The following is a 115,343-nucleotide window of genomic DNA, read 5'->3' as shown; positions in this document are numbered from 1 at the left end:
TATTCGTAATCAATGAACTCCTGCTCTGCAGCAGTGTTATAAACATCCCGGCCTTTCGCAAAGAGAGCGTATATTTCCGGAGCATGCTGCTGGAAGGCCGCCAGTGCGGTCTGAACATTCCAAATAAATATCCCGCCATTCCATACATATTCCCTGCTGGCAAGAAATTCCTGTGCTTTTTCAAGAACCGGCTTTTCGGTGAATTGCAATACTTTGTGCACGCCCTCCGTTCCTGTCTTTTCAAAGCGGATGTAGCCATAGCCTGTATCTGGTCTTGTAGGCGTAATGCCCAGTGTAACAAGATAAGGAGCAGCATTTGCAGCGTCCAGGCCCTTCTGAATATTTTTCAGGAAAATATCTTCGTATAAAATAAAGTGGTCGGATGGCGCCACTACCATATTTGCATCCGGTGATTGCGCGGCCAGTTTGAAGGTTGCGTAGGCAATACAAGGCGCAGTATTGTTCCTTGAAGGTTCTGTGATGACCTGTTCTTCCGAGATACCAGGTAACTGATCCAGTACAAGATTTTTATATTGTTTGTTTGTAACAATATAAATATGATCAGGGTCGGTCAGTTTTAAAAAGCGCTCATAAGTTAATTGCAGCAATGATTTTCCAACGCCCAGTATATCTATAAACTGTTTTGGGAAATTATTCCTGCTCTTAGGCCAGAAGCGGCTTCCAACACCCCCTGCCATAATAAAAACATGGTTCTTGGTATTTTTCATAGCCGTTGGTGCTTACTTGGTCCATGTGCCATTCTTCACTTCATCGTATACTTTACGTATACCTTCTTCAAGTCCGATCTTCGCCTTCCAGCCATATCCGTGAAGTTTAGATACATCCATTAGTTTGCGTGGTGTTCCATCAGGTTTGGAGGTATCGAATACAAGTTTACCAGTATAACCGACAATTCGCTGAATAAGTTCTGCAAGTTCCTTGATGCTAATGTCATGCCCTACACCAATGTTCACGAGTCCCGGTTCACTATAGTTCTGCATCAGGTAAAAGCACGCATCAGCCATATCATCTGCATGCAAAAATTCGCGTTTCGGAGATCCGGTGCCCCAGAGTATTACTTCTGGTATATTGTTCACCTTTGCTTCATGCATTTTCCTGAGCATTGCCGGCAGCACATGTGAATTATTCAGATCATAGTTGTCGTTCGGCCCGTATAGATTTGTCGGCATTACTGAAATAAAATTACAACCATATTGCGCACGATATGCATCACACATCTCTATTCCTGCAATCTTTGCAATTGCGTATGGTTGATTGGTTGGCTCCAGTAAGCCTGTTAGCAAATATTCTTCCTTTAACGGCTGCGGTGCCAACTTCGGATAAATACATGAAGATCCAAGAAACATCAGTTTTTTGGCGTTATTCAAGTATGCATTGTGAATAACGTTATTTTGGATCATCAGGTTTTCATATATAAACTGAGCCCTGTAGGTATTGTTAGCTACAATACCTCCTACTTTGGCAGCTGCGAGGAATACATAGTCAGGTTTTTCCTGCAAAAAGAACTCCTGCACTGCATGCGAGTCGCGTAAGTCCAGTTCAGCAGACGTTTTGGTAACTATATTCTCAAAGCCCGCTTCTTTTAGTCTTCTAACGATAGCTGATCCGACCATTCCACGGTGACCAGCCACATAAATTTTATCTGAAAGATTCATACTATTCGAATTGGTTCAACACTTTATATCCTGCATCTTTCAGGAGTTTTTCGCGTTTAAAGAGTTCAAGGTCGGCATGTACCATTTCCTTTACCAGTGCAGGAAGGTCATATTTAGGTTTCCAACCTAATTGTTGTTGAGCTTTGGTAGGATTGCCAATTAACAATTCAACCTCTGTAGGGCGGAAATAACGTGAATCTACAGCTACAATTTCCTGTCCTACCTGCAAGAGGCATTCTGGATTGGAAATACTCTTTACAAACCCTTTTTCGTTCACACCTTCGCCTTTGAATTCAACCTCCACGCCTACTTCAGAAAAAGCCATTGTAATGAACTCTCTTACCGTGGTAGTGATTCCGGTTGCAATCACATAATCTTCGGGTTTTTCTTGTTGTAATATAAGCCACATTGCTTCCACATAGTCCTTGGCATGTCCCCAGTCCCTCTTAGCATCAAGGTTACCCATGTAAAGCTTATCTTGCATACCCAGCGCGAGTTTCGACACTGCCCTGGTAATCTTTCTTGTTACAAAAGTTTCACCTCTCAATGGGCTTTCATGGTTAAATAAGATTCCGTTGCAGGCAAACATATTGTAGGCTTCGCGGTAGTTTACAGTAATCCAGAATGCGTACATCTTTGCAACAGCATATGGAGAACGGGGATAGAATGGAGTCTTTTCTGATTGAGGCACTTCCTGAACTAAACCGTAAAGTTCGGATGTAGAAGCCTGGTAGATTTTCGTTTTTTGGGTTAAGCCAAGCAGTCTGACTGCCTCAAGAATGCGAAGGGTACCAATACCATCAGCATCAGCAGTGTATTCAGGTGCTTCGAAACTCACTTGAACGTGGCTCATCGCGCCAAGATTATAAATTTCATCTGGTTGAACTTCCTGGATTATTCTAATTAAATTCGTGCTGTCGGTAAGGTCACCATAGTGAAGTTTAAATCTTACATTTTTCTCGTGAGGATCTTGATAAAGATGGTCTATCCTATCTGTATTAAATAAGGAGCTACGTCTCTTGATCCCGTGTACTTCATATCCTTTTTTTAGGAGCAATTCAGATAAATATGCGCCGTCCTGGCCTGTAATACCAGTAATAAGTGCTTTTTTCATTATTGTCAATATATATTATAAATATATTAATGTTTATAATTTCTCTAGAGCCGCTTTTACCTACGTAAAAGGAATTTATAAAGAGGAGCCAAAACTGAACTTGGCATAATCCTGAAAATGGCTCTTATGAACATGATTCGGTAATAGCCAAAGGAAGAAATAAAGTTGTCTTGTTTCATAATTTGAAAGAAAGAATTCTCAGTTTTCAGATAATGCCATCCTCGTCTTCGTCCCACCATATTGTTCCCGATTCTTGCAGAGACTAGTGATATTGGAAGATTATGCATGATGCATCCGCTACGTATCATCTGGTACCATAGATGGTAGTCTTCGAACATTCTCTTTTCCCAATATGCCCCTGCGTTCAGTACTTTGTCTTTCTTATACATCACGGTCATATGATTAAAAGGACAGCGCTTTTTCGCAAAATTGACAATATCTTCGTGTTTTTCTGGCAGTTTCCGTTGGCGAATTACGTCACCTGGTTGATTATGAAATTCATCTATCCAGCTACCTACAATATCGACTTCCGGATGCTCAACCAAAAATCTGAGCTGAATATCGAATCGCTGAGGCTTAGCAATATCGTCTGAGTCCATGCGGGCTATGATCTGATATTTAGCTTGCTTTACCCCGGTTGTCATCGCATATCCCATCCCCATGTTTTGTGCCAATCTGACCACCGTGAAGATCTGGGAGTACTTTTCAATATATTCATTAAGAATCTGATCCAAATTTTCCGTAAGGGGGCCATCTGCTACAATTAGAATTTCATCCGGAGGCAACGTTTGGTTTAATATGCTATTAATTGCATCTTTAAAAAACTCTGGATTCTCCTTAAAATATATCGGTATTAAAACTGTAAACTTTGGTAATGAATTATTCATAATATGTTGAAGGAGATTTCTCAAAAGTCAAAAATATCCTTTTTTTATTTAGAACCTGACATTCTTCCTTTCATCTTAATTAGAAAAGTTGGGTTTAACCAACTCAAACCTGCTGCTACAAGATACTTTAAATCAAATGAGTGCAAAAAAGCCCGCAAATAGTAATTACCAGCCTTTCTTTGCAAATTCAACAAATAAGCAAATCCAACCTGAACTGCTCCGTTCGCTTTTCTTTTGCGGTCGAGATGTGGTGCCAATTGCTTATATTCATTTTGATATGCATTGTCCAAATATCGTAATGCTTCCTGAATTTTGTTTACACTCTTCGATAGTCCAATCGAACGAGTGATTGCCTGACATCTACTTAGAGCTACAGATAAGAACATTGTTTTAATATTCCCCCTAACTATACGAATGACGAATTCATAATCTTCCAATGCTACCATATCAACGTCAAACCCGTTCAAACTAAGGAAAACGTCTTTGCGTATAAAAAATCCAGGAGGGCCTCCAATGATATTTGCTGTTAACACATCCTCCGGCTTTGCGATTACATTGGGAGTAGTTTCGTACTTAACGCCTTCATTTACAAATTCATACAGAATGGGGTGATAAAAGAACTGTACATCGGGGTGTTCCTTAATTTTGGAAGTTAAATATTCCAATTTGTCAGGGAGAAAGAAATCATCATCATCAAGAAATGCGATCCACTCTCCCTTGCTTTCTCTTACTCCCCTGTTTCGAGCACCCGCAGCACCCAGATTTTGCGAATTATTTAATATTTTTAGAGCATATTTATATTCCGTTCCATCTATTTGAACCTTACTCTCAGGGTCATCATTTACAACTACTACCTCAAAATCAGAGAGAGTCTGCGCGTTAAGGCTTTTTAATGTGGCGGTAAGGCTTTCAAACCGCTTGTATGTGGGAATAACTATGCTGATCATTGTTGTCCGGATGGTGTTGACGAAAGCGTATCTTGTACAGTTTGACTGAAAAATATAAAAGCTCCGTATATGAAAAAAACAAGTATGGCAATTTGACTGGCTGCCTTAATGGGCTTTATTGATAAGATAATTCTGGTATAAATTATTGGTTCTAATATAAAACGCAACAAGCCAATCCTATTGTAAGCATAAATATTAAAGACAAATAATGTCTGCACTAAGAAGACCACCGCTACAAATTTAAAAATCCTATAAAACATCCAATCTTCTCTCAACTTCAGCCTAATAACGAGATACGAGTAAATTGGAAATTCCAGATAAGTTGGATGAATCAGATATGCCCAACTTGATCCCTTTAGGTATTGCGCAATGCCCGGCACAAAATTAAACAAACCCAATTTTATAATGAAAGTGAGTACAAACGTGCTAAGCCAGATTATTCCATAGAAACGGAAAGGTAATAAACGGGGTAGGAAAATCAATACTGCAAGTAATCCTGTAAACTGGTGAAATAGGAAGGTTATTACTGCGTATATAATTACCTTTATATTACTCCCATTCATGCCATGATAAAGTGCCAGGAGGAAAAATGGCATTGCAAGGCCCTGCCTAATAGCATTTCCATATAAATTTATATATGATCCTGAGAAGAGTACACCCAAAAAAGAAATGAAAAAGAATTTGGGGTCAATTTTTCTGTATACTAATCCTGTGAGTGATATACTTATTAATGCAGTGCAAAACAAAAATTCTTTTGAAGTCAAGCCAAAGCTATTAAGCAGCCAGGCATAACCCCAGAAAAAAGGTTCAATACTTACACCAAAGTATTGCTTAATAACTAAAAAAGACTCAACAAAACTTTTGTCCAATAATTCATAAGCCTCCACATACCCTTTTGTATCATAGCCAGCATTCAAAGGCCTGAACCCAACGATTGCTGATGCAAGCACTATGGTGACAGCCATCAAAATAGCATTCAAGTGTCTTGAATGCATGTAAGATTTAAAAACGTTAAGTATATAGTTAACGATATATATTAAAAACATATACTATTTTTTTTTAAATCTTATATTTCCGTTTAAGCGAAATGAGACTCGGAGGGGCCATTCTCATCACCCAATCTTTAAAAACAGCCAAGAGTTGCCTTCTCCATGCCTTGTATTTACCAATAGCATTTATACGCAACAACATTCTATTCTCTTCCGATTGATATCTCCCACGGCTCAGATTGCTAAAACCTATGCCTTCAATTACTGACCACGGAGTACTATGATAGGCAAAGGTATATCTATCCAAATACATTCGAGTAATCATCTCTCTATCAGCAATAACTCTATAACTGATGTCAAATTGATATTTTTTTAGCAACGCCGTTTTTACAAAAACGGACTGGTGACAGAAAGGCATCGCATTCTTTATGGATGGGCTTGAGGTGACCTTCTTTAATGTGGCATAACTACCGTTTCTCACAGATGTATCACCATATACTACATCAGGCAGGTCTTGCTTCAAGGTAAGGAATTGAGCAATTTCCTGCAGCACGTTTTCATTATAAAACTCATCTCCTGAATTCATGAATAGCACGTAGTATCCACTTGCTATTTGGCTGCCTTTATTCATTGCGTCATATATCCCTTTATCCGGTTCAGAAATCCAAGATGTAATTCGATCCTCATACCTTTTTATTATATCCAAGGTACCATCACTAGAACCTCCATCCATTACTATGTATTCCAAGTTCCTATACGTCTGCCCCAAAACCGAAAGGAGTGTTCTTTCAATACCTGATGCGTTATTATAAACTACTGTAATTACGGTCAATTTCAACTCCATTTTCCGCGTGCCTCCTATTTATTTGCTTTCAAATATGAATCAATCAAAGTATTATTTTCATCCACCGGCACATTCTTAAACATATCATATCGATTAAAATCTATTGCTGGTTTATTTGTTGCAGCTCTCATTAATCCATTTGACTTTCCATTCATCCTGCGCTGCATATCGTAAGAGGTAAAATCTAATGAATATCGTATCGCCATAAGGTTGTTGTAATAAAGGGTCCCTTTGGAAACTTTGGACAATCCCTTATCTATAATAGCATAATAGGCCGACATTTGATCTGTAGAGAACAGACTTTTGCTGAGATCCGCTGAGCTTGCTGAAACTATCAGATATGTCTTCGCACTATTTGCCAACATTGCAGAAATGAGTTGGCTAACATCTCCTGATGCCGGGCCATAAGCGTAATTACAATACTCCTGCATCAGCTTATTTAGGTTCTGAGATGGATCCCATAATAGCTGGGAACTTATATATGCTCTCAAACCGCTAAACTCTGCCCCTGGCTTGTTATTCCCTTGAAGAAAAACTGCCTTTACCCCCAGTTTTTGATAATATTGTAATGCACTTTGGATACCAGAAAAATTTGGAAATGGCATCAACAACGCCTGGAAATTCACTATGTAATCCCAGATATAAATATTATTAGTTTGTGCAAACCATCCATCCAGCATTGTTCTCATATCTTTAAAACTGATGTCAGTAGCAAAATTTGCCGCCTTATTGCCCTGGGTTACACAATACACAATGAGTATATTCGATCTTAACTTTAACTGTTTTGGATCAGGCGCTTTCATAGTGAAACCATAAGCCAAGGTAGATATTGTTTTATTGGGAATATCAGTTGCAAGCTGGTTCACAAATAGCATTAATGGCCCACCATGTGTTCCCAGACGCCGGTCGGCAGAGGTACATAAATCACATTGACAATAGTTGTTGTTATCGTTCTGGCTGAAACTCCATATTTCCCTTTCCGGGTGTTGTTGAATTTTTGCCTTTAGATTACGCAATACGATGGCATATACATCTTTGTTAGAATAACAGAGTTGTGTAGTAACTCTTTTACCATTAACCAGCGCAAAATATTCGGGATTAGACTTATAATAATGGGGTACGTCAATAAACTCATAGGCGGTATGTACCCAGTTTCCCCATTTACTATCTTTTGAAGACCAAATATGATTGATTTGATTCCACTGCATAAATGTGGAATCAAAAGCAACTTTATAGTAAAGGTCTCGATATTCGAACGGAGCGACGTATGTTACTTTTTCAACAGGAATATTAATTGTGGAAATATTCTGAGTTATTACTCCTCCCCCATCATATACCCTCGCATTAAAATACTTCTTGAGAAATTCAATCACCGGTATAACAACATTGCCTCCATTACCGCTAATTAGTAATATACTATTACGCGTGGTAACAATGCTGTAGCTGTTAGTTGGATTTGAATTCAGTGTCGAAGAATTTTCGGATGGCAAGTCTTGCGCTGTTCCAATTACAATACAATTTGAACACTTAGGATTTTCCACAGACATTGGTAATTTCACATTTGTGCTGCGGTTGATAATGTCCCGCAACACAGTACCAGCTTCAATATATTTCTTATCTGCTAAAACAATCCGAAAGGTGCTTCGCCCATTCTTGACCAATACGCATTGACTTTTTGCCTCAATGGCAGTAGTCATTATAAAAAACAGAAGAGTGAAATACTTCATCATTTTGTATACGATTGACTGTGTACTGATTGTCTCATAGGCTGGGAAAGACATATTTCAAAGTTAAGCCAATTTTTACAAGCGGTCTATGAATTCTTTAAAGGTTAAAGCACTGGCGTCCGTTAGAATAGAGCAACGATATCCGGGTTTAATATCATCATATTTTTTAATAAATAAATAATTGATATACTGCAGATACTTATTCAAAGTATCTACTATCGACCGATCACGAAATACCTGCAAAAGATGATATAGAAAAAAAGGTTGCACCCCTCTCAGAAATAAACTTTTTAATGCGGATGAGTAAAAAGAGGCTACGTATTGCGGTCTTATCTCATCAATTACTAACTCTATTGGCTGTTTGGTAGCCAATAGAGTTACCTGATACTTGCTCATTACATCTTCAATACGTTTGATGTCTGCTGGTTTTTCACGTGGATGGAACTTAAAATAAACCTCTCGAAAATTTCTTGTTGCCGCCTCAAATATGCGGTCTAATTCGGCGATGTATTCATCCATCGTAACTATTCCAAAGTTGTAAATATCTTGGTTTATAAAGAGGAGTACATCGTCCTTGAGATTGTTGACAACACTGGCTGAGGTGGACAATTGAAATGCTGGAATGTTCCTGTTGACCGGTGCTTTTATACTTAGTCCGATTCCATCAATGAAAGTATCTTTGATGATCGGGAAAATATTATGCCCCTTTCCAAACATGTCTAAATAAGAGAAACCATAGATTCTTCGAAAAATAAACTTCACGAGCCTGTTTGATAAAGTTAACCGCTGTTTCTCCATATTTCCAACGCAAACGGTAGCCATCCCATCCTCAAGCATAGCAATACGGCAGCGATATTTTCGGAAATGCGCAATTATATATTGATTAAGTACCTCGAAATCCGTAAATACCACCAAAACATCGTCAGGGCGCGGGGTCAAACTTTCTCGTACAGACCGCAGTTGTCTTCTAACTCCGGGAACATTCAACAAACTTTTAATTCCTGTATAAAAATATGGAAAGGTATAAATTTTCTTAAATGTCAACCCCAATAGATCATCTGATAGGGTGTGAGGTATTCTGATCAGGCACAAGTCGTCTATATCTACATCTTGCAAATATGATTTCAAATCGATTAAGTGATAGTTATTATTTACCAGGATATATATCATCTTTTACATATAGTATTTTTAGAAAAATTCAGTCTTCTAATAAAAACGTCCTTCCTCCTTCAATTTCATAAACCTCTCCTTATCTCTGTATTTGAGTATAACCGCAGGATTTCCTCCAACTACAGCATAGTCTGGAACATCTTTAGTTATAACCGCATTTGTTGCCAATACAGCCCCCTCCCCTATTGTTATCCCTGGAATTATTGTAACATTTGCACCAGACCAAACGAAATCCTTAATAACTACCGGCCGCTCAATGGTAACGTTATCATACGGAATGAAATCACCACACTCGTAGTTATGCGATGACGAAAAAATGGTAAGACCTTTACCACAATGGAAATAACGCCCGATTGTAACCCCACCACTACAATCGATATAACTGTCAGATTTGAGATGACTGGTCTTATCAATTTTGAATTTTGTAAGATCTCCATCATAACTACCAATACTTATACCATTAAACCCCTGTCTTACAAATTTAATCCTATTCCCTGATTTCTGCTCAAGCCTGGCAATTTCAGCGTCTTGTAACAAGCCCTTTAACTTGTTACATATTTTGTCGAATTTCGTAATAAGAATAAGCTTTAGAATTAGGTTTCGCATTAGGTTACATTATATTTTTTCAATAGTTGATACGAATATATATATGTGATAATAGCAAGTATGAGAAATGAAAAGAAAGACCCCACAGCTGGCGCATATGCTCCTAATACCGGAATAAGAAGGATGGAAGTACAAATAGATATGATTGCACTAACCCAGACGATCATTGTCTTAAGCTTGTTCTGCTTAAAATAATCAATAACAATGCCTAGGGTCATATATATGCCAAAAAATGCCTGGGCAAAACATAGAACATAGATCACTGGCAGGGAAGCTCCATACTTAGCTCCAAGGAATAAATGCCAGAATAAATGAAGACAAAGGCAACCGGCAGCCGCTATTCCCAGAATAACTATAGAATACAAAACATTTAGCTTGGTTATAAACGATCGTCCAACTCGTTTGGCCAGATTTTGGTAAATGGGCGGCGCAACTACTCTAATCATTGTTTGATTAAACGTTGTAATAATAGACGCAATACCGTATGCAGCAGCATAAATGCCAACCTCTTTCAAAGAGTAATAATGTAGTAAAATAAAACGGTCAGACTGATTGATAATCCATCCGGCGGCAACAGAAAACATTAGTGGCCATCCATAACGCAACAATAACTTAATTACTTTCTTGTCAATTGTAAACTTAAAACTGCGAGCTATATCACTAAATAAAAAAAATCTTAGAATTACCATTATAGCCTCTGTAATGATAATGGAATAGATTCTATATTTCCAGTCCAAATGAAATCCGCTAATGCTTACGACAGTAAGCAAGAACGTCAGGGCGATGGTTGAAAAATTAAAAAGCCCGAATTGAGTAGGCTTTCCGTGTTGAATTAATTCTGTGGAATGAATTGAAGAACAGAGTTGCAAACATCCGTAAATTACAGCTGTCACAATCACAAAGCCAAAGTCCGACCAGAAATAACTAAGTGCAACAGCAATTGCCAGACAACAGATCGATAATATTATCACAAAGCTGATATATGCGTTCCGAAATCTTTTATATTCAGATTCGGCTTGATCAACTATATTGATTGCCTGTAAGCCGTTAGACGAAAAGGACAGCAACGATGGCATAAAAAAGACTATTCCCAAAAAAATGCCTATCATTCCATAATTTTCTGGGGGAATATGCCGAGTTAAATAGGGAATGGAATAGAAGCCAACTAAAGCTCCCATAATCGTAAATATATAATAATTTACGAAATGCTGAGCTTCTTTACGTTGAAGAATACGTTTGACAATGTTCAAATTCATGATTTTATTACTCCCCATTCACATTTTGGTGAAATCATCCCTCACAGTATCCCATTCGGCTATTGCAATTTAATAAGTTTAGTGTTGATCTTCATTTCAGCGCCATGTGGTCTGACGTTGTAGGCAAGATAGACACCAGAACTATTCTGAATGCATTCTACATAGCTGTAATCAGCATCTTTAAGCCATTCAACATTATATGCATTAGACCAGGTTTTACCATTATTTGAACTGAAAGAGATCGTTAGGGGCTGGCGATTAGAATATTTCATATCCGGATTTGGGCTCACTCCGTTATTATTCCATATCAGCATCAATTGATTTGTTCTACTTATTTTATAGATTGAGCTTGGCGACTCTGGACTGTTGATGGCTGACAACACCGGATTTGACCAGGTTATGCCCTTATCCATACTGCGTGAGAATAATATTTTTCCATTATTCGAACGCAATGTCATAATTAATTCAGTCGCTGAAATAGCCACAATACCCGGTTCCATGAGAGGAACGGTACTAGCCAATGTTTTTGACATTTGCCAGGTACTACCGTAGTCATCAGTATAATAACAAAACACTCCCTGCTTGTCATAATACTTATTGATATCAACGGTATAAGCCACTGGCAAAATTAGCCGGTCCCCTAATTTTACAACTCTTGAATTGTTAATGACATGGTATCCTTGAAGGGTGTTTATTTTTTTGGGCTCCCCCCAGGTTTGTGCATTGTCTTTAGAGACCTTATAATATACATCACAGTTCTTTGTATCATGCTTTACCAAAAAGATAAGCCATACTTCTGTTGCATTGATCCTAACAAAGCTCGGCGAGGCGGTTTGCACTGCCCCGATATTTTGCTGCAAAACATATTCGTCGCCCCATGTTTTTCCACCATCGTTTGAAAGCTTTGCGACAATGTTGGCAGATTTGAAATCACTTACTGTACTATATCTGTTTACTGCCATTAACCATTTATTTTGCCCCAGGCTTATGCTAGACGGGAATCCGTATCCCATAAACTCAGGCGTGCTGATAAAAGGTTTGCTGCCAATAATGAGCGAGTCCTTTGCATTTCCTATGACCTTGATAGATGTATCTACATCATAAGGAACATAATCAAATAATACATCGAGCTTTTTAAATCCGGAATCTTTGCGGCAAGACACCCCAAATTGGATGATCCCAAAAAGAAGCGTCAAAGTGACTAGTCTATAAACGAGACTGAATTTCATAAGGTATTACTTAAAAATATTGAGATATATGTTAATTGAGTCACTAATTCTTTACAAATCCTTTTTCAATTAAATATTCAGCAAACATCCAATCCAGTGGAGAATCGATATCGACTAGTGACAATTCGTCCATTATAAATTTCTTCTTCATTAGAAGCCCCATAGCACCTTCCTGTTTCAGTTTCTGTACATCAATCAGATAGAGTGAACCATTTATTTGCCAAACGACAGGGCAATCCTGGCGGCGGACAAAGTTGGCTTGTTTTGATTTCTGTAAAAAGCCAGCCTTATCTTCTTCAAATAAAACATAGTATGGATTTGCATTGGTTTCTGTTACCCCTACTATCATCCCCGGATTACTCTCCCTACATGAGAGTATATCCTGCAATTGCGTTAGCGTACGAAACGGAGATGTTGGCTGTAGCAGAAGAACGTGCTTATAATACCGGCCAAGATTTTCAAAATGCCGAATTGCATGGGTCACGACTTCACTCATTCCTGACGTATCTGCGGCGAGTGAGTTTGGGCGCATAAACGGAACCTTCAAACCATTTGATTCCACAACATCCTTGATTTCCTCTGAATCAGTAGAAACACAAATATCATCATCACTAAACAACATTTTCGCAATATCAATAGAATATTGAATCAACGGCTTCCCACCCAACATTTTTACATTTTTCCTGGGAATACCTTTAGATCCTCCTCTTGCTGGAATTAATACTAGTGTATCCATTTCTAATACTACATTTGGAGATGAAGAATATCTAGCTGTGCTCGTTCAAAATCCTGCGGGTTGCCAATATCCAGCCAATATCCTACAATAGGATAATGTGACACTTTTTTCTTTTCCTTTATAAGTAAATCCATAAAATCAGTAGCGTCAAAATATTCTCCCTTCTTCAAATAGGATAACAGTGATCTTTTAAAAATATAAATCCCTCCATTAGAATAAAAGTCGTACGTTGGTTTTTCATCAAATGATATTACTTCACCATTGTTGATCTGTAACACTGCATACGGTACTTTCACCTGATAGGGAATACTGGCAATCATGAGGTCGGCCTCGGACCTTAGGAATGATTTATAAAAGTCAGCGAAATCAATATTAGTTAGTAGATCAGAATTCATAAGGAGAATATGGTCTTTTTCAATTGAATCTATCAGACTCATTGCGCCGAAAGTTCCCAACGGTTGATCCTCTTCAATGTATTTGATATCAACATTTTTATTCTCTCCCGATCCAAAATACTCCTTTATCTGGTTTCCCAGATACCTAATTGAAATAAACATTTTATTGATCCCGTATGTTGTAAGTCGATCTATATTATGCTCAATGATAGGCTTAGCACCGACTTTTAGCATAGGCTTGGGGCAGTTACTAGTAAGCGGCATTAGACGCTCTCCTTTTCCACCGGCCATTAGTACTGTATCTAGCGGTAATAGGGCTTTCTTTAGACGAAAGTTAAAAATATCGACAACCCTGTGCTCATCATCCAGAATGGGAATTATTTTCAAATTCCTTTTACCGAAAGACTCTAATTCCTCCAGAGCAGTTTTATTCCGGTAAATATATGCTGGGTTAGGTTGAATGTATTCCAGGATCGATGTCTCAAATGAATACCCTTTGATTAACCCTCTTCGTATATCTCCATCGGTTAGCGAACCAATTAATTTATCGTTTTTATCCACAACGAAAAGTATGGCATCTATTGCAAGTTGATTTAACCTTTGCAATGCCTCCTTAATGTTCTCATTTTCGGGAATAAGATGTTTGCGAAAATCCATTAGTCTTTATCAGTTAGTTTCAGTTCTACTTTAACGGTAGTAACAATTAGCCAATATACTTCATTGCCTGCAGCAACATGTTTGAACATGTTACCACCAACTCCCAGTACTTCATCATCAGGGATGCGCTGCTATAACTATTACCTTACTCATAAATATTCACCTTTAATTGGTAATTTATCAAATTCATGTGATGTAAGCCATATAACTCCATGTCCTGTTTTAGTTTTTGTAGCACTTCCATCAGTTTCTAAAACTCTCCCCGGCTCTAAATTTTCGTCTTCTCCGTCGGCTTCAAGTCTTGATTCCCAGGTCTTTACAAAACTTCCGTTATATTCCAGATGTGCACCAACATATGGTTTGCTAAGCGCCCTGAAGGTTATGAATTGATTTCGAACTCATTCTAAAGTCAATACTACCGTCTTTCATCCCTCTTTGTCTCCATACATTCTCTTCTTTTTATTCTGGGGAATTCTATTTCACGTACCAGATGCAAGCTGTTCAGTAAACTCTGCAATTTTTTTCAGTGCGATATCTGTTATCTTCCCATATAAAGACGCAGCATTATCAGAACCCTCTATTTCAATAAACTCCTGAGACAAAATATCTCAAGTGTCCGCGCCTTCCATAAAAGAAGGGGCTGCCCGTTCTTTTTAAGCCCCAACGCGAGCCCAAATAATCGGATGTCGGCCTCTGTAATTCTGCATCAAAGCCTGAATCAACTTTGGTTGCCACGCCAACAATCTCAGCGGCCAGGAGCGTTTGCAACAATCGTAAACGCCTGTGATGAGAACTCCACTGTACTTATAAAGGAAATTCTCATATATTATAAGTCATAGAATTGTTTCTTCAATATACCATCTAAATGCGCATTTTTTAACGATGCGACAATTTCGACAGATGAGTTGCCTTTACCATAAGGATTCTCAACTGTTTTAAGTTTATTCTGAAATTCCTCTGAAATAGCTAGGGTAATAGCGGCTTTAATTGCGCTAATAGACGAATCGCAAGCGATTACACTTTCAGCCATGATTCGCCCTTTCTGGCGGTCCCCAATATTGATGGTTGCTTTTTTAAACGACGGAGCTTCGACCAATCCGCTGGATGAATTGCCTATGACTAGGTCGACATGCTGTAACGCAGACAAATATCGCAACTGCCCAAGTGAGGTGAAAGCAACCGCTTTATCCGAATTTTTTGCGGCATATGCGTCAATCATCTGGTTGATAATGCGTCCTTCTGTATCCGCGTTGGCCTTTGTAAAAATCAACGCCGTATCTTCTTGCTGATCAAGTACTTCCAATAAGTTCTGGAATTGCTGCTGTGCAGTGGAAAATTCAAGAGTAACTGGATGGAAAGTGATCAGGATGTTTCTTCTCTTTAATTTAAAATTAATACTTTGCTCAAATTCGGGCCTGGATAACAAATGTAGCTTGTTAATATTTTCAATGCCCAATCCGCCAACATTAAGTACACGGTCAGGTTGCTCTCCCAACTGAATAACTCGTTTCCGGAAAGACTCTGTTGCAGTAAAATGCAAATGTGACATCTTCGTTATCGAATGTCGAATCGGTTCATCGATCACCCCTTCGGTTGCTTCCCCCCCATGACAATGCGCCACAGGAATACGCGAGACCATTGCGGCTGTCACGGCAGCAAATATTTCAAATCTATCACCAAGAACCAGAATAATATCTGGTTTAAGCTCACTAAATGCCTCACCGAATCCAATCACCCCCAAGCCTATGCTCTTATTAATACCAACTGAAGTATCGGAGGACAAAAGCATTTCAACTTTCTTGTTAATCAGAAAGCCATCTAACTCAATTTGTTTATATGTTAAGCCAAATTCCGGGGACAAATGCATCCCTGTCACAATCAGCTGTAATTCTAAGTCCTTGTCCGCTAAGATTCCTTTCATAGTCCAGTACAACAACCCGTATTCTGCCCTTGTACCAGTTACTACACATATTTTCCTCTTTTCGCTCATAATTCAATAATTTCGTCCGCCGAAAAATCCCTAATAGCTGCTTTACCCACTACACTATCCCATTCGAGAGGGCTAATACCGATACCAGGACGTTTTATCTCCAGATTATCGGGCGAAAATATCTCCCCTTTTTTTATATCCCTCCCGGCTACAATACTCTTACGGACAATTTCGATATTTTTCATCTCGGATGGGGAGGGTTTCTTTATACCATCCCCCATAGCTTTCTCAATATTTCTTATAGCATCTACCATTGCTTTCAATTCTACCGGATCCAGTGAAGCTCTATGGTCGGGTCCCTTCATATTTTTGTCCAGTGTAAAATGCTTTTCGATTACTTCGGCACCAAGTGCAACAGCTGCTATAGGTACCTCAATTCCTAGAGTATGATCAGAATAGCCAACCTTAACACCAAACTCGTTCTTTATAGAAATCATTGCACTAAGATTAACATCCTGCATTGGAGTCGGATACTCTGTATTACAATGCAATACAGTAATACTTTTTTTATCCGTACCGCTTTGAAGCAGTATCCCAAGCGCTTGCTCAATTTCCTTCATAGATGCCATCCCTGTAGAAAAAATGATTTCGGGGAATGCCGCAGACATAGCTCTCAGGTAAGGAAGATTCACTATCTCACCAGAAGGTATTTTACCGACTGTTATGCCCATCTCTTTAATTAACCGAATACTATTAAAATCAAATGGTGTTGAGAGAAATCCTATGTTCTTTGTTTTGCAATATGCCAGAAGTTCCCAATGATCCTTCTCTGAGAGTTCCAGTTTTTTTATCATTTCGAGCTGACTCTCCGCTGATCTTGTATTTTCCTGTTGATATGCAGCCTTCGGAGCATATCTGGAAATATTCTTTTCAGCAATAAAAGTCTGAAATTTTACATAGTCAGCTCCCGCATTAGCAGCTTCGTCAATTAATTTCTTTGCGAGAGTAAGCTCTCCATTATGGTTAACACCCGCTTCGGCTATAATTAAAATACGATTGCTCATAATTATCACTTCTTTACTTTTTACTTTGTAATTTTTATTGCAGGCACCCCAACTACTGTAACATCATTATCAACGTTCTTAGTAACAAGGCTTGCAGCGCCGACTATGGAATTATTACCCACATTTTTGTATTGCAGAATTGTTGCATTCACACCTATCAGATTCGAATTTCCAATCTTAACACCTCCCGATATATTAACCATTGGATTAAGCACGTTACAGTCTCCTATAATAGCATCGTGCCCCACGGTTACTCCGAGATTAAATACATTGAAGGAACCAATTGTAATACTTGTTGTAAAAATACAGCTAGCAGTAATAATATTTCCCTCCCCGAGTATTATATCTTTGAAGTTACCTATAACTGAAGGATGCACTAAATTAGGAAACGTGAAATCTCCCTTAAATTTATCTGCCAACTTTCTTATCAGCTTGGGATCTCCGATCCCAATTGTCAGGTTTACCTGATTCCCAAGTTCTGATAATTGCTTTTCCGAAATTACCTGATAGGATTTACCAGCAATGACTAGGCTTTCCTTCTCCTCGACGTCTACAAAAGCGACTATATCATAACCACCAATTTCCTCAATTAAAAAAAGTACTTCTTTTGCAAATCCTCCAGATCCCAAAATGGCAATCTTCTTCATATCGGTATTAATTAATAATGAATAATAGAAGCACCCCAAGAGTAGCCTACACCGAAGCCGGTTAACATTACAGTCATTCCAGGTTTCAAGTACCCTTCCTGTTCAGCAGCTTTTAGAGCAATTGGAATTGTTGAAGATACTGTATTACCACAATGTGATATATGGACATAAAATTTATCTTCTGGTATATTCATCTTCATCCTCAAATGCTCAAGCATATACTTGTTTGCCTGGTGAAAAATGAACAGATCAATATTATCAAGTTTTAATTCATTCTTTTTTAGTGTATCTTCAACTATTGCAGGAACCACTTTCAAAGTAAAAGTAAATATCTCTGCGCCGTTCATAAATAGTTTTCCTTCATTGCTACCTGTCAGGTCACAATTGATGTTCCGTGCTCCCCCTCTTTTAAGAATCAGATTAGCAGCACCCTTCCCATCAGTGCCAAAGGATGTTTTACCTATTGAAGCTCCTTTTCGTTTTCTTGAAATCAAGGTTGCACTGGCTGCATCGCCAAAAATAGTTCTGACGCTTTTATCATTTTCAGCAAGATGCTTAGAATATGTCTCAGAGGTCAACAGCAACACATTGCTTACATCGCCTGATTGAATCAGTCCTTTTGCAGTACTTAATCCATAAATATAGCCTGAACATCCAAGGTTATAATCCATTGCTCCCACAGTGGTTGGTATTCCCAGTAAGTCCTGAACTATGCAAGCAGTGGTTGGCAATAAATAATCTGGGCTTTGGGTGCATAACAAAACGAATTCTATTTCATCAGGAGAAATCTGATATTCTTTAAACAACTTTTGGGCAGCTTTAACCGCCATGCCAGAGCTAAACTCATCTTCTGCCGCAATATGTCTTTCCACTATCCCAGTTTTAGCGGCAATTTTTTCAACTGACCAATCGGGGAACAACTCATTCAATTCTCTATTTGAAAGTTTTTTCTCCGGTAAGTAATAAGATATTCCATTAATAAAGATCATAGCTTACAGTTTATGTAATGGTCAATCCTCCGTCAACGACTAAAGAAGTACCAGTTACCCATTTACTTGCGTCGGCCAGAAGATAGACAGTAGCATTAGCAACATCCTCGGGATTTCCGTAGTCACCTAGCGGATACTTCAGTTTGTCTTGTTTTACACTTTCCTCGCCCACTTTTTTTACCATCTCTTCATACATCTCTGTTTTAATCATTCCTGGGGCAACAGTATTAAATCTAATCTGGCGAGATGCATATTCTAAAGCAAACACTTTACTTATACTATTCAATGCCGCCTTTGTTCCACTATAAGCGGCAAAACCTTTTACCGTTGTAAAAACACCATTTACAGATGTGATAAAAACCACCGACGTATTAGCACCTAATTTTTTGTTGTTAATTAGTATTCTGGTCAACTGTACCGGAGCAATGTAATTGATCTTACTAATTAACTCCATGTTTGTTGCATCTAATATTTTTATAGGTAGAAGAGAAAGTAAACCAGCAGAATGAACGACTCCATTTAACCGGCCGACATTATCTACAAATGTATTCATCTCTTCTTCTCTTGTTAAATCGACTGCATAAAAGTTATGGCCTTTACCTGGCAACTTGTCAACTACTTCTTGCAAACGCTCTTTATTTCTTCCTAGAAGTATCACAGTAGCCCCCTGAGTAGCCACAGTTTGGGCAATACATTTTCCTATTCCGGAAGATCCCCCAGTAACTAAAATGTTTTTGCCAGAAAGACTAAATGGAGAGGACATAATACTCTTTTATTAACTAACTATTAATCAGATTATACAAGTCTTGTATTGTTGTCGCAGTACTTAAATCATTACCTGTTATCTGTTTATTGTATTCTCTGTCTACCATCGCAATAATTACCAGGTTAGTCATAGAATCCCACTCTTCCAACTCTTTGAATGCTGTTGATGGAGTAATGGTCCCTGGGGTAATATCTTCCAACTGTTCTTCAAATTTTTTTACAAAGTTCTCAATAGTCATAGCTAAATATTAAAATTAATTATTTACTCTTTGGTCTAACACTGCTTGGAATATTAACCACTCTCTCTTCTAACCATTTCGAGTTGGTAAGACTGTCTTTCTCACAATACTGATACATTGGTAAACTGCTCATCAGTTTCCAGATGGGTCTCGTCATAACCTGATGACCATTAGATTCCCTTAAGAAATCCTGTTGGGATTCGTGGTCAGGGAAGACGATCGTATTTAACCAAAAATTTGCAGATGTTGCCTGTGGCTCGTCGACAAATTTAATAGCTGAATCTCGAAAAAAGCCTTTATATAACGCCGCCAATTCCTTTTTATTCGTCAGAATGTGATTTAGTTCCTCTAATTGGGCACATGCCAACGCAGCATTAAGATTCGGTAATCGGTAATTATAGCCTATATCATCATGATAAAATTCCCAGCTATGTTGTACCTTAGCAGTTGTAGAAATATGCTTTGCTTTGTGTCCGATACTATCATCATTTGTAACAATTACTCCTCCTCCTCCACAGGTAACAGTTTTGTTACCGTTGAAACTAAACGTTCCAAGTAGTCCAAATGTTCCGGTATGTCTGCCATTGGTATAACTTCCCAATGATTCGGCCGCATCTTCTACAAGAGGAATACCATATTCGTTACATATTTCTGCTATTTCGGCAATCTTAGCTGGAAATCCGAATGTATGCATAGGTACACATGCGGCAATGCGACGTTTACTGGTCTTGTTAATACATTTACCATTTTCATCCCTTTCGGTATGTTCTAGAAGGAATTGTCTCAAGGCAGTTGGCGACAACCCTAATGTATCAATATCAACGTCTACAAAAACAGGCATCCCCCCAGCATGTACAATAGCATTTGCTGTTGCCACAAAAGTCAATGGCTGGGTAATTACCTCGGTTCCGTTTTTAACTCCCGCTAATATCAATGCAAGATGTAATGCAGTTGTTCCGTTAACTGTCGCAATAGCATATTTGGCTCCAGTAATATTTTTCATCATCTCTTCAAAACGTGTAACATATGCTCCTACAGATGATACAAAAGTTGAGTCAATGGTATCTAAGACATATTTCTTTTCATTCCCTCTAAAATAAGGGACATGCAAAGGAATAAATCCTTCTTTTTGTTTAAACGTTTCCCTTATAAATGAAATAATTTTCTGCGATTCCATTAAATATTATATATATTAGCCTTATAGCTATTAAGATTTTGTGGCTGTTTAAACCAATTTACTGTTTCTATCAGGCCTTGCTCAAGTGTAAATTTCTGCTTCCAATTGGTTTCTACTGATATTTTCTCTTTGGATCCAAATAGTCTGAAAACCTCACTTTTCGCCGGTCGTAGTCTATCCTGATCTTCAATTATCTTAGCGGAAGGATTTAAAAGCTTAATGAGAGTATTTGCCAAATCACGGATGCTGATTTCTGACTGTGTGGCAATATTACAATCCTGTCCAATTAATGAATCTGATTTTGCAATCTCTATAAAGCCATTAGCCGTATCTTTTACATAGAGCAAGTCTCTGGTAGGTGTCAAATCACCAAGTTTAATTTCCTCTATTCCATTCAGCAATTGGGTAATTATAGTAGGAATAACAGCTCTCGCCGACTGACGAGGGCCATAAGTGTTGAATGGTCGTACAATCGTCACTGGCAGATTAAAGCTTCGATAAAACGATTCCGCAATACAATCGGCACCAATTTTTGAAGCAGAGTATGGAGACTGTGGCTGACGTGGATGAAGCTCCGTGATAGGAACAAACTGAGCTGTACCATAAACTTCAGAAGTGGAAGTAACTAACACTTTTTGTGTTCCTAAATCCTTTGCAGCCTGGACTATATTTAGTGTCCCTTTCACATTGGTATCGATATAAGAATCAGGAGAATGATAGCTGAACGGGATTGCGATTAATGCTGCCAGATGAAAAACGACATCAATTCCCGCCATAGCTGTTCTTACACCATTAGGGTCACGAATATCTCCGGCAAAAATCTCGATATTAGATAATTGGCTTGCCTGCAAGGTATCCAGCCATCCCCAACTATTAAAAGAGTTATAGTAAACGAAAGCCTTTACCTTGCAGCCTTCGTTGAGAAGCTGTTCAACAAGATGACTACCTATAAAACCGTCAGCACCTGTAACCAAAACCTTTTTGCCTTTCAAATCCATATGTTTCGTTAATTGCGATTTCTCAATTCATTTGCAAATTGACATATTCCTATGCCATTAGCTTTTTCAGTTCAAATTTTAATACAAGGAATACGCTGGATAATACTCCTGCCAGTACTCCTCCAATAACTATACAAATAGCTTTGGAGAATCTCTGCCGGTTTAATGGATAAATTGGCTTGTCAACAATTTGAATCATTGGAGTTTCCTGAGCCATTGCCAGCTTGCCAAGTTCCAAATTTTTTATTACCTCTGCATACATCGTTTGAAGCACTAATTTATCCCTCATTGCAACCTCCCCGGTGACCATTGCAATTTGTTTAGCCGGATTAGTATTCAAGTCCTGCGTCTGTGCCGCAGCATATGTTTTCCTGTTCAATTGCCGCTCTAGCGAATCTGCCTGGTCCTGTAACCGATTTACATTACCCTTATTTCTTGCCGTTTTTGTATCGATATAAAGCGATATTGCTTCGCTTACAAGGTTTTCTACAAATACTTTAGAGAAAGTTTCATCACTGCTAAGACAGGTAACCGATACGAACGACATTTTCTTATCTGGCTTTTCAACCTTAAGCATTTTAGTATTAACCGTATTCTGTATAATGTTGAGTACGCTATCTTGTAATAAAGTAAATTTGGATCGGTCGCTGTTAATTGGAAAAGTCAGGTTTATTAATGCTGTTGAATTTGCCTTTGCCCATTTTTTTTTCATCCCTGAAAACCGGAGAAACAAGTCCGCTAGTGAAATCTTTTTCCCGTTTTCTTCTACACTACCAACTAACAGTGCTTTTTCGATTAGCATTCGGGATTGAAGTAACCCTATAATATTGTCACCACTGAATGCACCATTTCCTCCACCCATTCCGCCAAGATCAATCCCAAACTGACTGGCCAATCCAGCATATGCTCCCATTGCACCTCCACCGTTTTCTTCAACGACAAATGTCAATTCTCCTTTATATTTGACAGGCGATAAATACGCAAAAAGCAGCCCTGCCCCCCCACCTAATAGGCTAAACACCATTATGATAAACTTCTTTTTCCAAAGAAATCCAATCAGCTCATTTAGCCTCAATACGAGTTGTTTTAATGACAATTCATCTACCGTACTATTTTCACTGGCCTTTTTAACAATTTGTGTCATTTAGATAGATTCTTTGGGTGGTTGAAACTTTAAGTGGTAAAACATTATTTAATTTTATCCATCAATGTCACAAAAATCAGCACAACAGTAGCTAAACCACTAATTAAACCAATAGACTCTTGAACTGATAGTCCCTTCTTCTCCTTTTTACTTGGAATAAATACTTCTGAGCCAGGTTTGACTTTAGGGTATTTATTAAAGAAAAATATTTTTCTTGTACTCTTTACTTCTCCATTTGGATATACCACATAACTACGTCTTTTCAACGCCGCAGAAGTAAAACCACCCGCGCCACGGATATAATCTTTAAATGAAGACCCATTGTCAACCCGGATTTTCTTCGGAAAATATACTTCTCCAAATAGCTGCACGGTCTGCAACTTTTTTGGAATCTTTAATACATCTCCCTCTTCCAATAAAATATCATATTTTGATCCTGGCCGCTTAAGTACATCTTCCAGATTGATCCCTAATAGTTGATATTTCCGGTTCATCATTTTTGCAACGCTGCTGATAGAAGAACTATCTTCTAGTTTACTATAAAAAAGCGCCAATTTATAGTTTAATAAAGTACTGTCTGCATCATTAATATAAGTCTTCCGAAGCAATACAGCACCTTCAGCAAAAGCTTCCGGTTTCAGACCACCTGAACGTCTAATAACATCGGAAATATGTTCTCTTTTACTTATAATAGCGTATTGCCCCGGATAAAGAACTTCCCCATCAACAGATACATTAGCCTGTGCTGAATACGCAGGCTCTTTCCTTATAACGATCTCATCAAATGGCTCTAAAATCAATGATTTACCATCAATTGTATTAAGATCTTTTGTAAGATCAATTTTCATTACAATCGCTCTAACAGTATCGGCACTGTTATCCAATCCATCTGTTCTAACCCTTCTGGAAATCTCCACATTTTTCAAAGAAGCTGCATCAGAAAGCCCCCCAGCCAACAACACTAAATCCTCTAACCGCATACTATCTGCGTATGGAAATACTCCCGGGCGGTTTACTTGTCCTTTAATAGTCACATCATATGACTGCCGCAGGTCAAACTTCGAAAATATAACGACACTATCCTCTTTTTTTAACAGGATAGTCGACTTACCACTTAAAACATCTGATAAGTTAAAACTTATAATTGCAGGTGAAAAATCTTCATTTAACCGACGGATAATTCCTCTGTTAAGGCTCGCCTCTTCTCTGATTCCGTCTGCTTTATCAATCAAATTTTTAATTGTCATTCCGGGTTCTAAACCGTAATTACCAGGGTGGAAAACAGCACCGGAAATAGTAACCCTATTGGTAAATCGATTCAAAATTGAGTCGACAAAAAACTGATCTCCTGATTTTAATTTAAATTGAGCAATCTCACTTTTCTTAATGTTAATTACTTCTCGTTCTTTGTTATTAATTCTGTAGGCAGTTATGTTATCTTTGAAAGATCCATCTGTATAGCCTCCTGCATAGTCGATTATGTTGCCAAGTGTCTCGCTTTCCTTAGCTTCAAAGATTGCGGGACGCTTAACTTCTCCTATCAGCTCAACCCTTGTCTGATAAGGATTCACTTTTACAATATCCTGATCCTGCAAGACGATGTTATTAGTAAGATCTCCTTTTGTTAAAAAATCATACAAGTCAAATGTTACTATAACTCTTCCGTTTCGAATTACATCAATAGCTCTAAATGATCCGTTATCATTGGGGCCGCCTGATACGTATAATGCATTTGCAATTGTTGTTAAAGAAGGTAATGTATATGTTCCCGGCTTTTCGATTTCACCAATCAACAAAACTCTGATGCTTCTTATATTACCCAAAGACACCTGAACAAAAGTTTTCCTTGAATTAATTGCCGAGTAAATAGCTGATAGTTGCTTTGTTATGCGGGTTTTGGCTTCTTCAATAGTGAGACCGTTCACGTATACTGGACCTAGGTTAGGAATACGTATATAACCTTCTGACGTTACTGTCAAATTATACTGCATTTCATTATATCCGTATACATCAATGGCCAATTGATCATCAGCAGCTAATTTATAGTTTTGAGGAGTAGGAATACGTAAATTGGGCTCAAACGTAAGGTTCTTGTTTGAAAATAAATCAGCGCCAAATATCCTTTTCTTTCTTATAATCTCGACGTTACCATTCTGCCTAAAAAGGTCTACCTGTGAAGTGTCGGAATCATTAAAGCTTCGACCTTTATATTGGGCATCTGGTTGGAAGAGAGCAGTATTACTTCTCTTATCTAACGTTTTGTCCAATCCCATCATCTGAATCCTTGTCTTTAGCTTCTCCGCCTCCGCAGGTGGTACACCCTTTCGTTCCGCATACGAGTTAATATCATCCATCGACAAATTGTTCTGTTTCATTTCAGCAACAATTCTGCGTATCTGGTCATCAGGCAGATTGTCTACGTTTACTTGTTTTACCTGTGCTACCAAAGTGACCGCCACACACAAAAACAAAAACAGTTGGACCGACAAAAATTTTCTTAACATGTATTAATAGGATCTAAACTTCTCGAAACTTTTTGGAAACAAATCTTATTTGACAAAAATTGGCAAATATGGTGCAAATCTATTAAAAATAACATATAAATGTTAGCATGATTTAAATTCAAAGATTTTTGATTTTAATTAAAATTATCTTGATTAACTTCTCTATTAAATGGGGTTCAAATAATTATATATACACATGAATAAAAAAATCTAATTTTTATTATCAGCAAATTACGCAACACATATTAATGTATAAATAAATATATTAATATATTATGGATTTAAAAAAATGTACATTAGAAAAGTAAGAGATAATAATATTATATGAGAAATAAGCATTTTTGGGTCATTTGCGAGACTATTACAAAAAGTGTGTCAGTTAAAAGTTAACTAACTTTAAACTGACAATATGGAAAAACAGAATTTCGATTTTGAGGCATTTAAGAAGCAGGCTGCTACCCGTTTGAAGAAGGGTGACACGCTGCTAGGTAAGGATGGGGTGCTTACTCCATTACTAAAAGAGTTCCTAGAAGGGGCTCTTGAGGGTGAACTTGAAGCACATATAGAAAATGATATAGAGCCCAATAGAAAGAACGGGAAGGGCCATAAACAAGTAAAAACCCCGATAGGTACCGTTGATATCAATCCTCCCTGGGATTGTAATGGTATATTTGACCCCGAACTGATCCCCAAACGTCATAAGACCCTTGGAGTCGACCTGGATCGCCAGATCATCGCCCTCAATGCTCGGGGAGCCAGCTATAGCGATATTGGAGACCATTTGATGGATATGTATGGAGTGGAGGCTTCAACAGCGACGATCAGCCGTGTTACCGACAAAATACTACCCCTCATTCAGGAGTGGCGTAGCCGCCCGCTGGAAAGGGTTTACCCTTTTGTATGGCTGGACGCTATCCACTACAAGGTACGTCATGAAGGACGTGTAATCAGCCGGGCTGTATACTGTATTATCGGTCTTAACCAGGAGGGTTACAAAGAGTTGTTAGGTATGTATATCGGCGAAAATGAAGGAGCTAAATTCTGGTTACAGGTATTGACAGAGCTGCAAAATCGTGGGCTGGAAGACATGTTTATTGCCTGTGTAGATAACCTGCAAGGCTTTGCCGACGCAATTGAGAGCATCTTCCCGCAAACAGAAGTCCAGCTTTGCATTGTCCACCAGATCCGTAATAGTCAAAAGTATCTATCCTATAAGGACGTTAAACCTTTTATGAAGGATCTTCAAAGTGTATACCGAGCTACTACGGTAGAACTTGCAGAACGTAACCTGGCTCAGCGTATAGCTTAGGTAGCTATTTTCAGTATAATAAAGAAATGCGGCGGATTATGTACACTACCAACATCATCGAAGGCTTTCTCATCGTCAGCTCCGCGCGATCACCAAATCAAAAGGCGCCTTCCAATCGGAAGACGCCCTGATGAAACTACCATTCCTGATACAGGAGAATATCTGTGCTAAATGGAACAAACCTGTCCATAATTGGAATCAAACTCTTGCCCAGTTATCTATTATCTTTGGTGACGGGCTCAAACTCAATCTTTAAACCACTGACACACTTTATGTAATACTACCTCATTTGCCTAAAGCAAACAGTCATAAGGGAGACGCTTTATGACGAAAAAAGATAAATAGGCTGTTTTATTTATGATAAAACTGAAGCGTATTTTTCAGTTCCTCATATTTTACGCTGCCATTTTCACTAATCCATTTTTCCTTCAACATCTCATATATATCCGGCTTGTGAATTCGTTTGCCAATATAAAAAGGATACCTCACTTTTGAGAAATTACTTTTGAACTGAAATAAAGAATCATTCTCAGAATCAGTAAGGCCACCACCAAAGTTAATATAACTGACTCCTCTCATGTTCGCCCATTCACTCATGCTTGTTAATAACAGATTAGTAGCCGGTACCTTAGTAAATAATAAATTCCTGGCAGATAAAAAATAAGTCAATATGTTTCCACTTAGAAAAAATAAACCAGCAGCATATAGATGTTGTGCGTCTCGCACTACTGCGAGCAAAAGATTATCACCTAGCTGATGCTTTAATTTATTTAAATAATCGTCTTTAAAATAATAGTACTCTTTTGCATTAGCATTCCGCATGGTTTGATAATACATTTCAATAAACTGATGAATGTAACTATTATAATCAACAATTTCACAAAATAGCCCTTCTTTTTTCATTTTCCTGACCAAATTCCGATTTGTATTGCTAAAACTATGATCCCATATTTCCTGCCATTCACAACTGGTATTGAGCATCACAACCGTCCTGTTCTTAATATTTGAAATGTTTTGCTTAAATTTCATTCCATTCCCCACATTGTAAATTGGGTGGTACCTGATAAATTCGGATACCATTTTTCCTTGCGTTACAACATAATCAAGAAATGCCTTTTCACCTATATCAAAAAAAGCGGCATTGTTCGAATATGGTCCACAATAGCCGTAGGGAGAAGTTATGTCATAGTAATTATTTTCAAATTCTTTTTTTATATACGGATAGATGAAAATCGAGCTTTGATCATAACAAACAAATATTTCATAAGTCCCACCATGCATAAACGCATCTGCAGCCAAAAAAGAGGGTTGATAATAGATATCTAATTGAAGATGAAATCTTTTAAGTAGCGCTTCATAAGTCAAAGCACTCTCTGAATTAAAAATCTGCCAAAGCTGCATATACTTGAATGTGTAGCCAAACAAACAATAGGATTTTATTCCCATCTAACTATCAACGTCAAGTATATCCGCCCCCCTCTATGCTATAAGGTTTTTTAACAAAATATAATTTGCTAGCTAATTAGCTTATTTCTCACCGTGGCAATCCCAACATTCTAGGACTACGTAGAATGGCATCTCGAAAGAATTACTTTGATGCTACTATAATAAATTCACTAATAGTAACGCCTCCATCATGAGAAGTATAATCAAGCGTGTCTACTGATTCAATATTAAAAACAGCTCCGTAAATCTCCCTGATAGATTCTCTATTGCTTAGCCGGGTAAATCCTTTCCCCGCAAGCGGGCCGTCGGAAGAATTGGTATATTCTAAGGCAGTAAGTTCCTCATAAAATTGTCCCAAATACATCTTGTCAGAAAAAGTACGACTAAAGAACTTACCATTCCTTTTTAATACTCTTTTAATCTCTTCCAAAATTCTCTCAGTACTCGTCCGGTTGTTTGCATACAAGCACTCGACATCGATGACGGCATCAAAGGTCTCAGTTTCGTATGGTAGTGAAGATATATCACCGCATATTAGATTTGAAGTAAGACCTTCGGCAGCCAACCTCTTTGTAGCGACATCTATAGCCACGGAGCTACCGTCTATCCCATATGTCTGGAATCCTTCTCTGGAAATAAACCAAATATTAGCCCCTGTGCCACATCCCACCTCAAGTATTTTAATAGCTTTTCTGTCTTTTTTATAAAAATTCCTGGCAATAAACTGAATTACACTTTCAGAAGGATATTTACCCCATTCCTGATTTAAAAAGACATTATCCCATATTGGATCCCAACTTTTCATATGAAACAGATTATTTTTTACCAAAATACGTATAATTGAGGACAATGCCTTCTGAGCGGATCAAAATTTAAATTAATCCAGATTCATAGTCCAGTAAATTCTTCGTCGAATCCAATGCCTTACTTCTTGAATTTTCAAAATCCCTTTATCTTACCATTTACCTCGCCGAGACACCTAATAGATATAGATTTTACCAGTAAACTTCTCAGACCCTTTTCAAGAGGCAAATGACCAAGCATAAGCGTCTTGCATGACTATTCGTCATCGAGCAACTACCTCAAAAACGAATGCTAAAGGGGTCAAAGGCGGTCTATCTTACGGAAAAAATCTGAATTACCAGTTCCACACTTAATTACTCATGTATTATCAAAAATCACAACACCTAAGGCGAATCTAAACAACTAAGTACGTGGGTAACCATATACCATCCGAAGATAATGCTCTTTAAGGAGCGACTGGAAGTAGAAAGCAGTAATCATAATTATTGCAGCTATACAGAGAAAGACTGGATGCGGCCACCAATAGTAACCCATGATGCATAACACTATGTAACGGGGAAACTCCAGGTAGAACACCCACTGTTTTTGCTCCATTATCGCCCCGCAGTTAATCAATGTAAGCAAGATCAGTAAGGTAATACCCACCTGCACCGGAACGGGAACATACTTTTCAAATAAAATAAAGGTGAATAACACTACCAGCGTACATACGATCTGCCATAAAACGTAGTTGTATAACTTAGTGGAACTGCCCTTCTCTTTACTTTGAACTAGATAAATTCGCTCCAGTTCTCCCCTGGCTGCAGGGTCCACATAGTCTGGCTTTCCGAATATTACCCTTAACCGGTTACGCCAACCGCTGGTCCGGCGCACTGTGTACAGCATTTCCAGTATAAAATGAAAATGTTGCCATAAAAAGCTGTTGCTCTGCAATGGTTTGGTGAGTCCATACACCGGTTCCTCTGTTTCTTTAACGAAGGTACCGAACAGCTTGTCCCAGATAATAAATACATCTCCATAATTCTTATCCAGATAAGCAGGATTACTGGCATGATGCACCCGGTGATGAGATGGCGTTACCAATATATATTCGAGTATTCCCAGCTTCCCAATGGTGCGGGTATGTATGAAAAAGGGGTATAAGCCATGTACCAACAGCATGCTGGTTATCATAGCAGGAGGAAAGCCGATGATCGGTAATACCGCCCAGAACCCGGTGCGGATAAATGCCTGGAATACGGTGATCCTGGCGGAAACCGTGTAGTTGAACTCCTCGCTCTGGTGATGTACCACATGCGCACACCAGAATATGCTTACCTCGTGCGCCAAACGGTGGTACCAATACCAGATAAAATCAGTGCAGATCAGCAAAGCTACCCATAGCAGCATGCTCGGTTTGATATCGAATATCCCGAACCGCCTGTGCAGGTATTCGTACACGAAATAAAAGATACCCACCGTAAAAACATCTAATAACCGCTCCAGGATCCCGATACTCAGATTCGTTACCGAGTCATTAAACCTGAAATAAGTTTTTCCCTGCCGCCTGGAAACGAGGTATTCCAATCCTATAAACGCCAGGAAGAATGGTACTGCGAAGGCCAGATAATTTAAATGCACAAACAATCAATTTTAATTTCGGAATATGCAAGACATAGGTGATTACACGGCGCTCCTGCCCCGTATATCAGTTGTATTTATGTTGTTGGTGGTGGTAAATTTTTACAATAATAGAGAAATAAAATCAAATATCCTACCAAATAAGTAGACTAATAAAATGAAGGTGAAATTCTATTATTCAAAATCTTATTCTTCCCTTAGGATATAACTTGTGCTTCGGCCTCCGGCAGGTTCCTTAACCAGCAGACCACGCTCTACTAAATCCTGGAGATCACGTGTTGCCGTATCTGAAGAAACTTTGGTAATCTTCGCCCATTTACCCGAGTTAAGCTTTCCGTCAAAACCATCCAATATTTTATTGAGCATAAGTTTTTGCCGCGCGTTGACCGTTTGAGTTGCCGGACGTTCCCAGAATTTTGCTTTTCTAATTACGCCTGCCAGAGTGGTTTCGGTATCAGTGATGGCACGGTCAAGGCACTGAATGAACCAATGAAGCCATTCCGTGATATCTAATGAGCCTTTTTGGGCGCTTTCCAATTTATTATAATAGGTTTTTCGTTCTGTCCTGATCTGCTTCGACATACTGTAGAAACGCCTGGAACTTTCGTCCGCCCGCGCAAGCTGCATATCCATAATAGCACGGGCAATACGACCATTCCCATCCGCAAACGGATGGATCGTTACAAACCATAAATGTGCTATAGCTGCTTTAATGACAGGATCTATTTCATTTACAGTATTAAACCAATCGAGGAACAGAGTCATCTCTCCATGCACCTTCTCTGCTTCCGGAGCCTGAAAATGAACCGTTTCACGACCTATAGATCCGGATACCACCTGCATAGGGTTTTCTTTCGAATTAGTGCGATACCCGCCCACTACAATCCGACGTATTCCACTTCGTCCTGTTGGAAATAACGCTGCATGCCAGGAGAACAACCGCTCTTCCGTTAACGGGGATTCATAATGCTGAGTAGCATCTAACATCATCTCCACAACTCCTTCTATATGGCGATCGGATTGCACCAGTCCTGCTACCTCCATTCCCAAATGCCGCGCAACTGAAGATCGCACCTGTTCGGGATCTAAGATTTCCCCTTCTATTTCGCTGGATTTTAAAACATCCAATGTCACATTTTCCAATGTAGCCTCGTCCTGGAGGGAATACCCCAAGTTGCCCATCCGGCCCAAGAGCTTGCCATGCCTATAGCGAACCTTCGCCAACAGCAGAACCAAGGCCTCGCTGTTCCAATGAAAATCTGGCCAACCTTTTCTCTGATAAATATACATTCCCCGCAAATATTGCGTTGAATATAGCACATATTCTCCGCATGGCCAACTATTTACCGCATCACTTGCGGCAAATAGTTGGCCACTAATAGAATATTCTCTGCCGCTAATCCTCCGCCGGACCACCATCCGCCATCCTCACATACTTTGGCGTAAACTCCCCTATCACTTCCACTAACTCCGACTGAGCCGACATCACCTTCCGGATATCTTTATATACCGCCGGCGCTTCATCCAACCCGCCGCCTAGCAACACCACACCATGATCGGCCAACACTTTCCTCATCTCATCCGGCTTGATCTGCGCTTTCGCAACGTTTCTCGACAATACTCTACCGGCTCCATGGGAGGCTGATTGCAGGCTGGCTGCCACACCTTTACCTTTTACAATAAATCCAGGCGCCGTCATAGAACCCGGTATGATACCCTGTGTCCCTTCGGCCGCAGGAGTCGCGCCTTTTCTATGCACGATCACCTCCTGCCCTTCATACAGCTCCTTCCAGGCAAAATTGTGATGATTCTCTACTCTTGCCAGCAAAGTAGCGCCGGTTGCGTTTATCAGCTTCCGGTGAATAACATGATGACAGGCAGAGGCATAATCGCCGGCTAACGTCATAGCCGCCCAATATTCCTGCCCTTCCGCGGTATTCATATCCAGGTAAGCCAGGTGCTTATACCCTTCCGGTAATTCGCAAAGCTCTTTTGCCAACCGGGTATAGTGCCCGGCTACCTGCGCGCCCAAACCCCGGGAACCCGAATGCGATAACAGGGCAACATACTGACCAGGCGCCAGGTTCAACTCCGGCTGCGCTTCAGTTATCGTTACCACTCCCCATTCTACGAAGTGATTACCGGAACCGGAAGTTCCTAACTGCCCGGCTGCTTTATCAAACAATTGCCTTAATAACTGGGTTTCTTTAAACTCGGGACGGGCCAGTACTTCATGATCTTCCCGCTTCCTCCATTCGGCGCCGGCCCCAAATTTCGTATGCACGTTCAGCGATTTCACATAGGTTTCCTGGCTGGCCTTCAGGCTCGCAACCGGCAGGTCCAGGATACTCAAACACATTCTGCACCCTATATCCACACCTACGCCATACGGGATAACTGCCTGGTTAGTGGCTAATACGCCGCCAATAGGCAAGCCGTAACCCGGGTGCGCATCCGGCATCAACGCGCCGGCCACTGCAACCGGCAGCTTAACCGCCTGGTTGATCTGCTTCATGGCGTTAGGATCTATATACTCTTCGCCATAGATCTTATATGGTACAGGCTCCGGTAATAATGATACGGTTTTATTATCCTTAACGGATAACAACAACGCCGCAGCTTCCGATAGTTGTACATCTTCAATAAAAGCAGCAGGATCAGACAACAGGCGTTTTAACAGGCCCATTACCTCGGCGCTGCTATGCGCTGAATAATGCTGGTTAACTGCTTCTATTAAAACCTTGAAAACCGGGCCTTCCGGGTAACCTAATTCCAACAGGTCGTTACCTGTAATTGAAAAAATTGACATGGGTTAAATATAATTCTAATTAGGGGTTAATAATTAAGGGTTCAACAAACAATAAACGAACCGGGGTTAACAAACAACAAATGAAACCGGGATTATAAACATGGACGTTTTTTTGAGATCACAAACAAGAATCCGGGGTTTCTTAACAATGAATATTTGGGGTTAAAAACAAAGGATTCCTTACTTACATCACCATTTCACCTGATGTTCGTTTAAAACCGATCACCTGCTTAGGTATCTCGTACGATGGTTCGTGCTGGTTAGCTATCTCCGCAATGGTCATCGGCCTGTTTATAATTTTATCATATCCCAGGTGCGATGATAACTTCTGCGCTTTCTCTATCGGCAATTGTTTGAACTCATACTTCGCTATCAATCTTCCTTTTCTCAACAGCGCATTATCGATCGCCGACAACTCACTGTTAAAAGAACAGATCAATTGGATGTTAAGGCAATCTGCCAACAAACCGTCTGATAAGTTCAGCAGGTTGGAAACTGAAGAGTTCCCAAACTTCCTGTCCATTATCACTTTCTCCGCATCTTCTATTACTACCACACTGTTCGGATTGTCTATCAGCAACTCCATGAACTCGGGGTTCATTATCTCTTCCGCCAGGTCGGGCGATACGAATAAAACCCGCTTCCTGATCTTGCCTATCAGGTAGCGTATATACGTAGTTTTACCTGTACCGGGCAATCCATGCAACAGAACGATCCCTTTGTCTTTATCCTTATTCAAACGCTTCTGGATGGTTTTGTCTATCTCCACGAAGTCGTCGTCATAATACAGTCCCAGATCCAGCTTCGTGCGCTTGATCTCCAGGCTTTTCAGTTGCAATCCCCTGCGCCCGCTGGTGATCAGGTTTATTTCCTGCGGTTCGTTGCGTTGTTTTTGTTTATGCTTTGCCGTTAGTTCTGTAACAGCTTTCAAAAACTCAGGCGACTTGCCATCATGCAGGATCTCGCACCAAGTGCTCCAGAAAGCGACAACAACCCTGTTGTTCATCACTGCTATAAGCTGCGAATGTTTATACCGCTTCTTTTTATTATCATAATCGTTATACCGGTGAATATGAACGATGTCTTTTTCGTAAGCTTTGATGAAAGCAGCGGAAGCCTTTTCTCCATCTATTTCATAGATATTGCTGATGTTTGCAATGGCGTCGAAATAGTAAGTATAAACGCCTTTAGGCGCGAAGAACTCTCCATCTGTTATTTCAACATTTTTATTAACTAGTTGCTTCATGTTTCTTTTATGTTGCTTGCCTGTTCGATAGGGATTTACCCGGGCGCTAAGCCCGGCGTAAACCATATCTGTTACAGGGTCAAAATTACAGGCTTCTTGTTGCCTGTTTACAAGGGTTAATTCAAACAGAGACGAAATAAAACTTCTTTCTTTAAGGAAGAGCGGAGCAGGATTACTCCGCTTATCTGCTTTTTTGTGTGTACCTCCTCAAATAAATCTCTTGCTGATATTACCAATAAAAAAGCCCGGTCAGTATATACGGACCGGGCTTCTAACGTTAACGCATATATTACGTTAAGGTATACCTCGTCCGTTTAGCGCCGATCAGATCGGTGCTATCCATAAACCATTTACTGCGGCCGTTTTGCGACTGTAATACTATTGGTAACTTCATGTTGTAAGGACCAAAAAAAAGGCCCGGTCTCAACAACCGGGCCTTTTTCTGTTACTACAAATATTTTGCACTACCTGTAACTAAAAACGCCCGGAACCACCCAATCGCCCTGCATTGAGCAAGGAATTGCCTGGTTGTTATTTAGTTCAAAGCGTTTCATGATACTGAGTTGTTAATTTTAAATTTTACGACGCAAAGATAATAGCTAATATTCTGAATGCAAATTTTTTATGAGGTTTTTTCAGAATTTTTTTTTATGCTTTCTTTAGAAGCAGTTTCTGATTGCCGAAATCAACGGCTGTATCCAGCATCTGTAATAACGATTTCCACTTATCCGCCGTTTCAAAGTTGTGCTTGTACACTTTCCGGATGTGCAGCTTCAGACGCCCGTTATCCATCGCAGACGTAACAATAAATGAGCCGCATTCATTATCGACCGACTGATTCAACTTATCTACACCCTCCAATGTATAACCTTTAGGTACAACCAACTCTATCTGGTATTCAAAACTCCTGGCATATGGCTGGTAAACGTCTACCTTTCTATCTCTCTGCTCCGGCTTTACCTGCATTTGCCCGCCTATGAGTTTGCCGGCGTCGAGTATATAGTTATTGCCTGCTCTTTTTACCAGGCCATCAACAGTAAACGTTGTCGCATATACGAGATCAGGGTCGGAATGTCTTAAACCCATCTTCTCAACTTTATAAGCTGTCAGTTCTTTAGGCTTCATGTCGAACTGCTCTTCTATCTCTTCAAGAAAATCGTCTTTCTGCTCCTGGCGCGCCTTTTCAAACGCATTGGTATACTCTTCGGCCAGGGAGCGGTTTTTCCTGCTATCTGCAAATTCTTCCATAAACGATTTCTCTATTCCCAGTTGCTTCCTCTCCGATTCATAATAGTCTTCAAACCTCAGTAGCCGTTTTTGCTCGTCAGCCCGCAGATGTCCTTTTATCGTAGTTCTGCGGTTCATCTTCAGCAATTGCATATTGTCGTCAAACGTTATTTCCAGCTTTTCGATCTTCGTATTCTGCTCCGGTTTGCTGGTTCCTATTTCTACCTCATTAAATGCATTGACTTCATTATACTGCTTTTTGTTCTTCTTCAGTTCGATAAACGGCGCTTTCTGGCCTTCATAGTCTGAACTTACTTCCGCACAATTGGTAAATACTCCATCAGCGCTCAGGTAAATAGGTTTGGCGGTTTTAGTCTTCAGCATATACTCATAATCCCCGTTATTCAGGAAGTCGGCCGGGCCGGGACCATATCTTGATACTACAAACACATAATCGACCGGTACATCCATATACTGCATAACCTGGTGCAGGTAACCAAGGAACCTGCGGTTGTTGGGCACGGAATAGTTACGGGCTTTCCCTACCATGATCTTATCGGTCGCATCTACCCTGTAAAACACCAGGTACCTGAAAGCATAGTAGGTATAGTATGGCAAACTGTCTTCGGGTATCTTCCTGTTGGCCGTTTTTTCATATTGTTTCAACAGGTTCTTTACCTGGAACTTCAGCTCTGTCAGTGCAGGCTGGGTGCTGAAGTAACGATCAATGTACTCCGCTTCTTTCAGCAATACTTTTTTGGCTTCCATGGCATTGGGATTCTTGCGTATCTCGCCCGCCATCTGGTCTTGCTCCAATACAGTTCCGTAAGCGATAGACATCCGGATCATTGGGAGTTGGCGGTATGGCGACATCCACAGCCCAACAGGCGCATTCGGGATATTGCGGACCAGCAGGTCAAATTCCGCGCCCTCACCATTCCGCTTAACAATAAAGTCAGGCGCCCCGTTGGAAACACGATATCTTACGAAGTATTTATTGCTGATCTCTGCATGTACTGAATATTGCATGATAGGTTTATCATCTCCCAATAAGAAAAGCTGGTCGTCTATTGCACTGTTAAGATCCTTCTGTTCTTCAACCCTTACAAAATAATCGATAATGTCGCCCACTTGCAGATCCGGGATAGCCAGTTTGCTTTTCTCCTGTTTCCCATCCTGCTCATTTACCACTTCCTCATCTACATTTACTTCTTTTATTGCGCCGTCAGGCTTTATTACCCTTACCCCCATTATAGTGGTAGCCAAGCCCCGATGGAAGTATGAATTCAGGTTCCTGAACTTCTTGAAACTGAATTGTGAATATTCTTCCAGGGCGGCTTTATCATTAATTTTCACCATTTCCCTGAAGGTATTCGCATAATACAGGTCTTTTCCTCTTTCGGCCCTGACGTCATATCCCATGCTTTTCAGTTTCTTCGAACTGGAAACCAGCAGATAAATGTGCCGGGCAATCACCACAGCAGAGGATTTATTATCAGTTTTCGTACCTGCACCGTTCTTAAATGCGGGAATTTCCCAGGCCCAGACCTCTTGCCTTACATCGCCGGCCCTTTCTTTATAGGCCCTGATGTCCCGGGCTTTTTGTGCAAACAATGGTAACTGCAATAAGAGAATTACTGTCAGTAAATAGAATCTTGATTTCATGGTAGAGAGTATGACTACTTTTTAGTTAATGTGATTTGCTGCCTGTATGCGTTTTCCAGTGCCCTGATGTCTTCGTTCCATTGGGTAAATGATGCTTTGGCTAACCAGGGATTTCGTATGGTAAGCTCCTTATGATAGTTGATCTTGCCGTTACTAAGCTTATAAGATATGTTGAAAGAATACCCCAGCCTTTCTATTTTCAGATCTTCCGGCAAACTGCCGGCTTTATAACCTGTCGGCAGTTCCAGCGAGGTTTCTGATACGATGTGATGTTTATACCTGAAAAGCATATCCTGGGTTCTTTTGCTGGTATCAATGACCAACCCGGCCAGTTCTTTTCTGAAGTCCAGTTCCGTATAGAGGTCGTCTCCAAACCCGGTAACAGATTCCTGGTGCTGAAGCTCATACTGGATATCCAGTTGTTTATCCCAGGTTGCCAGGTCGGAGGTTTTCACTGCTGTGATCTTATATCCAGGGTTGCCATCGGCCAGGTACTGCACCAATGCGTCCTGCAGTTTTTCTTTCCTGGTTCCATGAACCTGCGATAAGAGGAATTCCCGGCTTTCGCCGTCCCACTGCTGTTGCACCTTGCCTGTAAGGGCGGTGCCGTCTATCCGCAGGTTTCGTTTTTCAAAACTGGAATTCTGATCCGGGTTCCGGGTAGGAACTTTATCCAGGATGAATTTATCGCCGTCTTCTATCAGCACCTGCCGTCCCTGGATGCGTTGGGCATATTGATCCAGGCCTATGTAAGTTTCAGTAGCATCCAGGAAATACCTTTTTCCTTTATAGTTAAGGGCGCAGATCATATGGTTATCAACAGACAGGCTGGGCGTCGAATAATCGTACGCAATGTGATCTGTACCGATCCAGCAGAGGCGTGCATCGTAACCTAACGACTTCAGCAAGCCGCTTGTCAGGTTAGCCATTCCTTTACAATCGCCGTACTTGTATTGCAGCACCTGTTGCGCTTTCTGGGGTTTAAACCCTGCAATACCATCTTCGAAGGCGATGTACCGGATATTATCCTGCACCCAGTAGAAGATCGCGTTGATCTTAGCCGTATCGCTGTTCAGGCCTTTCGTGATCTCTGTTGCTTTTGCTTTGAGTATAGTTTCATCATTCCCTATTTGCAGCACCAATGACCTGTACCAGGCATACAGATCGGCAGTAGTATTGAAGTAATTAATCCTGCCGCTTTTCAGATCAGCATATTTGCACAGTATTAACAGGTGCGGGTAAACGTAGGAAGGGCCTGGCGCCATCTTTTCACTTGCCCGCCCGGCCAGGTCGGAGGCCGTATAGGTATAAATATCTTCATCCCGTTTGCCGTTATACTCAACGGTTTTCTGGATGTTATACCCTGCAAAGTTCATTTCTTTGATCTCGAGCTTCATCCAGCGGGGAACAATAAGCTGGACTTCATGCCGGGATATATCGTAGCTTCCGGGGAGGTAGATCGTTGTAAAATAACGGGGGTCTAAAGTTGTCTTATCCAGCTCCACAACGCTTTCAGTGCCTTTCTTCTCCAGTGGCAGTTCCAGGCCGCAGATCCTGGCATCAGAATAGAAGATCCCATCTACTGCATAATTCTGGAAAACCGGTTTGATAGCTTTGTTCCTGGAGCCGTTGACATAGGCGCGTACATCTTCGATCGTGCTTTTGTCGTCATAAAATTCAACTACCGGAACAGTTGTTCTGAACAGGTTGCATTTGTAGGTAGTGGCGGAAGACTGGCGGATAACCACGGGGGTTTCCTTATTGCCTGTTTCGAAGTGGAAAGACTCCTGCTGGGAAGTAATAGTAATGTTCTTATCGCTGTTGCTTTGGGCGGCTAACTTCACTGTAAAGCATACCAGTACAGTACTGAGAACACATAGGTATCGGGGAAGTCCGGGCATAAACATCTGTGGTTTCAGTAAATATATAAAAAATAATACCACTATAACTAAAAAGCCGTCTCTACGCTGTAGAGACGGCCCTTTTATAAACCAATAAAAAAGGATTAACAAAAATGAACGGTTTGAAGGTCGACCTAACAAATTATATCATTACCGCACTTTCTTCGTATGCAGTCTGCACACGTTCCATCTGACGGATATGCCGTTCTATATGTTTAGTGAGGAAATAAATGTATTGGTAGATATCCAGCTTGCCCAAATGGTTGACAGACATATTGGTAAACACCAATACTCCTTCTCCGTTTTTAAGCAGTGACAGATTATACATACATTGTGCGTATTGTTGTTTCAGCAACGCTTTGATCTCGGACATATCTTTTCTGCCGGTGGGTTCCATGTGTTCAGGTCTTACCCAGCCAAAAGATTTGCTACCGATAACGTCTATCTGGTTGAATTTATCGTGATAGTCGCCTGGTACGATAACCGTATGTCCGTTGCGTTTGCGGTCGAGCGCCCTGCGGGTCGCCTTATTGATGATCAGTAACAGGAAATAATTGGTCATCGTGATATGTTCCAGTATTTCCCTGATACTCCATTGGTCAGTATCTGGTTTAAAGTCCAATAATCCTGGATCCTTTTCGAACCATTGATCCAACCCACTGAAATTGGTGAGTAAAGCTTCTCTTACTACCTGGATAACGTTTCTCATCGTCTTACTTTTTTGGGATTATGCACTTTACAAATTGCAGATACAATGGGTTAGCGCATAAATTCATTAATAAAAATTGATTGCCATTATTATGCCGATTTACTGTACAAAAAAACCCGGCCGTAACGACGGACCGGGTTATAATGCGTTGTAAAATACTTTACTGCATACAAGGTCCGTTAGGCATCTGCATTGCAAAGGCCTGTTGCTTGCGCGAAAGAGCACAAGGTTTAAATATTACAGTTATCTTTTGAATCTCTTTCAATGTCTTCATTTCTCAGTACTGCTTCAAAAGCAAAAAGTCCCACACTTCTTTCGAGTGCGGGACTTTTGTTTATATCGTTTGATAACTATCGTCTGTTAACAATCGGTGCAACATGCCCGCAATTCCCACTTGACCTGTTGTTTAAGACAGGCCGCCGCTGAAATTTGATATGTTGATAAAAGTTGCACAGTTAAATTTTATTGCTTGAAGCAAAGGTAATTTTTTTATTTTTTATTACACAAAAAAATACCTTACTTTTTTCTCCAACTTAACAATAAATTCAAATTGTGAATAAGCATGTTAATAAGTCTTCCTAAAAAAGACTCAGTTGAGAACTGGGCCTGCGAAATGCGCTGGTATTATATTCGAAGCGTTCCTGGTTTAACCCGTTCTTTTTTACATGCAGTTTAAACTGCTGACGAATCAGTTCAGCGATGTTGCCTGCTCCTGTCATCCTTCTTCCAAATTCACTATCATTCACATGTCCTTCGTGCATGCTTTCTATATGATGCCATACCTTATCCGCCCTGTCAGGGAAGTTCTTAAAGAGCCAGTCATGAAAGATGGTTTTAACGGCGTCGTTTAAACGCACAACTGTATACCCGGCAAACTTAGCCCCGTTTGAAGCGGCAGCTTCCAGTAACTTAGGGATCTCATGGTCATTCAGTCCGGGTACAATGGGCGCTGTCATTACCCCAACGGGGATGCCAAGGCTGCTTAATTCCTTTACTACTTTCAGCCGCTGGGCGGCAGTAGTGGTTCGCGGCTCCATTTTCAAACGCAGGTCTTCCTGCAGTGAAGTAATGGAAACGTGTACGCTGACGAGGTTTTCCTGGGCTAACTGCTGCAGCAGGTACCTGTCTCGGAGGATCAGCGAATTTTTAGTGATAATACCAACGGGCTGTTTGTATTCAATAGCCACTTCCAGCAATTGCCGGGTAAGCCACATCTTGCGCTCTGCCGGCTGGTAACAGTCGGTATTTCCCGACAAGGAGATAGGTTTCGGAACCCAGTTCTTATTATTAAGGAACTTCCTGAGTAACTCAGGCGCGTTATGTTTTACTATGATCTTTCTTTCAAAATCCAGTCCAGCGCTCAGTCCCCAATATTGATGCGAATTCCTGGCATAGCAATAGATACAGCCATGTTCGCAGCCCTGGTAGGGATTCATGGAGTACCACATTCCCACATCGGGACTGTCGACTTTATTGACCAGGTTGCGCGCATTTTCTTCAAAAAACTGGGTGGGAACATCCGACTGCCACCATTCATCGATCCCTTCAATATGTTCCTGTGCGTATTCATTGGCCAGGTACTTGTTCTTAGGGTTGATCTGCGCTCCTCTCCCCTTATAATAAGGTTGTTCTGACGGGTTTTCTTCAAAAGGCAAAGTCATACAACTAAATATTTTAGCAATAATACTAAAATATTTAGAATTTTCAGATAATTCCCATCTGCTTCATCAGGAATGTGGCGTTCTTATTGGTTGCCACGCCTTTACGTATCCTGTAATCAAAGAACAGGTTGTTATCCTGGATCGTACTTTCGAAGCAATAGTTACGGATCTGGTTGGGGTATTCCTCTTCCAGGTGCCCCAGTTCCAGGTCGTGGGTTGCGATCATCCCTAAACAGGAATATTGCAGGAAATGCTCTATCAGGCGCCGGGACCCCGACAATTTATCTTCCGAATTTGTTCCTTTCAATATCTCGTCGAGCAGGATAAAAACCTCAGCCCCTGTTTTCAGCTTGTTTATAATATGCTGCAAACGCAGCAGCTCCGCCTGGAAGTAAGAAGTATGGCTGGCAATAGAATCCTTGATCCGCATAGAGGTCATGATCTGCATTGGCGTACATACAAATTGCGCCGCACATACGGGGGCGCCGCACATCGCCATCAACAGGTTGGCGCCTACGCTCCTGAGGAAAGTGCTTTTCCCCGACATATTGGACCCGGTAATGATCAGGAAGCTATCCTGCTGCCCAACGCCCCCATCGTTCTTCACGCACTGGCTGGCCGGGATCAGCGGATGCCCCAGCTCCCGGGCCTGCAATATCCTGCCCGTTTCCCTGATCTCCGGGTAAGTATAGTCGCTGTGATTATAGGCGTAAGTGGCCAGGCTATTCCAAACTTCTATTCGTGATATGACATCAAACCATTTCAGGATATAGTCTTTGTTTTCAGCCTTCCACTTTTCGAGGCGCATTATACAATGCAGGTCATAAAGGAAACAAGTATTAAGAACAACGCCTACCAACAGGTTCAATCGCTGGTCAAAAGCGTTGCTGATACGGGCAAGTTTATGCAGCGCTTTATCTGCCTCCGCGGCTTGTTGTTGCTGGGCTGTTAATAGTTTGGAAGAATGAAATTTGCCCTGCCTGATCAGCCGCAGCAGGATGGAAAACTTATCCATGATGCGTTCTTTATGAGAGATCAGGAGATATTGTTCCATCACATCTTTAAAATACTGTCTTAAGATCAACACATTGATTGCTATCATCCCCAAAAAGGGAAATACCATTCCTGAACTCAGGTAAAGGATGAAGGTGAAGATCACCAGGGCCGGCGAGGCCCACATAACCACTTTAACAAACTTGTTCTGCAGGAACTTGAACGGCATTTCCAGCCAGGCTTTGATCTGCCGGGTATCGCTGGCTTCTTCTCTGGCCAGGGATGCCTGGGCGGTAAATTCCTGCCTGAAATCCAGTTCCGGCGCCAAAGCCTGCAAAGCTTCCTGCACCGCCTTAATTTTATTAACCTCCAGGATAGGGTTCCTTAGACACTCAGCCAGTTTTTGCCTGCCCGAATAAGTGCCTGTTCTGTTGATATGCTGAAAAAGAGAAGAAGGGCCAAAAACATCCAGGTCGCTGCTGAAATCGTGTTTGTCGTCAATGAACTCTTTGCCATCGTCGAAGGTCGATTCCCAGGTCAGCGCCTGGTGAAGCTCCTTTTCATTCAGCTGCTGCAGCGCTTCCGCAAGCTGGATGGCCGATTGGGCTTTCTGATGACGCAATAAAAAATAAAGAAAACTAACGATACCGGCCGCCGCTATCAGCAGGTAAACTGCATTCATTTCATTCCTGAAATACATCACCACGCCCGTCACTATCACTAAAAAACAGAAAAGCCTTGCCCATGAAAGCAGGGCCGCCTTTTTCTTTTCTTCTGTCAATACTGTTTTGAAATGCGCTATCCGTTCCTGGTAGATCCGGGCTGTGTTCATATAGGCTAAACGTTTAGTTGGCTACAAAATAAAAGGGATTTTGTGAACAACCTCACAAAATCCCTTTGCAAATTATATAATATAAGATTACATCGCGTACTGGCGCTGCAGCAAATCAGGATGCTCCTGGCTTACTTTCAGGATCAGCTCTCCAAACAGCGTATTAACCCATGCAAACCAAGGGCGTGTATACTTTGTTGGATCATCTTTATGGTAAGATTCATGAATGAAACCGGTGTTGCCATCTGTGTTCCTTAAAGTTTTCAAGCAGGTGGCTATCTCCTCTTTGTCATGGCTGGTCAGCGCCCGCATAATGATACTCATAGGCCAGATGTAGTTATCGCCGGTATGCGGACTACCCACGCCATCGCCATATTTACCCCTGTAGAACCATGGCTGGAAATTGCTCCATACAAAATGACGGGAAGCCTGGTAAAGCGGATCGTCTATTCCTGTATAACCCAGGTAAGGTATAGAAAGCAAACTAGGAACGTTCGTATCATCCAGGAACAGGCGGTTGCCAAATCCATCCACTTCAAAACCATACATCATGCCCAGCTTCGGATGCTCTACGATCGCATACGCTTTAATAGCACGGTCAACTTCTTCTGCCAGTAAAGTACATTCATGTGCAAAGGCCGCGTCTTTATAGATCGTTTCGCTGATCTCTGCCAACTGGCGCAAAGATACTACCGCGAACATGTTGGAAGGAATGAGGAATGGAAATACTGTTGCGTCGTCCGATGGCCTGAAGATGGAAACGATCAGTCCAACCGGCTGCATAGGAGCGCCCCAACCGCCGTTAGGAACGGTGTCTGACTGGATAGGCGTATTGCGCTGGAACTTATAAGGTCCTTTACCGTCTTTACGCTGCTGTTCCTTGAATGTTTTTACGATCAGTTGGGCGGCGCGTTTGTATTTCTCATCAAACGGCGTTGTGTCACCGCTTATTTTCCAGTAGTTATAAGCTAAACGAACAGGATAGCAGAGCGAATCTATCTCCCATTTACGTTCATGCAGCTCCGGTTTCATATCTGTAAGGTCTTTGTCCCATTCGCTTCCGGTAGGGCCTTCGTTGAACGCGTTGGCATACGGATCGATCAGGATGCAGTTGGTCTGGCGGTTGATCACACCTACAACCATATCTTTCAGCTTAGCGTCTTCCTTTACCAAAGGCAGGTAAGGCCAAACCTGTGCAGAAGAATCCCTCAGCCACATGGCGTTGATGTCGCCGGTGATCACAAACGTATCTGGCTTACCATTCACTGTTTTATAATTAACAGTGGTATCCAGCGTATTAGGGAAGCAGTTTTCAAACAGCCAACCTAACTTGGTATCAGCGATTTGAGATTTAACTTTCACTATTGTCTTTTCCACGGCTTCGCTGGTAAATTTGCGTTTAGCCAGTGGCGGGCGTTGGGATGTATATCCGGCCCAGCCAAATACTGTTTTAGGCAGTCCAAGCCCTACAGCTCCCGCTACAAGGGCACTGTTCTTTAAAAAATCGCGTCTTGCAACCATAACGTTTTATGAATTTAATCCCCTAAAATAGAAAAGATATTTGTATTTGCTGAATCGATTTACCATATTTCACGCAGAGGCGCTGAGAAGGCAAAAGAGGCAAAGGATTTTTTTAAGGAAATTAAGAAAGAAGGAGAAGGAAGGAGAAAGAAGGAGAAAGACGGGGAAGGAATGATGGAGAAGATTATGTTATGTTGTGTTATATAATATAATGCAGTAATACAATCGATTCTTCCTTTGCTTTCCTTCTCCTTCTTTCTTTTCTTTCTTAATTTCCTTAAAAAAATCCTTTGCCTCTTTTGCCTTCTTAGCCCCTTTGCGTGACTACATGTTGCGCCGGTACTGGCCGCCCACTTCGTAGAGGGCGTTCGTGATCTGGCCAAGGGAACAATATCGTACGGTTTCCATCAGTTCTGCGAACAGGTTGCCGTTATTGATAGCTACCTGTTGAAGCTTTTTCAGCGCGGCGCCGCTTTGGGCCGCATGGCGCGCATGGAAGGCCTGCAGGGCGGCTATCTGGAATTCTTTTTCCCCGGTGGTGGAACGGATCACTTCCGCTGGTATGATGGTAGGAGAACCGTTTTTATTGAGGAAAGTATTTACCCCGATGATCGGGTATTCGCCTGTATGCTTCAGCGACTCGTAATACAGGCTTTCCTCCTGTATCTTATTACGCTGGTACATCCTTTCCATAGCTCCCAATACTCCTCCACGCTCGGTAATACGGTTGAATTCACTCAGTACGGCCTCTTCTACCAGGTCGGTCAGTTCTTCAATAAAGAATGATCCCTGGATGGGGTTTTCATTCTTCGCCGTACCCAACTCCCGGTTGATGATCAACTGTATGGCCATTGCTCTTCTCACGCTTTCTTCCGTTGGCGTGGTAATAGCCTCGTCGTACGCGTTGGTGTGGAGCGAATTGCAGTTGTCGTAGATGGCATATAAGGCCTGGAGGGTAGTCCTGATATCGTTGAAATCGATCTCCTGGGCATGCAGGCTGCGGCCTGATGTCTGGATATGATATTTCAGTTTCTGTGACCTGTCGTTCCCTTTATACTTGTATTTGATGGCCTTGGCCCAGATGCGGCGGGCCACACGGCCTATCACGGCATACTCGGGGTCCATGCCATTGCTGAAGAAGAAAGAGAGGTTAGGTGCAAAATCGTCGATATGCATCCCCCGGCTCAGGTAATATTCCACATACGTGAAGCCGTTAGCCAGTGTGAATGCCAACTGGGTAATGGGATTAGCTCCCGCTTCTGCAATATGATAACCCGAAATACTTACTGAATAGAAGTTCCTGACCTTCTGGTTGATGAAATACTCCTGCACATCTCCCATCAGTTTCAGGGCGAATTCTGTAGAGAAAATACAGGTATTCTGCGCCTGGTCTTCTTTCAGGATATCTGCCTGCACAGTGCCCCGCACAGTGCTCAAAGCATGGGCGCGGATCTTATCGTATACTTCTTTATCCAATACATCTTCTCCCGATACGCCTAACAGCTTAAGCCCCAACCCGTCGTTACCGGCAGGTAAGGCGCCGTTATAAATTGGTAAAGGGAAATCTTTGAACTTATCCCTTATCCGTTCCTGTACTACTTCTGTTAACCCGTTTTCTGCGATGTACTTTTCACATTGCTGATCTATAGCTGCATTCATGAAGAAAGCCAGCAGGATAGGCGCCGGACCGTTGATGGTCATAGACACGGAGGTTTTGGGATCGCATAGATCGAACCCGCTGTAGAGCTTCTTTGCATCGTCGACCGTGGCTATACTCACGCCGGAGTTGCCGATCTTTCCATAGATATCTGGCCGGATGGCCGGATCTTCGCCGTACAGCGTAACGCTGTCGAAAGCGGTAGAGAGCCGTTTTGCAGGCTGCTCCAGCGATACATAGTGGAAGCGTTTATTCGTTCTTTCGGGGCCGCCTTCGCCGGCAAACATCCGGGTGGGATCTTCTCCTTCCCTTTTCAGCGGGAACACGCCTGCTGCGTAAGGAAATTCTCCCGGCAGGTTTTCTGTCAACTGCCAGCGGAGTATGTCGCCCCATCCTGTATAGGCAGGAAGGCTAACCTTTGGTATGTTGGTATGACTTAAACTCTCTGTATAAAGAGGAAGTTTAATTACTTTATCTCTTACTTTAAACTCGTAAAATTCGGATTTATATTTCGCTACGAGGGCAGGCCAGTCTTTGATCAGCTTCATGCACTCCGGGTGTATGGCCTTTTCGAGATGAGCTTTGATATCGGCCAATGCGGAAGCCTGTTCTGGCGCCATGGCTATCACTCCTTCTACCTGGTATAATTGTGTAGCCAGTTTGCATTGTTCATCTACCCATTTCCCATATTCCGCTATGGTTTCCGTGATCTCTGCCAGGTATCTTACACGGGCAGGAGGAATGATCTGTGATTTGGTGGAAGTTGCCTTTACTGTTTCATGAGCCAGCGGGCCAAAGCTCACGCCGGTTTTCTCTTTCACTTTATTGATCACCTGTTCGAATAACTGGTTGATACCTGCATCATTAAACTGGGAAGCGATGGAGCCTACCACAGGAAGCGAATCTTCTTTAGCGTCCCAGAGGTTGTGATTGCGCTTGTATTGCTTGCGTACATCGTGCAGGGCGTCGAGTGCGCCTGCCTTATCAAATTTGTTGATGGCTATCACATCGGCGTAATCCAGCATGTTGATCTTTTCCAGCTGTGAGGCGGCGCCATATTCAGGTGTCATAACATATAAAGAAACGTCGCAGTAGTCGGTGATCGCGGTATCGCTTTGACCGATACCTGAAGTTTCAAGTATGATGAAATCGAAGGATGCCAGTTTGCAGATGTCAATCGCTTCCTGGATATGTTCGCTGATCGCTTTATCGCTTTCGCGGGTAGCCAGCGAACGCATATAGGCGCGGGGGTGATGAATGGAGTTCATACGGATCCTGTCGCCCAGCAATGCCCCGCCCGTTTTCTTTTTAGACGGGTCAACAGAGATCACTGCAATGGTTTTATCCGTGAACTGGTTCAGGTACCGTCTTACCAGTTCGTCTGTGACGCTGCTTTTACCAGCGCCTCCTGTACCTGTGATACCCAGCACGGGGTGTTTTTTATCGGCTGTTTCATTGGTCGACAGGTGTACTACATCACTGCCTCCTACTGTTACGGTAGTAGCGGACTTCTGCTGGCTTAACAGGGCCACCGGTAGGTCGCTTTCGGCCAGGCTGATAGCTCGGGCAATGATCTTCGGGTTTTTATGAGCCTGGAGTTCGGGGATCACAGACGGCGACATTTCAGGAATAGGCTGAACTGCTACATCGCATTTCCTGATCAGGTCTTCTATCATCCCTTCCAATCCCATTTGCCGGCCATCGTCGGGCGAATACAACCTGGCGATGCCATAGGCATGCAGTTCTTCAATTTCAGATGGCAGTATGGTTCCCCCACCGCCGCCGAAGATCTTTATATGGCCGCATCCTTTTTCCTGCAGCAGGTCGTACATATACTTAAAGAACTCTACGTGCCCGCCCTGGTAAGAAGTTACTGCAATACCCTGTGCATCCTCTTCAATGGCACAGTCTACTATTTCGGCGGCTGAACGGTTATGCCCGAGATGAATTACTTCTGCTCCTTTTGCCTGCATAATGCGACGCATGATATTGATTGCGGCATCATGCCCGTCGAACAGCGCTGCTGCTGTTACAATGCGAACCTTATGTTGTGGTGTATAAGCCATATCAAAAATAGTTTTCCGGGCAGGGCATTTACCCTAACCTAACTTGCAATTTACATAAAAAGGCCCGGAAATACCGGCCGGCAGCGGGATTCCGGATAATTAGAATTGTTTGAACGGAGTTCGGAAAGTGTTGCAAAATTTTTAACTGATCGTAAATACGGTTAGTATTTCCCTAAAAACAACTTTCCCCTGTACAACTTGTACAAGGGAAAGCGTAAAGTAAGACACAAGGCAATAATGCTTAGCAGTCTTATATTTCATAACGTGGAACTATAAAATCACATTAGTATAAATGATTTTGTAGTCTTCAAATTTTTTAAATGGAATTTTCTACATACTTCTAATAAAACAAAGCAATAGTCTTAGCTGCGAAACGTCTTTAAATTTTGGTTTATAACTGATAAATAAAGTTGCTCTAGGATGTGTATATCTTACACAATCTTACTTAAATTTTTGTTAAATACAAACTTTTTTTTGTTTTTCTGGAAAAATTTAATGTTTACAATTCCAAGACATAAGCATGCCGCTCAAATCCTTATGGATCAGGCTTTTTCACCGTTCGGATATTAACGCAGTATGTTCCTGAAAGGCTGACTTGTGTGAAAAAAATATTACTGACAGGTTAACTAGAAAGCAATAGCGAGATAGCGCTTCCTGTGTTGCTCATATTTATTAAAGTTGAATTTATAGAGCTTGGCCGGCCGGTGCGGCACATCTGATTCTTCTTCCTGCAGATCATCCAGCAGATCCATCGACAAAAACTTCTTCCTGAAATTCCTTCTGTCCAATTCCCTTCTTAACACCGCTTCATACAACACCTGTAAAGCCCTTAAACTGAATTTCTCCGGCAACAGGTTAAAACCTACCGGCTGCACCATCATTTGCTGCTGCAAACGATCGAGGCAAACCTCCAGGATCTGCCGGTGGTCGAAGGCCATGTCTCTTATTGTTTCAACAGGCACCCAGTGAAGTTCAGGGTTGGCCGCCTGCAGGCAGATGCCGGCGAGGTTGACAACAGAATAGTAAGCTACTGTGATCACCCTGCCCGCCGGGTGCCGGTCTACCGCCCCAAAGGTTTGTACCTGCTCCAGGTACACATTTTCAAGGCCGGTACGATCGCTCAGTATCCTGTACGCAGCCTTCTCCAACTCTTCGTCGGGGCGCACAATATCGCCCAGTAAAGACCATTTACCTTTGTACTCGTTGAGGTCCGACTTGATCAACAGCACTTTTAACTTATCCTCTGCAAATCCGAAAATAACGCAATCGACCGATATTGCCACCTTGAAATAATCTTTGATCTCAATAAGGTGGGTATTGATGTTTTTGGTGTACATCGACATCATACAGACGTGGAATTACAGTAAAAAGAACAGAAATAACTACAGCGTGGAACTATAATCAAATGAAAGAAAAAATCGGCATAAAACGAACAAATAGGGCCAATTTTTTAAATTTACGCCCAAGTTCGAACCCGATATGTACACAAAGGAAATAGAAATCTCACTGGCCCAAACAGCCAAAGAATTACTTAGCCTGCAGCAAAAACAACAACTTCTCAATAATGTTGATGAAACGCTGGAATCGCTGCGCCGCGTAATCTCCTATAACGACTGGCGATATTACGTAGAAAGCGACCCGGTGATCAGCGACTTTGAATATGATCAATTGTTTGCCTGGTTAAAGAAACTGGAACAGGAAAACCCGCACCTTATCAGCCCCGACTCTCCAACCCAACGTGTAGCCAAAGGGATTAAGAACGAGTTTGTAACAGTACAACACCTTGTTCCCATGCTGAGCCTCGAGAACTCTTACAATGCGGACGACCTGCTCGACTGGGACCGCAAGGCAAGAGAAAGCGCCGGCCTGCCGGAGATCGAATATTGCATAGAACCCAAGTTCGATGGCGCCAGTATTTCACTGATCTATGAAGACGACAGGCTGGTAAGGGGCGCCACCAGGGGTGATGGCGTTTCAGGAGAAGACATTACTACCAACATCAGGCAAATCCGTTCTATTCCTTTATCCGCCAACTTCTCCAAGTACGGTATCCACCAGATCGAGATCCGTGGCGAAGTACTCATCAACAAAAACACCTTTAAAGCTTTCAACGATAAAAGGATCGCTGAAAACCTGCCGCCGCTGGCCAATCCTCGTAATGCGGCTTCAGGTTCCCTGCGCATGGTTGACCCTTCAGAAGTAGGCAAACGCGGGCTGGAAGCGTTCCTCTACCATATGAGCTTTCATAATATGAGCCCGGGCGCCGAAGAACCTAAAGAACTGAGAACGCACAGCGGAACGCTGGATCTCTTTTCATCCCTGGGTTTCAGAAGTCCGTCCAAAGAAAAGAAAGTAGTGAAAGGCATACAGGCAGTGATCGATTACTGCCTGGAATTTGAACAGGAAAGAGATAACCTGCCGTATGAGATCGATGGAATGGTGATCAAGGTAAACGATTACGACCTGCAGGACAAGCTGGGGATGACCACTCACCATCCGCGCTGGGCCATCGCCTATAAATTCAAGGCAAGACAGGCCACCAGCAAATTGCGCGCAGTAGAGTTCCAGGTAGGCCGTACAGGCTCCATCACACCTGTTGCCAAAATTGACCCGGTACATATCGGCGGCGTTACCGTTTCTTCTATCTCCCTTTTTAATGAAGATGTGATCAGGGAGAAAGACCTGAAACTGGGAGATATGGTATTAGTTGAAAGAGCCGGCGATGTGATCCCATATATCGTGAAATCAATAGCAGATGTAAGAACCGGCGAAGAGAAAGATATCGTCTTCCCTGCCAACTGCCCTGTATGTAATGACGTTCTTGTAAAGCCGGAAGGGGAAAGCGTATGGCGCTGCACCAATATCAATTGTGAGGCGCAGGTTGTGGAAAGGATGATCCATTTTGTAAGTAAAGATGCAATGGACATCCGGAGTTTCGGGGAAAGCAATGTCCGCAAATTTTACTCGTTAGGCTTGCTGAAAGATATACCCGGCATTTATGAACTGGATTTTGAGAAGATAGGAACACTGGAAGGTTTTGGCAAGAAATCGCTTACCAACCTGCAAACAGCTATAGAGCAATCCAAATCGCAGCCCCTGCACCGCCTGATCTTTGGCCTCGGTATCCGTTATGTAGGCGAAACGACTGCCAAAACCCTGGCCAATGCAGTTACCAATATCATGGACCTCCAGCATTGGACAGAAGAACAGATACTGGCGCTGGAAGACATAGGGCCTAAGGTAGCAGGATCTATCCGTTTGTTCTTCGAGAACGACGACAACATAGCCATGCTGCAGAAACTGGCGGCGCTGGGCATCAACATGACGAACACAAAAAAATCGGGTAATGAAACCGGTAATTTAAGCGGTCAGACATTCCTCTTCACCGGTACCCTGCATAAGCTGAAACGCAGCGAGGCAGAAGAAATGGTAGAGAAAGAAGGGGGCAAGATCATGAGCGGCGTAAGCAGCAAGCTCAATTACCTTGTAGTGGGCGACGATGCCGGCAGCAAACTGGAGAAAGCTAAAAAGATCAATACAATCAAGATATTGTCGGAAGATGAATTCCTGGCAATGATACAGGTATAATTTATTGCAGCGCTGGCCGGCATTGGTCAGCGCTGCTTCAAGAACAGCTATATGAACGACGAGCATTTTATGAAACAGGCCCTGGAAGAGGCCCGCAAAGCCTTTGAAGACGGGGAAGTGCCGATTGGCGCAGTAGTCGTACAGCAAAACAGGATCATCGGACGGGGACATAATAACGTAGAACGCCTGAACGATTGTACCGCACATGCAGAGATGATCGCATTAACTTCGGCTTTTAATACATTGGGCAGCAAATACCTGATGGATGCAACATTATACGTAACGGTAGAACCTTGCCTGATGTGCGCAGGGGCTTTGTATTGGAGCAAGATAGGAAAGATCGTATATGCGGCGCCGGATGAAAAGAACAGCTACCGGAGGGCTACCGGCGAACGTTCTCCTTTTCACCCTAAAACCCAGCTTATACAGGGGCCCTATAAAGAAGAAAGCCTCCAGTTGATGAAGGCTTTCTTTGAACAGAGAAGATAAAATTCCTTATTTCTTATTATTGTTGGGGTCCATGAGTTTATTCATGCCCATCATTTGTTTCATGGTATGCTCCATTCCTTCCGCAGAGCCATCCAGGAACAATACGTTGCCCTTGGAGTTTTCGGAGAAGTGTTTAATGGCTTCTGTCCACATAGAGAACAGGATCACAGATGTATCCAGATTGGCCTGCTGCATTTCTTTTGCAGCCATGGTCATACCTTTTGCTACTTCTTCCCTGAAGAGGGCCACACCCATACCACGAAGCTGGGCGGCCTGGCGTTCGGCTTCCGCAGCGATCTTGATGGCATTACCATCTGCTTCAGCAGCTTTGGTCTTAGTGATCAATAAAGCCTGGCCTTCGTTTTCAGCAGCGGCTTTCAGGTTATTGGACGCTACTACCTGCGCCATGGATTTCATGATCACTTCATCAAAAGTGATATCGTTCATTTGCAGATCTAAGAGATGAAAACCCCATTCTTCCAGGGTTTTATCGATCTGCTCTTTTACGTGTTCAGTAATGTCCCTTCTCAGGCCCAGCACTTCTGCCTGGCGTTTGGTGGCCACAAATCCCCTGATAGAACCTTCGATGGTACGAACAAGCGCCTGCATGAAACTTCTTTCATCCATGAACTTAAATGCCACGTTCTTGATCGTTTCTTCTTCCTGGTTCCATACGGCATACAACAGCATGGCCTTGAAATAAACATTGGCCTGGTCTATCGTGATCGCCTGGAATTCCAGCTCCACAGAGCGGTTCTGGATAGAAATACGTTTATAAACCCTTTCAATGATGGGGATCTTAAAATTAAGCCCGGGATGGAATATCCGGTTATACTTCCCGAAAATAGTGGTTACAGCTAATGTTCCCTGCTGCACTGTGATAAAAGATGATAAGATCAACAGTACAACCAGGACTGCCAGAAAAATCAAGAAAAAACTCATAATGATTCGTTTAGGTAGGGTTATATGCCTAAAGTTAACAAATTTTACAGCAAACAATGGAGTGCAGGGGAAGTTGATTCAAATATTATTGAATAGACAAGTTAACAGGATGACTTATATTATTTGCTTACGCCTGAAATAGATGAACACATCATCCAGTTCAATTTGTTTAAGCTGGTAGGCAAGCCTGGTCCGGAGATCTTCTGTTTCATCCTTTATCCTTCTGTATTCATCTTTCAATACTTCATAACGGGCCACGATCTCTTCTGCTGTTGCCGTTTCATCCAGTTGTAGTATATGAAATGCTCTTTCCTCGGTTATCATAGTCAATAGGGGTGTTTCAGCTAATAATTCTACTTTTTGTTCTAAAAACACTCGTGAAAAATATTTCACTAAATTAGTTGAGTTTAAAAAACGAGCCAATACCCAATCTTGGGTATTTTTCCATTCTGATCTTAAAAAGACATTAAAATTTTGCAGTGAGATTAATGACCATCGATTTGCTCTATCGTCTGAAATGCAGAAAGGATACGGATAACAAACAATTATCTTTTCAAAAACAATACATCATTCTCATTATTATCCTATTCCTATCTTGCGTGCAATCGCCACCAATTCAGATGTATTCCTGACTTTTAATTTCAGTCGTATATTTTTCCTGTGCGTTTCAACAGTATAACGGCTAAGATTCAACGAAGAAGCAATTTCCTTGTTATTCATGCCTTTGGCGGCAAGGCCAAGGATATCTCTTTCACGGGATGTCAGTTTGTTAAAGAGATTTTCATGTTGCCGGCGCAGGATCGCATTCAGCGCTTCAGACAGCTGTATGTCGGTATCCATTGCATTGGTAAGGTCCAGGAATGCGCATAGTATCTCTTCCACTTCATTTTCATCATTATAAGTAAAGGGCACTTCCAGTCCAAGCAACCAGCGGTAGTTGGCTTCACCTTTCTTCCGGACCCTGGCCAGGCCTCCGAACTGTTCTTTCTTGTCGCGGAACGATTGCTGCGCTACAGAGGCCAGTTTGAAGTCTTCGGGGTGCATGATATCCTTGAAAAAATCTATTCCCCTACCTTGCATTTCTACAGACGAATAGCCTAAAGTGCTGGACAAGCGCTCATTACACCATGTTACAGCCTTATTATTATTGTTATAAGAATATAGCATAGCCGGTACCTGGTGAAGTATATTTTCCAACCGTCTTACACGTTCCTGGAGTTGTTCATTTTCTTTCTGTAATGCATCGAGGGAAACCTGCCCTGCATCCGAGCCTGTTGTCATACTTTTAGTTTTAAACAAACAATTTGCACGTCAGTGTACCACATACACCACTGATGTTACGTCCTGTCAAACCCATGTGTATGTAAATTTAAAAGAATTTTTTATATGACCAAGGTGTAATATTTTCCGCCATCGCCGGCCGGATCAAAAGAACAGAATAATTTAATGACTACTTTTTAACGGATTGGCAGTAAATTTGGCGACTATCTAGAAATCTTTTTTTAAAACCCATAAAAAACTGAGTTATGGCATTTACACTTCCAAGCTTACCGTATGCATCTGATGCATTAGAACCGCATATCGATAAACAAACGATGGAAATTCACCATGGTAAGCACCACCAAGCATATGTAGACAATCTGAACAAAGCAATTGCCGGCACTGAAAACGAGAACAAATCGCTGGAAGAGCTGGTAGCTAATGCAGGCAAGATCAGCCCTGCTGTAAGAAACAACGGTGGTGGGCACTGGAATCACAGCTTTTTCTGGACTATTCTTGGCCCTAATGCCGGCGGTGCTCCAAAAGGAAAATTAGCTGATGCGATCAACGCTACGTTCGGCTCTTTTGAGGCTTTCCAGGAAAAATTCAACAATGCCGGCGCAACCCGCTTTGGTTCAGGTTGGGCATGGCTGATCGTTAAAGACGGCAAACTGGAAATCACTTCTACTCCGAACCAGGACAACCCGCTGATGGATGTTGCTGAAGTAAAAGGCACTCCTGTACTGGGCATCGATGTATGGGAACACGCATACTACCTGAAATATCAAAACCGTCGTCCTGAATACCTGAAAGCATTCTGGAACGTAGTAAACTGGGACGAAGTAGGCAAACGCTACGAGTCTGCGTTATAGTTTCACGCAAAGTGGCAAAGTTTGCAAAGAGGCGTAAGTTTTTTTAAGAAAAATAAGAAAGCAAAGGAGCGAAGACTATATTGTGTTATATTATGTGTGTTATATAATACAACAAAAAATAGTCTTCGCTCCTTTGCTTTCTTATTTTTCTTAAAAAAACTTACGCCTCTTTGCAAACTTTGCGCCTTTGCGTGCTATAGCTCGCGGATCTTCACGTTCTTAAACCAGATCTCGCTGCCGTGATCCTGGAAGGCGATATGTCCTTTCTTTGACATGCCGTAGCCTTTTGCATCCTTCCATTTACCTTCGGCTTTACGTTTCTTCCAATCGGGCGACCACAGATCATATTCGGCCGTTTTCTGGCCATTCAGCCAATGTTCTACATGGCCTTTGTTAACGATGATCTTAGTAGTGTTCCACTCCCCGATCGGTTTAGCCGCAGCTACCAAAGGCGGGTTCATTGCGTAGTTGGCGCCGGTCTTTTGCCAGTCTTCCAGCTTTTCAGGGAAGTTGTTATCGTCGATGATCTGGTATTCCGGACCGCTTAAATACGGTGCATCATATTCTTCAGTTACCATATAAAGGATACCACTGTTTCCTTGCGGAGCAAGTTTCCAGTCGGCCTGCAATTCGAAGTTCTCAAATTCCTTATCGGTGATCAGGTCACCTCTTTTATCTGATTTATCGGTTTTGCTTCCTAAACAATGCAGGATACCGTTTTCGGGCACCCAGGTATCAGCAGGCTTGTTCTTGTAGATACGCCAGCCGGTGAGGTCTTTGCCATTGAAAAGTAATTGCCAGCCTTCAGCTTTTTCTGCATCTGTCAATGCTGTTGTGCCGTTACTGGAATCTGCGGGTTGTGAATGGACAGTGCTATCCACAACAGCGGTAGAATCTTTACTGTCTTGTTTTCCACCATTACCACAGGATGCCACAGTGATCGTCAGCACCGACAGGGCGGGAACGAGTAGTTTTTTCATATGTTCACGTGTTTTTACTTGTTAACGAGTTTTAAGGATTGCGGGTCCCAATGCACGATCTTGTTATCGAAATAGCTTTGGTTGCAAAGTAATGCAGGAGCGGCTGCACGGAAACCGAATAACGGATCTTCCGCTACTTTACCGCCTGTACGCATCGCGTTGAACAGGTTATAGAAGTGATCGAAATGCGCGCCTTTGTAGCCTTTCTCTGCTTCATAAACAACAGTGTCAGGAGGGAGCATTTCTGCACGGTGATATGCATATTGCTTGCCGTTGTTGGAGGCAGCGGCATTGGCTGCAGCCAGCGGATCGTTTTCATCCACTACATTGCGGTTGCGGTACAAGGTAACTTTATCCCATTCTACTGTCATAGAACCTTCGCTACCCACCATACGCAGGTAGTTGGTTCCGCCTGTACCATCAACAAAGTTCACACGCAATGATAAGTTGAATGCAGGATGCTGTGCAGTTTCAGGATAGTCGAACATGCCAAGCATGATGTCCGGCACTTCCCTTCCGTCTTTCCAGTAACGTAAACCACCGGTAGCCATGATTTTGTTAGGCCCTATAGAACCTGTTACCAGGTGAAGACTGGAGAATAAGTGTACGAACAGGTCGCCTGATACGCCGGTACCGTAGTCCCTGTAGTTCCTCCAGCGGAAGAAGCGTAACGGGTCCCACTCTCTTTTTGGCGCGTTCCTTAAATAAGCATCCCAATCCACTGTTTTCAGGGAAGCATCTGCCGGAATCGGGTATTGCCATGCGCCGGTTGGCGACATACGCGCCCAGAAACCTTCTGCATAGTTCAATTTGCCGATTGCCCCGTCTTTCAGCAATTGCCTTGCTTTTTCATTACCTAAAGAGCTCATACCCTGGCTACCTACCTGGTATACCACTTTGCCGTTCCGCTGCTGCGCTTCCACTACAGCAGGGGCTTCGCTGATGTCGTGTACCATTGGTTTTTCGCAGTACACCGACTTGCCTTTGTTCATAGCGGCTACGGAAATGTCCTTATGCCAGAAGTCGGGCGTTGCAATAATAACCGCATCAACGTCTTTACGTTCCAGGATCTCCTGGTAACTGCGGGTAGTAAAAATATCGCTACCCCATTTCTTTTTGGCGTCGGCCAGTCGCCCGTCGTACAAGTCGCAGGCCGCAATCAACTTAACACCAGGAACAGTGATCGCTGTATTGGCATCGGCTGTTCCCATGCCGCCAGCGCCAATCAAGGCAATCTGGATCTGGTCGTTTGCACTATACTTTTCTTTCAGACGGGAAAGAGATTGAATGTTTCTTTTTCTATCAGCTGCTGTCAGGATGCTGGGCACTAACGAAGCGCCTACAACTCCCTTGGCAATTTTGCTGATAAAACTCCGGCGAGAATCTTCGTTGGAATTGTTGATTGGCATGATTACCCTTTTAGGTTGAAAAAATGTTTTTTATTATTCACTGAGACTTCAAAATAGTAACAATTAACGGGAAATCAAAGACGCCCGGAGGCAACGTAAACAAAAATAATCGTTTCCTGTTTACATCATCGTCCGGGCGGGCAGTTTATTTTGGATAGGATATGATTTACTTCTTTGTCAGCAGTTGCTTGTACAGCGCGGGATTATGCAGGGTATTCGCTGCCATGATCACTTCGTTGTCCCAATCCAGGGATTTGATGATACGGCCTTTCTGCAAATAGTAACGATTCACGATCTCCTCTTCCAGCAAGCGTTTGATCTCTGTTTTATTTTTCTCGAGGTCCTGTTTTTTATCGTGCTTCATTTTTTCTTCCAGCTCCGCCAGTTCTTTCTGGATACCGTCATAATATTTCTCTTTCTTCGCGGTATTGCGGAAAGCCTCCAACGCCTCTTCACTTTTTGTTTTATAGCTGTAATCCTTATTCTCCAGGTATTTTTCAAAATCCTCGAAATCTTTGTCTGTCAGCGCAAACTTAGCTGCCGGAGCGATACCCGGATGTTTGTAGTAGTACTCGGTAGCCCAATCGAAGATGAACTGTTTCCTTAATAATGTCAGGGCTACCTGGCTGATATAGGTAGGTTCTACCTTGGTATCGGGTTCAATGCCACCACCATCTTTAACCGGTCTGCCATTCAGGGTAGTAAAAGATTTACGCATGGAATCAGGAACATACTCCACGCTGCCATCGTCGCTGCGGTGCGAATAATCGATAGCCTGGATACAGCGTCCGCTTGGCGTGTAGTATTTCGCTGTGGTTACTTTCAGCTTAGCATTGTAAGGCAGCGGGCGGGTAGTTTGTACCAGTCCTTTGCCATAGGAACGTTGACCGATGATCACGCCCCTGTCGAGATCCTGCACGCTGCCGGCAACGATTTCGGAGGCAGAGGCGGAGGAATGGTTGGTCAGTACTGCCAACGGTATTTTTGTATCTACCGGCTGCTCTGTTGTTTCATAGCCCCGGTCCCAGTTCTTCACTTTACCTTTTGTGCTGACGATGAGTTTATTTTTATCTATAAATACATTGGCTACTACCACGGCTTCGTCGAGCAGGCCGCCGGGGTTGCCCCGCAGATCGAGGATCATTCCTTTCAGGTTAGGGTTGGCCTGTTTCAGCTTTGCTACGGCTTCCCTTACCATTATGCCGCTGTTTTCAGTGAACTGGGTCATTTTAATGTAGCCGATATCTTCTTTTACAATGCCGGAGTAGCTGACTGCTTTCACGTTGATCTCTTCCCTGATGATCTTTTTATTGGTTTCCTGGCCGGTAACAGGGTTGCGTAATACCATGTCAAGCGGGGTTCCGGCGGCGCCTTTCAGCTGGCGGCTGATGTCTTCCTGGGCAACGTTCTTACAGGATTTGCCGTCCATGCTTACAATAATATCTCCTGGTTTTACCCCTGCCCTGTCCATAGGACTACCTTCATATACATCGGTGATGGATGTCCATTCGCCGTTGGTATAGATAGAGGCGCCTACGCCGCCGTATTTGCCGGTGGCCATGAATTTCAGGTCGTCCAGGTTTTCTTCGGCTACGAAATCGGTGAATGGGTCGGTTTCTTCCAGCATAGCGTCGATGCCTTTGCGCATGAGCTTTTCGGGTGGAAGATCGTCTACGTAATAAGTATTGAGTTCTTTGTAAAAGGAAGCAAATATATCCAGGTTCTTGGCGATCTGGAAGTACTTGTCGTTCTCATTGAACGCATAGATACCTCCTAACGTCAGGAGTAGCAACAAGGTAGCAATGAGTTTCTTTTTTCTGTTGAAGACCACACGCATGCAAAAATGAATGTAAAAATGAACGAATAACGTTGGCGTACCGGCTTAAGGCACAGGATCGTAACCGTGTCCTCCCCACGGATGGCACGACAAGATACGCTTTATGGTGAGATAGCCTCCTTTGAAGGGGCCATATTTTTTAAAGGCTTCCAGTCCATATTGGGAGCATGAAGGAGTGTAGCGGCATTTACCGCCTAGTAACGGCGAAATAAACCACTGATAGATCTTTATCAGGAAAATAAAAGGATAACTGAGCCAGCGCAACACACTTTTCATAAACTATCAATTAGTGGGAGTTGGCAACAGCGTGGGTAGACGGAAAGTCAGGGAATTATTATTCGCCTGCTGCAGCCAGCTTCTTTAAAATTACCGAAATTTTGCCTTGCAGCGTTGAAAAGTCAGCCATTTTTTTGTCTGTATAGATGAGAAAAACGGCTAATTGACGGGATTGTGACTGAAGTTGTTGGTATAGATGCTGTTTTTGCAGTCGCCAGGCTTCGCGGCTAAGGCGTTTGATGCGGTTCCGGTCGACCGCCCGGGGAAAGCGGCGGGTGCTGACGCTGAAGCCTACCTGCACGGGATAGGTGCCCGGTGTTGGCAACGGGAGGTAAACAACACGGTACGGAAAAACAGAAAACGCTTTTCCTTCACGAAAAAGCGCTTCAATTAGTTTTCTGCTTTTTAACCTTTCTTCCTTTTTAAAAGAATAAGTTTTTATGGCAATAGTATTTAGCTACTAGATTATTTCAGCTTGCGTTCGTCAGAAACAGTCAGCTTCTTACGACCTTTCGCTCTGCGAGAAGCCAATACCTTACGGCCATTAGCAGTTTCCATTCTCTTTCTGAAGCCGTGAACGCTCTTTCTGCGTCTGTTATGCGGTTGAAAAGTACGTTTCATTTCTTTTTTTTGTTTTTACCTGTACTACTAAAACTCCGTGTTAAGGATTGTTTTTTAAAACGGAAGGCAAAGGTAGCAGAAATTTATTGAAAAGTAAAATTAAAATCCAAAAACTTAAAAGTAAAGGTGGAATGCAGTTTTCACCACATTCCACCTTTATGTATTAAAGAAATAAATTATTTAATACCTAATTTAGTTTTCACGGAAGCCAGGATATCATCTGCTGCCGGAGAAACCAGTAAAAGACCAGCAGAGCTGTCGATCACATAACCATAACCTTTTTCTTTAGCTACATCTTCGATTGCCTTACGTGCTTTATCGTAGATTGGCTTCAGCAGTTCCTGTTGTTTGGCCTGTACTTTCTGTTCTGCGTTATCACGGTAATCCTGGATACGTTTCTGAGCATCCTGGATTTCGCGGGTTTTGATTTCTTTTACGTTGTCAGTCATTGTTGCTGCTTTCTCATCAAATTCCTTCATCTTCTTAGTGTACTCATCTACCAGTGCTTTTCCATCCGCTTCCAGGCTCTGTGCATAGGTTTGCAGATCTGTTTCAGCTTTCTTTGCTTCCGGCATAGCAGCAATAAGTGCTTGTGCATTGATATGCGCTACTTTTGATTGAGCCATCGCATTCACGCTGAATAAACCGCTAACCGCCACAAAAGCAATAATTACGAACTTCTTCATGATGTTGTCTGTGTTTAAAAAAATTTAAATACTTATGTTAAAAAAATAGGTACGGATTACTTCTTTACTCCCAGTGCTTTGAGTATTTCTTCGCTTTTATCCAATTTAGGATCAAAAAATATGACAGTTGCGCCTCCCGCTTTATCTAATACAAAATCGTACATACGGCTTGCAGACAATTTTTGTACCGCATTGTAGATCCTGTCCTGGATGGGTTTAACTAATTCCTCTCTTTTCTTGAACAGATCGCCCTCATAGCCAAATCGCTTGCGTTGTAAATCTTTTGCTTCCTTTTCTTTTGCTACTATCTCATCTTCCCTTTTATGTTTCAATTCTTCTGTAAGCATTACTTGTTCCGCCTGGTAAGACTTGTACATCTTATCCACTTCCTGGAACTTCGCGTCTATTTCCTTCTGCCATTGTTCAGCAATAGCGTCCAGCTTCGACTGTGACTCTTTGTATTCCGGGATGCTTTCCAGGATATATTTAGTATCTATCACGCAATAACGTTGCGCATGTGCAGCAACTCCCATTGCGAGTAAAATAGCAGCTGTTATAAATAGTTTCTTCATGCTACAAAGGATTTTGCAAAACCTACGATAGTTAAACTTGCAATATATAATTTATTTTCACATTATTCTGGTTCGAAACCGAGCATAAATGTAAACTTAGCTGCATCTTTCAAACCACCTCCAGGCCTGATACGGTCAAATCCAATACCATAGTCAAATCCGAGCAAACCAAACATCGGCAGGTAGAAACGCATACCGATACCGGCTGAACGGCGCAACCTGAACGGGTTATATTCCTGGATATCTTTATACCCGTTGGCAGCTTCCAGGAAGGCCAGGCCAAAGATAGTAGAACTCGGATTCAGACTGAAAGGATACCGCAGCTCCATCACATACTTGTTAAATACCGTGAAGCCTCCGTAATTCGCCGGCTGCCCGTTATCCGGGTTCACACTCGGATCGGAAGTATAATATACCGGGTAACCTCTCTGCGAGATGATATCACGGTCGTAGATCGCGAAGTTGCTCAAACCATCGCCTCCCAGCTCAAACCGGCCGAACGGCGACAAGGTTGTACGATTGTTATACCTTGAAATATAACCAAATTTAGCCGCTACCTTCAATACAAACGTTTTGGCATCTGATCCCATCGGTTTGCTCAATGGCACATACCACTCAGCATTGAAACGGTATTTCTGGTACTCGATAAACTTAAACTGTTGCGAAACAGGCTCCTTTGTATAGTCCTTGTCCGGGTTGAACAGGGAATAAGGAGGAGTATACTGTGCCGACAGCATGAAGCTGGAACCTGAACGCGGGAAGATTGGCTGGTCTACAGACGATCTTGCCAGGGTGATCTTGAAGTTAACGTTGTTGGATATACCATTTTCAAATCCCTGGATCCCGAAGTAGTTATAGTTCTTCAGTTTATATTGTTGATAGTTCAGGGAGTAGATCAGGGAGAAATAGTCATCCGGCCATTTCAACTGTTTACCCAGTGAAACTGAAGCGCCTAATACTTTAAAGTGACCATCGGTAGAGGTAGTGGTATCTCCGTACAATCCTTTATAGTAATCGTTATATGCATAAGGGTTCTGGTAGCTGCTATAGAAGCTTACAGAGAACTGGTTCCTTTTCTTGCCGCCCAGCCATGGTTCAGTGAACGAGAAGTTATAGGAACGATATGCTTTACCGTTGGAAGAAACCCTTACAGAGAGTTTTTGACCATCGCCGCTTGGCAACGGGTCCCAGGTTTCTTTTTTGAAGATATTACGGAGAGAGAAGTTATTGAAAGTTACCCCCAAAGTACCTGTCAGACCGATATATCCGCCCCAACCGGCAGAAAGTTCCAGCTGGTCGTTCGCTTTTTCTTCCACGGTATAATCAATATCCACGGTTCCGTCGCTCACGTTAGGAACAGGGTTGATACCGATCTTTTCAGGGTTGAAGAACCCGAGGTTGGAGATCTCGCGTTGTGAACGGATCAGGTCCTGGCGGCTGAATTTTTCGCCGGGGATAGTACGAAGTTCACGACGGATAACGTGTTCGTTCGTTTTTTCGTTACCGGCGATCCTCACTTCCTTGATAGTAGCCTGAGGTCCTTCACGCATACGGATCTCGTAGTCGATAGTATCGCCACGGATGCCGATTTCAACCGGGTCGATCTGGAAGAAGAGGTAACCGTTATCCATATACGCACTGGTGATATCGCCACCTTCCTGCGACATTTGTTTACCTAATCTTTTTTCCAGCAGTTCCAGGTTATAGATATCTCCTTTTTTGATTCCCAGGATACGGGTTAAAGCAGAGTCGTTATACCTTGTATTTCCTTTCCAGGTGATATCGCCGAAATAATATTTCCTTCCTTCAGCGATCCTCATTTCGATATTGAGGTTCTGGGAAGGCGTTTTATAAGTAGTGTCTTTAGTAATGACCGCATCACGGTATCCTCTTGCGTTGTAGAGGGCGATGATCTTTCCTTTATCTTCCAGGTATTTGTTTTCATTGAACTTGGAAGAAGAGAACAGCTTAAAGCGGAAGTAAGGATCCAGTTTTTCTACGGCTCTTGATGGTTGCAGGTAACCATAGGTTTTCCAGAAATCATCCGGCGTGACAACGGAATCCTTGAAATAATGTTCGGTATCAGGATGCAGGGTTAAGCGGGAGCGCTCTTTGGTACCCTTCATCTTTTTCTTGATCCTGGAATCAGGAATGTTATAGTTATCTGCGAAATAGATATTCTCTGTACGAACTTTATTTCCTTTGTTAACAACGAAGGTCAGGTGAGCAGAGTTTACCTGGCCGGAATCCACCCGCTGGTCGATCCTTACAGTGGCGTTTCCGAAACCTTTGTCTGCATAGTATTTATGTACGGTACCTCTGACTGTTTGTTTCAATGCATCGGTGATCACGCTTCCTTTGCGGATACCTGACTTGGTTGTCAGCTCATCGCTTTCGGATTTTTTGATCCCTTTCCAGTTGAAAGACGACATGCGAGGCATTTCTGTCAATCCAATTTCCAACCAGATCTTATCTCCTTCGATTTTAGTCACATAGATGGTCACATCAGCAAAAAGGCGTTGAGACCACAGGCTTTGGATGGCTTTAGTAAATTGGTCTCCCCCCGGGTAAGTCACTTTATCGCCTACGTTAAGGCCGGATAAAGACAATAACAGGGATTTATCCAGGTACTGAGTACCAACAACCTGAATATCAGCGATTTCATATTGTCGTGGTTCCCCAACATTCAATGGATAAACAGACTGGTTAGCAGGTTGTGTTGGAGGCAATGTATCTTTTTGCTGAGCGGATACACGATAGCCTGCAGTGCAACATAATGCTATAGCCAGAAGGCCCTTAGGAAATAATTTCTTCATTCTGCTGAATTTGTTCGCTTGTTTTGCCAAAGCGCCGTTCTCTGTTTTGGAAATTTAAAATGGCTTGGTAAAGATTTTCTTGTCGGAAGTCTGGCCAGCGGGTATCTGTAAAATAGAGTTCCGCATAAGCCAACTGATAAAGTAAGAAGTTGCTGATCCTGCACTCCCCACTGGTCCGGATCACTAATTCCGGATCTGGTATGCCTGCGGTACAGAGATAACTTTCCCAGACGGCAGGAGTAACAGCAAGAGGATCGAGAGTTCCGTTTTTAACGTCCTGGGCTATTTTCCGGGCGGCATTCACTATTTCCCACCTTGCACTGTAACTGAGGGCCATAACGAGGTTAAGGCCGGTATTTTGGCTGGTAAACGCAATAGCTTCTTCCATTTCCCGCTGGCACTGAGGCGGCAACATGTTCATATCGCCGATCATGGTCAGACGGATATTATTTTTAGACAATGTAGTCACCTCCCTGCGGATGGTGTTTACAAGCAGTTCCATGATGCCATTAACTTCATATACCGGGCGATCCCAGTTCTCTGTAGAAAAGGCATATAAGGTGAGATAGCCTATTCCCAGTTCTGCACAGGTTTCCACGATATTTCGCACACTTTCAACCCCTTCGTGGTGCCCATACAGCCTGTCTTGCCCCCTCTCTTTTGCCCAACGGCCATTCCCGTCCATAATAATGGCTATATGGCGCGGCAACCGTTGCAAGTCCAATTTATCCTTCAAGCTCATTTGTGTCAGGCGTATTATAACAGATTATAACAGATTCTAAAAGGGTGCAAAGATACAAAAATAGAGTAATGACTTTTTTGGCAAAGCCTGAGGAGGTCTTTTAACGTAGTTTTAACAGCGAAATCAATACCAGTGGGGGTTTTAGCTAATTCAGAGAACTTACCCAGTAGTTTGCCGGTATACTTTGCCGAACCGTAGAAAGTTACTTTTTTATCAACTAAAATTTACAGTTGTACGAGGTAAAAAGGATACTTATTGTTAGTTCCAGCGTTATAAACTGGTCTTTATCCCGGCTATTCCCCCTCTGCCTGCCTACTACTCCTATAGGCGTGCCCTTTACTCCAGATCTGTCCTGCAGTTGTGCAGCAATGGAAGGCTGTCCATCAATTGTCGGAAACACCCCCTCACCTGCATAAGTTGTACTCACATCATCCAGGTAATCCGACTGCGTGAACCTGTAAAGCGCCTCCAGGCCCACATTTACTGTCTTCGAAATATTATACTTGAACCCTCCCCCTATCAGCCAGGCATACGATACCAGGCTATAAGGCTTCCTGTCCGGGTACAGCGCCGAACCCTGTCCTTCGGTCCGCAACGGCTGTAAATAATATTTCACTCCCCCAAGATAGGTATAAGGATTAAAATAAAAAATACTGGCGCCCCCTGTAAGATATGGAGAAAATCGTTCGTATAGGCTGCCGGGTTCAAAACGGAAGAAATTAAAATCGCCCTGCAGGCTCAATTCCCACAGATTGGTATTGAAACTTAAATTCCTGCGATTCTGAAATTCGTTGGTATTATAAACATCAGAATACCCCAGCTGCATAAACCTTCCGTGTGCCCTTATCCCCACATAATCGTTCATGTATTTCCTGTAATAGATACCCACAGCAGGTTTGGGGCGGTTGATAGCCCCCCGGGTGTTCAGATCTCCGAAATAATGTGCCGCTCCTACAGATATCCCCAGCTCGCCAACATATCGCAATTCATTCTGCGCCTCTACCCTTACAGAAAAAAGGCAACCGGCCGCCATCGCCAGCCAAAAAATAAGATATCCAGGATAAAAATATTTTCTCTGCATAAATTCAGTGCTTCTAAAACGCTAAAATGCCGGATTTATTTAATGTATTGGCTGACTTTATGCTTACTAAACAGTCTTACAAAGCATTAACGGGGCAAATTTCACATCGTAATCAGCGAGCAATATATGTGTAAATGTAATAATTCTACTTTATATCTACAGCTTAATCGCATTCCTGGCATCAATTCCCCATAACAACTTATTTCTTAATGTATGCAGGAAATTACTGTCGTCTAAGCGTAACAGGTTGATAGAGAACACTTCTTTCTTTACGGCTATCTGCACTGTGCTGTCTATTGTCTCCATCCGGCTATCCAGGGTACAAAGGAACTGCTCGCTCCGACCTTCTACCTCGAAAGAAATAATATTATCATCAGGTACTATAATGGGCCTGACGTTCAGGTTATGCGGAGCTACCGGCGTAATAATGAAGTTGCCTGCCTCCGGGAAAACGATGGGGCCTCCGCAACTCAGCGAATACCCGGTAGATCCCGTTGGAGTGGCTACTATTAGCCCGTCTGCCCAATAAGTGTTCAGAAATTCTCCGTTCAGGTAAGTATGGATCTTAACCATAGCCGAAGAATCTTTTTTATGGATCGTAAACTCGTTCAATGCATACGGCACCTCCCCGAATAACGGGATATTAGCGTCGAGATGCAGCAAAGCGCGCCTGTCTACCACGTAGGTACGGTTTTGTAAAGCCTGAACCAGCGCATGTATCTCTTCCTTGCCGATGCTGGCCAGGAAACCCAAACGCCCGAAATTGATACCTATCACCGGGATGTTGCTGTCCCGTACATAGCAGACGGTGTCCAATAACGTTCCGTCTCCCCCCAGGCTCATGAGGAAGTCGATATTTTCAGACAATTGTTCTGAACTGGAAAACAATACGGGCTGGTGTTCAAAAAATACATGCTCCTGCAGGGTGCGATAAAAAGGCTCGTAGATAACTGCCTCTATTTCAGCTCTTCTCAGCTCTTCCAGCAATAATCGGATATTGGCAATATCTTCAGTAATAAACCCCCGGCTATATAATGCTACCTGCATGCGCACAACTTTAATTGATAATCTTAACGCTTATAAATCTATGCTTGTGTGTAAAAATAGCCCTTTTTCACCTAACTGGTTAAAGCTGTATTCGAGCCGGAGATTGGTATCGTAAAAGGAAACAATGTCGAAACCCACGCCACCGCTATACAGGAGGCGATTATTCAGGAAACTGTTGCCCGGGTATTTATTATAAGCATAACCTGCATCGCCAAACGCTTTTGCAAAGATCCTTACAGGTACCTGGCTGAATTTTTTGGGTACGATCGGCAAGCGGAATTTGAATGAAACCAGTTCCTGGCGCAGGGTAGATTTCAGGATGGCGAAGCTGGTTCCGTCTATCACATAATATTCCAGGCCCCTGAGGTAGTCTTCGCTGTATCCCAATGCCTGCTGGTTAATATAGGGTTGGTTGTTAGAGAATTTGGTCTGTGCCCGTATCCCCACCGCTCCGTAGGTCTTCTTCCCCAATTCCCAGAATTTTGCCATGTTTAATCGCAGCCTCACATCGTGGATGTCGTCCCAGGGCCCCAGTCCTTTCTTGGATATCTCCGCCAGTATGCTGACGCCTTTGAGCGGGAAAACCCAGCTATCGGCCTTGATATAGTTCAGCCGGTAGGTTAGTTCAAAATAGGAGATCTGCGTTCGGCCTTTCCCAAGGTAATTAGGGTTCAGGATGGCTACTGAGTCCATCACCTTTTCATAATTATAGGTAAGGAAAACCTGGTGACGGGTATTGATGGCCCGCCTGTAGCTATAGTTCAGCCCTACGGAATAAACCTGTCTCAAAAATTCATCTTTCCTGAAAAACGCCTGTTTGTTCAGGTTGGTGCTGTCGTTCACCTCCCTGTTCCGCTTGTAGGAAGCAATAATGCCCAGGCCATGCCTGAAATGTTTATCGATATACGGCAGGTTGTATTGCAATGCAAAGCGCTGGGTATAGCCGAACTGGATGGCTGCGCTCAGCTCATCGTTCCGGCCGCTGAGATTCCCCTGTGTGCCGCTTACGCCGATGTTCACCCTGCTGAGGCTATGCTTTTTTTCTACCCACCATTGGTTAAAGTTCCTGTCGGCCAGTTTGAATATGGGGAAAGCGAACGTATACCAGCGTTCCCAGACGTCGAAGACCAGGTCGGCATGGTCGCCATCCCAGTTCTTCACGTTAGCGGTAACGTTAAGAAATAGTGAAGTATTCAGCAATTGCTTACGGCAAGCTTCCAAGGTAGAGGACAGATCTTTCAGGAAAATGGTATCCCCGGGTACTGCGCTTACTTCCCTGATAATAACGGAGGTACGGGTTTTCTTATTCCCCGTGACCTGAATGCTTCTGACAACCAGGTAGTTGTTCTCTTTCGCCGTAGTATTCTGTCCATCGGCTAGTTTCGGCAGCACAAATCCAGACAGGCAAACGATCGCCAGCAGATAATAACAGCGTTTCAGCATGTAGGTCAGATCCGATTTAAAAGTGTGTTGACAATATTCCAAATATAATAAAAACGGTGAAAGAGAGTGTGGATTAAAAGAAGGGTAACACGAAAAAAGCCGGCTTATGGAGGCCGGCTTATCATCAGGTTTTATTTTTACATGCTGATGTAATTCATCAGCAGGTCGTAGTTCTTTTTAAGCAGCTCTTCCTCCTGTTCTTCAGAATAGACGTACTTGATGATGTAGTTAAATCTTTCAAACGTAGCCACCAGGCCCTGAAGTTCGAGGCGATTGGTTTTAAGCACCACTTCCAGTTTGCCGGTTGCCGGGTTGGTAATGGTATTCACGCTTAAAAGGGTAACATCGTTAGACTCTGCGATACGGGCGATTTCGCTCAGTGCATAGTCTCTCGGTTCCACTTCAAACGCCAATATTCCGCCGGGTTCCTTTACTGCATTGAAAGAGGCAAGCGCATCAAGCAAGGTGTCTTTGGTGATGATCCCCTGGTAGTCGCCTTCCCGGGAAACGATAGGCAGGACACAAAGTTTGAAGTCGTGAAATAATTTCAATGCTTCATAGAAGTGAGCATATTCCATGATAGCTGGACGGTTTCCGTTATTCTCCATTGATTGCAATGAAGTCTCCGGATCTTCCATATCCAGGATATCATCTTCTGCTATCAGTGCGAGATACTTGTTATCCGCTACCATAGGCAGTTGCGTGAGATGGTATTCATTCATCAGGCGCAACGCTTTGGAGCCTGCATCCGAAGGATGCAGAGCAGGTACTGAAGATATGAGTTCTCTGGCAATCATGTTAGCGTATTCTTATACAATAATAGTAAAGAATATGCCAACAGAAAAAGAAATTACATGTACGTAAAAAGACTGCAGTAAAATTTTTATTCAGTAAGCTGATAAGCAAACGAGTTCACTGGCTGGTATTACTTCAGTTTTTGAAGGAAAGCATGCAGTATTTTGTTGAATTCTTCAGGGACTTCCATCATTGGCGCATGGCCGCATTTATCGATAAACTCCAGTTCAGAATTAGGTATAAGTCGTTGAAATTCCTCTGCTACCATCGGAGGTGTAACTGTGTCATTTTTACCCCAGATCAGCATTGTTGGCTGTTTAATATCTTTCAGTTCATCTCCCAGGTTATGGCGGATAGCAGATTTCGCCAGGGTAATGATCTTAATAACTTTTAGTCGGTTATTTACGATCTCAAACATCTCATCTACCAGTTCTTTGGTAGCGATCTTCGGGTCATAAAAAGTAAGCTCCGCTTTTTTACGGATATACTCATAGTCGCCTCTTTTAGGATAGGTTTCACCCATGCCATTTTCGAACAACCCCGAGCTACCTGTCAGCGTCAATGATTTAATAGGGGCTTCCGGATGTTTCAGCAAATACACCAACGCTACATGCCCACCTAACGAATTACCTAATAAATGAACATTTGTATATCCTCTGGCCTCTATAAATTTATGCACATATTTAGCCAGCCCACCAACCGATGTTTCCAGGATGTTTAAATCATACAGGGGCAACATCGGAATAACAACCTTATTGTAATGCCGGAAATATTCTACCACATCCGAAAAATTGCTTAAAGCACCAAAAAGCCCATGCAATAAAACTAGTGGTTCGCCTTCTCCTTCCTCTAAAAAGCTAAACTTACCCTGAGTTTTGATTTCGTAATCCATTGCCAAATCTTGAAAGTCAATTTTACGCTAAAATAATTCTTTTTATTAATCTAAATAATCTTTGGAATGAGTTACCCCTGTTGGATATGCTGCGCTGCTTCCTCGAAGAATGCCTGTAATTCGGCAAACATATTTTTAAAAACAGGTATAACTGCCCCTATGTGGTCTATGGTCCATGGCCCTATATGCTCGATATAAGGATATACGACGGATTGAAGTTTGGTTTCGGGGCTCAGCCAGTATACCTGGTTGGCCAGCCATAGCACCACACTGTAAATTATTATAAATATAATACTGTACAGCACGATTCCTCCCAGTTTGTTCAGCCAGCCCAGCATCCCGAACTCGACTATCTTTTCCAGCATGATAGCGCCGAGCCGTACAACCAGGACAACACCGATAAAAAGGCAGATAAAACAGAAAATAGGTATCCAACGGGAATGGAGCTCCCAATGCTGCTGCACATATAAAGATGTAACCGCTGTGAGCTTGATCGCAACCGCCAATCCCAATGTCACGGCAACAAAGGAGAAAATAGCTACAATCAGTCCCCGGGTATAGCCCCTGTAAAGGGCAAAAACCATTATGGCGGCGAAAATGATGTCTATAGACATGAGAAAAGCAGTATTTCCGGACCCCACGTATCCGGAAATACCAGGTAAGTATCAGTTATTTAAGTAACTCTTTTACGACTGCTGAAATAGCTTTACCATCGGCTTTGCCAGCCAGTTGCTTGGTAGCTGCTCCCATTACCTTGCCCATATCGGCAGGTGAACTGGCGCCAACAGAGGCAATAATTGCCGCTACTTCTTTCTTCAGTTCTTCCTCGGTAAGTTGTTTAGGAAGGAAACGCTCGATCACTGCCAGCTCTTCTTCTTCCTTAGCCGCCAGGTCTTCCCTGTTCTGGGTACGGAAGATCTCCAGCGAGTCTTTCCTTTGTTTCGCCAGTTTCTGCAACAGCTTTTGCTCATCGGCTTCAGTCAGTTCTCCGCTTGCCCCTTCTGCTGTTTTTGCAACCAGGATAGCAGCCTTGATCGCGCGTAACGCACGCAGGTCTGCCTCTTTCTTTCCAAGCATCGCAGTTTTGATCTCTGCGTTAATGTTTGTTTCTAATGACATACGGTTAAGTTTAATGGATTATTGTCCTTCCGCCTTTTGTTTCTCCTGGAATTTCCTGAAGAAATCCTTGGCAAAATCTTTTAATTCCTGTGCCTGATCTTTATATGGTGTAGCCCTGGCATAAGTATCTGCCATTGTCATCATAGTCTGGAAGAAGAAATCAGCCATCTCATCTACCATCATATCTTTTGTCCAAAGATCAATACGTAAGGCAGCCCTTTCTGCCGGATCCCAGAAAGATACGATCATCCCTTTAGCTTTGATCATTCTTTCTTCCTTGTTATCAGTGGCGCTCCACTCGATCGATTCCGGGATCTTCTGATCATCCAATCCAACCTGGATCTTTATAGTAGACGTTGTGCTCATATTTTAAAATTAATGCGCAAAAATAGCCATACTCCGGCATTTTACGCGTGAAGTTGCTGTAATTACCCTATCATTATCCTGAAAAGCTCTTCTGCGGCCTTTTCCCAGCTTGTAAACGGCTGGATGCTCCCTTCTTTGTTTAAAAGCCGTGACCGTAGCATTTCATCTTTATATAATAAGCTCATTTTTTCGGACAGATCATCCTGGCTGGCCGGGTCGGCATACAAAACGGCGTCTCCTCCCACTTCCCTGGCTCCCTCACTGTCCAGCGCAATCACCGGCACTTTACAACGTTGGGCTGCCAGTACCGGCCATGCGAATCCTTCAAAACGAGGCGGGTAGATCAGCGCGTAGGCTGCTCCCACCAACGCCGCCACTGTTTGCAGGTCGGGGTTCTCCACAATAATTACATCCTGGCGGAACCTGTAGGTTTGCAGGGCGGTGATTATTTCCCCTCCCGCTGCCGTCTGACTCCCTGCCAGCACCAATTTGATATTGCTTCGTTGCCTTTTTTTCAGTGCCGAAAATGCTTTCAGCACCGGGATGATATTGTTGCGGGGATGTAAAGCTCCTGTGATCAGGAAAAACTCCGCCCCCTGGGCATATTGGCGTTTAACGGTTTCCCGGTCATCCCACTCCAGCGGCCTGAAATCCGGGCTCAGACCCGGGGTCAGCAACACTGTTTTACGGGAGGCCATCTTCAACTCCTCCTTCAGGGTGGCCGACAATGCCCCTATGCTATGGGCAATGGTAAAGTATTTCTGGCTGTTCTTCCTTAACCACTTCTGGTAAGCGGGAAGCTGGGTACCCGCTCCCTGCAGGTAAGAGAGATCGCGGATCAGCAAAGTTGCCGGTATTTTGCTCCTGAGGGGCAGGGAATCAAATCCCAGGTACCTGTCGGGCTTAAATGGCTTCATGGCTTTTACCAGCTGCCATTCCAGCCACCAGTAGTAGTGCCACGATCTGTCTCCCCTTCTCGGTAATACTACTGTAGTCACATTGGATGGAAATGTTAACCCGGCCGGCACATCCCCATCAAAAAAGCAGGTAAACTGGTGTTCCGGCTGCTGCCTGAACATCGCTGATAATATTTCGGTTGCGGCTAATCCTGTATCGGCAGGTTTATCCTGTCGTAAACAAGCGGCATTCACTGCAATTTGCATAACTGTTCCATTGTCTGCGAAGCAGCAAACCTACAAATTTTGGCCTGGATACAGTATAAAAACTACTGGTCAGATTTATTGGTCAGGTAGAAGACCTGGGGAGTGGCAATATTGGCTGAATTGCTTAAAGACACCAGGTTAATGGTCACTTCATAGGTTTTCAGCGGCTTTAAATGCTTCAGGGTAACGGTAAAGGGATTCGCCGTAATATCCGGGATATCGTCCTGCGGCAAAGGAATAACACCTGTTTCGGTAGCCACGTTCAGGGTAACTTTCACTCCTTTGGCCGGCATTTTGGAAGTTACGTTCACCTTGAGCGCATAGGTGCTGTCTTGCGCTACATTATATTTCTGGAGCTGTATTTCGGGTAATTCGAAGGCCAGCGACTCTTCCTGTTGATTATCCGGCTGCGTTTCGTTATGTTTCTTTTTGCAGGAAACAGCCACTATCAGCACCGTTAATAAGAAGGCAGGTATCCAGGTTTTCAATAACATATATTATAACATATCAATTAGGTGAAATTAGTTTTTTTTGACATATCTGTCAAATTTTACTTTTAACATCCAGCGCGTCCCGTAACCCGTTCCCTAAAAGATTGAACGCCAGAACCAAAACCATGATGGCAATCCCCGGCGCCAATGCCAGCAAGGGGTTATGGGTGATAATGAAATTGTAGTTTTCCTTTATCATAAGCCCCCAGGAAGGCTGCGGCGGCTGCACCCCTACCCCCAGGAAACTAAGTCCGGCTTCCACCACGATAGCTGTAGCAAAATTACCGGCGGCTACTACCATCACCGGCCCTATAATATTAGGCAGAATATGACGGGCAATGATCCTCAAATGGTTATAACCCAGCGCCCTGGCAGCTTCCACGTATTCCAGCTCCCTGATGGCCAGCACCTGTCCCCGTATCACCCTGGCCACTCCTACCCACATGGTAAGGCCCACGGCAATGAATATCTGCCAGAAACCCTTTCCCAGCGCCAGCGTCAGGGCAAATACCAGCAGCAAGGTAGGCATAGCCCACACTACGTTCACCAGCCACATGATCACATCGTCTGTCCGGCCTTTGAAGTAACCGGCCAACGCGCCCAATAATACGCCAATGCTAAGCGAAATGATCACGGCTATAAACCCAACGCCCAGGCTTACACGCGTACCGATCAGCAAACGGCTAAGGATATCCCGCCCGAATTTATCGGTACCTAGCCAATACGTTTTCCTGCTGATCCTTTCTTTGCTGATCAGCTCCCGCAGCGTTGCCGCCGGCAAAGGGTCCTGCACCGGCCTGCCGTACCAGACAAGCGTTAAAGGATATTTTTCTTCTTTGCTCGTTTGTTCATCCACATACCTTTGGATCACCAGCAAACTATCCCCGAATTTCCAGGATGTAAGCGGAATGTATGTCAGGTCAGAGGGTTGCCCGTATAAGAGTTTATGGAAGAAGGAAACCCTGGGTATAGCCTGTTCTTTTTTCATTTCAAGCATAGGAATACTGAAACCCGGATGCTGCCCTTCGATCTCTAGCACCATCCGGTCGGCATACGGCGTATTGTCGGGCGCCCACAGGTAAGCCCCAATGCTGATAATAACTGAAATAATAATAACAACTAAACCGGTAACAGCGCCCTTGTTCTTATATAAGCGTTTCCAGGAAGCAGACTGCATGTTCTTAATTTACCTGGCGGCCTTTCCACTGATAACTACCAAACTTGCCCAGCCAGCCAGCAATAACAATATACGGAATATGAAATATCTGCCCCGGTATAAACCAGACAAGCAACTCTGTTTTATTAAAAAACCTGGCTACCGGCAACAGGAAATAGAGTTCGAGCGTGATCTTGAATAAGAGAAGAATGAAGAACCATGGACGCCATACCGGCATAAAAATAACCATACAGCCCATCACCAGCAGGCCCAGGTTAAAAAGATAGACCAACACCAGCATCCAGGTGAGGCGTTTATCTTCATACTTATCGGCTTTCGACGACCAGCGGATACGCTGGTTCATGAAATCGCTGATAGTATCAACTGCCAGGGTTCTTACCACGGCATCTTCGCATTTAAGGTATTTTACTTTGTCGGGATAGGCGCTGTAGATCTTATACATCAACAGCATATCATCTCCCGACGCAATATTATCGATCCCCTTGAAGCCTCCTACTTCATAGAACGCGCGTTTTTCGTAGGCCAGGTTGGCTCCATTGCACATGGTACCCGAGGTAGACTGGGCTACTGCGCCGGTAATGCCCTGCATAGTCATGAAATCCAGCGACTGCAGGCGCTTGAACAGGTTATGTTCCTTATAAAAACTAACAGGTGCGGCAATGAACTTGGGTTGATGAAGTTCATAAAAATGCACCAGGGTCTCTATCCATTTAGGCCCCATTACACAGTCTGCATCCGTTGTTACGATCAACTCGCCTGTTGACCTGGCAATGGCTATCTCTATAGCTTTTTTCTTATAGGAGTTCAGTCTTTCTTCCTTATCGAGATGGTCGCTTAGCCTGAGCAGGTGAATATTCGGCGCTTTGGAACTGCTGATAATTTCGGCAGTGTTATCTGTAGAGAAATCGTCTATAATGATGACCTCCAGCAGCTTTGGATCATAGGTCTGCTGTTCCAGCGCATGGAGAAGATCTGGCAGGTTCTTCGCTTCATTCCTGGCGGGAATGATAACGGTAACGCTGGTGGTACCAGGGGTTTTAGTTTCCGGTATAAAGCTGCGAAGCCGTTTCCAGCCGAGGCTGTACCACAGCATCAATGCTCCATAACCTAAAGCCAGCGCAACTAATATTATTAAGAAAAAAAACATCCGGTTACTGAAGATTATTTTTAATGATAAGCCCTAACTCGGCGGATATTAACTGGTGTCCTTTATCCAATACCACGAGCCGGGAAGGGAATGTGCCGTCTAAAAACCGGCTGCCTAGTACCGGTGGAATTACACGGTCATATTTCCCAAAAACCAGGAGAGTAAAAACGTTATATCTGGCTAATAATTGTTTGCAATGCTTTTTGTCCGGCATCATCCTGCGTAAGTTGGTCCATACATTGTATACCAGTTCCCGCTTTACAGGTTCGTTCATCCGGTGCAATGCAAACTTATAAACGCTCTGATTCAGTAGTCCCAGTCGCTTCCATGTATTCAGCAAGGCGAAGAATAAAGCGGGATGATAAGTGTTGTATTTAAACAGCCAGTTACCTACAGACGTTTGAGTAACAAACATATGCCACGGATTGTTTTTAAGTCCGTCGGCTGCTGCCAGTACCAGTCTATCTATTTTTTCAGGCATCAGTTCCACAACACATAAAGATAATCGTCCGCCCATGCTATAGCCTAATAATGAAAACCTTGTGAAATTGAACTGTTTCAATACCGCATCAATAACGGCTTGCAGGTCGTCTTTCCGGAACACCCTGTTTTCATGCCAAAGGGTTTGACCATGCAATGGCATATCTAAAGCTACGATCGTAAATACATCTCCTAAAGTGGTTGCCAGGCTGGCAAAATGTGCCGCACTTTCACCAAAACCATGCAAACAGATTAATAGGTCTTTGCCGCTACCATCAACGATACCGTGAAAGACACTGTTCAGATATGGAAGATAAAAATCGGACATTAGGGAACAATGATAAGCAAAAAAGCAGAAAATGGGGGAACCTGCGGGGCAAGGATTAACTTATCTATAACATTCTGAAGCATGATTTATTCCAGCACTTTTTGATTTAACAGCTCTTTTGCGCTCCGCTATACTTTTTTCGTTAAATTACATAACTACCAAAAATCAGATAACATGGACGCAACAGTTGAAAATAAGACTGCGCTTAAAGGCGCTGAATTCCTGGTAAAGGAAAGTGCTCCTGAAGAAGTTTTTACCCCCGAAGATTTTTCGGAAGAACAACTGATGATCAAAGACATGGCCGACCAGTTCATCAGCAAGGAGATCACACCGATAGTTGAAAGGATCGACAAACTGGAAGAAGGATTGATGCCGTCGTTACTTGAAAAAGCCGGGGAACAAGGCCTGCTCGGCGCCTCTTTCCCTGAAGAATACGGGGGACTGGGTAAAGATTTTGTTACCGCAACTATTATCAATGAAGGGCTGGGTGCAGGTCACTCCTTCTCCGTTGCCATGGCTGCACATACAGGTATCGGCTCCCTGCCGATCCTCTATTTTGGTACTAAAGAACAAAAGGAAAAATATATCCCTAAACTGGCAACCGGCGAAATGAAAGGAGCTTATGCCCTTACAGAACCAGACAGCGGGTCTGACGCCCTGGGAGCCAAAACCACTGCAAAACTCACTGAAGACGGCAAATTCTATGTACTGAATGGCCAGAAAAGCTGGATCACCAATTCCGGGTTTGCCGATGTATTTACAGTGTTTGCAAAAATAGACGGAGAAAAATTCACCGCCTTCATCGTAGAGAAAGGAACGCCAGGTTTTACGCTGGGAGCCGAAGAACATAAAATGGGGATCAAAGGATCATCTACCCGCCAGATCTATTTCCAGGACGCCAAAATTCCTGTAGAAAATGTGCTGGGCGAGATAGGAAAAGGCCACCTCATTGCCTTTAACATCCTGAATATTGGCCGCCTGAAACTTTGCGCCGCCGCTATAGGCGCCGCCAAAAAATGTATTAATACTTCCGTTCAATACGCCAATACACGTACCCAGTTCAAACAACCCATCGCCAACTTTGGCGCCATCAAACACAAACTAGCAGAAATGGCTATACGTACCTGGGCTTCAGAAGCTGCCCTTTTCCGTACAGCCCAACTGATAGACGATAAAGAAAGAGAACTGCTGGCCGCCGGCAAACCATTCAATGAAGCCTTGCTCGGCGCCGCAGAAGAATACGCCGTGGAATGCGCCATCCTGAAGGTGAATGGCTCCGAAGTGCTGGACTTCGTAGTGGATGAAGGAGTACAGATCCATGGCGGTAACGGGTTTAGCGATGAATACATCATTTCCAAAGCATACCGCGATTCCCGCATCAACAGGATATTTGAAGGAACCAACGAGATCAACAGGCTACTCACTCTTGACATGACACTGAAACGCGCCATGAAAGGAAAGATCGACCTGATGACCCCTGCCATGAACGTACTTAAAGAGTTAATGGATATTCCTGATTTCGGAAGCGACGATGAAACGCCCTTCGCCAAAGAAAAGAAACTCATCGCCAATTTCAAGAAAGCGATCCTTATGACCGCAGGTGCAGCAGCCCAGAAGCTGATGACGAAGCTGGAAAATGAGCAGGAAATACTGATGGATATAGCCGATATGGCCATTGAAACCTTTGTTGCAGAAAGCGCCCTGCTCAGGCTCATCAAACTTACCAACAGCAAGGGAGAAGATGCCGCCGCATTGCAGGCCGATATGGTAAGAACTTACCTCTACGATGCTGCAGATAAGATCAATAAATCCGGCAAAGACGCTATCAACGCATTCGCAGAAGGCGATGAACAACGTATGATGCTCTTAGGCCTGAAACGATTCACCAAAGCCGAAGCATTCAATAGCAAAGAAGCCCGCAGAAGGATTGCCGATAAACTGATCAGCGAAAACAAGTACCCCTGGTAACGGCTATCAGTAATAAATTTTTAAAGGAACGAAGAAAGAAAACAATATCCCTTGTTTATTCTTCGTTCCTTTTTTCATAGTACGCTATTTCTCCCTGCCCCTAATTATCTTTACAGTTCTATATTGATATTGATGACAGGGTTTATGCGATCTCCAAAAGTACTCTTTACTACACTGTTAATATTGTTTGCTATAGTTGCTGATTGTCAGGTGTCCATCAGGTTAGCTCAACCGGCAAGAGAACAGAATAATGTTAATACCTCAAAGCAATTCATTGCAGGCCGTACCTGCGTGGGTTGCACGATCACCATTAACGACGATACCGTACATGTTTACAGCACAGGGACCTTTGCCGCCAGATACGAACTGAATACCGGCCGTAACACCTTTGTAATCACCGCAACCAGCCCCGATAACGAAACGGCTTCCAGGAGCGTAACCTTTTACTACAACCCGGTTCCCCCGCCTGTGGCAACCCAGGCATTCAGGATAGATTTCATGGAGATAACGCCTGCAGGGAACCTGCAACTGATGCCGGGCGATGTACTGCATATCCGTATGAAAGCCCAGCCAGGCAATACAGCTACATGGATCAACAACCAGCCACTTAAAGAATTGCCGGCCTCGCAAACCAACGGTGTTCCCGGTTACTATACCGGCAGCTACACGCTGCAACCCAGCGACTCCCTGCTGAACGGCAGGATAATTGCCCGCCTCTATAACTCATCAGGCAGCGTAGCTACACTTGCCAGCCCTAACAGGTATAGCATGCTGAATACCGATATGCCATTAACCGGCCGCACATTGGACAACATGACCTATCTCGTGGCCAGCCCCTTTGGCGACCGCCTGGGACCTGATAAGATCGGCTACCTCGACAAAGACGTACTACTGCATGTAGTAGGGAAACAGAACGATTACTATAAAGTAAGATTATCTTCCTCCCAATATGCCTACATACCAGAACCCTTGCTGGATACAGAGATCCCCCAGGAAGAACTGCCGGTGAGCGTTGCAGAGAATGCACAGACCTGGAGCGACGAAAAATTCGATTATATATCACTGGAGCTCTCAGATAAACTACCCTACCTTTCTACCCAGCGGGTAGACGACAGGAAGATCATTGTAGATATCCACGGGGCGTATGCCGATAAAGCATTAAGTACGGCCTTAAACGGAACGAAGGAAATAAAGGCCATTGCATGGGGGCAGCCATATCCGGACCTTTGCCGGCTGGTGATCTCGCTGAAGCACGAACCCTGGGGATACCAGATTTACTATACAGGCAACAAATTAACGGTGAAGGTTAAACGCCTTCCAGAACGCCCTTCTCTAAAAAACCTGGTAATAGGGCTGGATGCGGGGCATGGTGGAAGCAACCCCGGAGCTACCGGCCTGACAGGCGCTGTAGAGAAACAATGGACCCTGAACATCGCCCTTCGGTTAAAGGCTTTGCTGGAAAGAGAAGGAGCTACCGTGATCCTATCGCGGAATTCAGAAAAATTCGTTGCGAACGAAGACCGGCTCTCCTTTTTTAGAAGAGCCGATCCGGATCTTTTATTAAGCATTCATTTCAATTCTTCCGTCAATCCTGTAGATGTAATGGGTACCGCCACTTATTACAAACACCCGTTCTGCGAACCGCTGAATGCAGCTATTCATGCGCGGTTGCTGGAAACAGGGTTAAAGGATTTCGGCAATAACGACAACTTCAATTTCATACTGAATAACCCAACAGAATTTCCCGATGCGCTGATAGAAACCCTGTTCCTCAGCAACCCGGGGGATGAAGAAAAGTTATTACAACCAGCCTTCCAGCAACTCCTTGTAGAAAAAATAGTACAGGGGCTGAAAGATTACATGGCAAGGCTGAACGCGCAGCGTTAACCGTTACTTCAGTTGCTGCAGATATGCCGACAACCGGTTAATAGACGCGGCCACTACGCCGATCTGTTGCTGGGCTTCCGTCCATCTGCGTTGCTCAATCGCTTCCCTCACGCCTGGGATGGTTTTAACGCCATAGCCGGTATAAAAACCTGGCGCATATAACGTATGCTTATACCAGGACCTCGAAGGCAACCCGGCTTCATTGAGCAATTGCTGCTCTGCCTTGTAGATGCCTTTATTAACAGGCGCATTGGCTGATGAAGCGGTGAAAGAGAGTGATGAGGTTACGCTGTCGAGGTTGGCCAGGGCGTTCTGTAATGAAGAAAAATCCAGGTATGGAACCAACGATTTGCTTCCCGGTGCGGCAAGATGTTTGGCTGTATCTGTAGCGATCCTGTAATAGTTTTTGGCGATCAGCTGGTTCTCTAACAGGGTAGCCTCTCTCATGGAAGTGGTGAGTTCCACCAGTTCGTTCACATACCCATTAACGGTTTCGTATAAACGACGGAAATCAAAAGGCGCCACTTCCGCGTTGGCCAGTCTTAATACCGTATGCCCTGCAGCTTTGGATAATGTTTCCCCATAATAAAAACCGGGATCTTTAAACCTGGAATAATCGTCGTACGAGTCGTATATGCTATGATACTCGCCCCCCACGTCTTCTCCCCCAAACCCAAGGTCTAAAGACGGAATGCCCAGGTGCTGGAGGAATGAAGAATAATCGGAACCCGATCCCATTGCCCCGATGTTCATATACAGCTTGGCCAGCCTGTCTTTCTTTTGCTTTACAGAACCAGCTTTCAGCACATCGTTAGCCTGTTTCCTTTCCAGGAGGTTTACCTGGGTTTGCGGATCAATTATTTCCTTCGCTACTTCATTAACCAGCGTTTCCAGGGCATGCGAGCCGCTGGCGTTGAAATAACCACGCCCGTTGTTATCAGAGTTGATATAGGCAACTGCTTTCTCTTTCAGTTCTGCCGCATGCTCTTCTACCCACTCGGTAGATCCCAGCAACCCGGGTTCTTCCCCATCCCAGGCGCAATAAACGAGGGTACGTTTAGGTTTGATGCCTTGCTTATATAACGCGCCGATTGCCCTGGCTTCTTCCAGCAATGCAGCCAGTCCGCTTACAGGATCGGCAGCGCCGTTCACCCAGGCGTCGTGGTGATTGCCTCTTATTACCCACTGATCAGGCGCTTCGGAGCCTTTAAGGGTAGCTATTACGTTGTGGCAGGGCTTTATATCCCAGTTAAAGGAAAGCTTCAGATGTACTTTGGCATTCCCTCCTCCAATATGGTAAGTAAAAGGTAAAGCCCCTTTCCAGTCGTCTGGCGCTACGGGGCCGTCCAAAGCTTTCAGCAGGGGCGCGGCATCATGGTAGCTGATGGGCAGCACCGGGATCTTCAGCAGGTTGATGGCCTGTTCGCGCTGTATCCTGGCTGCATTGGCAGTAGCGCCTACGTTAGGGGTAAGCGGGTCGCCCGGATGGATAACAATATCCATTACCGATCCTCTCTGTACCCCAAATTCATTTTTAAAGGCGCCTGCAGGATATACGTCGCCAGCATAGTAGCCATCTTCCTTAGGATCAGAATAAATAATGCACCCGATAGCCCCATGCTCCTGGGCTACTTTGGGTTTGCTTCCCCTCCACGACCTGCCATATTTGGCGATCACTATCTTTCCTTTCACATCGATCCCCGTACGGGCCAGGTATTCATAATCTTCCGGCAAGCCGAAATTGACATAGACCAGCGAGCCTTCCACATCGCCATCCGCACTCCAGGCGTTGTAGGTCGGAAGCTGCCCTTCCTGGCCTGAAGTAGCGTCTTCTTTCAGGGCCGGCTCTTTTAATACGGCTTTATAGGTAGTGGGGCCTGTCATTTCCAGCACCCTTTCTTTTGGTGTAGGAAAAAGCACCTGGTAGGTTTCGATTTTTGCATCCCAGCCGTAGCTCCTGAATCTTTTAACCAGGTCTTCCGCCAGGGCAGCCCCGTTTTCAGACCCGATATGATGAGGTTTTGCTGAAAGCGATTTGATGGTTTCTCCAATGTGAGTACGGCTGAGCTCTTTATCAAACCGTTGTTCAATTGCAGCCTGGCGGGCGGCGTCTTTAAATCCCAGCATTTTTTGCTGTGCGTTGGCCAGGGAGGTAAAGCAGGTAAAAAACAGCAGGAAACTGGTAGAATTGGTTGAAAACATATATAAAGATTAAGTTGTCAGGGTTGGTGGCGGGTAGTCACAATATATAAAAATTTATGCGGATAACTTTTGGTTATGTTCCATAAACACAGATTATAGGGCAAATAGTCTACTTAGCCAGTAGATTAATCTATATTTGTAAATCCTTTCATAGCTTTAATGCCCGAAAACGGAACTTTAATGTAAAAAAATATTTATATGGGTAATGCGATTCAGGAGTTCAACGACTATCGTGCTAAGATGAATGAAGTAATTCTGGGCAAGCAAAATAAGGTGATCAACCGCTTGTTTAACCTGGATACAAATACCTATGCTGAAGGCGCTTTAAGCACCAAAACCAAGGAAATGTTAGGGCTGGTAGCCTCAATGGTATTAAGATGCGACGATTGTATCAAATACCACCTGGGAAAAGCGTACGAGCAGGGAGTAACTACTGAGGAAATGTACGAGATCTTTGCTGTGGCCAATATTGTGGGCGGAACTATCGTCATCCCGCATACCCGTAGGGCGGCTGAGTACTGGGAAGAATTACAGGCACAATGATCCTGATAAATACCCTTATCTATCGTAACTTTACAGACCAATAATATATTATATCTTTAATTCATACAAATGTCAACAGCAACTATAGCTCCGCAGGCAGCACTAACAGCCAAAGACTTTGCAACGGACCAGGAAGTACGCTGGTGCCCTGGCTGCGGCGACTATTCTATACTTAAACAGGTTCAGACCGTAATGCCTACTTTGGGTATTCCCCGCGAAAATATTGTGATAGTTTCCGGTATTGGTTGTTCTTCCCGTTTTCCATACTACATGAACACTTACGGTATGCACTCGATCCATGGTCGTGCTACTGCCATTGCATCTGGTTTGAAAGCCACCCGTCCTGAACTGAGTATCTGGATTGTAACGGGCGATGGAGACGGGCTTTCTATCGGCGGTAACCATACCATTCACCTGCTGCGCCGTAATTTCGATGTAAACGTGATGTTGTTCAACAACCAGATCTATGGTCTGACAAAAGGACAATATTCTCCTACTTCTGAAAAGAACAAGGTAACCAAGTCGACCCCTATGGGAAGTATCGACCATCCTTTCAACCCTATGGCGCTGGCGCTGGGGGCTGATGCTACCTTTATTGCCAGGAGTATGGACCGTGATCCGAAGCACCTGCAGGAAATGCTGAAACGCAGCCATGCACATAAAGGCGCTTCTTTCCTGGAGATCTACCAGAACTGTAACATCTTCAATGATGGCGCATTCGAGGTATTCACGGAAAAAGGTACAAAAATGGAGGAAACCATTTTCGTTGAGCAGGGGAAACCGCTGGTTTTTGGAGCACAGAAGAACAAAGGCGTTCGTCTGGATGGCCTGAGACCGGTAGTAGTAGAACTGGGCGCCGAATATTCAGAAAGCGACCTGTGGATCCACGACGAAAACGACTTCTATAAGGCGCAATTGCTGACCAGGATGTTCGACGATCCGAGGATCGAAGGCCATTTGCCTCGTCCTTTTGGGGTATTCTACCAGGGATTCCGTCCAAGCTACGAAGAAGTGATGGAAGCACAGTTATCTGAAGCCCTCGACAGGAAAGGCGCCGGCAATCTCGATAAATTGCTGGCCGGCAACGAAACCTGGGAAATCAAATAGTTCCTTCCGGATAAAATTTATGGGAATGGGTTGGCTGCTAGCCAGCCCATTTGTTTTTTAGGAATAAAAAAAGTGGATCAGCTAAAAGCCAACCCACTGAATATTTTAGGTACAAAAGCGATCAATGCGTCAACGCCACATCAAAAAGCATTTTGTAAAGCAATACTACGCCAAAGATGATCATACTGATACCTGCTATCCTGTTAAGCCATTCTACGTTGTTAAGCGTGAGTTTATGCCTGATCTTATCTGCCACAAAAACTTTCAGGATATCAGCGGAAAGTACAAGGCTTAAGCAGATTGTATACATTACGATACGGTGCCCCGAGGAAGTGGCGGCATTGGCCACGCATACGCCCAACCAGAAAATGATCACCCCGGGATTGAGGGTATTCATTAAAAAGCCGGCCAGCCAGATCTTCAGGTAGTCGTGGGTCCTGAACATTTCAGGTTTTTCTTCGCCGGTGCTGATCTTTACTTTCTTAAAGATCAAGCCGTAGATGCCCATTCCTATTAAAAGTACGCCGCCGCAGATCCCTATTGTTTTTTTGTATTCTTCCAGGCCGGTGATAAAAGCGGTAGCCAGGTTGCCCGTCAATACAAACATAATATCGCTAAGCGACACACCCAGCGCGAAGCTGATGCCTGCCTTAAAGCCATTATTAATGCTATATTTTATAATCGCGAAGATTACGGGGCCAACGGATAATGAAAGAAACACTCCAAGCCCTAAACCCGCTACAATTGCTGCTACCATGCTAATAAATTCCGTATCCGGGTGCTTACTTAATGCTTAACTGTTTTCCCAGCCAGAAATTTTTCCCAATCCTTCAGCTTATCGCCTTTCATCACACGCGGGAACTTATTCATAGCACCTTCCTTTCCTTTGCAACGCAGGTAATCAATAAACACATCATTAGGCAGTATTTCTACAAACACCTCTTTTAATGCTGCTGATCTTTCCACTGCATAGTCGTCATTCACTTCACAAAGGGTCTGGTCGATGATCTCCCTCACTTTCTCAACATCTACGCCAGGTGAATCTGTACCGATATACCAACGATGGGCAAATAAATTCTGATAAGGGAATCCAGCCACTGTAAATTCCTTGATAGTAATGCCCAGTTTTTTCTGCACATTGTCTATCGCTTTATTCATATTGTCGATGCTCATGTGCTCCCCGCATAAGCTGAGGAACTGCTTGGTACGACCTACTATGACAATCTCATGTTCTTTTACGGAGGTGAATTTAACCACATCCCCTATGAGGTAACGCCATGCGCCTGCGCAGGTCGACAGCATTACGGCATATTCCACATCTTCCACTACTTCGTGGACCATGTAAGACTTAGGATTTGGTTTAACTTCCCCTTCAGCGTCGAAGTTCTCCTCGTTGAAAGGGATGAATTCAAAAAAGATTCCAGCATTAAGGACGAGCTTGATCCCTTTGGTGCCAGGGCGGGCCTGGAATCCAAAAGAACCTTCGGAAGCCATATAGGTTTCAATGAACGCTATCGGCTTGCCCAACAGTTTCTGGAAGCTGTCCCTGTATGGTTCGAAAGACACTCCTCCATGGATATAAACTGCCAGGTTTGGCCATATTTCGTGGATGTTCTTAACTCCGTGATATTTGATGATTTCCTCCAGTACGATCTGTACCCAGGCCGGAACGCCGCAAACCGTACCTACATCCCAGTCTTTTGCTTTACGGACAATGAGGCGTATACGTTGTTCCCAGTTCGGGCGGCGCGAGATCTTCCCGCCTGGTTTGTAGAACCTGCGGAACCATTTCGGGATATTTTTGGCCTGGATGCCGCTCATATCTCCCTCGTAATAATCGCCTTTTTCGTATAAGGAAGTAGTTCCTCCCAGCATGAGGATCCCTTTTTCAAAGGAGCGGGGAGGGATGTTGAAGTTAGCCATTGAGTACAACTGCTTTACTCCAACCTTTTTCACCGTTTTAAGCATTGCTTTGGTAACGGGAATATGTTTGCTGGCAGATTCGGAAGTGCCAGAACTTAATGCGAAATACTTGATCTTTTCGGGCCAGCTTACATTAGCTTCCCCCTGAAGGCACCTGTACCACCACTCTTTGTGCATTTTTGAATAGTTATGCACGGGTACTCTCTCCTTGTATTGCCCTATGAAGTTGGGACTATCTAAAATTTCCTGGAAGCGATAGTGTTGTCCGAACTCAGTCTCTTTGGCTTTTTCCAACAACCTGTGCAGTACCTGCAGCTGGTATTGGCGAGGCGTTCCTAATTTAAATGTGAACTTCTTCCTGATGCGCAGTGACCTGGAAATAAGATTACCTATAATGGCCATTAACTTTCCCTCTCTTTAAATTGAATTACAAAAATAAGTGGAATCTTGAATATAAGTCGATTGATAATTTGGAATTACCAGGTTGAGCTATCAATAAATCTTATATATAATACAATTATTCAAAATGTTGGCTACATTCCCAATCTATTATTCGCAATTCGTGCCTAACTTTACAGCATGTTAAAAGCAACTTTACTCAAAGCTACTGAAGCCAGCGGAAAAATACTGCAACAATATTTCGACGGCCCCTTTGAAGTTACCAGCAAAAGCAGTATAAACGACCTGGTAACGGAAGTGGACAAAAAATCGGAAGAAGCTATTATCGCCGTAATTAAAGAAACTTATCCTGATCACTTCATTCTCAGCGAGGAAGTAGGTGAGCTGAAATCCGCCAGTAGCGTAAAGTGGATCATTGACCCGATAGACGGTACTGTAAATTTTGCCAATGGCATACCACTCTGCTGCATCTCCATCGGGGTGGAAAAAGACGGGGAAATCATCCTGGGCGCTGTTTACAACCCGTTCATGAATGAGCTTTTCGTTGCAGAAAAGGGCCAGGGCGCAACCCTGAACAACAGGCCAATCAAAGTATCCTCCAAAACCAATATCGAACAAACCTGTTTGGTTACCGGTTTTCCATATCAATGGCAGGATATGCCCAATAACCCGCTCCAGGCATTCGAAACTATCGTAAAGAAAGGAATTCCTGTACGCCGGCTGGGTTCTGCAGCAATAGACCTTTGCTGGGTAGCCTGCGGCAGGTTCGACGGGTTTTATGAGCATCACCTCCAACCATGGGATTCGGCAGCCGGTTCACTGATCGTTACCGAAAGCGGTGGCAGGATCACCGATTTCTCCGGCAACCCTTATTCCCCTTATCAAAAACAGGTACTGGCCACCAATGGCCATATACACCAGGCATTGCAAGATCTCGTAAACGGTAAATAAGTTTTCGGAAACATGGAAGAAAGAACAGAAATACAAGACCTGGGAGAATTCGGATTGATCGATTATCTCACCCGGAACATAGAGATACAGAACGCCAGCACCGTACTGGGAGTAGGCGACGACGCCGCAGTGATAGACCATTTCGGAAAACAAACGGTTGTCAGCACTGATATGCTGGTAGAAGGCATTCACTTCGACCTGATGTATACCCCCCTTAAACACCTGGGGTACAAGTCGGTGGTCGTAAACCTGTCTGACATCTATGCGATGAATGCTACCCCTACCCAGATCACTGTCAGCATTGCTTTCTCCAACCGTTTCTCGGTAGAAGCGCTGAACGAGTTCTATGAAGGCGTTTATGCCGCCTGTGAAAAATATGGAGTAGACCTGGTAGGCGGCGATACCAGCAATTCGCAAAAAGGATTCATTATCAGCGTTACCGCTATAGGCGAAGTAACGCCAGACCAGTTCGTAAAACGGTCTACCGCCCAAAAAGGCGACCTGCTTTGCGTATCAGGCGATCTGGGCGCTGCATATCTTGGCCTCACCCTCCTGGAAAGAGAGAAAAAAATATTCCTCGAAAGCCCGGGAGTAAAACCAGACCTGGAAAACCAGACCTATATCATTGGCCGCCAGTTAAAACCTGAAGCCAGGAAAGATATCATAGAATTCCTGCAGCAGGAAAACATTGTTCCTACCGCCATGATGGACATCAGCGATGGTTTAAGCTCAGAGATCCTCCATATTGCCAAACAAAGCAACCTTGGCGTTGTATTGTATGAAGAAAAGATTCCCATTGCCCAGGAAAGCAGGGAAATAGCCCTTAAGTTCGGGTTAGACCCCACTGCCTGCGCATTAAGCGGCGGAGAAGATTATGAACTGCTGTTCACCATGAAACAGGAGGATTACGATAAGATCGTGCTGAATGAACAGATCAGCGTTGTAGGTTACATGGCCGATATTTCAGAAGGCGCCCATATTATAACCAAAGGCGGGAATAAATTCAAGCTGGTGGCGCAGGGATGGAATGCTTTCAAACAATAAGTATACTCTAATTCTGACAAGACACCCGGCCTTCATAGCCGGGTGTTCTTTTTTATATCCTATTTCGATACTTCAACAGGGATCACAGGGCTGTTATGCGTAGGCGGCAGATCGCCCGCAAATACCGAGAACTTTAACTGGTATTTGCCAGGTTTTTCCGGCGCCACTACCTCCAGGCTCACCAACCGTCTTAACATCGCTGTTTCAAGGGTTGTAGCCAGTTTCACCGCCGGCAACGAAGTGTCTTTATTTTTAAAACCATACCCTATAACAGGTTCATTATCCCTGTCGAGCTGGATAGGCTGGCGATACTCGTTAAACGGCTGCAATACCACGCTTATATGCTCTCCCGGCCGTGCTTTGATCTGCTTCAACGCCGGTTTGAACTGGATCCTGGAATAAGAATAATAAGCAGTATCCAGGTAATAATCCCATACTCCATGAACGGTTTTAAGACTGTCTGTAACCGGGATGCCCGCGCCGGGATCAAATACTACCATCACAGGATGGCCCCATAACTGCGTTTCTGTATCCCAGTAATTATATTGGCTTCTGCGCGAATACTGGTTATTAAGGCTATAGGAGAGATTACCAGTGTAGAACATGTATTTGGAAGGAAGCTGGTAACTGTTGATAAATACAACCGGTCTTCCCTGGGCCTTTGCCGCCACTGCAGCTGTCCATTTCTTATTATCATGCACTTCCGGCCGTATCTCCACCCCCGGCACGAAATTCCAGACCAGGTAAACCCTCACCGCCAGCACCAGCAACAATGTTACTGGCAAAGTGTAAAGCAGCCATTTCTGCGTCAGTTGTTTACGTACCACCGCCTGGTGAGCCAACACCATAACCGGGGTAAATAACATCACCGTCCAGTTGGCCTCTACACGGCCCTTAAAAGTACTGACCAGGAAAAAACCAAGTACGCCGATGGTACAGAACTTCAAGGCTCTTTCAAAGGCGTTCTGCAAAGGACTTCTGAAAGCATAATACAATATCAGCCAACCTACTACAGGACCAAATAAAGCCAACTGGCCCGCCAGGTAATCCAGCGAAAAGCTGATGTCGTAAGCCGCTGCATTACGCTCCACCAGGTGATATTGCAGCGATGGGAAATCGTGCGTGTACTGCCAGTAAATATGCGGGAAGAATAATAAGGTAGTAAGAAGACAGGCTACCCAGAATTTAAAAACCTTCAGCAGGTTGATATTCGAAAGCAATGTAAAGAAGACCAGCAATACGCCATGGTATTTGCTGTAGAACATCAGCGCCATGGAAAGCCCCAGCAACAGCGTATTCTTCCAGCTTTGTTCATTCAGGAACAACTTGTATATCCAGAAATAAACGGCTGCAAAAAAGATCAGGGGCACATCCGGTACAGCTAACATTCCTCCTACCTGCATGGCGCCCATAGCGCCGATTAACAGGTAGAACAGCTTCATATCTTTAAACGCGATCAGCCGGGCCGTTATCCATAATGTCAGCGTATTCAGCATAACAACCAATAGCCGTACTCCCAGCTCGTTATGAAAAATTCCGTAGCCGATCTTGATCAGGAGCGCGATCATGGGCGGGTGATCGAAATACCCCCAGTCAAGGTGCTGGGAATACACCCAGTAATATGCTTCGTCGTCCCAGAGCTCTGAAAAGCCGGCCTGTAAAAGCCCTAACACCAACCATCCCAGCAAAAACAAATTCAGATACTGGTTCTTCCTAAAAAAACTACTAGATGCGCTCATTCCATGCTGTATTGATCTACCTGCGAAGATAAAATTATTAACTGTATAGCACCGTATTCCAGTTCCCGTCTATCGCTACCATATCTGATCTGCAACCTGCTTCGATCCTGCCCATTTGCCTGCCCCATTCGCCTACATTTGCCGGATATAACGAGGCCATTCTCAGCGCTTCTTCCAGTTCTATCCCTACCTTTTCCACACAATTCCTTACCGCTTTTGCCATAGTAAGCCGCGAACCCGATAAAACGCCTGTAGCGCTTACATACCTGTCGGCTTCTTTGATATAAATATATCCCCCTTCCCTGTTCTCCTCCACCGCATCTGTGATCAGGAACAGGCGCTCTTTCATGATCTTTTTGCTGATACGGATAGATGCGAAATCGACATGCACCCCGTCGGCCACTATGCTGGCGCTAACCGCCGGATGATCGTACACAGCGCCCACAAGGCCAGGCGCCCTGCTTTCGAGCGGCGACATAGCATTGAACAGGTGTGTGGCATTGTGAATTCCCTGGTCAAAAGCCGTATATGCTTCCGCGTAAGTTGCGTTGCTGTGTCCTGCAAATATCACGATTCCCGCGTCCCTGAGCTGCTTCACCAGGGCAGGATCGCAGCATTCAGGCGCCAGGGTGATCATTTTCACCACATCTCCCCCATTCGAAAGTATCCAGTCTATATCCTGTTGAGATGGTGAATGAATATATTGTTCGAGATGCGCTCCTTTTTTCTTCGGGTTAATGAACGGTCCTTCCAGGTGCAGGCCCAATACCCCGGTCAGCCCCTGTTTCCAGTATTCTCTTACCGCTTTCATGGCGTTCAGCATCACCTCTTCTCCTATGGTAGCCACTGTAGGCATTATCCAGGCGGCGCCGCCTGCCTTGCTGTAATTTACCGTAGCTTCCAGCGCGTCAACAGACGGATATAAAGAAAACACCTTGCCATTACCCCCGTAGATCTGCAGATCAATGAAAGCGGGAGCCAGTAAAGCCCCTTGCAGGTCTACCCGGTTGGCCGACTGCTGAAGCTCGTTCATCGGAACGAGGGCTGTTATCAGGCCATTTTCAGTTGTCACCGCATGTTGTTCCAAAATCTTTTCTCCAGTAAAAATCCGGGCATTGACGTAGGTTACAGACATAGTTAAAGTTTTTAGGTTGTTTCGTATAGTTCCAGCGGCAAACCGTCAGGATCTGTAAAAAAGGTAAACAGTTTGCCGGTATGAGGGTCTGTTCTGACAGGCTCTGTGACTACTCCCCTGGCATTCAGTTCCCGCACTGCTTTATTGATATCCTCTACAGAAAAAGCCAGGTGCCTTAAGCCCAGGGCCTCAGGGCGGCTCGAACGCGGAGGCGGATCGGGGAAGGAAAAAAGTTCGATGATGTAATGCCCGTTCAGCGCAAGATCCAGCTTCCAGGAATCCCGCTCCATCCTGTATACTTCCCGGATCACAGAAAGGCCCAGGGTTTCAGTATAAAATGTTTTGCTACGCTGGTAATCTGAGCAGATGATGGCGATATGATGAACTGCTTGCAGCAACATAATCTTTATGGTAAAATAGTAAAAGAATCGGCATCTTTAAGGAAGGGCAGCCGGGCCCTGGTATCGTTCAGCTGTTCACGCTGAAGGGTATACGTAAAAATATCTTCTTCCCCGGATTTCCTGTAAATGATCTCTCCCATCGGGTCTATCAGGCTCGATTCACCGCTGTGATATATCTTATTTCCATCTTCCCCCACTCTATTCACTCCAACAACAAAACACTGGTTTTCAATCGCTCTTGCCTGCAATAAGGTGGTCCAGGCAGTTTTCCTTCTTTCAGGCCAGTTGGCCACATAAACCAGGAGATCGTAGGCCGGTTCGTTGGTAGCCGGCTGGATATTATTTCTTGTCCATACAGGGAAACGGAGATCGTAGCAGATATTCAGGTTTATTTTCCAGCCTTTTACCTGTGCGATGAGCCTTTTATCGCCTGCCTGGTAATGTTCATGCTCGCCGGCATAACCAAACAGGTGGCGTTTATCATAAGTGCCGAACTGCCCGTTGGGCAGCATCCAGATAAGGCGGTTAAAGTATTCGCCATTCTCTTCAATGATCAGGCTACCGGTGATGATTATACGTTTTGATGCCGCCTTGCTGCGCATCCAGTTAACAGCGCTGCCGTCCATTGTTTCAGCCAGTTTTTCCGGCTGCATGCTAAAACCGGTGCTGAACATTTCCGGGAGTATCACTACTTCCGTTCTTTCGATACTGTCGATCTTCTCATCAAACATCCGGAGATTGGCTTCTTTGTTCTCCCAATGCAGATCAGACTGGATCAATGTTACTTTCAGGTCAGACATCGCAAAAGATTAAGGGTATCAGAAACTATCCTGGTGATCGTTGTGTATTTTTTCCAGGGCATCCTGGATCAGATCCTGCTCAAATCCCCTTCCTACCAGGTATTGGATCGTTTTATATTTACGTTTCAAAGGAGGTTCTTTCTGTAACGATAAATATTTCTTTTCAGCCAGTTTCTCCAGCACTTTAATATAGTCGTTGTCGTCGATTTCCTCCATTGCTTTTTTAATACAATAGGGAGATACCTGCCGCTGCTTCAGTTCCATGAGGATCTTTTTCCGTCCCCAGTGTTTGATGCGAAATTTCCCCCCTGCAAAAGCCCTGGCAAAGCGTTCTTCATTCAGGAAATTATCGGCTATAAGCGCGGCAATGGCTTCATCCACGGCTTCGCCTCTCAGTCCCAGTTCCAGGCACTTATATTTTGTTTCCTGGTGACTGCGTTCCTGGTAGGCGCAAAATTGCCTGAGTTTATTCAACTCGGTTAACATATCATCTGCTTTATCTTACTATCCGCAGTTTAGCGTAGTTCAGCATAATTTTTTTCTCACCGCCTCCTTTAGGGAACACGATCACTGCGATCCTGTTATTAGGGGCGCCTTCCAGGCTGGTAATGGTACCGAAGCCGAATTTCTGGTGTTCTACCTGCATGCCTGCTACCATTTCGGCAGGGTCGTCTGCCGTAAAACCGGCAGAAGGAACATGGGTGGTAGCTGGCGAGAAAGATGGTTTCGCCGGCTGAGGAGCCTGTTGAGGGGCCGGAGATTTCTTCTGCATCCTGTCGAACATATTGCCTGAAGATGCCCAGCCGGATGTAGATCCGCCGCCAAAAGCATTCCGGATGCTTCCGCCGCCGGCGTAGCTGCGATCCAGGTATTTTTCAGGCATTTCTTCCAGGAAGCGGCTTGGTTCGTTCTGAACCAGGTTTCCAAACCGGTAACGGCTGTTGGCATATGTCAGCCACAACCTCGATTTGGCGCGGGTGATGGCTACATAGAACAAGCGGCGTTCTTCTTCCAGTTCTTCCCGTGTATTGATAGACATCCCGCTCGGGAACAATGTTTCCTCCAGGCCTACGGTGAACACTACAGGAAATTCAAGTCCCTTTGCCGCGTGGATGGTCATTAATTTCACTACGTTGCTGTCTTCATCATTGCCCTGGTCTGCATCTGTCAGCAAAGTGATCTGTTGCAGGTAAGAGCCCATGCTTTTATCCAGCAGTTCCCCTTCTTCGTCGGGGGTTTCGGTGAACTCTTTGATAGAGTTCAGCAATTCCTGCACGTTTTCGTAGCGGGCAAGGCCTTCGGTAGTTTTATCGTTGAAGAGTTCTTTAACAAGGTTGGTAGATTTACCTACGGCTACGGCTACATCGTAGGCGTTATGGGTGCCCAGCAGCGCCTGGAAGCTCTTGATCATGATCACGAAAGCTTCGATCGCTTCTACGGTACCGCCGCGGAAACCGAATTCCCTGGCTCTTTCCAGCACTTCCCACATGGTGAGGTTATGTTCATTGGCGAGTACCAGTGTTTTTTCGATGGTGGTTTTACCGATCCCGCGCACGGGGTAGTTGATGATCCTTTTCAGGCTTTCTTCGTCCCGGGTGTTCATGATTAACCGGAGGTAAGCCACGAAGTCCTTGATCTCTTTACGTTGATAGAAGGAAAGGCCACCATATATCCTGTACGGGATACCTTTACGGCGAAGACTTTCCTCGAAGGAGCGGCTTTGTGCATTGGTACGGTAGAGGATAACGAAATCGCGGTTTTCGTAATGGTTCCGGAGTTTCTGTTCGGCGATGGTATCGGCAACGAATTTACCTTCTTCGTTGTCGGTCATGGTACGTACCAGTTTGATGGTATCGCCTTCTGTATTATCTGTCCAGAGATTTTTCTCGATCTGTCCTTTATTGTGGGCGATCACTTCGTTGGCCACATTCAGGATGGATTTGGTACTGCGGTAGTTCTGTTCCAGTTTTACGACGCGAACATCGTCGTAGTCTTTTTCGAACTGCAGGATGTTTTGTATGGTTGCCCCGCGGAAGGAGTAGATGCTCTGGGCATCGTCGCCTACCACGCAGATATTCTCGTGTACAGCTCCCAGCAGTTTGATGATCTCGTACTGGGCAGGGTTGGTATCCTGGTACTCATCGATCATGATGTATTTGAACTTATGCTGGTATTTGTGCAATACTTCAGGGAATGATTTCAGGAGTACGTACATTTTGAAGAGCAGGTCGTCGAAGTCCATTGCCCCGTTTTTGAAGGTACGTTTGGCGTACATATCGTATATTTTACCGATAAGCGGCCTGTTTGCCCTCATATCTTCCTGTTGAACCAGGTGATCCATCTGGTATTCTTCCGGCCCCATCAGGCTGTTTTTGGCGGCGGAGATGCGATTATAAACGAAAGTGGGCTTATAGTGTTTATCATCGAGGTTTAATTCGTTGATAATGGTTTTAAGAACACTTTTAGCGTCGTCTGTATCGTAGATGGTAAAATCGTTGGGATAACCGAGGCGGTGAGCTTCCGCCCTGAGGAGGCGGGCAAAAACGGAGTGAAAGGTACCTATGTAGAGGTTGCGGGCTTCGCTGCCGCCGAGGATCTTTTCCACGCGTTCTTTCATTTCGCGGGCTGCCTTGTTGGTGAAGGTCAGGGACAGGATGTTGAAAGCATCCACGCCATGCCGCATCAGATGTGCGATACGGGTGGTAAGTACCTTGGTTTTTCCTGAACCGGCGCCTGCAACTATCATTAAAGGGCCGTTGATATGCGTTACTGCTTCCCGTTGCTGTTCGTTAAGCTCGTCTAAATAGTTTGCCTTCATCACGACTGCTATTTTTAAAAGAATATTCCTGAAGGGTGTAAAAGTACGAAGAGAAATTATGAATTACGAAAAGTAAATGAGGGTTTGGCTTACAGGCTTGACGGGTGTGGATAAAAACGTTTTTACACCTGCCTGGGAAGCAGGATGGAAGTTATTGGGTGTAGGGTCGAAAGTACCTGGAGTGCAGACGGTGAAGTCTGCAAACTTACACACAGCGGATACGCTGCCAGGCCGGTGGGAACCAGCAAACAGGGTATCATCATCTATTCAAAGCATACTACCGGGCGTTCATAGTAATACAGCTAACAATGGATCTTGCCGAGGGTTTGCAGACTTCTGCCGGGTTATTCAATCCAGCATCTTAGTGCCTGGTAATGCGTGTTTTAAGCATTTTCCTGGCAAAGTGGATGCGGCTTTTAACCGTTCCTAAAGGTTCGTTCAGGATAGCTGCAATCTCATAATATTTGTAACCTTCGAAATACAGCAGGAAGGGTTGTTTAAAGATCACAGGCAGGTTGTAGACTGCCATTTGTACATCTTTTACCCGCAGGTCAGATTCCACGAAGTTGCCGATAGCTGATGGCTGATGGCTCAGCAGGTAATCTCCTACCGCATTATCCAGCAACCTGTATTGACGGTTGCCCCGGCGATAATTGTTAATAAAGATATTTCTCATGATGGTATAAAGCCATGCGCGGATGTTGGTGCCGGCTAAATATTTATCACGGTTAGACAGTGCTCTGAACAGCGTTTCCTGGTAGAGATCCTTTGCTGATTCTGAGTCTTTCGTTAAAGTAACTGCATAAGGGCGCAGAAAATCAGCATTTCCAAGTAACAGATTATTGAATTCGGTGGATGACATAACGGTTAACTTTAAAATATTCACAATTAGCAATAAAAGTCTACCTGTCGGACAGGCAAGGAGTTAAGAACGTGACAGTTTTGAGGGTAACCGCTCTCCAGTTCGGTTAGTTCTGTCCGGCACCTGAAATATTGAGAGGCGGGGAGGTATCAACACCCGGCCTGGCAACAGGACAGGTGCCTCATACGTGTGTTGCGGTAATCATAAGGAGAAGTTTTTAGTTAAAGAATAAGCTTGCATATGGGGCGATTATAGTAATAGTTTTAAAACAGGGTTTTTTCTCATTCTCATTCTCTTCCGCAGGTTTCAGACTTGGTTATCAGGCTGCCGTTCCTTTATTGTACTTACGTAATTTGATAGAAAGATAGACAAGCATGATCCCGATAAAGATTGCATAAATGCCGAACATCCAGGTAAGTGTCACTGCCGCTGCAATAGGGTTTACCGCCAACAATATCCCGAAAACGATCGTCAACAGCCCGGCGAAAATGTACCAACCCTCTCCCGTAATTACTTTCCTGAGCCGGATGGCGACGAGCACCTCGAATAATCCCGCCATTATTGCGCCGAATGCTATTAAATAGATCAATGCCGCTCCTGTTGCAAATGGGTTATAAAACGTAAGGATGCCTAATATGACTCCAATTAATCCCGAAAACAGGAATAAACCCCAGTTTTCGTTTGTTCTGCGGGCTGCAATACCACCAACGATACCAAATAAACCACCGATAAAGAGATATGCACCCAAAAAAACTATCAAAGTCGTAAAAGTAACTCCAGGCCAACCTAATGCGAGTATTCCCAAAGCCAAAGCAAAAACTCCTCTCAATAAAAAGATCCACCAATACGCATTATAAAAATCAAGCATACATTCTCAATTTAAGGTTTACAATGAGCAGGCAGAACAGGATTGGGTTTCCATTGCGTGCAGTGTTTCCGTTTTTTAGTTTATTTCTGAACAATCAGGACAATTTGATATATACACACCAAGTTGAACAAGTAAAAATTCTACGTATTGACCTTCCAACATCGCTCAAAACAATCCAAAGACACTTTTTCTCTGGAGGCCCGATAAAATAGGATAGAAAAGATGGCAGGTGTTTTCATGATGGTAATTTTATATGGTTACAGAAAGCGGAAATCCGGTACAAACTCAATACCACAAATACCGCATGATCCTAAAAATACCGTTCGAACAACAACAGCTTGGTTAAAAAGGTTTAATGGGGAACCCCGACACTCGAAAAATTACGACTTGCTATTAATCAATAACCAGATCAAACATTCACCGTATCTCAAATATCCAAACAACAAAAAATATCAATTCTCAGAAACAAGACTCTATACACAATTTAAAATTTTTTGACAAAAAAACAAAACCTTTTTCCTATAGAGCCCTTCTATAGGCAAGAGCTTGTCTTGCCTCACTGTGGAATACCGTCTACTACCAGTCTTTCTTCCCTGTTGGCCACCATCCACGCCGTATAGAATACCAGGCGCGCTCTTCTTGCCAGCAGCGGGTAATCGATCTTGTCGGGGGTATCTGTAGGCTGATGATAATCGGCATGCGTACCATTGAAATAAAAGATGATAGGAATACCGCGGCGGGCAAACATGTAGTGATCCGACCTGTAATAAAAGGCTTCAGGATCTTCGGGGTCATTGTATTTATAGTCCAGCTGCAGGTTGGTAAAGGTTGCATTGGCCGACTCATTGATGGTGCGCAGCTCTGAACTCAACCTGTTGTCGCCGATAATGTAGATATAGTTGGAATCTTTTTCATGGGCGGGATCTATTCTTCCTATCATATCGATATTCAGATCTGTAACGGTACTGGCTAGTGGATAAACGGGAGACGACGTATAATGGGTTGAACCAAGCAGGCCTTTTTCTTCGCCGGATACGGTCATAAACACCAGGCTCCTCCTGGGGCCATGCCCTTCTTTGCTGGCTGCCGCAAAGGCCCTGGCTATTTCAATTACAGCGCTGGTTCCTGAAGCATCGTCGTCTGCCCCATAGTAAACGGTATGGCCCTCTTTACCCAGGTGGTCGTAATGCGCCGTAATGAATACATATTCATCTTTCTTATCGGTACCCTCGAGTATGCCTAATACATTGGAGGGATGCAGTTCTGTAACCTGCTTTTTAAACACTAACCTTAGGCTCATTTTACGAACCGCAGGATTAACCGCATCCGCAGGGGCTTTCTTTAACCTGGCTGCCACCGAGGGACTTATATAATAGACATTGATCTGGCTGAATCCTGGTCCTTTCTGGTAAATGCCGGTGGTGTACGACTTTAATCCTTTTGGATTGCTGAAGCGGCTGGAATAGGAGGAAATAACCAGCAAAGCTGTTACCCCTTTGGCCGCGGCCAGTTCCACTCTTTCGTTCAGACTGTTGACGCCCCTGGCTGCCGCTTCATTGATCATTACTACTTTACCGGCAACCGATTGGCCGAGGTACTCCATATCTGTTCCGTCATTCAGCCAGGTATACTCATTCACTATCGTATCCAGGTTGATGCCTGAACGGATATCAACCCAGAAATCTCGGCCCAATACAAAACGCTGATCCTTTTCCAAGGTGATAGCCGCTGCTGTAAGACTGTCGTTGTATAACGTATACGGTTGCTGCCATTTCCCGTTTGCTCCAGGCTGTAATCCTACCTGCGCAAATTCCCCGGCGATATAAGCTGCTGCTTTTTCCTGGCCTGCGGTGGCGGTTTCCCTGCCTTCCATCTCATCGCTGGCCAGCTTATACACCTGCTTCTTCAGCTTTTCGGCTGTAATTGTATTACCGAAACGGCTGGCAATTTCTTTCTCAGCGTCTGGTAACGCAGACTGCTGACCAAAAGCAAGTTGAGAAACCAAACAGCAAGCAACAACCAAAAACCTCATATCGCGTGTTTTAGGATTAGTCAAAAACAGAAGAGCCGACGAAAAGCCGGCTCTCAGTTATAAATTACGTGTATACGATATTGTTATTCCCGTTTACTGGCAGGCCATTTTTCCTACCCTGGTCTGATGACGACCTCCTTCAAAAGGCGTAGCGATAAACGCATCCACCATCTGGTTAGCTACCTGCAAATCTACGAATCTGGCAGGAATACAGAGAACATTTGCATTATTATGCGAACGGGCCAGTTCTGCCAGTTCTGTTCCCCAGCAAATGGCCGCCCTGATGCCCTGGTGTTTGTTAGCGGTGATCGCTACTCCGTTGGCGCTTCCACAGATCAGGATACCAAAAGTACATTCTCCACTTTCTACCGCATTTGCCACAGGATGTGCATAATCCGGGTAATCTACAGACTCTTTAGACCGGGTTCCGAAATCCTTCACCTTCCAGCCTTTGCCTTCCAGGAAACTGATCACCTCCTCTTTATACTCGAACCCTGCATGATCTGAACCAATTGCCACCGGTAATGCAGTATTAAATGTTAGTTCCATCTATTTATTATTATTTAAGATCACAAACTGTTAAGACCATTCTTCTACTTCCACTTTCTCCAGTTTATCCTCCCTGTCTTTCAATGCACGCTTGGAGATCACAATACTAACCTCGTAGAGGCAGTATAAAGGCACAAATACGATCAACTGGTCTATCAGGTCCGGAGGCGTAATAACAGCCGCCAGGATCAGGATCACCACGATCGCGTGCCTCCTGTACGATTTCAGGAAATCCGGGGTCAGGATACCGATCTTGGTAAGGAAGAACACCAGGATCGGCAACTGGAATAAAATGCCCATACCTAAAACGATCTGCGTCATCAGGTCGAAATAATCGTCGATGAAGAACTGGTTGATCGCTTTTTCAGTTACGGTATAAGAAGCAAGGAAGTTGATAGTGAACGGCGCCATCAGGAAATATGCGAAACCTATTCCCAGAAAGAACTGCAGGGATACCCAGAAAATAATATTCCGGGCGCCTTTCAATTCTTTTTCTTTCAGCGCAGGTTTTACGAAACGCCAGAACTCCCAGAAAATATAAGGGAAGGCGCAAACGAATCCTATAATGAAAGCAAGTTTGAATTGGAGCATGATCTGTCCGACCATCTTGAAATTCAGGAATTGCACCTTTACAGGCGTAATACAAAGCTGATCTTTTAAACCAACCCAATGACTGAACTTGCAAAGAAACACATAAGACGGGAACGAAGCATTGGTTGGGCCGAATATTACATTGTCCAGGATCTCCTGTGTATATACGAAGCCAAATATGCTAAATGCAACGAGTGCTAAGGCCGATCTCACGAGGTGCCACCTGAGATCCTCAAGGTGGTCGAAAAAGGACATCTCCGCCTTGTCCTCATTGTTCGAAAAAAATTTCTTTAACATACTTATCTGGTCGAGCAGTGTTTTAAGGATCACAAATATAGCGGTTGAGGACAACAAATAACAGTTGTAATCTTATAAAGTCAGGTTATTTTAATGATCCTTTAAGAAGAGAGGAGCGATGAGATAGGGCAAAAAAAAGAGCCAGCCCGAGAAGAATCAAGAGCCGGCCTTTCATCCATTGTTTGTTAACCCCAAAAAAGTTGAATTCGAGAATGTCTTTAGCTTCTATTGATAAGTACGTATCTAATTGATGGCAAGCGTTCAGAATAAGTATTTATCGTTAGTTGCTTTTTATTTTGTAGTACAAAAATAACAAGAATTATTTTATTATCAATGTTGAAACACTTTTTTTACAACCTTTTAACAAAAATCAAATCATTGTGTTACATCATCTATAGCAAATGTATACAATTCGTGTTAAATTCCTACTACTTTTTTTTAAAACGTTTCAATTAATTTGTTATTGTCTCGTTAATCCAAACATTAAACAAAATCTTATATCATATTAAAATCTGATAGATACGAATGATCTTGCAAGGATCAGGACAACATTTTCATCTTCACCATTTCAATTCGGGTATCCGTAACGTTAAGAATATCAAACTCATAGTCATCTATAATAATTCTTTCTTTGAGCTTCGGAATAGTCTCATGATGATTAATTATATATCCGGATAAAGTTTCGCTTTCATCTTCAGGAAAGTCTAAACCATATTTTTCGTTCAAGTAATCTAGCTCCAGTCTTCCTGAAAAAATATATTCTTTCTCCGCGATCTGCTTCTCTACAAACTCTTCTTCATCATGTTCATCCTTGATTTCCCCGAAAATTTCTTCCAGCACGTCTTCTATCGTCACAATACCGGCCGTACCGCCAAATTCGTCCACTACCCAGGCAATGCTTTTACGTTCCTTATTGAATTTGCTCAGCAGGTCGATAGCGCTCATTGTTTCAGGAACAGCCAGGATAGGATGTATGATACTATTAATATCCTGCGGCGCCCGGAACATATCCAACTGGTGGATATATCCCAGCACGTTATCAATCGACCCTTCATAGATAACGATCTTGGATAACTTGGTTTCCATGAACTTTTTCTGGGCATCGGCAATCGGGCGGCTGATCTCCAGCGCTTCTATCTCTTTACGCGGGATCAGGCAACCACGGATCTTTACATGAGCCAGCGACAAGGCGTTTTCGAAGAGCTCTGTATTCAGCTCCTGGTTGTTCTCGCCCATGTGTTGCTGCGACTGGCGGATAAAATGTTCCACATCCACGCGAACAAAGGACTCTCCTCCTTCAAGCAGGCGGACGTTGAACAGGTATTTCAGCACCCATTGCGAAACTGCGGCCATTACGTTCCCTATCACGTACAATGGCTTGGCCACTATAGAAATAGGTAAGGCAAAAAAGCTGAGCAAAGCTTCGGGCCTGGATCTGAAAATAGCCCTTGGAATAAAAAAGCCCAGGAATAATATAATCAGGGACGCTAACAGCACTTCCAGGAATATAACGATAGGTTGTACCCCGGCGGCCTCAGATTGCCCCATATATTTATCCCATATGGGTTGAAATACCCCCGCTACCATTACTCCATAGATCACAAGGGTAATAGTAAAGCCAACAATGCTGGTAGCAATAAAACGACTAGGGTGTTCCATTAATCCGGCTAAGATTTTACCGGTGGTCCTTCCTTGCTTCTTCTTTAATTCAATGCTAAGTTTATTAACACTGGAAAATGCAGCTTCTATACCAGCAAAGAAGCCTGCCAATAAAACAAGGAAAACCAGAATAATAAGCGTATATCCGTCCATCCTAACAAAAATAACGAATTAGGAAAACCAACAATCAGGCCGCTACCCGATATTCAGAAAATCTGCCACCAGCTTCCTCACTTCTTCGTAGGCCTTTTCCAGTTGGTCGTTGATCACAATCTGATCAAACTCATGCGCAAATGACAATTCATACCTCGCTTTCCCTAAACGCTCGTCTAAAGACGCCTGCGTTTCTGTTCCCCTTTCACTTAATCTTACTTTCAGCGCCTCCAGCGAAGGAGGTTGAATAAAGATCGTCAATGCTTTATCATGGTATTTTTCTTTTATAGACAACGCCCCTTTCACATCAATATCTACCATCGGGATCTGCCCCTGGTTCCAGATCCTTTCCAGCTCACTTTTCAGTGTCCCGTAGTACTTCCCGGCGTAGACCATTTCATATTCGGCAAAAGCATCATTATCGATCTGTTGGTGAAATTCGTCGGTCGACATAAAATAATAATCTCTCCCGTTCACTTCATTTTCCCTGGGCGTACGGGTACTGGCCGAAATTGAGAACGCCAGCACCGGCATGCTTGCCAGCAACTTTTTCACGATAGTTGTTTTCCCGGCGCCGGAAGGCGCTGTAATAATGATGATCTTTTTTTCCATTATAATTTAACTCAAACAGTCGGTTTCTTCAAATGCAAAACCCAAAATCCAGTAAAATTGGCTTGCTGGCTTTTGGGTTCTGGGGAAGTATGACAATATAAATCTATATAAATCTATACTCTTTTTATTTCTGCGCCCAGTTTTCTCAATCTTTCGTCGATATACTGGTATCCGCGGTCGATCTGGTCAATATTCTGAATTGTGCTCTTGCCGTCGGCGCTCAGGGCAGCAATTAACAGGGATACGCCGGCGCGGATATCAGGCGATGACATGGTAATGCCTCTCAACGGATGCTGGCGGCCCAGGCCTATCACCACAGCCCTGTGAGGATCGCACAATACGATCTGCGCTCCCATATCTATCAGCTTATCTACAAAGAACAAGCGGCTTTCAAACATTTTCTGGTGGATCATTACACTGCCCCTGGCCTGGGTAGCTACTACCAGTACGATGCTCAGCAGGTCGGGAGTGAAACCTGGCCATGGATTATCGTAGATGGTTAATATAGATCCGTCGAGGAATGTTTGTATCTCGTATGTTTCCTGGGAAGGGATATAAATATCGTTACCGCGGATCTCGAGCTGTATACCTAACTGTCGGAATTTTTCCGGGATGATACCCAGGTGTTCCACTCCTGCATCTTTGATGGTGATCTCGCTCTGCGTCATGGCGGCGAGCCCGATGAAGGAACCGATTTCGATCATATCCGGCAGCATGCGGTGTTCGCAACCGCCCAGGTATTTTACTCCTTCGATGGTCAGCATGTTAGAGCCGATACCGCTGATCTTTGCTCCCATCCTGTTCAGCATTTTGCAAAGCTGCTGCAGGTATGGTTCGCAGGCTGCGTTATAGATGGTGGTGAACCCTTCGGCCATTACCGCCGCCATTACTATATTAGCGGTACCGGTAACGCTGGGTTCATCCAGCAGCATATAAGTGCCTTTCAGTCCATTGCCGGCTTCCAACCTGAAATAGTTGTCGTCGGCATCGTAAACGAATTGCGCACCTAATTTTTCGAATCCTATAATATGCGTGTCTAATCTCCGGCGACCGATCTTATCACCTCCGGGTTTGGGAACGAAGGCTTTTCCGAACCTGGCTAAGAGGGGTCCTGCAATCATCACAGCGCCTCTTAATTTACCTGACTTCTTTTTAAACTCAGGGGTTTCCATGTATTTCAGATCGATACTGTCTGCCTGGAATTCACAGGTATCTCTGCTGATACGGTTAATTTTTACTCCTGCATCGCCTAACAGCTCTATTAGCAGATTTACATCTACAATGTCCGGAATATTAGTGATGGTTACCTTTTCGGGGGTTAGCATCACGGCACTGATGATTTGTAAAGCTTCGTTTTTGGCACCCTGGGGTATAATTTCTCCCTTTAAGCGGTTGCCGCCTCTTACTTCAAAAGCGCTACTCACTTGTTCCTGTTTTTGTATTTATTGTTGTGCTTATTGTTATTGCTCTTGTTATTGCTGCCGCCTTTGAACTTATTTTGCTGGAAGTTTTTGCGTTTGCCGGAACGGAATTGTTCTCCGCCTGCTGAGGCATTGGCATTTCCGCTGAAATTAGCAGAAGCAGGAGCGGAAGCGTTGCCTGGCTGAAAATCCAACTGTCCGTCGGAAATGGCCAGCAGCTCTGCCCGGATGGCGTCGTCGTGTACACTCTCTTTATGCCAGTTGGTATAAGCGAGTTTCATGTAGTTAGCGATAGTCTGAACAAAGCCTTCTTTCTTTTCAGGACTGTCTTCGTGTACGGCTTTGTCTATGATCAGTTCCAGGTTTTTGCCAAAATGCCTGTTCCTGGGGTATTTTTTAGGGTAGTTAAGCGGGTCTGGTTTCGCTCTTAATTTTTCAATAGTAGGTTTCGGATATGGCGATTCTACATCGAGTTTAAAGTTCGAAATATTGAAAATATGATCCCACAATTTATGTCTGAAATCTTCCACATTGCGGAGATGCGGATTCAGCGTACCCATAAGTTCTATCACAGCCATTGCATTACGCTGGCGTTCTTCTTCGTCTTCTATGGTTACCAGGTATTCCACCATTTTCTGGATATTCCTGCCATACTCCTTCATTATCAATTGGTTACGGGTGGTGTTATATTCCATTATTAAATTTTAAAAAATGATTTGATGATGGGACATCTTAAAGTGAAGAAAATGTATCGGCAACATCTATGCAAACATAATAAAAAAAGTTGTTCCCCCAACGACATCTGGGAAGCCCTAAGGATAAAGATTTCATAAATTTTGGCCGGGTTCTTTTCACAGCTCCTATAAAATTCCTAGTTTTAGAAAATGCAGACAAACAAACTCCCTTTACTCTTCCTCCATGGTGCGCTTGGCGCCGGCAGCCAGTTTCAATCGCTTGCCGAACAGTTATCGGAGCATTACGATATTCACATTATTACTTTCAGCGGGCACGGAGATGTACCCGTATCCGAGCAGGGTTTCAGCATCCAGGTGTTCGCCGGCGAGGTGCTATCCTACCTGGAAGCCAGGAACATCGATTATATCCACATTTTCGGCTACAGCATGGGCGGCTATGTAGGTATGTACCTGGCCCGTCACTACCCCGAGAAAATCGGGAAAGTGATGACCCTGGCCACTAAATTCAATTGGAACGAGGCCACTGCCGGCAAGGAAGTGAAACAGCTCAACCCCGAAATGATACTGGAAAAGGTACCTGCCTTTGCCAAGGCCCTGAAAGAAAGGCACCCGGCCAACGACTGGAAAGAAGTAGTTACCCGCACAGCAGGCCTGATAGCGGAATTAGGGCATCAGTCGTTGCTTAAGCTGGCAGATTACAGCCAGATAGTTTCACCTTGTATGGTGATGATGGGCGACCGGGATGGAATGGTCTCTTTCCAGGAATCCATAGAAGTCTATAACGCCCTCCCCCTGGCCCAGTTTACTGTATTACCGGATACAGCGCACCCCCTGGAAAAAGTAAATGTGCCATTGCTGACTTACTTCATCAAGCGTTTTACAACCCAGACGATCTAGCCTGCAGGCAGCGCCTGGGTTTCACAACCCGGATTAAGGAATAGCGTTCTGAACCTGCCGGGCCGGCGACGGCCAGACAGGAATAATAGCTCCTTTCCCTTCCGCCTGCCGGCTTCCGGGAGCAATTGACCAGATACGTTTAAGCTGATTGGTAAAAACTTTGCAGCAGTACAGGTGCGTGGCTGATCTGTAACCGGTTACTCTACCACGTTGATTGTCCGGTAGAAACTTTCTTCCAGGGATATCAGGGTTTCAGTTCTTTCAATTCCTTTGATCTTCTGCAATTCGTCGTGCAGGATACGGCGAAGCTGGGTAATGTCTTTACAGATGATCTCTGCAAACATGCTATAGCTTCCGGTAGTATAGTTAAGACGCACCATTTCAGGTATCTTCCTTAATTCTTTGGCCACAGTATCATACATTGAACTTTTTTCCAGGTAAATACCTATAAATGCAATTACATCATAGCCAATCATTTTTAAATCTACATGTAATTTAGTACCTTTAACTACACCCAGTTCTTGCAGTTTCTTCATTCTTACGTGGATAGTACCCCCGGAAACGAATAATTTCTTCCCTAGATCAGCGTAGGATATCTCAGCATTCGACATCATCTCACTGATTATCTGTAGGTCGAGTTTGTCAATATTCAAATTGTGGCTCATTTTTACAATTTGTTTTTGATTGTTTTAAACTTACATGCAAATATTTAAAAAATATCGAAAATTCCAAAATTCTTCTTAAAAAATTTGCAAGAAAGACCCCCGCTCTTTAGATTTGCATCATAATCATTGCAAAAAAGCTAACGAAAAGCAATAGCGAGGTAATGATAATAAAAATTGTGGGATGATGAAATTGGCAGACATGCCCTCTTGTCTCGGGGGTGGGGATCACAGGATAAACGTAGTATAATTGGGTTGACCACTAATCTTACTTGTGCTATAGCTAACTGCCCCGTGGAGGTTCGACTCCTCCTCCTACAGCAAATTGGTTTAAAGCGCTCATAGGCTTTCATGCCTTTGGGCTCTTTTTATTTTAGGCCTATCCTTCATTCTACCCGGAAACCATTCAAAAAATCAAACTATTTTTGCCCCAATGGGACAAAAAAAATTACAACGCTTCGCAGAAATTGAGACCTTCCCGAATGTATTGATATACCCGGAAGGAATGCCAGGAAAGTGGAATGAATTCTTTAAAAACGACCATTCTGTTACCCTGGAACTGGCCTGCGGGAAAGGAGATTATACGCTGGGGCTGGCCAGGATGTATCCTGACCAGAACTTCATTGGCGTAGACCTGAAAGGAAACCGTATCTGGAGAGGCGCTAAAACCGCCATGGAAGAGCCGCTGCCAAATGCCGCCTTCCTCCGTACACAGATCGATAAACTGAATAATTATTTCGCGGAAGGAGAAATAAAAGATATATGGATCACTTTTCCCGATCCGTTCCTGCGTCAGTCGAAAGCTAAAAAAAGACTGACCCATCCGAAATTCCTCCAGTTATACCAGCCGCTGCTGGCGCCCGGCGCTACCATCAACCTGAAAACGGACAGCCTGGAGCTCTATACTTTCACCAAAGCGGTGATAGCTGCAACCGGCTGCAAAACGTTGACGGATATAGATAACGTGTATGCGCTACCCGAGATCCCCCCGGTTTTAAGGATACAGACCTATTATGAAGGAATGCACCTGGAAGACGGGCGGACCATTCGTTACCTTCAATTCCAGTTACCAGCTGCGCCGCTCGATTGGAGAAGCATTAAACTGCCTTCCGATGAAGAAGCCCTTAGTGGAGCATATTGATTTTTATTATAACGAGCAAGGCTACATGGTTTTTACTGAGAAGTTTCACCTGGAGAGAGGTTATTGCTGTGGCAACGGCTGCAAACACTGCCCGTATAATTATGAAAAAGTACCTGAACCAAAAAGATCTGCCCTCCTTAAACAACGGGAAGAAAACAGCGGAGAAAGCCGATAAACCGGCTTCCTTCTTTTTAACGGTATACAAGATCGCCCGGCAGGTTCCGCGGGGGCGCGTCACTTCCTATGGCGCCATCGCGGAAGCTTCCGGCCTGAAAATAACAGGCCGCATGGTTGGCTGGGCCATGGCGGCGGCAGGCGGCGCCAAACCAGCCGTGCCCGCCCACAGGGTGGTTAACAGCAAAGGCGAACTAAGCGGAGCCGCTCATTTTGCCACTCCTACCCTCATGCAGGAATTGCTGGAACAGGAAGGAATTGAGGTAAAGAATAATAAAATAATTAATTTTCAGTCGGTTTTCTGGAACCCTGCAACACCAGGCCCCAAAAAAAGAGTCACAAAACAATAAGTCAACCTAGACCCAGTAAATCATATGAGCGTACTAAAACTAAAACTGGACAATGATCAACTGGTAGAAGATTTCTTTGAAAGCACTCACCTGCTTGGCATTGCCTCCACAGCCAGCGATTACCAGGTGTGCTGGCATATCAACCGCCACCTGCACACTAATTTCAGGATCAATAACTCCATTGAGATCACACTTGCTAAAAAAACCAGGTCATATCATTTTCCGATATACGAATTTCATGAAGCTACCAATTCAGTAGCCCATTACTTTTATAATAATCATTGCCAGGCCGAATACCTGTTGCCCGAACTCAAGCAGGTACAGTTCCTGTGGATGATAAAAGGCGATTATTACCAGCCTGTTGATGTGAAAAAATTATTAGAAGAATTAAGACGCGTACCGCAGGTACAATTAGTATCTTTACTGGATACCAAGGAGATCAAGAATAGGATGAACCTGATTTTTTAGATAGGACAGCACAGTTTTGACCATTCCAAGAAAAGCCCCCAATTACTTTAATTCCTGATATTTTATCTTATGTGGGAAGAAAAAAATCAACAACTTCATCGTGAATTTGTGTTTAAAGATTTTAAGGAAGCATTCGCGTTCATGACTAAAGTGGCCATGCTGGCAGAGAAACTAAACCATCATCCTTCATGGAAGAATGTATATAATAAGGTTGAAATTTCGTTGAACACCCACGATGCAGGAGATATAGTCACGGATCAAGACAGAGCAATGGCTAAAGCTATTGACGAATTGTTATAACTAAACCCAGCTATTCCGCTTGTGAAGCGCATTATTTTAATGCTGCTGTTGTGCATATACACTGCAGAAGCCTTTGCCAACGTTGATCGCCCCCCGATTGACACTCTTGTTACTGATGCCAATTTTGCGCCGGCCAAAATGGACCTGCGCCCATATATTGCCGTCTCTGCCGACGAAAAAAGTACTTTGTGGCCTCCCGAAAATTTTCAGCATCAAAATCATATTTTTCACCCGGGGATAAAGAATAATGGACAGGTTAACGACTGCTGGCTTAAACTGGTTGTAAAAAACACCAGCAGTAAAGCCCTTTCGTACCGCTTCTTTACCGGTTGGCATGATTGCATGTACTGGTACCGGCAACCAGCCGGTCAGCCGATGCAGCAACTGATGGCCACCGGCCTGATGATAGACGATGGAGGCGTGGAAAGATGGCATCATTATGCCTTTCACCTGCAGGTAGCCCCAAACGAGACCTGCACCTTCTACCTGCATATCATCAATAAGTCGTACAACGAAAACCCCATGATGCCTGTGCTGTTCAGCGAAGAAGCGTATAATATCTTCCATGACGAGCAGCTCGACAGCTTCCGGAAAGAAGCTGTTATCATACAGGTTTTGCTGGGTATGCTCCTGGTCTTCTTCAGCATTTCCATCATCAACTACGTTCAGCTGCCCGACAGATCATATCTCTACTTCGCGGCTTACATACTGGGCCTGATCCTGTTCTTCGCCCTGCGGCTGGACAGCAAACCTTTCCAGCTTTCGTTCTTCCACGAATGGCCCATGCTGAAATATTACTGGGATATTCCCGGACTGCTGTTCTGCTTTTACCTGATGTACCTGCTCTTTGGCAATGCCTTCCTTAACCTGAAAGACCGCTATCTCTTCATGGAAAAAGGGTTTACCTGGATGGCGGCGGTAGTCGGAGGACTGATCATACTCTGCATGCTTTGTATAGCCTTCGATAAATACCATTTGCCGACAATTATATACAGCTACGTATATTTCCTCACGTTAGCCCCGCTGCTGGCGGTGTTTATTGCCCTGGCGAGGCGTTCAAGGCATCACCCGCTGGTAAGGTTCTTTCTTTACGGGTCGGCCTGCCTGTACCTGGCCTGCTTAGGCTCATTCCTGCTGCAGGTGAAACCTTTAGGTTTGCTGGGGGCGCTGGGAGAGCTGGCCGCACCTACCACGTTGCTGATGGGAGGCGTGCTGTTACAGGCCATGTTCTTCCTGGCGGGGTTAAGCTACCGGAATAAACTGGTTCATCTCGAAAGAACACGAACGCAGGAATTGCTGATCAAACAACTGAACAAGAACAAGGAACTGCAACGAAAGCTGAACGAACAACTGGAAGAACTGGTAAGAGAACAAACAACGGAAATCCTTCGCAAAAAACAGGAACTGGAAGAACAACGCAAGATCCAGCTGGAAACCGAATACGATAAAAAGTTAACGGAAATAGAACTTAAAGCGATCAGGGCCCAGATCAACCCGCACTTTATTTTTAACTGCCTCAATTCTATACAGTTATTTGTGATGCAGCGGGATTACGAGCTTGCACAGAAATACCTATCTGATTTCTCGTACCTGATCCGTAAGACCCTGGACTTCTCCCGCCGTAATTTTATTTCCCTCTCTGAAGAAATCACTTATTTAAATACCTATCTTGGTTTAGAGAAAATGCGGTTCGAAAACCGGATGGAGTATGAAATAGTGGTTGACCCGGAGATCATTGCAGCGGAACTGGAGATCCCTGCCATGTTGTTGCAACCATATGTAGAAAATGCTGTAAAACATGGAATGACCAATCCCAAACAGCCTACAGGGTTGCTGAGAATTTATTTCAACCAGGTAGCTCCCGATATGCTGGAATGCGTGATAGCTGATAACGGCATAGGAATAGCGCGCTCCAAGTCGTTGCGCACTTTGCCTAAACACCACCAGTCGTCGGGCATGGAGATCAGCCAGAACCGCGCAGAACTACTGAATAAAATGTACAGGACGGATATTCACATTGAGATAATAGACAAATCTGTTGAAGATGAAGCAAACAGTGGTACGATCGTAAAAATATTTATTCCACAGTTATAATAGTCGTTCACTTTATGATAAAGGCCATTATTATTGATGACGAAAGGAATAGCCGGGATATCATTGCGCTGATGCTGGAGCGGTATTGCCCCGAGATCAGTATAGCGGCAGTGGCAACCGACTGTTCTGATGGTATCAGCAAAATATTGGAGCACAGACCATCACTTGTATTCCTGGACCTGGAGATGCCCGATGGTACCGGCTTTGACGTATTGGCCGGCACTTTGCCGCAACTTCATTTCGAGGCCATATTTGTAACAGCTTTCGAAAAAAAATTCATTCATATCATCAGGTTCAGCGATGTAGAGCTGATCCTGAAACCTATAGATAAAGAAAGCCTGTTACAGGCGGTTGCGAATGTATCTAAACGGATCGCTAACCAGGAACCCAATCAACGCTACCAGATCTTACTGGAAAACTTTAACAACCAGGAAGCAGACGACTGGAAGATATTATTGACAGGGCCGGATGATGTATCAAACACCATCAATATTGATGATATTTCCTGGATTGAATTATACCAGGAATATACTCTATTCTCCCTGCTGAATGGCCAGCAGCTTATATCTGCACAGTCGTTCAGGTACTACTCCGATCTGTTTTCTCCGCTTCAGTTCTACCAGATCAACAATACCCAGATGATACAGCTGGGCAGTATAAAACATATTGATACAGGAAAGAATAAAATTGAGATGAAAAGTGGCCACACGCTTGACATTACAGAGAGAAGACAACGTGATCTTATGCAGAGAACAGGGCACCGGTAGGATACCGTATTTTTACATTTTCAATTTTTACCATCGTTAAATTTTGTTTCGTTTAATGAAGACCGGTAGTTTTTCATCAAACGAAACTTTTTCTGTTGATTTCTATCTTTTCTATCGCCCGCGTAAAGAATACCTAACAATTTCTTAACAAAAAAATTTTGTAGAATAAGTTTTGGTCGTACATTTGACCCGCAAAACGAAAAAGTCAAATCGTCAAATTTGTTTTGCGCTATTGACCTATGGCGGAATTGGACCAGAAACGAACATTGATTCTGGAAGCGGCGCTAAAACGCTTCAAGCGTTTCGGCCTATCCAAAACCACCATGGAAGAAATAGCAAGAGATCTGGAGATCTCGAAAGGTTCTTTGTATTATTATTTTTCTGACAAAGAGAGTATATACGTTGCCGTAGTAGAGCGAATGATAGCCGACTGTTTTATAGATATGTCGGGATATGTAGAAGAGGCGCCGGATGTGGCGCACATCATAGACCGGTATCTGCAGTTGAAAGAAACTATGCTGTTAGAGTATCATTTCCTGTTCGGGATTAATGAATGGGTAAAAGATGTTCCATCCAGTTTAATGAGGCAAACCATTGAATTATTGCAGCAGGTAGAAACCACTTTCCTTGATGCTACTATAGCGAAGGGAGTAAAAAGCGGCGAATTGAACCCGGCTGTTGACACAGGTATTACAGCACAATTGCTGGTAGATGTGTTATTCGGCTTATGGGTGATCTGGTGCAAATGGCAGGCGGCGGGCTTCGATCCGCACGACAGGAAAGCCCTTAAAACATTCATGAGCAGGGAAAGGCAAGTATTAACTATCTTCTTTGACGGGTTAAGATATCGACCATAGATCAACCAATCGACCAATGTATGTAGAAAGAATCAAAACACAGGAATAGTTTTAATCGATAATTTAAATTTAAACGACAGATGAAAAAGTTGATTGTAATGGCCGCAGTAGCACTGTTCGGCGCAAACGTAGCAAAGGCTCAATTTTCGAAAGGCGATGTTATTTTGGGTGGAAATTTGAACGTTTCAACTGAATCAAAGAAAGTAAAAGACAGCGACAGCAAAACCACCAGCACTACTTTCGGTATCAGCCCTAAAGTGGGTGTAGCATTGAATCCTAACTGGGTGATCGGTGTGTTCGCAAGAACTGAATTCGGTACCGATAAAAATGCAGCAGGTAAAAAGAACAAGTATTCTTATATCACTCCTGGCATCTTCGCCCGCAATTACCACATGATCGGTGAAAGCAAATTTGCATTCTTTGCAGAAGCTAACGCAGGTTACGACTTTGGTAACGAGAAAGTAGACGGTACTAAAACTACTACTTACAACGGCGTTTCCGTTAGAGTATTGCCTGGTATCACTTACTTCGTAAGCAAACACTTCATGCTGGAAGGTGCATTCGGCGGCCTGAGCTACACTTACCTGCAGGAAAAAGCAGAAGCAACTGGTGTTAAAACCAACACTAACCGTTTTGCTTTTGACTTCCCTAAAGAGTTCCAGGTTGGTGTAAACTGGATCTTCTAAAAAATTGCAAAAAAAGAAACATAAGGAATGATTTCCTGTTTTCTTAAAACTTAAAAAAACAGAAATGGCTAAGATGAGTTATCGTCTTAGCCATTTTTGTTTTGCAGCAACAAGGCATTCTATCTGCGATAGCAGGATAAAAAGAGAAGAGGTAAGATGGAAATCATCTTACCTCTTCTCTTTTTATGATCTTAAGTTGCTTTATTTATTGCGGGCAACTAGCTGTTCATGGAGATCAGGAACTCTTCGTTGTTCTTGGTTCCGCGCATATGTTGCAGCATGAAATGCATAGCCTCATCTGTATTCATATCACTTAAGTGATTACGCAGGATGTGGATACGTTTCAGTGAATCTTTGTCTAACAGCAGGTCGTCTCTCCGGGTTGAAGAAGAAGATACGTCGATAGCCGGGAAGATGCGTTTATTAGCCAGTTTACGATCCAGCGCCAGCTCCATGTTACCTGTACCCTTGAACTCTTCGAAGATCACCTCGTCCATTTTTGAACCGGTATCGATC

The 115,343-nt window shown here is 43.7% G+C and carries 104 protein-coding genes and 1 pseudogene (2 of these 105 cut by a window edge); 20 read left to right on the top strand and 85 right to left on the bottom strand.

Annotation, left to right across the window (positions count from 1 at the left end; all coding sequences use genetic code 11):
* From BLV62_RS02780 to BLV62_RS02660, 25 genes are all read right to left on the bottom strand, one after another.
* Nucleotides 1-728, bottom strand: partial view of a mannose-1-phosphate guanylyltransferase gene (locus BLV62_RS02780; protein WP_089758483.1) — the 5' portion only. The gene continues 355 nt to the left of window position 1, outside the view; 728 of the gene's 1,083 nt are visible here — the first part of the coding sequence; it begins with the start codon at nt 726-728; its stop codon lies off the left edge, out of view.
* A 12-nt stretch (nt 729-740) separates the two neighbouring features.
* Nucleotides 741-1,676, bottom strand: a complete 936-nt coding sequence (fcl, locus tag BLV62_RS02775; protein ID WP_089758481.1) for a GDP-L-fucose synthase — start codon at nt 1,674-1,676, stop codon at nt 741-743.
* Between the two features lies 1 nt (nt 1,677).
* Nucleotides 1,678-2,790, bottom strand: a complete 1,113-nt coding sequence (gene gmd, locus BLV62_RS02770; RefSeq protein WP_089758479.1) for a GDP-mannose 4,6-dehydratase — start codon at nt 2,788-2,790, stop codon at nt 1,678-1,680.
* Between the two features lie 56 nt (nt 2,791-2,846).
* The gene (locus BLV62_RS02765) at nt 2,847-3,677 is read right to left on the bottom strand and encodes a glycosyltransferase (protein ID WP_089758477.1); all 831 of its coding nucleotides are present in this window, start codon (nt 3,675-3,677) and stop codon (nt 2,847-2,849) included.
* 44 nt (nt 3,678-3,721) lie between these two features.
* Nucleotides 3,722-4,624, bottom strand: coding sequence for a glycosyltransferase family 2 protein (locus BLV62_RS02760; protein WP_089758475.1), 903 nt, complete (start codon nt 4,622-4,624; stop codon nt 3,722-3,724).
* Nucleotides 4,621-5,619 carry an EpsG family protein gene (locus tag BLV62_RS02755; RefSeq protein WP_168927786.1) on the bottom strand — a complete coding sequence of 333 codons (999 nt, stop codon included), beginning with the start codon at nt 5,617-5,619 and terminating at the stop codon, nt 4,621-4,623. The genes BLV62_RS02760 and BLV62_RS02755 overlap by 4 nt, the downstream gene beginning before the upstream one ends.
* A 64-nt stretch (nt 5,620-5,683) precedes the next feature.
* Nucleotides 5,684-6,457, bottom strand: coding sequence for a glycosyltransferase family 2 protein (locus tag BLV62_RS02750; RefSeq protein ID WP_089758471.1), 774 nt, complete (start codon nt 6,455-6,457; stop codon nt 5,684-5,686).
* 14 nt (nt 6,458-6,471) lie between these two features.
* Nucleotides 6,472-8,187, bottom strand: coding sequence for a DUF4838 domain-containing protein (locus BLV62_RS02745; protein WP_168927784.1), 1,716 nt, complete (start codon nt 8,185-8,187; stop codon nt 6,472-6,474).
* A 72-nt stretch (nt 8,188-8,259) separates the two neighbouring features.
* On the bottom strand, nt 8,260-9,354 hold the full coding sequence (locus tag BLV62_RS02740; protein WP_089758467.1) for a polysialyltransferase family glycosyltransferase: 1,095 nt from the start codon (nt 9,352-9,354) through the stop codon (nt 8,260-8,262).
* Nucleotides 9,355-9,390: 36 nt separating this feature from the next.
* Nucleotides 9,391-9,960: an acyltransferase gene (locus BLV62_RS02735; protein WP_089758464.1), complete on the bottom strand. Its 570-nt coding sequence runs from the start codon at nt 9,958-9,960 to the stop codon at nt 9,391-9,393.
* Complete coding sequence (locus tag BLV62_RS02730) at nt 9,960-11,216, bottom strand: lipopolysaccharide biosynthesis protein (protein WP_168927783.1); 1,257 nt, start codon at nt 11,214-11,216, stop codon at nt 9,960-9,962. Before BLV62_RS02730 ends, BLV62_RS02735 begins: the two co-directional genes overlap by 1 nt.
* Before the next feature lie 59 nt (nt 11,217-11,275).
* The gene (locus BLV62_RS02725) at nt 11,276-12,445 is read right to left on the bottom strand and encodes a sialidase family protein (protein WP_089758461.1); all 1,170 of its coding nucleotides are present in this window, start codon (nt 12,443-12,445) and stop codon (nt 11,276-11,278) included.
* Between the two features lie 43 nt (nt 12,446-12,488).
* A complete protein-coding gene (locus BLV62_RS02720) occupies nt 12,489-13,181 on the bottom strand; it encodes an acylneuraminate cytidylyltransferase family protein (protein WP_089758459.1) in 693 nt (230 codons plus the stop codon).
* Nucleotides 13,182-13,189: 8 nt separating this feature from the next.
* Nucleotides 13,190-14,233: a nucleotidyltransferase family protein gene (locus BLV62_RS02715; protein ID WP_089758457.1), complete on the bottom strand. Its 1,044-nt coding sequence runs from the start codon at nt 14,231-14,233 to the stop codon at nt 13,190-13,192.
* Nucleotides 14,234-14,382: 149 nt separating this feature from the next.
* Entirely contained in the window at nt 14,383-14,616 is a 234-nt protein-coding gene (locus BLV62_RS28925; protein ID WP_089758921.1) for a DNA-3-methyladenine glycosylase, read from the bottom strand.
* 443 nt (nt 14,617-15,059) lie between these two features.
* On the bottom strand, nt 15,060-16,223 hold the full coding sequence (gene neuC / locus BLV62_RS02705; protein WP_089758455.1) for a UDP-N-acetylglucosamine 2-epimerase: 1,164 nt from the start codon (nt 16,221-16,223) through the stop codon (nt 15,060-15,062).
* On the bottom strand, nt 16,220-17,227 hold the full coding sequence (gene neuB / locus BLV62_RS02700; RefSeq protein WP_089758451.1) for an N-acetylneuraminate synthase: 1,008 nt from the start codon (nt 17,225-17,227) through the stop codon (nt 16,220-16,222). The genes neuC and neuB overlap by 4 nt, the downstream gene beginning before the upstream one ends.
* Before the next feature lie 20 nt (nt 17,228-17,247).
* Nucleotides 17,248-17,874 carry an acetyltransferase gene (locus BLV62_RS02695; RefSeq protein ID WP_089758449.1) on the bottom strand — a complete coding sequence of 209 codons (627 nt, stop codon included), beginning with the start codon at nt 17,872-17,874 and terminating at the stop codon, nt 17,248-17,250.
* 11 nt (nt 17,875-17,885) lie between these two features.
* Nucleotides 17,886-18,863 carry a ketoacyl-ACP synthase III gene (locus BLV62_RS02690; protein WP_089758448.1) on the bottom strand — a complete coding sequence of 326 codons (978 nt, stop codon included), beginning with the start codon at nt 18,861-18,863 and terminating at the stop codon, nt 17,886-17,888.
* A 10-nt stretch (nt 18,864-18,873) separates the two neighbouring features.
* Complete coding sequence (locus BLV62_RS02685) at nt 18,874-19,626, bottom strand: SDR family NAD(P)-dependent oxidoreductase (protein WP_089758446.1); 753 nt, start codon at nt 19,624-19,626, stop codon at nt 18,874-18,876.
* Between the two features lie 16 nt (nt 19,627-19,642).
* Nucleotides 19,643-19,867, bottom strand: a complete 225-nt coding sequence (locus BLV62_RS02680; RefSeq protein WP_089758445.1) for an acyl carrier protein — start codon at nt 19,865-19,867, stop codon at nt 19,643-19,645.
* A 19-nt stretch (nt 19,868-19,886) separates the two neighbouring features.
* Nucleotides 19,887-21,044: a LegC family aminotransferase gene (locus BLV62_RS02675; RefSeq protein WP_089758442.1), complete on the bottom strand. Its 1,158-nt coding sequence runs from the start codon at nt 21,042-21,044 to the stop codon at nt 19,887-19,889.
* Nucleotides 21,044-22,042: an NAD-dependent 4,6-dehydratase LegB gene (locus tag BLV62_RS02670; protein WP_089758440.1), complete on the bottom strand. Its 999-nt coding sequence runs from the start codon at nt 22,040-22,042 to the stop codon at nt 21,044-21,046. The genes BLV62_RS02675 and BLV62_RS02670 overlap by 1 nt, the downstream gene beginning before the upstream one ends.
* A 49-nt stretch (nt 22,043-22,091) precedes the next feature.
* Nucleotides 22,092-23,186 carry a Wzz/FepE/Etk N-terminal domain-containing protein gene (locus tag BLV62_RS02665; RefSeq protein WP_089758439.1) on the bottom strand — a complete coding sequence of 365 codons (1,095 nt, stop codon included), beginning with the start codon at nt 23,184-23,186 and terminating at the stop codon, nt 22,092-22,094.
* A 44-nt stretch (nt 23,187-23,230) separates the two neighbouring features.
* Nucleotides 23,231-25,690 carry an SLBB domain-containing protein gene (locus tag BLV62_RS02660; protein WP_089758437.1) on the bottom strand — a complete coding sequence of 820 codons (2,460 nt, stop codon included), beginning with the start codon at nt 25,688-25,690 and terminating at the stop codon, nt 23,231-23,233.
* A gap of 409 nt (nt 25,691-26,099) precedes the next feature.
* Between BLV62_RS02660 and BLV62_RS02655 the strand changes: the two are divergent.
* Nucleotides 26,100-27,255, top strand: a pseudogene (locus tag BLV62_RS02655) (IS256 family transposase).
* 95 nt (nt 27,256-27,350) lie between these two features.
* Here the strand turns inward: BLV62_RS02655 and BLV62_RS02650 are convergent.
* The 14 genes from BLV62_RS02650 to BLV62_RS02585 form a co-directional block, all read right to left on the bottom strand.
* Nucleotides 27,351-28,424, bottom strand: coding sequence for a peptidoglycan bridge formation glycyltransferase FemA/FemB family protein (locus BLV62_RS02650; protein WP_168927782.1), 1,074 nt, complete (start codon nt 28,422-28,424; stop codon nt 27,351-27,353).
* 163 nt (nt 28,425-28,587) lie between these two features.
* Nucleotides 28,588-29,250: a class I SAM-dependent methyltransferase gene (locus BLV62_RS02645; RefSeq protein WP_089758433.1), complete on the bottom strand. Its 663-nt coding sequence runs from the start codon at nt 29,248-29,250 to the stop codon at nt 28,588-28,590.
* A 401-nt stretch (nt 29,251-29,651) separates the two neighbouring features.
* On the bottom strand, nt 29,652-30,869 hold the full coding sequence (locus BLV62_RS02640) for a sterol desaturase family protein (RefSeq protein ID WP_089758918.1): 1,218 nt from the start codon (nt 30,867-30,869) through the stop codon (nt 29,652-29,654).
* A 186-nt stretch (nt 30,870-31,055) separates the two neighbouring features.
* A complete protein-coding gene (locus tag BLV62_RS02635) occupies nt 31,056-32,159 on the bottom strand; it encodes a Fic family protein (protein ID WP_089758432.1) in 1,104 nt (367 codons plus the stop codon).
* A 106-nt stretch (nt 32,160-32,265) separates the two neighbouring features.
* Nucleotides 32,266-33,678 (bottom strand): RtcB family protein, encoded by a 1,413-nt coding sequence (locus tag BLV62_RS02630; RefSeq protein WP_089758430.1) that lies wholly within the window; start codon nt 33,676-33,678, stop codon nt 32,266-32,268.
* Between the two features lie 184 nt (nt 33,679-33,862).
* Entirely contained in the window at nt 33,863-34,924 is a 1,062-nt protein-coding gene (locus BLV62_RS02625; RefSeq protein WP_225889550.1) for an AAA family ATPase, read from the bottom strand.
* 648 nt (nt 34,925-35,572) lie between these two features.
* Entirely contained in the window at nt 35,573-37,816 is a 2,244-nt protein-coding gene (locus tag BLV62_RS02620) for a DUF3857 domain-containing protein (RefSeq protein WP_089758426.1), read from the bottom strand.
* A gap of 14 nt (nt 37,817-37,830) precedes the next feature.
* Complete coding sequence (locus BLV62_RS02615; RefSeq protein WP_168927781.1) at nt 37,831-39,717, bottom strand: transglutaminase-like domain-containing protein; 1,887 nt, start codon at nt 39,715-39,717, stop codon at nt 37,831-37,833.
* 142 nt (nt 39,718-39,859) lie between these two features.
* Nucleotides 39,860-40,426 carry a DinB family protein gene (locus tag BLV62_RS02610; RefSeq protein ID WP_089758422.1) on the bottom strand — a complete coding sequence of 189 codons (567 nt, stop codon included), beginning with the start codon at nt 40,424-40,426 and terminating at the stop codon, nt 39,860-39,862.
* A 578-nt stretch (nt 40,427-41,004) separates the two neighbouring features.
* Nucleotides 41,005-42,087, bottom strand: a complete 1,083-nt coding sequence (locus tag BLV62_RS02605) for a PA0069 family radical SAM protein (protein ID WP_089758420.1) — start codon at nt 42,085-42,087, stop codon at nt 41,005-41,007.
* 43 nt (nt 42,088-42,130) lie between these two features.
* Complete coding sequence (locus BLV62_RS02600; RefSeq protein WP_089758418.1) at nt 42,131-43,912, bottom strand: MutS-related protein; 1,782 nt, start codon at nt 43,910-43,912, stop codon at nt 42,131-42,133.
* Nucleotides 43,913-43,999: 87 nt separating this feature from the next.
* On the bottom strand, nt 44,000-45,433 hold the full coding sequence (locus tag BLV62_RS02595) for a glycoside hydrolase family 125 protein (RefSeq protein WP_089758416.1): 1,434 nt from the start codon (nt 45,431-45,433) through the stop codon (nt 44,000-44,002).
* A 324-nt stretch (nt 45,434-45,757) separates the two neighbouring features.
* Nucleotides 45,758-49,156: a methylmalonyl-CoA mutase family protein gene (locus tag BLV62_RS02590; protein ID WP_089758413.1), complete on the bottom strand. Its 3,399-nt coding sequence runs from the start codon at nt 49,154-49,156 to the stop codon at nt 45,758-45,760.
* A gap of 626 nt (nt 49,157-49,782) precedes the next feature.
* Nucleotides 49,783-50,502: an NUDIX hydrolase gene (locus tag BLV62_RS02585; RefSeq protein ID WP_089758411.1), complete on the bottom strand. Its 720-nt coding sequence runs from the start codon at nt 50,500-50,502 to the stop codon at nt 49,783-49,785.
* A gap of 133 nt (nt 50,503-50,635) precedes the next feature.
* Here BLV62_RS02585 and ligA point away from each other — a divergent pair, with 133 nt between their 5' ends.
* Nucleotides 50,636-52,744, top strand: coding sequence for an NAD-dependent DNA ligase LigA (gene ligA, locus BLV62_RS02580; protein ID WP_089758409.1), 2,109 nt, complete (start codon nt 50,636-50,638; stop codon nt 52,742-52,744).
* Between the two features lie 51 nt (nt 52,745-52,795).
* Nucleotides 52,796-53,233, top strand: coding sequence for a nucleoside deaminase (locus tag BLV62_RS02575; protein ID WP_089758407.1), 438 nt, complete (start codon nt 52,796-52,798; stop codon nt 53,231-53,233).
* Nucleotides 53,234-53,239: 6 nt separating this feature from the next.
* On the opposite strand, the gene BLV62_RS02570 is transcribed toward BLV62_RS02575, so the two are convergent.
* From BLV62_RS02570 to BLV62_RS02560, 3 genes are all read right to left on the bottom strand, one after another.
* Nucleotides 53,240-54,175, bottom strand: a complete 936-nt coding sequence (locus BLV62_RS02570; RefSeq protein ID WP_089758405.1) for an SPFH domain-containing protein — start codon at nt 54,173-54,175, stop codon at nt 53,240-53,242.
* 114 nt (nt 54,176-54,289) lie between these two features.
* Nucleotides 54,290-54,499 (bottom strand): hypothetical protein, encoded by a 210-nt coding sequence (locus tag BLV62_RS02565; RefSeq protein ID WP_089758403.1) that lies wholly within the window; start codon nt 54,497-54,499, stop codon nt 54,290-54,292.
* Between the two features lie 255 nt (nt 54,500-54,754).
* Entirely contained in the window at nt 54,755-55,456 is a 702-nt protein-coding gene (locus BLV62_RS02560) for a LuxR C-terminal-related transcriptional regulator (RefSeq protein ID WP_089758401.1), read from the bottom strand.
* A 245-nt stretch (nt 55,457-55,701) separates the two neighbouring features.
* On the opposite strand from BLV62_RS02560, the gene BLV62_RS02555 reads away from it, so the two are divergent.
* Complete coding sequence (locus BLV62_RS02555; RefSeq protein ID WP_089758399.1) at nt 55,702-56,307, top strand: superoxide dismutase; 606 nt, start codon at nt 55,702-55,704, stop codon at nt 56,305-56,307.
* Between the two features lie 194 nt (nt 56,308-56,501).
* Here BLV62_RS02555 and BLV62_RS02550 read toward each other — a convergent pair whose 3' ends face one another.
* The 23 genes from BLV62_RS02550 to BLV62_RS02440 form a co-directional block, all read right to left on the bottom strand.
* Nucleotides 56,502-57,287 (bottom strand): 3-keto-disaccharide hydrolase, encoded by a 786-nt coding sequence (locus BLV62_RS02550; RefSeq protein ID WP_089758396.1) that lies wholly within the window; start codon nt 57,285-57,287, stop codon nt 56,502-56,504.
* Between the two features lie 14 nt (nt 57,288-57,301).
* Nucleotides 57,302-58,696 (bottom strand): Gfo/Idh/MocA family protein, encoded by a 1,395-nt coding sequence (locus BLV62_RS02545; RefSeq protein WP_089758394.1) that lies wholly within the window; start codon nt 58,694-58,696, stop codon nt 57,302-57,304.
* A gap of 166 nt (nt 58,697-58,862) precedes the next feature.
* On the bottom strand, nt 58,863-60,533 hold the full coding sequence (locus BLV62_RS02540) for a S41 family peptidase (RefSeq protein WP_089758392.1): 1,671 nt from the start codon (nt 60,531-60,533) through the stop codon (nt 58,863-58,865).
* 45 nt (nt 60,534-60,578) lie between these two features.
* Nucleotides 60,579-60,809 carry a membrane protein insertion efficiency factor YidD gene (yidD, locus tag BLV62_RS02535; protein WP_089758390.1) on the bottom strand — a complete coding sequence of 77 codons (231 nt, stop codon included), beginning with the start codon at nt 60,807-60,809 and terminating at the stop codon, nt 60,579-60,581.
* Nucleotides 60,810-60,867: 58 nt separating this feature from the next.
* On the bottom strand, nt 60,868-61,251 hold the full coding sequence (locus BLV62_RS02530) for a ribonuclease P protein component (RefSeq protein WP_089758388.1): 384 nt from the start codon (nt 61,249-61,251) through the stop codon (nt 60,868-60,870).
* A 23-nt stretch (nt 61,252-61,274) separates the two neighbouring features.
* Nucleotides 61,275-61,430, bottom strand: coding sequence for a 50S ribosomal protein L34 (gene rpmH, locus BLV62_RS02525; RefSeq protein ID WP_012788729.1), 156 nt, complete (start codon nt 61,428-61,430; stop codon nt 61,275-61,277).
* Nucleotides 61,431-61,606: 176 nt separating this feature from the next.
* Entirely contained in the window at nt 61,607-62,116 is a 510-nt protein-coding gene (locus BLV62_RS02520) for an OmpH/Skp family outer membrane protein (protein ID WP_089758386.1), read from the bottom strand.
* A 56-nt stretch (nt 62,117-62,172) separates the two neighbouring features.
* Complete coding sequence (locus BLV62_RS02515) at nt 62,173-62,688, bottom strand: OmpH/Skp family outer membrane protein (RefSeq protein ID WP_089758384.1); 516 nt, start codon at nt 62,686-62,688, stop codon at nt 62,173-62,175.
* A gap of 62 nt (nt 62,689-62,750) precedes the next feature.
* Entirely contained in the window at nt 62,751-65,504 is a 2,754-nt protein-coding gene (locus BLV62_RS02510) for a BamA/OMP85 family outer membrane protein (protein WP_089758381.1), read from the bottom strand.
* A complete protein-coding gene (locus tag BLV62_RS02505) occupies nt 65,485-66,246 on the bottom strand; it encodes an isoprenyl transferase (protein ID WP_089758380.1) in 762 nt (253 codons plus the stop codon). Before BLV62_RS02505 ends, BLV62_RS02510 begins: the two co-directional genes overlap by 20 nt.
* A gap of 217 nt (nt 66,247-66,463) precedes the next feature.
* Nucleotides 66,464-67,327: a type IX secretion system protein PorG gene (porG, locus tag BLV62_RS02500; RefSeq protein ID WP_220096683.1), complete on the bottom strand. Its 864-nt coding sequence runs from the start codon at nt 67,325-67,327 to the stop codon at nt 66,464-66,466.
* Between the two features lie 156 nt (nt 67,328-67,483).
* The gene (locus BLV62_RS02495) at nt 67,484-68,374 is read right to left on the bottom strand and encodes an NAD kinase (protein WP_089758378.1); all 891 of its coding nucleotides are present in this window, start codon (nt 68,372-68,374) and stop codon (nt 67,484-67,486) included.
* Nucleotides 68,375-68,404: 30 nt separating this feature from the next.
* Nucleotides 68,405-69,817 (bottom strand): POTRA domain-containing protein, encoded by a 1,413-nt coding sequence (locus BLV62_RS02490; RefSeq protein WP_089758376.1) that lies wholly within the window; start codon nt 69,815-69,817, stop codon nt 68,405-68,407.
* Nucleotides 69,818-69,954: 137 nt separating this feature from the next.
* Nucleotides 69,955-70,614, bottom strand: a complete 660-nt coding sequence (locus BLV62_RS02485; protein WP_089758374.1) for a CBS domain-containing protein — start codon at nt 70,612-70,614, stop codon at nt 69,955-69,957.
* Nucleotides 70,615-70,742: 128 nt separating this feature from the next.
* Nucleotides 70,743-71,504: an alpha/beta fold hydrolase gene (locus BLV62_RS02480; RefSeq protein WP_089758372.1), complete on the bottom strand. Its 762-nt coding sequence runs from the start codon at nt 71,502-71,504 to the stop codon at nt 70,743-70,745.
* A gap of 71 nt (nt 71,505-71,575) precedes the next feature.
* Complete coding sequence (locus tag BLV62_RS02475) at nt 71,576-72,118, bottom strand: CvpA family protein (protein ID WP_089758370.1); 543 nt, start codon at nt 72,116-72,118, stop codon at nt 71,576-71,578.
* A 55-nt stretch (nt 72,119-72,173) separates the two neighbouring features.
* Complete coding sequence (locus BLV62_RS02470; RefSeq protein WP_089758368.1) at nt 72,174-72,623, bottom strand: GatB/YqeY domain-containing protein; 450 nt, start codon at nt 72,621-72,623, stop codon at nt 72,174-72,176.
* Between the two features lie 18 nt (nt 72,624-72,641).
* Complete coding sequence (gene gldC, locus BLV62_RS02465) at nt 72,642-72,989, bottom strand: gliding motility protein GldC (RefSeq protein ID WP_089758366.1); 348 nt, start codon at nt 72,987-72,989, stop codon at nt 72,642-72,644.
* Between the two features lie 62 nt (nt 72,990-73,051).
* The gene (locus BLV62_RS02460; protein ID WP_089758364.1) at nt 73,052-74,152 is read right to left on the bottom strand and encodes a glycosyltransferase; all 1,101 of its coding nucleotides are present in this window, start codon (nt 74,150-74,152) and stop codon (nt 73,052-73,054) included.
* Between the two features lie 62 nt (nt 74,153-74,214).
* Nucleotides 74,215-74,646 (bottom strand): hypothetical protein, encoded by a 432-nt coding sequence (locus tag BLV62_RS02455; RefSeq protein WP_089758362.1) that lies wholly within the window; start codon nt 74,644-74,646, stop codon nt 74,215-74,217.
* Nucleotides 74,647-74,695: 49 nt separating this feature from the next.
* Nucleotides 74,696-75,820 carry an ABC transporter permease gene (locus tag BLV62_RS02450; RefSeq protein ID WP_089758360.1) on the bottom strand — a complete coding sequence of 375 codons (1,125 nt, stop codon included), beginning with the start codon at nt 75,818-75,820 and terminating at the stop codon, nt 74,696-74,698.
* Between the two features lie 4 nt (nt 75,821-75,824).
* Complete coding sequence (locus tag BLV62_RS02445) at nt 75,825-76,967, bottom strand: glycosyltransferase (protein ID WP_089758357.1); 1,143 nt, start codon at nt 76,965-76,967, stop codon at nt 75,825-75,827.
* A 4-nt stretch (nt 76,968-76,971) separates the two neighbouring features.
* Nucleotides 76,972-77,775, bottom strand: coding sequence for an alpha/beta fold hydrolase (locus BLV62_RS02440; protein ID WP_089758355.1), 804 nt, complete (start codon nt 77,773-77,775; stop codon nt 76,972-76,974).
* 174 nt (nt 77,776-77,949) lie between these two features.
* Between BLV62_RS02440 and BLV62_RS02435 the strand changes: the two genes are divergently transcribed.
* On the top strand, nt 77,950-79,743 hold the full coding sequence (locus tag BLV62_RS02435) for an acyl-CoA dehydrogenase family protein (RefSeq protein ID WP_089758353.1): 1,794 nt from the start codon (nt 77,950-77,952) through the stop codon (nt 79,741-79,743).
* A gap of 210 nt (nt 79,744-79,953) precedes the next feature.
* Nucleotides 79,954-81,630 (top strand): N-acetylmuramoyl-L-alanine amidase, encoded by a 1,677-nt coding sequence (locus tag BLV62_RS02430; RefSeq protein WP_168927780.1) that lies wholly within the window; start codon nt 79,954-79,956, stop codon nt 81,628-81,630.
* Nucleotides 81,631-81,633: 3 nt separating this feature from the next.
* On the opposite strand, the gene BLV62_RS02425 is transcribed toward BLV62_RS02430, so the two are convergent.
* Nucleotides 81,634-83,832 carry a M28 family metallopeptidase gene (locus BLV62_RS02425; protein ID WP_089758349.1) on the bottom strand — a complete coding sequence of 733 codons (2,199 nt, stop codon included), beginning with the start codon at nt 83,830-83,832 and terminating at the stop codon, nt 81,634-81,636.
* Between the two features lie 198 nt (nt 83,833-84,030).
* Here BLV62_RS02425 and BLV62_RS02420 point away from each other — a divergent pair, with 198 nt between their 5' ends.
* Together BLV62_RS02420 and BLV62_RS02415 are read left to right on the top strand one after the other, a co-directional pair.
* Nucleotides 84,031-84,375, top strand: coding sequence for a carboxymuconolactone decarboxylase family protein (locus BLV62_RS02420; RefSeq protein ID WP_089758347.1), 345 nt, complete (start codon nt 84,031-84,033; stop codon nt 84,373-84,375).
* Nucleotides 84,376-84,444: 69 nt separating this feature from the next.
* Nucleotides 84,445-85,482 carry a 2-oxoacid:ferredoxin oxidoreductase subunit beta gene (locus BLV62_RS02415; RefSeq protein WP_089758345.1) on the top strand — a complete coding sequence of 346 codons (1,038 nt, stop codon included), beginning with the start codon at nt 84,445-84,447 and terminating at the stop codon, nt 85,480-85,482.
* Nucleotides 85,483-85,603: 121 nt separating this feature from the next.
* Here BLV62_RS02415 and BLV62_RS02410 read toward each other — a convergent pair whose 3' ends face one another.
* Both BLV62_RS02410 and BLV62_RS02405 read right to left on the bottom strand, forming a co-directional pair.
* On the bottom strand, nt 85,604-86,239 hold the full coding sequence (locus tag BLV62_RS02410; protein WP_089758342.1) for a LysE family translocator: 636 nt from the start codon (nt 86,237-86,239) through the stop codon (nt 85,604-85,606).
* Between the two features lie 29 nt (nt 86,240-86,268).
* Complete coding sequence (locus BLV62_RS02405) at nt 86,269-87,807, bottom strand: GH3 family acyl-acid amido synthetase (protein ID WP_089758338.1); 1,539 nt, start codon at nt 87,805-87,807, stop codon at nt 86,269-86,271.
* 177 nt (nt 87,808-87,984) lie between these two features.
* On the opposite strand from BLV62_RS02405, the gene BLV62_RS02400 reads away from it, so the two are divergent.
* Nucleotides 87,985-88,755 (top strand): inositol monophosphatase family protein, encoded by a 771-nt coding sequence (locus BLV62_RS02400; RefSeq protein WP_089758336.1) that lies wholly within the window; start codon nt 87,985-87,987, stop codon nt 88,753-88,755.
* 12 nt (nt 88,756-88,767) lie between these two features.
* Nucleotides 88,768-89,799 (top strand): thiamine-phosphate kinase, encoded by a 1,032-nt coding sequence (thiL, locus tag BLV62_RS02395; RefSeq protein ID WP_089758334.1) that lies wholly within the window; start codon nt 88,768-88,770, stop codon nt 89,797-89,799.
* Between the two features lie 59 nt (nt 89,800-89,858).
* On the opposite strand, the gene BLV62_RS02390 is transcribed toward thiL, so the two are convergent.
* The 15 genes from BLV62_RS02390 to BLV62_RS02315 form a co-directional block, all read right to left on the bottom strand.
* Nucleotides 89,859-91,538 (bottom strand): ArnT family glycosyltransferase, encoded by a 1,680-nt coding sequence (locus tag BLV62_RS02390; RefSeq protein ID WP_089758332.1) that lies wholly within the window; start codon nt 91,536-91,538, stop codon nt 89,859-89,861.
* Between the two features lie 37 nt (nt 91,539-91,575).
* Nucleotides 91,576-92,673, bottom strand: coding sequence for an N-acetylglucosamine-6-phosphate deacetylase (nagA, locus tag BLV62_RS02385; protein ID WP_089758330.1), 1,098 nt, complete (start codon nt 92,671-92,673; stop codon nt 91,576-91,578).
* An 11-nt stretch (nt 92,674-92,684) separates the two neighbouring features.
* Nucleotides 92,685-93,074: an SMU1112c/YaeR family gloxylase I-like metalloprotein gene (gloA2, locus tag BLV62_RS02380; RefSeq protein ID WP_089758327.1), complete on the bottom strand. Its 390-nt coding sequence runs from the start codon at nt 93,072-93,074 to the stop codon at nt 92,685-92,687.
* Between the two features lie 5 nt (nt 93,075-93,079).
* A complete protein-coding gene (locus BLV62_RS02375) occupies nt 93,080-93,874 on the bottom strand; it encodes an amidohydrolase (RefSeq protein WP_089758325.1) in 795 nt (264 codons plus the stop codon).
* 18 nt (nt 93,875-93,892) lie between these two features.
* Nucleotides 93,893-94,360, bottom strand: a complete 468-nt coding sequence (locus tag BLV62_RS02370) for a regulatory protein RecX (protein ID WP_089758323.1) — start codon at nt 94,358-94,360, stop codon at nt 93,893-93,895.
* Between the two features lie 10 nt (nt 94,361-94,370).
* Complete coding sequence (locus BLV62_RS02365) at nt 94,371-96,692, bottom strand: ATP-dependent helicase (RefSeq protein WP_089758321.1); 2,322 nt, start codon at nt 96,690-96,692, stop codon at nt 94,371-94,373.
* Nucleotides 96,693-97,053: 361 nt separating this feature from the next.
* Nucleotides 97,054-97,554 carry an RNA polymerase sigma factor gene (locus BLV62_RS02360; protein ID WP_089758319.1) on the bottom strand — a complete coding sequence of 167 codons (501 nt, stop codon included), beginning with the start codon at nt 97,552-97,554 and terminating at the stop codon, nt 97,054-97,056.
* A gap of 319 nt (nt 97,555-97,873) precedes the next feature.
* Nucleotides 97,874-98,422 (bottom strand): HdeD family acid-resistance protein, encoded by a 549-nt coding sequence (locus tag BLV62_RS02355; protein ID WP_089758317.1) that lies wholly within the window; start codon nt 98,420-98,422, stop codon nt 97,874-97,876.
* 556 nt (nt 98,423-98,978) lie between these two features.
* Entirely contained in the window at nt 98,979-100,454 is a 1,476-nt protein-coding gene (locus BLV62_RS02345) for a M28 family peptidase (protein WP_089758313.1), read from the bottom strand.
* 93 nt (nt 100,455-100,547) lie between these two features.
* Nucleotides 100,548-101,003 carry a ribose 5-phosphate isomerase B gene (gene rpiB / locus BLV62_RS02340; RefSeq protein WP_089758311.1) on the bottom strand — a complete coding sequence of 152 codons (456 nt, stop codon included), beginning with the start codon at nt 101,001-101,003 and terminating at the stop codon, nt 100,548-100,550.
* Nucleotides 101,004-101,033: 30 nt separating this feature from the next.
* A complete protein-coding gene (tatC, locus tag BLV62_RS02335) occupies nt 101,034-101,924 on the bottom strand; it encodes a twin-arginine translocase subunit TatC (RefSeq protein ID WP_225889549.1) in 891 nt (296 codons plus the stop codon).
* 507 nt (nt 101,925-102,431) lie between these two features.
* Nucleotides 102,432-103,703, bottom strand: a complete 1,272-nt coding sequence (locus BLV62_RS02330) for a hemolysin family protein (RefSeq protein ID WP_089758308.1) — start codon at nt 103,701-103,703, stop codon at nt 102,432-102,434.
* A gap of 42 nt (nt 103,704-103,745) precedes the next feature.
* Nucleotides 103,746-104,315, bottom strand: a complete 570-nt coding sequence (gene gmk / locus BLV62_RS02325; protein ID WP_089758306.1) for a guanylate kinase — start codon at nt 104,313-104,315, stop codon at nt 103,746-103,748.
* A gap of 113 nt (nt 104,316-104,428) precedes the next feature.
* Entirely contained in the window at nt 104,429-105,739 is a 1,311-nt protein-coding gene (gene murA, locus BLV62_RS02320) for a UDP-N-acetylglucosamine 1-carboxyvinyltransferase (protein WP_089758304.1), read from the bottom strand.
* On the bottom strand, nt 105,736-106,431 hold the full coding sequence (locus BLV62_RS02315; RefSeq protein ID WP_089758302.1) for a DUF4290 domain-containing protein: 696 nt from the start codon (nt 106,429-106,431) through the stop codon (nt 105,736-105,738). Before BLV62_RS02315 ends, murA begins: the two co-directional genes overlap by 4 nt.
* A 189-nt stretch (nt 106,432-106,620) precedes the next feature.
* Between BLV62_RS02315 and BLV62_RS02310 the strand changes: the two genes are divergently transcribed.
* A complete protein-coding gene (locus tag BLV62_RS02310; protein WP_089758300.1) occupies nt 106,621-107,328 on the top strand; it encodes an alpha/beta fold hydrolase in 708 nt (235 codons plus the stop codon).
* Between the two features lie 197 nt (nt 107,329-107,525).
* Here the strand turns inward: BLV62_RS02310 and BLV62_RS02305 are convergent, their stop codons facing one another.
* Entirely contained in the window at nt 107,526-107,993 is a 468-nt protein-coding gene (locus BLV62_RS02305) for an Lrp/AsnC ligand binding domain-containing protein (RefSeq protein ID WP_079471223.1), read from the bottom strand.
* 430 nt (nt 107,994-108,423) lie between these two features.
* On the opposite strand from BLV62_RS02305, the gene trmB reads away from it, so the two are divergent.
* The 9 genes from trmB to BLV62_RS02260 all read left to right on the top strand — a co-directional run bounded on the left by trmB (nt 108,424) and on the right by BLV62_RS02260 (nt 114,827).
* Nucleotides 108,424-109,131 carry a tRNA (guanosine(46)-N7)-methyltransferase TrmB gene (gene trmB, locus BLV62_RS02300; RefSeq protein ID WP_089758299.1) on the top strand — a complete coding sequence of 236 codons (708 nt, stop codon included), beginning with the start codon at nt 108,424-108,426 and terminating at the stop codon, nt 109,129-109,131.
* Nucleotides 109,103-109,306, top strand: a complete 204-nt coding sequence (locus tag BLV62_RS02295) for a DUF5522 domain-containing protein (protein WP_089758296.1) — start codon at nt 109,103-109,105, stop codon at nt 109,304-109,306. Before trmB ends, BLV62_RS02295 begins: the two co-directional genes overlap by 29 nt.
* The gene (locus BLV62_RS02290) at nt 109,233-109,655 is read left to right on the top strand and encodes an MGMT family protein (protein ID WP_089758294.1); all 423 of its coding nucleotides are present in this window, start codon (nt 109,233-109,235) and stop codon (nt 109,653-109,655) included. Before BLV62_RS02295 ends, BLV62_RS02290 begins: the two co-directional genes overlap by 74 nt.
* A 24-nt stretch (nt 109,656-109,679) precedes the next feature.
* Entirely contained in the window at nt 109,680-110,123 is a 444-nt protein-coding gene (locus tag BLV62_RS02285) for an IPExxxVDY family protein (RefSeq protein ID WP_089758291.1), read from the top strand.
* A gap of 69 nt (nt 110,124-110,192) precedes the next feature.
* Complete coding sequence (locus BLV62_RS02280) at nt 110,193-110,423, top strand: 4a-hydroxytetrahydrobiopterin dehydratase (RefSeq protein WP_089758289.1); 231 nt, start codon at nt 110,193-110,195, stop codon at nt 110,421-110,423.
* A 21-nt stretch (nt 110,424-110,444) separates the two neighbouring features.
* On the top strand, nt 110,445-112,517 hold the full coding sequence (locus BLV62_RS02275) for a histidine kinase (protein WP_139169889.1): 2,073 nt from the start codon (nt 110,445-110,447) through the stop codon (nt 112,515-112,517).
* Nucleotides 112,518-112,531: 14 nt separating this feature from the next.
* Nucleotides 112,532-113,284 (top strand): LytR/AlgR family response regulator transcription factor, encoded by a 753-nt coding sequence (locus BLV62_RS02270; RefSeq protein ID WP_089758286.1) that lies wholly within the window; start codon nt 112,532-112,534, stop codon nt 113,282-113,284.
* Nucleotides 113,285-113,523: 239 nt separating this feature from the next.
* Entirely contained in the window at nt 113,524-114,141 is a 618-nt protein-coding gene (locus BLV62_RS02265; protein ID WP_089758283.1) for a TetR/AcrR family transcriptional regulator, read from the top strand.
* Nucleotides 114,142-114,221: 80 nt separating this feature from the next.
* The gene (locus BLV62_RS02260; RefSeq protein ID WP_089758281.1) at nt 114,222-114,827 is read left to right on the top strand and encodes a DUF6850 family outer membrane beta-barrel protein; all 606 of its coding nucleotides are present in this window, start codon (nt 114,222-114,224) and stop codon (nt 114,825-114,827) included.
* A gap of 218 nt (nt 114,828-115,045) precedes the next feature.
* Here the strand turns inward: BLV62_RS02260 and rho are convergent, their stop codons facing one another.
* Nucleotides 115,046-115,343 carry the end of a transcription termination factor Rho gene (gene rho, locus BLV62_RS02255; RefSeq protein WP_089758278.1) on the bottom strand. The gene runs 1,397 nt beyond the window's last position, so only the last 298 of its 1,695 coding nucleotides appear in the window; the start codon falls outside the window, past its right edge; the stop codon is at nt 115,046-115,048.

Source organism: Chitinophaga terrae (ex Kim and Jung 2007), from assembly GCF_900107795.1.
Classification (GTDB): domain Bacteria; phylum Bacteroidota; class Bacteroidia; order Chitinophagales; family Chitinophagaceae; genus Chitinophaga; species Chitinophaga terrae.
Note: the sequence above shows the minus strand (reverse complement) of the source record. Positions and strands in the feature narration are given on the sequence as shown.

Excerpts from the sequence above, each read along its gene's own strand:
- fcl (WP_089758481.1), bottom strand. The coding sequence starts at position 1,676 with ATGAATCTTTCAGATAAAATTTATGTGGCTGGTCACCGTGGAATGGTC.
- gmd (WP_089758479.1), bottom strand. The coding sequence starts at position 2,790 with ATGAAAAAAGCACTTATTACTGGTATTACAGGCCAGGACGGCGCATAT.
- BLV62_RS02765 (WP_089758477.1), bottom strand. The coding sequence starts at position 3,677 with ATGAATAATTCATTACCAAAGTTTACAGTTTTAATACCGATATATTTT.
- BLV62_RS02760 (WP_089758475.1), bottom strand. The coding sequence starts at position 4,624 with ATGATCAGCATAGTTATTCCCACATACAAGCGGTTTGAAAGCCTTACC.
- BLV62_RS02755 (WP_168927786.1), bottom strand. The coding sequence starts at position 5,619 with ATGCATTCAAGACACTTGAATGCTATTTTGATGGCTGTCACCATAGTG.
- BLV62_RS02750 (WP_089758471.1), bottom strand. The coding sequence starts at position 6,457 with ATGGAGTTGAAATTGACCGTAATTACAGTAGTTTATAATAACGCATCA.
- BLV62_RS02745 (WP_168927784.1), bottom strand. The coding sequence starts at position 8,187 with ATGATGAAGTATTTCACTCTTCTGTTTTTTATAATGACTACTGCCATT.
- BLV62_RS02740 (WP_089758467.1), bottom strand. The coding sequence starts at position 9,354 with ATGATATATATCCTGGTAAATAATAACTATCACTTAATCGATTTGAAA.
- BLV62_RS02735 (WP_089758464.1), bottom strand. The coding sequence starts at position 9,960 with ATGCGAAACCTAATTCTAAAGCTTATTCTTATTACGAAATTCGACAAA.
- BLV62_RS02730 (WP_168927783.1), bottom strand. The coding sequence starts at position 11,216 with ATGAATTTGAACATTGTCAAACGTATTCTTCAACGTAAAGAAGCTCAG.
- BLV62_RS02725 (WP_089758461.1), bottom strand. The coding sequence starts at position 12,445 with ATGAAATTCAGTCTCGTTTATAGACTAGTCACTTTGACGCTTCTTTTT.
- BLV62_RS02720 (WP_089758459.1), bottom strand. The coding sequence starts at position 13,181 with ATGGATACACTAGTATTAATTCCAGCAAGAGGAGGATCTAAAGGTATT.
- BLV62_RS02715 (WP_089758457.1), bottom strand. The coding sequence starts at position 14,233 with ATGGATTTTCGCAAACATCTTATTCCCGAAAATGAGAACATTAAGGAG.
- neuC (WP_089758455.1), bottom strand. The coding sequence starts at position 16,223 with ATGAGCGAAAAGAGGAAAATATGTGTAGTAACTGGTACAAGGGCAGAA.
- neuB (WP_089758451.1), bottom strand. The coding sequence starts at position 17,227 with ATGAGCAATCGTATTTTAATTATAGCCGAAGCGGGTGTTAACCATAAT.
- BLV62_RS02695 (WP_089758449.1), bottom strand. The coding sequence starts at position 17,874 with ATGAAGAAGATTGCCATTTTGGGATCTGGAGGATTTGCAAAAGAAGTA.
- BLV62_RS02690 (WP_089758448.1), bottom strand. The coding sequence starts at position 18,863 with ATGATCTTTATTAATGGAATATCTTATTACTTACCGGAGAAAAAACTT.
- BLV62_RS02685 (WP_089758446.1), bottom strand. The coding sequence starts at position 19,626 with ATGTCCTCTCCATTTAGTCTTTCTGGCAAAAACATTTTAGTTACTGGG.
- BLV62_RS02680 (WP_089758445.1), bottom strand. The coding sequence starts at position 19,867 with ATGACTATTGAGAACTTTGTAAAAAAATTTGAAGAACAGTTGGAAGAT.
- BLV62_RS02675 (WP_089758442.1), bottom strand. The coding sequence starts at position 21,044 with ATGGAATCGCAGAAAATTATTTCATTTATAAGGGAAACGTTTAAACAA.
- BLV62_RS02670 (WP_089758440.1), bottom strand. The coding sequence starts at position 22,042 with ATGGATTTGAAAGGCAAAAAGGTTTTGGTTACAGGTGCTGACGGTTTT.
- BLV62_RS02665 (WP_089758439.1), bottom strand. The coding sequence starts at position 23,186 with ATGACACAAATTGTTAAAAAGGCCAGTGAAAATAGTACGGTAGATGAA.
- BLV62_RS02660 (WP_089758437.1), bottom strand. The coding sequence starts at position 25,690 with ATGTTAAGAAAATTTTTGTCGGTCCAACTGTTTTTGTTTTTGTGTGTG.
- BLV62_RS02645 (WP_089758433.1), bottom strand. The coding sequence starts at position 29,250 with ATGAAAAGTTGGGATCCAATATGGGATAATGTCTTTTTAAATCAGGAA.
- BLV62_RS02635 (WP_089758432.1), bottom strand. The coding sequence starts at position 32,159 with ATGTATATTTATCAGAGAAAAGGTTGGCCAGATTTTCATTGGAACAGC.
- BLV62_RS02630 (WP_089758430.1), bottom strand. The coding sequence starts at position 33,678 with ATGTCAATTTTTTCAATTACAGGTAACGACCTGTTGGAATTAGGTTAC.
- BLV62_RS02625 (WP_225889550.1), bottom strand. The coding sequence starts at position 34,924 with ATGAAGCAACTAGTTAATAAAAATGTTGAAATAACAGATGGAGAGTTC.
- BLV62_RS02620 (WP_089758426.1), bottom strand. The coding sequence starts at position 37,816 with ATGAAATCAAGATTCTATTTACTGACAGTAATTCTCTTATTGCAGTTA.
- BLV62_RS02615 (WP_168927781.1), bottom strand. The coding sequence starts at position 39,717 with ATGCCCGGACTTCCCCGATACCTATGTGTTCTCAGTACTGTACTGGTA.
- BLV62_RS02610 (WP_089758422.1), bottom strand. The coding sequence starts at position 40,426 with ATGAGAAACGTTATCCAGGTAGTAAGAGAAGCTTTACTCACCAATTTC.
- BLV62_RS02605 (WP_089758420.1), bottom strand. The coding sequence starts at position 42,087 with ATGACTTTGCCTTTTGAAGAAAACCCGTCAGAACAACCTTATTATAAG.
- BLV62_RS02600 (WP_089758418.1), bottom strand. The coding sequence starts at position 43,912 with ATGAACACAGCCCGGATCTACCAGGAACGGATAGCGCATTTCAAAACA.
- BLV62_RS02595 (WP_089758416.1), bottom strand. The coding sequence starts at position 45,433 with ATGGTTGCAAGACGCGATTTTTTAAAGAACAGTGCCCTTGTAGCGGGA.
- BLV62_RS02590 (WP_089758413.1), bottom strand. The coding sequence starts at position 49,156 with ATGGCTTATACACCACAACATAAGGTTCGCATTGTAACAGCAGCAGCG.
- BLV62_RS02585 (WP_089758411.1), bottom strand. The coding sequence starts at position 50,502 with ATGATGTCGATGTACACCAAAAACATCAATACCCACCTTATTGAGATC.
- ligA (WP_089758409.1), top strand. The coding sequence starts at position 50,636 with ATGTACACAAAGGAAATAGAAATCTCACTGGCCCAAACAGCCAAAGAA.
- BLV62_RS02575 (WP_089758407.1), top strand. The coding sequence starts at position 52,796 with ATGAACGACGAGCATTTTATGAAACAGGCCCTGGAAGAGGCCCGCAAA.
- BLV62_RS02570 (WP_089758405.1), bottom strand. The coding sequence starts at position 54,175 with ATGAGTTTTTTCTTGATTTTTCTGGCAGTCCTGGTTGTACTGTTGATC.
- BLV62_RS02565 (WP_089758403.1), bottom strand. The coding sequence starts at position 54,499 with ATGATAACCGAGGAAAGAGCATTTCATATACTACAACTGGATGAAACG.
- BLV62_RS02560 (WP_089758401.1), bottom strand. The coding sequence starts at position 55,456 with ATGACAACAGGCTCGGATGCAGGGCAGGTTTCCCTCGATGCATTACAG.
- BLV62_RS02555 (WP_089758399.1), top strand. The coding sequence starts at position 55,702 with ATGGCATTTACACTTCCAAGCTTACCGTATGCATCTGATGCATTAGAA.
- BLV62_RS02550 (WP_089758396.1), bottom strand. The coding sequence starts at position 57,287 with ATGAAAAAACTACTCGTTCCCGCCCTGTCGGTGCTGACGATCACTGTG.
- BLV62_RS02545 (WP_089758394.1), bottom strand. The coding sequence starts at position 58,696 with ATGCCAATCAACAATTCCAACGAAGATTCTCGCCGGAGTTTTATCAGC.
- BLV62_RS02540 (WP_089758392.1), bottom strand. The coding sequence starts at position 60,533 with ATGCGTGTGGTCTTCAACAGAAAAAAGAAACTCATTGCTACCTTGTTG.
- yidD (WP_089758390.1), bottom strand. The coding sequence starts at position 60,809 with ATGAAAAGTGTGTTGCGCTGGCTCAGTTATCCTTTTATTTTCCTGATA.
- rpmH (WP_012788729.1), bottom strand. The coding sequence starts at position 61,430 with ATGAAACGTACTTTTCAACCGCATAACAGACGCAGAAAGAGCGTTCAC.
- BLV62_RS02520 (WP_089758386.1), bottom strand. The coding sequence starts at position 62,116 with ATGAAGAAGTTCGTAATTATTGCTTTTGTGGCGGTTAGCGGTTTATTC.
- BLV62_RS02515 (WP_089758384.1), bottom strand. The coding sequence starts at position 62,688 with ATGAAGAAACTATTTATAACAGCTGCTATTTTACTCGCAATGGGAGTT.
- BLV62_RS02510 (WP_089758381.1), bottom strand. The coding sequence starts at position 65,504 with ATGAAGAAATTATTTCCTAAGGGCCTTCTGGCTATAGCATTATGTTGC.
- BLV62_RS02505 (WP_089758380.1), bottom strand. The coding sequence starts at position 66,246 with ATGAGCTTGAAGGATAAATTGGACTTGCAACGGTTGCCGCGCCATATA.
- porG (WP_220096683.1), bottom strand. The coding sequence starts at position 67,327 with ATGCAGAGAAAATATTTTTATCCTGGATATCTTATTTTTTGGCTGGCG.
- BLV62_RS02495 (WP_089758378.1), bottom strand. The coding sequence starts at position 68,374 with ATGCAGGTAGCATTATATAGCCGGGGGTTTATTACTGAAGATATTGCC.
- BLV62_RS02490 (WP_089758376.1), bottom strand. The coding sequence starts at position 69,817 with ATGCTGAAACGCTGTTATTATCTGCTGGCGATCGTTTGCCTGTCTGGA.
- BLV62_RS02485 (WP_089758374.1), bottom strand. The coding sequence starts at position 70,614 with ATGATTGCCAGAGAACTCATATCTTCAGTACCTGCTCTGCATCCTTCG.
- BLV62_RS02480 (WP_089758372.1), bottom strand. The coding sequence starts at position 71,504 with ATGGATTACGAAATCAAAACTCAGGGTAAGTTTAGCTTTTTAGAGGAA.
- BLV62_RS02475 (WP_089758370.1), bottom strand. The coding sequence starts at position 72,118 with ATGTCTATAGACATCATTTTCGCCGCCATAATGGTTTTTGCCCTTTAC.
- BLV62_RS02470 (WP_089758368.1), bottom strand. The coding sequence starts at position 72,623 with ATGTCATTAGAAACAAACATTAACGCAGAGATCAAAACTGCGATGCTT.
- gldC (WP_089758366.1), bottom strand. The coding sequence starts at position 72,989 with ATGAGCACAACGTCTACTATAAAGATCCAGGTTGGATTGGATGATCAG.
- BLV62_RS02460 (WP_089758364.1), bottom strand. The coding sequence starts at position 74,152 with ATGCAAATTGCAGTGAATGCCGCTTGTTTACGACAGGATAAACCTGCC.
- BLV62_RS02455 (WP_089758362.1), bottom strand. The coding sequence starts at position 74,646 with ATGTTATTGAAAACCTGGATACCTGCCTTCTTATTAACGGTGCTGATA.
- BLV62_RS02450 (WP_089758360.1), bottom strand. The coding sequence starts at position 75,820 with ATGCAGTCTGCTTCCTGGAAACGCTTATATAAGAACAAGGGCGCTGTT.
- BLV62_RS02445 (WP_089758357.1), bottom strand. The coding sequence starts at position 76,967 with ATGTTTTTTTTCTTAATAATATTAGTTGCGCTGGCTTTAGGTTATGGA.
- BLV62_RS02440 (WP_089758355.1), bottom strand. The coding sequence starts at position 77,775 with ATGTCCGATTTTTATCTTCCATATCTGAACAGTGTCTTTCACGGTATC.
- BLV62_RS02435 (WP_089758353.1), top strand. The coding sequence starts at position 77,950 with ATGGACGCAACAGTTGAAAATAAGACTGCGCTTAAAGGCGCTGAATTC.
- BLV62_RS02425 (WP_089758349.1), bottom strand. The coding sequence starts at position 83,832 with ATGTTTTCAACCAATTCTACCAGTTTCCTGCTGTTTTTTACCTGCTTT.
- BLV62_RS02420 (WP_089758347.1), top strand. The coding sequence starts at position 84,031 with ATGGGTAATGCGATTCAGGAGTTCAACGACTATCGTGCTAAGATGAAT.
- BLV62_RS02415 (WP_089758345.1), top strand. The coding sequence starts at position 84,445 with ATGTCAACAGCAACTATAGCTCCGCAGGCAGCACTAACAGCCAAAGAC.
- BLV62_RS02410 (WP_089758342.1), bottom strand. The coding sequence starts at position 86,239 with ATGGTAGCAGCAATTGTAGCGGGTTTAGGGCTTGGAGTGTTTCTTTCA.
- BLV62_RS02405 (WP_089758338.1), bottom strand. The coding sequence starts at position 87,807 with ATGGCCATTATAGGTAATCTTATTTCCAGGTCACTGCGCATCAGGAAG.
- BLV62_RS02400 (WP_089758336.1), top strand. The coding sequence starts at position 87,985 with ATGTTAAAAGCAACTTTACTCAAAGCTACTGAAGCCAGCGGAAAAATA.
- thiL (WP_089758334.1), top strand. The coding sequence starts at position 88,768 with ATGGAAGAAAGAACAGAAATACAAGACCTGGGAGAATTCGGATTGATC.
- BLV62_RS02390 (WP_089758332.1), bottom strand. The coding sequence starts at position 91,538 with ATGAGCGCATCTAGTAGTTTTTTTAGGAAGAACCAGTATCTGAATTTG.
- nagA (WP_089758330.1), bottom strand. The coding sequence starts at position 92,673 with ATGTCTGTAACCTACGTCAATGCCCGGATTTTTACTGGAGAAAAGATT.
- gloA2 (WP_089758327.1), bottom strand. The coding sequence starts at position 93,074 with ATGTTGCTGCAAGCAGTTCATCATATCGCCATCATCTGCTCAGATTAC.
- BLV62_RS02375 (WP_089758325.1), bottom strand. The coding sequence starts at position 93,874 with ATGTCTGACCTGAAAGTAACATTGATCCAGTCTGATCTGCATTGGGAG.
- BLV62_RS02370 (WP_089758323.1), bottom strand. The coding sequence starts at position 94,360 with ATGTTAACCGAGTTGAATAAACTCAGGCAATTTTGCGCCTACCAGGAA.
- BLV62_RS02365 (WP_089758321.1), bottom strand. The coding sequence starts at position 96,692 with ATGAAGGCAAACTATTTAGACGAGCTTAACGAACAGCAACGGGAAGCA.
- BLV62_RS02360 (WP_089758319.1), bottom strand. The coding sequence starts at position 97,554 with ATGTCATCCACCGAATTCAATAATCTGTTACTTGGAAATGCTGATTTT.
- BLV62_RS02355 (WP_089758317.1), bottom strand. The coding sequence starts at position 98,422 with ATGCTTGATTTTTATAATGCGTATTGGTGGATCTTTTTATTGAGAGGA.
- BLV62_RS02345 (WP_089758313.1), bottom strand. The coding sequence starts at position 100,454 with ATGAGGTTTTTGGTTGTTGCTTGCTGTTTGGTTTCTCAACTTGCTTTT.
- rpiB (WP_089758311.1), bottom strand. The coding sequence starts at position 101,003 with ATGGAACTAACATTTAATACTGCATTACCGGTGGCAATTGGTTCAGAT.
- BLV62_RS02330 (WP_089758308.1), bottom strand. The coding sequence starts at position 103,703 with ATGGACGGATATACGCTTATTATTCTGGTTTTCCTTGTTTTATTGGCA.
- gmk (WP_089758306.1), bottom strand. The coding sequence starts at position 104,315 with ATGGAAAAAAAGATCATCATTATTACAGCGCCTTCCGGCGCCGGGAAA.
- BLV62_RS02315 (WP_089758302.1), bottom strand. The coding sequence starts at position 106,431 with ATGGAATATAACACCACCCGTAACCAATTGATAATGAAGGAGTATGGC.
- BLV62_RS02310 (WP_089758300.1), top strand. The coding sequence starts at position 106,621 with ATGCAGACAAACAAACTCCCTTTACTCTTCCTCCATGGTGCGCTTGGC.
- BLV62_RS02305 (WP_079471223.1), bottom strand. The coding sequence starts at position 107,993 with ATGAGCCACAATTTGAATATTGACAAACTCGACCTACAGATAATCAGT.
- trmB (WP_089758299.1), top strand. The coding sequence starts at position 108,424 with ATGGGACAAAAAAAATTACAACGCTTCGCAGAAATTGAGACCTTCCCG.
- BLV62_RS02295 (WP_089758296.1), top strand. The coding sequence starts at position 109,103 with ATGAAGAAGCCCTTAGTGGAGCATATTGATTTTTATTATAACGAGCAA.
- BLV62_RS02290 (WP_089758294.1), top strand. The coding sequence starts at position 109,233 with ATGAAAAAGTACCTGAACCAAAAAGATCTGCCCTCCTTAAACAACGGG.
- BLV62_RS02285 (WP_089758291.1), top strand. The coding sequence starts at position 109,680 with ATGAGCGTACTAAAACTAAAACTGGACAATGATCAACTGGTAGAAGAT.
- BLV62_RS02280 (WP_089758289.1), top strand. The coding sequence starts at position 110,193 with ATGTGGGAAGAAAAAAATCAACAACTTCATCGTGAATTTGTGTTTAAA.
- BLV62_RS02270 (WP_089758286.1), top strand. The coding sequence starts at position 112,532 with ATGATAAAGGCCATTATTATTGATGACGAAAGGAATAGCCGGGATATC.
- BLV62_RS02265 (WP_089758283.1), top strand. The coding sequence starts at position 113,524 with ATGGCGGAATTGGACCAGAAACGAACATTGATTCTGGAAGCGGCGCTA.
- BLV62_RS02260 (WP_089758281.1), top strand. The coding sequence starts at position 114,222 with ATGAAAAAGTTGATTGTAATGGCCGCAGTAGCACTGTTCGGCGCAAAC.